The 105,395-nt window shown below is 32.7% G+C and carries 90 protein-coding genes and 5 tRNA genes (1 of these 95 cut by a window edge); 55 read left to right on the forward strand and 40 right to left on the reverse strand.

The genetic code is table 11. The features are described from left to right. The 5 genes from DK442_RS05120 to DK442_RS05140 form a co-directional block, all read right to left on the reverse strand. Window positions 1–525 carry the 5' portion of an SIMPL domain-containing protein gene (locus DK442_RS05120; protein WP_109434789.1) on the reverse strand. The gene continues 489 nt to the left of window position 1, outside the view, so 525 of the gene's 1,014 nt are visible here — the first part of the coding sequence; the start codon lies at window positions 523–525; its stop codon lies off the left edge, out of view. Between the two features lie 200 nt (window positions 526–725). Then, entirely contained in the window at window positions 726–1,565 is an 840-nt protein-coding gene (locus DK442_RS05125) for an alpha/beta hydrolase (protein WP_109434790.1), read from the reverse strand. Then, window positions 1,562–1,930 (reverse strand): cupin domain-containing protein, encoded by a 369-nt coding sequence (locus tag DK442_RS05130; RefSeq protein WP_109434791.1) that lies wholly within the window; start codon window positions 1,928–1,930, stop codon window positions 1,562–1,564. The genes DK442_RS05125 and DK442_RS05130 overlap by 4 nt, the downstream gene beginning before the upstream one ends. Before the next feature lie 11 nt (window positions 1,931–1,941). Further along, on the reverse strand, window positions 1,942–2,508 hold the full coding sequence (locus tag DK442_RS05135) for a hypothetical protein (RefSeq protein ID WP_109434873.1): 567 nt from the start codon (window positions 2,506–2,508) through the stop codon (window positions 1,942–1,944). Between the two features lie 41 nt (window positions 2,509–2,549). Next, the gene (locus DK442_RS05140) at window positions 2,550–4,082 is read right to left on the reverse strand and encodes a helicase HerA-like domain-containing protein (protein WP_109434792.1); all 1,533 of its coding nucleotides are present in this window, start codon (window positions 4,080–4,082) and stop codon (window positions 2,550–2,552) included. A 111-nt stretch (window positions 4,083–4,193) separates the two neighbouring features. Here DK442_RS05140 and DK442_RS05145 point away from each other — a divergent pair, with 111 nt between their 5' ends. Together DK442_RS05145 and DK442_RS05150 are read left to right on the forward strand one after the other, a co-directional pair. Beyond that, entirely contained in the window at window positions 4,194–4,649 is a 456-nt protein-coding gene (locus DK442_RS05145; RefSeq protein WP_109434793.1) for a RidA family protein, read from the forward strand. Between the two features lie 50 nt (window positions 4,650–4,699). Continuing rightward, window positions 4,700–5,347, forward strand: coding sequence for a 7-carboxy-7-deazaguanine synthase QueE (locus tag DK442_RS05150; protein ID WP_235010909.1), 648 nt, complete (start codon window positions 4,700–4,702; stop codon window positions 5,345–5,347). Window positions 5,348–6,971: 1,624 nt separating this feature from the next. Here DK442_RS05150 and DK442_RS05155 read toward each other — a convergent pair. Further along, window positions 6,972–7,505 carry a DUF2911 domain-containing protein gene (locus tag DK442_RS05155; RefSeq protein ID WP_109434795.1) on the reverse strand — a complete coding sequence of 178 codons (534 nt, stop codon included), beginning with the start codon at window positions 7,503–7,505 and terminating at the stop codon, window positions 6,972–6,974. A 259-nt stretch (window positions 7,506–7,764) separates the two neighbouring features. On the opposite strand from DK442_RS05155, the gene asnB reads away from it, so the two are divergent. The 7 genes from asnB to secDF all read left to right on the forward strand — a co-directional run bounded on the left by asnB (window position 7,765) and on the right by secDF (window position 18,884). Beyond that, window positions 7,765–9,450: an asparagine synthase B gene (asnB, locus tag DK442_RS05160; protein ID WP_109434796.1), complete on the forward strand. Its 1,686-nt coding sequence runs from the start codon at window positions 7,765–7,767 to the stop codon at window positions 9,448–9,450. 405 nt (window positions 9,451–9,855) lie between these two features. Beyond that, a complete protein-coding gene (gyrB, locus tag DK442_RS05165) occupies window positions 9,856–11,796 on the forward strand; it encodes a DNA topoisomerase (ATP-hydrolyzing) subunit B (RefSeq protein ID WP_109434797.1) in 1,941 nt (646 codons plus the stop codon). A 110-nt stretch (window positions 11,797–11,906) separates the two neighbouring features. Beyond that, on the forward strand, window positions 11,907–12,905 hold the full coding sequence (locus DK442_RS05170; RefSeq protein ID WP_109434798.1) for a DUF6588 family protein: 999 nt from the start codon (window positions 11,907–11,909) through the stop codon (window positions 12,903–12,905). Between the two features lie 86 nt (window positions 12,906–12,991). After that, complete coding sequence (gene mdh / locus DK442_RS05175) at window positions 12,992–13,918, forward strand: malate dehydrogenase (protein ID WP_109434799.1); 927 nt, start codon at window positions 12,992–12,994, stop codon at window positions 13,916–13,918. A gap of 76 nt (window positions 13,919–13,994) precedes the next feature. Next, window positions 13,995–14,930, forward strand: a complete 936-nt coding sequence (locus tag DK442_RS05180) for a hypothetical protein (protein ID WP_160114056.1) — start codon at window positions 13,995–13,997, stop codon at window positions 14,928–14,930. A gap of 53 nt (window positions 14,931–14,983) precedes the next feature. After that, window positions 14,984–15,610, forward strand: coding sequence for a hypothetical protein (locus tag DK442_RS05185; RefSeq protein WP_109434801.1), 627 nt, complete (start codon window positions 14,984–14,986; stop codon window positions 15,608–15,610). Between the two features lie 232 nt (window positions 15,611–15,842). Then, on the forward strand, window positions 15,843–18,884 hold the full coding sequence (gene secDF / locus DK442_RS05190; RefSeq protein WP_109434802.1) for a protein translocase subunit SecDF: 3,042 nt from the start codon (window positions 15,843–15,845) through the stop codon (window positions 18,882–18,884). Window positions 18,885–18,961: 77 nt separating this feature from the next. On the opposite strand, the gene DK442_RS05195 is transcribed toward secDF, so the two are convergent. The 10 genes from DK442_RS05195 to DK442_RS05240 form a co-directional block, all read right to left on the reverse strand. Further along, a complete protein-coding gene (locus tag DK442_RS05195) occupies window positions 18,962–20,584 on the reverse strand; it encodes a tetratricopeptide repeat protein (protein WP_109434803.1) in 1,623 nt (540 codons plus the stop codon). Between the two features lie 24 nt (window positions 20,585–20,608). After that, the gene (locus DK442_RS05200; RefSeq protein ID WP_109434804.1) at window positions 20,609–21,106 is read right to left on the reverse strand and encodes a DUF192 domain-containing protein; all 498 of its coding nucleotides are present in this window, start codon (window positions 21,104–21,106) and stop codon (window positions 20,609–20,611) included. 186 nt (window positions 21,107–21,292) lie between these two features. Continuing rightward, window positions 21,293–22,648, reverse strand: a complete 1,356-nt coding sequence (gene creD / locus DK442_RS05205; protein ID WP_109434805.1) for a cell envelope integrity protein CreD — start codon at window positions 22,646–22,648, stop codon at window positions 21,293–21,295. Between the two features lie 26 nt (window positions 22,649–22,674). Next, complete coding sequence (locus tag DK442_RS05210; protein ID WP_109434806.1) at window positions 22,675–23,322, reverse strand: DUF1361 domain-containing protein; 648 nt, start codon at window positions 23,320–23,322, stop codon at window positions 22,675–22,677. Next, a complete protein-coding gene (locus tag DK442_RS05215) occupies window positions 23,319–23,636 on the reverse strand; it encodes a hypothetical protein (RefSeq protein WP_109434807.1) in 318 nt (105 codons plus the stop codon). The genes DK442_RS05210 and DK442_RS05215 overlap by 4 nt, the downstream gene beginning before the upstream one ends. A gap of 52 nt (window positions 23,637–23,688) precedes the next feature. Beyond that, the gene (locus DK442_RS05220) at window positions 23,689–23,991 is read right to left on the reverse strand and encodes a hypothetical protein (RefSeq protein WP_109434808.1); all 303 of its coding nucleotides are present in this window, start codon (window positions 23,989–23,991) and stop codon (window positions 23,689–23,691) included. After that, on the reverse strand, window positions 23,988–24,449 hold the full coding sequence (locus tag DK442_RS05225; protein WP_109434809.1) for a Coq4 family protein: 462 nt from the start codon (window positions 24,447–24,449) through the stop codon (window positions 23,988–23,990). The genes DK442_RS05220 and DK442_RS05225 overlap by 4 nt, the downstream gene beginning before the upstream one ends. 53 nt (window positions 24,450–24,502) lie before the next feature. Next, window positions 24,503–24,796 carry a transcriptional regulator gene (locus tag DK442_RS05230; RefSeq protein WP_109434810.1) on the reverse strand — a complete coding sequence of 98 codons (294 nt, stop codon included), beginning with the start codon at window positions 24,794–24,796 and terminating at the stop codon, window positions 24,503–24,505. Between the two features lie 107 nt (window positions 24,797–24,903). Beyond that, window positions 24,904–25,518 (reverse strand): hypothetical protein, encoded by a 615-nt coding sequence (locus DK442_RS05235; RefSeq protein WP_109434811.1) that lies wholly within the window; start codon window positions 25,516–25,518, stop codon window positions 24,904–24,906. A gap of 261 nt (window positions 25,519–25,779) precedes the next feature. Continuing rightward, on the reverse strand, window positions 25,780–29,598 hold the full coding sequence (locus tag DK442_RS05240) for a M48 family metallopeptidase (RefSeq protein WP_109434812.1): 3,819 nt from the start codon (window positions 29,596–29,598) through the stop codon (window positions 25,780–25,782). A gap of 190 nt (window positions 29,599–29,788) precedes the next feature. Here DK442_RS05240 and DK442_RS05245 point away from each other — a divergent pair, with 190 nt between their 5' ends. After that, the gene (locus tag DK442_RS05245) at window positions 29,789–30,148 is read left to right on the forward strand and encodes a DUF1801 domain-containing protein (protein WP_109434813.1); all 360 of its coding nucleotides are present in this window, start codon (window positions 29,789–29,791) and stop codon (window positions 30,146–30,148) included. Between the two features lie 12 nt (window positions 30,149–30,160). Here DK442_RS05245 and kdsA read toward each other — a convergent pair whose 3' ends face one another. Continuing rightward, entirely contained in the window at window positions 30,161–30,979 is an 819-nt protein-coding gene (gene kdsA, locus DK442_RS05250) for a 3-deoxy-8-phosphooctulonate synthase (protein ID WP_109434814.1), read from the reverse strand. A 124-nt stretch (window positions 30,980–31,103) separates the two neighbouring features. Here kdsA and DK442_RS28115 point away from each other — a divergent pair, with 124 nt between their 5' ends. The 3 genes from DK442_RS28115 to typA all read left to right on the forward strand — a co-directional run bounded on the left by DK442_RS28115 (window position 31,104) and on the right by typA (window position 33,595). After that, on the forward strand, window positions 31,104–31,247 hold the full coding sequence (locus DK442_RS28115) for a hypothetical protein (protein ID WP_160114057.1): 144 nt from the start codon (window positions 31,104–31,106) through the stop codon (window positions 31,245–31,247). 42 nt (window positions 31,248–31,289) lie between these two features. Next, window positions 31,290–31,640, forward strand: a complete 351-nt coding sequence (locus tag DK442_RS05255) for a hypothetical protein (protein WP_109434815.1) — start codon at window positions 31,290–31,292, stop codon at window positions 31,638–31,640. A gap of 155 nt (window positions 31,641–31,795) precedes the next feature. Further along, window positions 31,796–33,595: a translational GTPase TypA gene (typA, locus tag DK442_RS05260; protein ID WP_109434816.1), complete on the forward strand. Its 1,800-nt coding sequence runs from the start codon at window positions 31,796–31,798 to the stop codon at window positions 33,593–33,595. A gap of 680 nt (window positions 33,596–34,275) precedes the next feature. On the opposite strand, the gene DK442_RS05265 is transcribed toward typA, so the two are convergent. Next, entirely contained in the window at window positions 34,276–34,959 is a 684-nt protein-coding gene (locus DK442_RS05265) for a cell division ATP-binding protein FtsE (protein WP_109434817.1), read from the reverse strand. Between the two features lie 414 nt (window positions 34,960–35,373). Between DK442_RS05265 and DK442_RS05270 the strand changes: the two genes are divergently transcribed. From DK442_RS05270 to DK442_RS05300, 7 genes are all read left to right on the forward strand, one after another. After that, the gene (locus tag DK442_RS05270) at window positions 35,374–38,391 is read left to right on the forward strand and encodes a tetratricopeptide repeat protein (RefSeq protein WP_109434818.1); all 3,018 of its coding nucleotides are present in this window, start codon (window positions 35,374–35,376) and stop codon (window positions 38,389–38,391) included. A 49-nt stretch (window positions 38,392–38,440) separates the two neighbouring features. Then, complete coding sequence (locus DK442_RS05275; RefSeq protein WP_109434819.1) at window positions 38,441–40,201, forward strand: TonB-dependent receptor; 1,761 nt, start codon at window positions 38,441–38,443, stop codon at window positions 40,199–40,201. A gap of 152 nt (window positions 40,202–40,353) precedes the next feature. Continuing rightward, window positions 40,354–41,166, forward strand: a complete 813-nt coding sequence (locus DK442_RS05280) for a M23 family metallopeptidase (RefSeq protein ID WP_109434820.1) — start codon at window positions 40,354–40,356, stop codon at window positions 41,164–41,166. A gap of 189 nt (window positions 41,167–41,355) precedes the next feature. Next, window positions 41,356–41,658, forward strand: coding sequence for a hypothetical protein (locus DK442_RS05285; RefSeq protein ID WP_109434821.1), 303 nt, complete (start codon window positions 41,356–41,358; stop codon window positions 41,656–41,658). Window positions 41,659–41,778: 120 nt separating this feature from the next. Next, window positions 41,779–42,696: a hypothetical protein gene (locus DK442_RS05290; protein WP_160114058.1), complete on the forward strand. Its 918-nt coding sequence runs from the start codon at window positions 41,779–41,781 to the stop codon at window positions 42,694–42,696. A gap of 165 nt (window positions 42,697–42,861) precedes the next feature. Next, window positions 42,862–43,179 (forward strand): hypothetical protein, encoded by a 318-nt coding sequence (locus tag DK442_RS05295; RefSeq protein ID WP_160114059.1) that lies wholly within the window; start codon window positions 42,862–42,864, stop codon window positions 43,177–43,179. 157 nt (window positions 43,180–43,336) lie between these two features. Next, on the forward strand, window positions 43,337–45,130 hold the full coding sequence (locus tag DK442_RS05300) for a DUF885 family protein (protein WP_109434824.1): 1,794 nt from the start codon (window positions 43,337–43,339) through the stop codon (window positions 45,128–45,130). Window positions 45,131–45,187: 57 nt separating this feature from the next. On the opposite strand, the gene DK442_RS05305 is transcribed toward DK442_RS05300, so the two are convergent. The 3 genes from DK442_RS05305 to DK442_RS05315 form a co-directional block, all read right to left on the reverse strand. Beyond that, the gene (locus DK442_RS05305) at window positions 45,188–45,919 is read right to left on the reverse strand and encodes a hypothetical protein (protein ID WP_160114060.1); all 732 of its coding nucleotides are present in this window, start codon (window positions 45,917–45,919) and stop codon (window positions 45,188–45,190) included. 39 nt (window positions 45,920–45,958) lie between these two features. Next, window positions 45,959–46,675: a phytanoyl-CoA dioxygenase family protein gene (locus tag DK442_RS05310; protein WP_200825089.1), complete on the reverse strand. Its 717-nt coding sequence runs from the start codon at window positions 46,673–46,675 to the stop codon at window positions 45,959–45,961. Between the two features lie 354 nt (window positions 46,676–47,029). Continuing rightward, window positions 47,030–47,548 carry a hypothetical protein gene (locus DK442_RS05315; protein WP_109434827.1) on the reverse strand — a complete coding sequence of 173 codons (519 nt, stop codon included), beginning with the start codon at window positions 47,546–47,548 and terminating at the stop codon, window positions 47,030–47,032. 201 nt (window positions 47,549–47,749) lie between these two features. Between DK442_RS05315 and DK442_RS05320 the strand changes: the two genes are divergently transcribed. Next, the gene (locus DK442_RS05320) at window positions 47,750–49,375 is read left to right on the forward strand and encodes an amidohydrolase (RefSeq protein ID WP_109434828.1); all 1,626 of its coding nucleotides are present in this window, start codon (window positions 47,750–47,752) and stop codon (window positions 49,373–49,375) included. 156 nt (window positions 49,376–49,531) lie between these two features. On the opposite strand, the gene DK442_RS05325 is transcribed toward DK442_RS05320, so the two are convergent. Next, window positions 49,532–50,542 (reverse strand): SMP-30/gluconolactonase/LRE family protein, encoded by a 1,011-nt coding sequence (locus DK442_RS05325; RefSeq protein WP_109434829.1) that lies wholly within the window; start codon window positions 50,540–50,542, stop codon window positions 49,532–49,534. 222 nt (window positions 50,543–50,764) lie between these two features. On the opposite strand from DK442_RS05325, the gene DK442_RS05330 reads away from it, so the two are divergent. Continuing rightward, window positions 50,765–51,781, forward strand: coding sequence for a sensor histidine kinase (locus DK442_RS05330; protein WP_109434830.1), 1,017 nt, complete (start codon window positions 50,765–50,767; stop codon window positions 51,779–51,781). Window positions 51,782–51,839: 58 nt separating this feature from the next. Further along, complete coding sequence (locus tag DK442_RS05335) at window positions 51,840–52,529, forward strand: LytTR family DNA-binding domain-containing protein (RefSeq protein WP_109434831.1); 690 nt, start codon at window positions 51,840–51,842, stop codon at window positions 52,527–52,529. Between the two features lie 45 nt (window positions 52,530–52,574). On the opposite strand, the gene DK442_RS05340 is transcribed toward DK442_RS05335, so the two are convergent. Next, window positions 52,575–53,345 carry a hypothetical protein gene (locus tag DK442_RS05340; protein ID WP_235010910.1) on the reverse strand — a complete coding sequence of 257 codons (771 nt, stop codon included), beginning with the start codon at window positions 53,343–53,345 and terminating at the stop codon, window positions 52,575–52,577. Window positions 53,346–53,484: 139 nt separating this feature from the next. Then, a complete protein-coding gene (locus DK442_RS05345) occupies window positions 53,485–54,198 on the reverse strand; it encodes a bifunctional 2-polyprenyl-6-hydroxyphenol methylase/3-demethylubiquinol 3-O-methyltransferase UbiG (protein WP_109434832.1) in 714 nt (237 codons plus the stop codon). 61 nt (window positions 54,199–54,259) lie between these two features. On the opposite strand from DK442_RS05345, the gene DK442_RS05350 reads away from it, so the two are divergent. Next, on the forward strand, window positions 54,260–54,754 hold the full coding sequence (locus DK442_RS05350) for a YkgJ family cysteine cluster protein (RefSeq protein WP_109434833.1): 495 nt from the start codon (window positions 54,260–54,262) through the stop codon (window positions 54,752–54,754). Window positions 54,755–54,843: 89 nt separating this feature from the next. Here the strand turns inward: DK442_RS05350 and DK442_RS05355 are convergent, their stop codons facing one another. From DK442_RS05355 to DK442_RS05395, 9 genes are all read right to left on the reverse strand, one after another. Next, a complete protein-coding gene (locus DK442_RS05355; RefSeq protein ID WP_109434834.1) occupies window positions 54,844–55,527 on the reverse strand; it encodes a Lipl32 family lipoprotein in 684 nt (227 codons plus the stop codon). A gap of 323 nt (window positions 55,528–55,850) precedes the next feature. Beyond that, window positions 55,851–56,930: a DUF6620 family protein gene (locus DK442_RS05360; protein WP_109434835.1), complete on the reverse strand. Its 1,080-nt coding sequence runs from the start codon at window positions 56,928–56,930 to the stop codon at window positions 55,851–55,853. A 29-nt stretch (window positions 56,931–56,959) separates the two neighbouring features. Further along, a complete protein-coding gene (locus DK442_RS05365; RefSeq protein WP_109434836.1) occupies window positions 56,960–58,009 on the reverse strand; it encodes an SPFH domain-containing protein in 1,050 nt (349 codons plus the stop codon). A 21-nt stretch (window positions 58,010–58,030) separates the two neighbouring features. Then, entirely contained in the window at window positions 58,031–58,795 is a 765-nt protein-coding gene (locus DK442_RS05370) for a hypothetical protein (protein WP_109434837.1), read from the reverse strand. 26 nt (window positions 58,796–58,821) lie between these two features. Next, a complete protein-coding gene (locus DK442_RS05375) occupies window positions 58,822–59,022 on the reverse strand; it encodes a hypothetical protein (protein WP_109434838.1) in 201 nt (66 codons plus the stop codon). Window positions 59,023–59,131: 109 nt separating this feature from the next. Beyond that, window positions 59,132–59,815 carry a Lipl32 family lipoprotein gene (locus tag DK442_RS05380; protein WP_109434839.1) on the reverse strand — a complete coding sequence of 228 codons (684 nt, stop codon included), beginning with the start codon at window positions 59,813–59,815 and terminating at the stop codon, window positions 59,132–59,134. Window positions 59,816–59,857: 42 nt separating this feature from the next. Then, window positions 59,858–60,469: an SIMPL domain-containing protein gene (locus DK442_RS05385; RefSeq protein WP_109434840.1), complete on the reverse strand. Its 612-nt coding sequence runs from the start codon at window positions 60,467–60,469 to the stop codon at window positions 59,858–59,860. 27 nt (window positions 60,470–60,496) lie between these two features. After that, window positions 60,497–60,841 (reverse strand): zinc-ribbon domain-containing protein, encoded by a 345-nt coding sequence (locus DK442_RS05390; RefSeq protein WP_109434841.1) that lies wholly within the window; start codon window positions 60,839–60,841, stop codon window positions 60,497–60,499. 63 nt (window positions 60,842–60,904) lie between these two features. Continuing rightward, the gene (locus tag DK442_RS05395) at window positions 60,905–61,327 is read right to left on the reverse strand and encodes a hypothetical protein (RefSeq protein WP_109434842.1); all 423 of its coding nucleotides are present in this window, start codon (window positions 61,325–61,327) and stop codon (window positions 60,905–60,907) included. A gap of 464 nt (window positions 61,328–61,791) precedes the next feature. On the opposite strand from DK442_RS05395, the gene DK442_RS05400 reads away from it, so the two are divergent. Beyond that, window positions 61,792–65,100, forward strand: a complete 3,309-nt coding sequence (locus DK442_RS05400) for a gliding motility-associated C-terminal domain-containing protein (protein WP_109434843.1) — start codon at window positions 61,792–61,794, stop codon at window positions 65,098–65,100. A 3-nt stretch (window positions 65,101–65,103) separates the two neighbouring features. Further along, complete coding sequence (locus DK442_RS05405) at window positions 65,104–66,024, forward strand: PorP/SprF family type IX secretion system membrane protein (RefSeq protein WP_109434844.1); 921 nt, start codon at window positions 65,104–65,106, stop codon at window positions 66,022–66,024. 86 nt (window positions 66,025–66,110) lie between these two features. On the opposite strand, the gene DK442_RS28770 is transcribed toward DK442_RS05405, so the two are convergent. From DK442_RS28770 to DK442_RS05420, 5 genes are all read right to left on the reverse strand, one after another. Next, entirely contained in the window at window positions 66,111–66,245 is a 135-nt protein-coding gene (locus DK442_RS28770; RefSeq protein WP_255412209.1) for a hypothetical protein, read from the reverse strand. A gap of 149 nt (window positions 66,246–66,394) precedes the next feature. Further along, a complete protein-coding gene (locus DK442_RS28120; protein ID WP_160114061.1) occupies window positions 66,395–66,550 on the reverse strand; it encodes a hypothetical protein in 156 nt (51 codons plus the stop codon). A gap of 160 nt (window positions 66,551–66,710) precedes the next feature. Continuing rightward, on the reverse strand, window positions 66,711–67,358 hold the full coding sequence (locus DK442_RS05410) for a response regulator transcription factor (RefSeq protein ID WP_109434845.1): 648 nt from the start codon (window positions 67,356–67,358) through the stop codon (window positions 66,711–66,713). Continuing rightward, window positions 67,348–69,498, reverse strand: a complete 2,151-nt coding sequence (locus tag DK442_RS05415; protein ID WP_109434846.1) for a tetratricopeptide repeat protein — start codon at window positions 69,496–69,498, stop codon at window positions 67,348–67,350. The genes DK442_RS05410 and DK442_RS05415 overlap by 11 nt, the downstream gene beginning before the upstream one ends. 65 nt (window positions 69,499–69,563) lie before the next feature. Beyond that, window positions 69,564–70,757: an exo-beta-N-acetylmuramidase NamZ domain-containing protein gene (locus tag DK442_RS05420; RefSeq protein WP_235010911.1), complete on the reverse strand. Its 1,194-nt coding sequence runs from the start codon at window positions 70,755–70,757 to the stop codon at window positions 69,564–69,566. An 89-nt stretch (window positions 70,758–70,846) separates the two neighbouring features. Here DK442_RS05420 and DK442_RS05425 point away from each other — a divergent pair, with 89 nt between their 5' ends. From DK442_RS05425 to DK442_RS05435, 3 genes are all read left to right on the forward strand, one after another. After that, the gene (locus tag DK442_RS05425; protein WP_109434848.1) at window positions 70,847–72,088 is read left to right on the forward strand and encodes an ABC transporter permease; all 1,242 of its coding nucleotides are present in this window, start codon (window positions 70,847–70,849) and stop codon (window positions 72,086–72,088) included. Between the two features lie 93 nt (window positions 72,089–72,181). After that, complete coding sequence (locus DK442_RS05430; RefSeq protein ID WP_109434875.1) at window positions 72,182–73,543, forward strand: pyridoxal-phosphate dependent enzyme; 1,362 nt, start codon at window positions 72,182–72,184, stop codon at window positions 73,541–73,543. Between the two features lie 151 nt (window positions 73,544–73,694). Beyond that, entirely contained in the window at window positions 73,695–74,675 is a 981-nt protein-coding gene (locus DK442_RS05435) for an AraC family transcriptional regulator (protein ID WP_109434849.1), read from the forward strand. A gap of 359 nt (window positions 74,676–75,034) precedes the next feature. Here DK442_RS05435 and DK442_RS05440 read toward each other — a convergent pair whose 3' ends face one another. After that, complete coding sequence (locus DK442_RS05440) at window positions 75,035–75,892, reverse strand: peroxiredoxin (RefSeq protein WP_109434850.1); 858 nt, start codon at window positions 75,890–75,892, stop codon at window positions 75,035–75,037. 170 nt (window positions 75,893–76,062) lie between these two features. Here DK442_RS05440 and DK442_RS05445 point away from each other — a divergent pair, with 170 nt between their 5' ends. The 25 genes from DK442_RS05445 to DK442_RS05565 all read left to right on the forward strand — a co-directional run bounded on the left by DK442_RS05445 (window position 76,063) and on the right by DK442_RS05565 (window position 99,826). Next, window positions 76,063–77,343, forward strand: coding sequence for a DUF2851 family protein (locus DK442_RS05445; RefSeq protein ID WP_109434851.1), 1,281 nt, complete (start codon window positions 76,063–76,065; stop codon window positions 77,341–77,343). A 29-nt stretch (window positions 77,344–77,372) separates the two neighbouring features. Then, window positions 77,373–77,594, forward strand: a complete 222-nt coding sequence (locus DK442_RS05450; protein ID WP_035085698.1) for a PspC family transcriptional regulator — start codon at window positions 77,373–77,375, stop codon at window positions 77,592–77,594. Then, entirely contained in the window at window positions 77,591–78,607 is a 1,017-nt protein-coding gene (locus tag DK442_RS05455; protein WP_109434852.1) for a TrkA family potassium uptake protein, read from the forward strand. The genes DK442_RS05450 and DK442_RS05455 overlap by 4 nt, the downstream gene beginning before the upstream one ends. A 99-nt stretch (window positions 78,608–78,706) precedes the next feature. Further along, entirely contained in the window at window positions 78,707–80,308 is a 1,602-nt protein-coding gene (locus tag DK442_RS05460; RefSeq protein WP_109434853.1) for a sodium:alanine symporter family protein, read from the forward strand. Between the two features lie 13 nt (window positions 80,309–80,321). Continuing rightward, window positions 80,322–81,194, forward strand: coding sequence for a helix-hairpin-helix domain-containing protein (locus tag DK442_RS05465; RefSeq protein WP_109434854.1), 873 nt, complete (start codon window positions 80,322–80,324; stop codon window positions 81,192–81,194). A 138-nt stretch (window positions 81,195–81,332) separates the two neighbouring features. Beyond that, entirely contained in the window at window positions 81,333–82,499 is a 1,167-nt protein-coding gene (locus tag DK442_RS05470) for an acyl-CoA dehydrogenase family protein (protein WP_109434855.1), read from the forward strand. A gap of 208 nt (window positions 82,500–82,707) precedes the next feature. Continuing rightward, window positions 82,708–84,087 (forward strand): alpha-amylase, encoded by a 1,380-nt coding sequence (locus DK442_RS05475; RefSeq protein ID WP_109434856.1) that lies wholly within the window; start codon window positions 82,708–82,710, stop codon window positions 84,085–84,087. A 78-nt stretch (window positions 84,088–84,165) separates the two neighbouring features. Further along, window positions 84,166–84,360 (forward strand): 30S ribosomal protein S21, encoded by a 195-nt coding sequence (gene rpsU, locus DK442_RS05480; protein WP_024768892.1) that lies wholly within the window; start codon window positions 84,166–84,168, stop codon window positions 84,358–84,360. A gap of 121 nt (window positions 84,361–84,481) precedes the next feature. After that, the gene (locus tag DK442_RS05485; protein ID WP_109434857.1) at window positions 84,482–85,372 is read left to right on the forward strand and encodes a tyrosine-type recombinase/integrase; all 891 of its coding nucleotides are present in this window, start codon (window positions 84,482–84,484) and stop codon (window positions 85,370–85,372) included. A 70-nt stretch (window positions 85,373–85,442) separates the two neighbouring features. Beyond that, the gene (hpf, locus tag DK442_RS05490; protein ID WP_109434858.1) at window positions 85,443–85,745 is read left to right on the forward strand and encodes a ribosome hibernation-promoting factor, HPF/YfiA family; all 303 of its coding nucleotides are present in this window, start codon (window positions 85,443–85,445) and stop codon (window positions 85,743–85,745) included. A 101-nt stretch (window positions 85,746–85,846) separates the two neighbouring features. Then, a tRNA-Thr gene (locus tag DK442_RS05495) sits at window positions 85,847–85,920 on the forward strand. 127 nt (window positions 85,921–86,047) lie between these two features. Then, a tRNA-Tyr gene (locus DK442_RS05500) sits at window positions 86,048–86,129 on the forward strand. 101 nt (window positions 86,130–86,230) lie between these two features. Next, window positions 86,231–86,303 (forward strand) — tRNA-Gly (locus tag DK442_RS05505). A 245-nt stretch (window positions 86,304–86,548) separates the two neighbouring features. Then, window positions 86,549–86,620, forward strand: a tRNA-Thr gene (locus tag DK442_RS05510). A 58-nt stretch (window positions 86,621–86,678) separates the two neighbouring features. Further along, window positions 86,679–87,866, forward strand: coding sequence for an elongation factor Tu (gene tuf, locus DK442_RS05515; RefSeq protein WP_109434859.1), 1,188 nt, complete (start codon window positions 86,679–86,681; stop codon window positions 87,864–87,866). A gap of 60 nt (window positions 87,867–87,926) precedes the next feature. Next, window positions 87,927–87,999, forward strand: a tRNA-Trp gene (locus DK442_RS05520). A 125-nt stretch (window positions 88,000–88,124) separates the two neighbouring features. Further along, the gene (secE, locus tag DK442_RS05525; protein ID WP_109434860.1) at window positions 88,125–88,322 is read left to right on the forward strand and encodes a preprotein translocase subunit SecE; all 198 of its coding nucleotides are present in this window, start codon (window positions 88,125–88,127) and stop codon (window positions 88,320–88,322) included. 9 nt (window positions 88,323–88,331) lie between these two features. Beyond that, entirely contained in the window at window positions 88,332–88,886 is a 555-nt protein-coding gene (gene nusG / locus DK442_RS05530; RefSeq protein ID WP_109434861.1) for a transcription termination/antitermination protein NusG, read from the forward strand. Between the two features lie 75 nt (window positions 88,887–88,961). Further along, window positions 88,962–89,399, forward strand: coding sequence for a 50S ribosomal protein L11 (gene rplK / locus DK442_RS05535; protein WP_024768886.1), 438 nt, complete (start codon window positions 88,962–88,964; stop codon window positions 89,397–89,399). Window positions 89,400–89,417: 18 nt separating this feature from the next. Then, window positions 89,418–90,113, forward strand: coding sequence for a 50S ribosomal protein L1 (gene rplA / locus DK442_RS05540; protein ID WP_109434862.1), 696 nt, complete (start codon window positions 89,418–89,420; stop codon window positions 90,111–90,113). Between the two features lie 15 nt (window positions 90,114–90,128). After that, the gene (rplJ, locus tag DK442_RS05545; RefSeq protein WP_109434863.1) at window positions 90,129–90,650 is read left to right on the forward strand and encodes a 50S ribosomal protein L10; all 522 of its coding nucleotides are present in this window, start codon (window positions 90,129–90,131) and stop codon (window positions 90,648–90,650) included. Window positions 90,651–90,719: 69 nt separating this feature from the next. Further along, window positions 90,720–91,094, forward strand: coding sequence for a 50S ribosomal protein L7/L12 (gene rplL / locus DK442_RS05550; protein WP_109434864.1), 375 nt, complete (start codon window positions 90,720–90,722; stop codon window positions 91,092–91,094). 133 nt (window positions 91,095–91,227) lie between these two features. Beyond that, window positions 91,228–95,037, forward strand: a complete 3,810-nt coding sequence (gene rpoB, locus DK442_RS05555; protein ID WP_109434865.1) for a DNA-directed RNA polymerase subunit beta — start codon at window positions 91,228–91,230, stop codon at window positions 95,035–95,037. A gap of 105 nt (window positions 95,038–95,142) precedes the next feature. After that, entirely contained in the window at window positions 95,143–99,444 is a 4,302-nt protein-coding gene (rpoC, locus tag DK442_RS05560) for a DNA-directed RNA polymerase subunit beta' (RefSeq protein WP_109434866.1), read from the forward strand. A 67-nt stretch (window positions 99,445–99,511) separates the two neighbouring features. Beyond that, complete coding sequence (locus DK442_RS05565; protein ID WP_109434867.1) at window positions 99,512–99,826, forward strand: DUF3467 domain-containing protein; 315 nt, start codon at window positions 99,512–99,514, stop codon at window positions 99,824–99,826. Between the two features lie 103 nt (window positions 99,827–99,929). Here DK442_RS05565 and DK442_RS05570 read toward each other — a convergent pair whose 3' ends face one another. Beyond that, window positions 99,930–101,516 (reverse strand): peptide chain release factor 3, encoded by a 1,587-nt coding sequence (locus DK442_RS05570; RefSeq protein ID WP_109434868.1) that lies wholly within the window; start codon window positions 101,514–101,516, stop codon window positions 99,930–99,932. A 956-nt stretch (window positions 101,517–102,472) separates the two neighbouring features. Between DK442_RS05570 and DK442_RS05575 the strand changes: the two genes are divergently transcribed. Then, a partial coding sequence (locus DK442_RS05575; protein ID WP_200825090.1) for a hypothetical protein occupies window positions 102,473–105,395 on the forward strand: 2,923 nt, incomplete at its 3' end.

Raw genomic sequence — 105,395 nt, forward strand, 5'->3', positions numbered from 1 at the left:
ATTATTTGCACAGGCAGAAAGTATTTTTTCAAACTGATTTACATTAGTGAATTTTATATGAAGGTTTTGTTGTAATTCAAAACCTTTAGGTACTTCATTGTATTTTTTGCTGAATAGTTTTTTTTCTACAACCGTTTCATATATAGGAACAAATGATATTACATCGATAATAACATCTTCTTCTAAAACACCTTTACTTTGTAGTTCCTTTTTTACTTTTGCGACTCTCTCTTTCATAAGTGTATTAGTTTCTTGTGAAGTTTTTCCAATTTGCACGATGTTAAAAATCGCAGTATAAGAATCAGCAACGATATTGTTTAATACTTTGGTGTCGATTGTTATTATAGGGTTTGGTACTAGGTTTTTTTGCCTGAATTGTTGTATTTGACCTCCGTAAATATCAGCATTTGCTAATTCTGCAGGAACCATTACATTTTGCCTGGAAATAATTGTTGCATTTCCTCTGATTTGAGCTGTTACAAAAGAACTAGAGAAGACTAATAAGATATAAATTATATTTTTCATGATTTCAATTTATTGTAAATCTATATTGAAGATAGTTTTGAAGAAAACAATAATGAGTGAACAATAGATATCAATTAGGGAAGTGTTCTTTTGAAAAAGATATTTTTATAATTGTTTATTTTAATAGCAAATATGAACGAGTAGGAAGGTATAGAACAAGTAGGAAGACAATATAGCTATACTATTAAATTTATTAAAACTTAGGCTTTTAAAAAGTCAATAATCATAGTGTCTACTTCATCAAAGAATAACGAATGACCAAAATCTTCTGTAGAGATAAATTGAACTCCATTCCAGTTTTTATTAATACTTTGAGCTTCTGTATATGGTGCAATTTGATCATTGATGTCATGAATAAGCAAACCTGGAGCTTTTAAGCTTTTTGCAAAATCAGAAGCAGAAAATTCTTCAAAATAGTAACCGTGTTTATCCTTAAAATATTGATTTAGGGCAGTCATAAACTTAGAAGAGAGCCTTAATATTTTTTGATAATCTTGCATAATTCTGGATAACTCTGATGGAGGGGCAAGTACAATTAATTTTTCTATTTCCTGATCTGGATACAGATATTGCTGAAATATGGTTGTCATTCCTCCTACAGAATGGCCTAAAATATGATTGGGGCGATATAATTCTATAATCTTTTGAAGACATTCTGTGTATAATGGTACATTTAATAATTTACCAGAAGAATTTCCGTGTGCTGGTGCATCAAAGGCAACGACATTGTAACCTTCTTCCTGTAATTTTAGAATAAGTGTTTTCCAACGATGTGTATTACTTTCCCACCCATGAACCATCAATATGGTTTCTCCAAGATTAGACCATCTATAGGTTTGGATATAGGTGTCATCAACCACTACGACCTCATCTTCTGCTTCTTCTAAAAAGTACTCTTGTTCTGGTAAAACTTTTCCTTTTCTGGGAGTGCAAAATAGGATATACGCTTTGTGAATAGCTTTTTTTGGATTAAAAAAGAACAGGAGTTGGAGTTGTTTTCCAATAAGTAGCGGGAGGTATTTTTTTAATTTTTCTTTCATTCATCTTCGCGATGTACAGCTTCCATTGTAAATGCCGGAAGACAAATGGCAAGATACTCACATTCTTCATCAAAAGGGTTAGCGTATTGAATCCTTGTGTTTTTTTCAATCTTTATAGATTGTCCGGATTCTAATATTATTTTTTCTCCTTCGATTGTAAATTGTTTTTTGCCTCTTATAATATAGGTGTATTCATCAAATTCGGGTGTTTGAAAAGGTTCACTCCAATGAGGAGGAGCAATCATATGGGCAATGCTAATTTGAGAGTTTTGATCTGTTGCATTACCAAAATGTTCCTCAATTAATTTTCCATCAGTAGTAGGTACAACAAATGGTGATTTTTGGATACTATATTTTTTTTGCATTCTTCTATCCTTTAATTGTTATCCCAACTTATCCAGAAATTCTTGATTTTTGAAGAATCAGGTATATCTGCTTCTTTTATTTCGATATCTGTGGTGCCACGAAACTTTTGAGGTAATTCTTTTTTATCTATAGTAAAATATGCCTGAATACTATCTACAAATATCACAGCAGTGCTTAATGTGTTATTGATTTTTGAGACTTTATAATGATCCTTAATGTCCTTAAAAACTCCATTAGAAGATAACCCAGCTGGGGTTTTATATCTCGGGTCAATTATTTCAATACTTTTGATAATAGAACTAGGACTTGATTTTTCATCAGTTTCCAGAATTAAGAGTTTAGTACCTCCTTTTTCATAGATTTCTATTTCGTTTGCATAACCGATAGACTGATCTCCTGGAGTTCTTTTTGCAATAGAGTCTTTTGCAAAAATAGAGTCCAACTCTTTAACTTGTATTTCATTAGTTAATAGTCCTATTCTGTTAGTAGTGATTTCAAAAGGGTCTTGCTTTTTGTCATTCTGACAACTAAAAACAACTAATGAAATAGCAAAGACTTGAATAATTTTTTTTATCATGATAAGTTGATTAAATAATTTCATTTTAATAGTAACGTAAATTATTTCAATAACTTATTAAGTACACCCAAAGCGCCTCTAATAAAAGTAGCGCTAGTCAATACTTTTATAATAGCTTTTTCTGTAGTACTGGTTCTTTTGCTTCTAGAGCTGGAAGAAGAACTTCTTTTTAGTTTTTCTCTTTCTTTTTTGGCAACAGCTTTTGCTTCTTCGGCTTCTGCACTTTCTATTTTTTCATTTAAAAGCTCATAAGCACTTTCTCTATCAATTTCTTCGTTATACTTAGGTATAAGTTTTGATTTTTTTAATAATGTCTTTAATTCATCATCCGTTAATATATCCATGCGACTCATAGGAGCCCTAAGCATCGTAGCTGCTAATGGAGTAGGGCGCCCTTTTTCATCAAGAGCGGATATTAATGCTTCTCCAATTCCTAAAGAGGTCAATATTTCTTTGGTATCATAATATTCAGAAATAGGATAATTCTCAGCAGTGAGTTTGATGGCTTTTCTATCTTTGGCAGTAAATGCTCTAAGTGCATGTTGTACTTTTAATCCCAATTGGCTTAAAATTCCGTCAGGAACATCTGTAGGATTCTGCGTAACAAAATAAAGCCCAACTCCTTTGGATCGGATTAATTTGACAATACTTTCTATTTGATCCATTAATGCATTAGAAGCTTCTTTAAAAATTAAATGTGCTTCGTCAAGAAATATGATTAGCTCTGGTCGTCCGCTATCTCCTTGTTCAGGAAATGTGCCATATATCTCAGCAAGAAGACTTAACATAAATGTTGAGAATAATTTAGGTTTATCTTGGATATCGGTTAGTCTAATAATATTGATTATCCCTCTGCCATTTTCATCTATTCTACATAAATCCTGAACCTCAAAAGAGCGTTCGCCAAAAAACTGATCTGCACCTTGTTGCTCCAGTTCGACAATCTTTCTTAGAATAGCACCTGTCGATGCGGTAGAAATTCTTCCGTAATCTTTTTCTAGTTCTTTTTTACCTTCTTGCGTAGCATATTGTAATACCTTTTTTAGATCTTTTAGGTCCAAAAGGGGTAATTTATTATCATCACAGTATTTAAATATAATCGATATGATTCCCGCTTGAGTTGTAGTAACATCAAGAATTCTTGAAAGTAAAACAGGTCCAAATTCACTTACGGTTGCACGAAGACGAACACCATCTTGTTCAGAAAGAGAAAGAATCTCTACAGGAAATTCTTTAGCTTCAAAAGGAATGCCTATTTTTTCATGACGTTCATCAATTTTGGGATGCCCTGAGCTTGCTGCTGCAATTCCGCTAAGATCTCCTTTGATATCCATTAAAAGTACTGGTATTCCTTGTTCACTTAGATTTTCTGCAATTACCTGAAGAGTTTTGGTTTTACCTGTTCCCGTTGCCCCTGCAATTAAACCATGGCGATTTAGCGTTTTTAGAGGTACTTTTACGTGTGCATTTGTAATGGTCTCTCCATTATATATTGCTGCTCCCATAGTAAGAAAATCTCCCTTGGTAGTATACCCTTTGTTAATGTGATCTAAAAATGCTTGATTGTCACTCATGATTTGATTGTAATTTTTCATAAAAATAGGAATCTTAACTTTTCTATTAAAATTATAAGTTACTTTTAATGAAAGTAAATCGTATTACTAAACTTTATTATACTTTAATTCATGAAAAAAATAATAGCAATTACCTGCCTCTTTGTATTCTTAGTAGGTTGTGGTACTGATTCTTCAACATCTTCAGATACTGTAATTTTTCATAAAACCCATGAGCCTAAAAAATCAAATGCTCCTTTTTCTGATGCTGTTCAGGTAGGGAACTTGTTTTTTCTTTCAGGACAAGTCGGTATGGATCATGGTGTAAGAAAGTTAGTAGAGGGGGGAGTGACGGCAGAAACCAAACAAACTTTAGAAAATATTAAAGCGGTTCTAAAAGAACACGGTATGAAAATGGAAGATGTTGTGAAGTGTACTGTGATATTAGCAGACATTGAAGATTTTTCTTCCTTTAATGAAGTATATAAAACATATTTTCCGCAGAAACCTGCACGAACTACTTTTGCTGCAAAAGGTTTAGCTGTTGGCGCCAAAATAGAAATAGAATGCATAGCAGTAAAGCAATAATTTTGTTATAATATTCGATTTATAGTTTTGTCTTATAATTCTTTTATCTTATGTACCTTTGCAGCCTTATGCAAGAGAGTGTACAAAAATTGGTGAATGATGGTAAGATGCTTCCTTTAATGGAAGAGTTTTATACCATACAAGGGGAAGGTTTTCATAAAGGAACAGCAGCATATTTTGTTAGAATAGGCGGTTGTGATGTTGGATGTCATTGGTGTGATGTAAAAGAGAGTTGGAACGCTGACCTGCATCCTCCTACAGATACAGGCTTAATTATAGAAAATTCTTTGAAATATAGTGATGTAGTAGTTGTTACTGGTGGTGAACCTTTAACATGGGATATGAGTTTGTTAACCCAGGGCCTTAGAGATAGAGGAGCAAAAACTCATATAGAAACTTCTGGAGCTTATGCTTTGACAGGAGAATGGGATTGGATTTGTCTTTCCCCCAAGAAAGTAAAACTTCCTAAAGAAGAGATTTATCAAAAAGCCCATGAATTAAAGTGCATTGTCTATAATAAAAGTGATTTTGCTTTTGCAGAAGAACAAGCTGCTAAGGTTTCTGATCACTGTATATTATATCTTCAACCAGAATGGAGCGTTCGCGAAAAAATGATTCCAATGATAGTGGATTATGTTATGAAAAACCCAAAATGGAAGGTTTCTCTGCAGACCCATAAGTATCTTAATATTCCATAATCAAGTATATGTGTTATACAAAACATCATGACTTAATTAAATAATAAAAAAGACGAAATTACCTTTCGTCGAAAGTAAATGCCGGTTTAATCTGCCTTTTTGATTAACCAGCGATTTTTTGCGGTTACAAGAGTGTATATCCTATAAATTTGTAAGTGTAATTAAAAATCAGGATGTTATGAAATATTTTACTACTATTTTCGGATTAAACTTTAATGTTGTCATTAGTTTTTTAAAAGAACTACCAGGAGCTTCACGATACGCGATGTATAAATAATAAGAAATTAATATGAGTATGTTTTCATATTATGCATTGTCATATGTTTTGAACCTTTAATAAGAGATTGTTTAAATAAAACAATCTCTTATTTATTTGAAAAGTAAAAAACCTATTTAGGTTTATTTTTTTGAAGTACTTATTCTTGTATGTCTCTGGAAATCTGTTAATTATTTAACAAAAATCTTGTATTTTTTAATGTCTTTAATTAAATTGATTGAGAATTAATATTTAATGAATCACATATGGGGACATTTTTTACTTTTAAAGGGCTTATTTTTAAAAACATTATTAAATTCTTGAAAGATCTTCCGAGAGCATCTGCTTATGTGATGCGAAAGTGATGAAGACTACTTTTTAGACATTGAAATATTTGAAAAAAACATAAAAAAAAGAGACTGTCCCCCAGCGGTGTATAGTCTCTTTTTTTATATTTGTAATGAAGGGGAAATAATAGTATTTAGAAATAGCTGACCGGTATTGATATATCATATGGCTTTTTTGTAAATCTGAGGGGGTTTAATTACTAGTTTTAAAGAATCAAAAAGGGGGAGAAAACCCCTTAAATACAACTTTTATGTGTGGGAAATTTCTTTAAAATAAAGCGGTTGATAGTTCATTTTTATACCTCACGTCGTTTCTAAAATGCTTTATATCTAAAAACCTTGTTTGAGAAGTGTTAATTTTTTTATCTCAAATGAGATGAGTGTTATCTTTGTACAACAAATTATAAATCAAAAGATTATGAGGCTATTTTACGGTATTTTGGTTATAGATGTAAAGGCATTAAAAGCTTTTTTAAAGCAATTGCCATCGGCTTGCAGTAATGCAATCCACAGATAATTTTTTTAAAATTGTTGAGGGACAATTTTTGGAAATTAAAAAGAATAGTTTGTTAATTACAAAATGAAATTAGGGGGAAATTACCCCATTTTCCTAGTAAAAAATAACAAGCTGATTAGAATGGAAAGTACTAGAATTGAGATTTTTGTGTTTGTTATCGATAAAATCTTGATTTATATCTAAAATGCATAAATAATTATTGAAATCACATCATATTGGTGTTATATTTATGTAGTATTTAATTAATTTAAAAATAACATATGGGGCTATTTTACACGAAATTTAGATTAACTTTTAGAGTCGTAATGGATTTTCTAAAAGAGTTACCTGGAGCGTCTGGTCACGCTATCCACAGATAACTAAAAAAAGAGAGGAGATAATATCTAATCTCTGTTGGGGGAATCATTAGTATCAACAAATACTATATGAGGTAAAAAATAGCATGAAACGTCCGAAGTTTCATGCTATTTTTTTATTGGTTTTTTTAAACTCTAAGTTTCTTGTTTATAGGTAAAAAGGAACTTCTACCCGAGCTTTGTCCCATCCCATAACCATATGGTACCCTTTGTCAACTTTTTTGAAAGCTATAGAAAATACTTCTAATTCCTCTCCACTTGCAGCCGGAACCTTAATTCTTGCAACATCTTTGCTTTCATCATAAGTATATGCTCCCCAGCTGTCTAGGTCAGAATTTAGAATTATAGTCCATTCCTTCTCTCCAGGTATTGTAAATAATGAATATGTACCTGCCTTAACAGTTTTATCTCCCATTTTTACATCCTGAAAGAATTTAATTTCTGTAGCTTCATCAGCACCAGTTCTCCAAACCTTGTCGTAAGCGGCTAAATTACCAAAAATTTGACGACCTTTTTTTTGTGGGCGACTATATACAACTTTGATTTCTGGTTTAGCACTTCGGTCTTTCTTTGCATAAGAAATGTCGGTAGGGCTTTTTTGTAACCCAGCAAATTTTTGAGCATTTACAGTTGATAATGTTCCTATCAACATAATTGCAACTAATAAGATTGATTTTTTCATAAGAGTGATTTTTGTTTTTATGACAGACGTAAAGATATACTCGAACTTACAAGCGAAATGTTAATCGTATCTATAAATTGTGTTAAATGTTGTTGGTGACAGTTTGATAGTATTTATAAAGGTATTGCTTAATATTTGTTTCATTTTTATGGTTATAGTGTTTTTTTAGTTATAATTTGTAGTCTATTTAAGCTTTATTGTTTTTATAATGTAACTATAAGTACATCTTTGACTTCTCAAATCATAGAAAAAGAAGAATATGTGTGGAATTGTTTGTGCTTTTGATTTAAAGCAAGATTCAGAGGTTTTAAGACCTCAATTACTGGAGATGTCAAAAAAAATTCGTCATAGAGGTCCGGATTGGAGTGGGATATATTCAAATGAACATGCGATATTGGCGCATGAGAGATTGGCAATTGTTGATCCGGTGTCTGGTAAACAACCTCTTTTTAGTGAAGATAAGAAGTTAGTGCTTGCTGCTAATGGAGAAATTTATAATCATAGAGAGATTCGTAAGCAATTCGAAGGAAAATATAATTTTCAGACAGAGTCAGATTGTGAAGTGATATTAGCTTTATATAAGGAAAAAGGTGCTGATTTTTTAGATGATCTGAACGGTATTTTTGCATTTGCTTTGTATGATGTGGAGAAAAACACATACCTTATATCAAGAGATCATATGGGTATTATTCCTTTATATATGGGATGGGACCAAAATGGTAGCTTTTATATAGGTTCAGAATTAAAAGCTCTAGAAGGAGTATGTACAAAAATAGAATTGTTTCCTCCTGGGCATTACTTGTCTGGTGAAGAGGGAGAATTGAAAAAATGGTATGTAAGAGACTGGGAAGACTATGAAGCTGTAAAGGAAAATCAAACAAGTATTGATGAGCTTAGAGATGCGCTTGAAGCAGCTGTTCATAGACAATTAATGTCTGATGTTCCTTATGGAGTATTGTTGTCTGGTGGATTAGATTCTTCGGTTACTTCAGCTATTGCAAAAAAATATGCAGAAAAACGAATAGAATCAGATGATGTAAAAGATGCCTGGTGGCCAAAATTACATTCTTTTTCTGTTGGATTAGAAGGATCTCCAGATCTTGAGGCAGCACAAAAAGTGGCAGATCATATTGGTACCGTTCATCACGAAATTAAATTTACAATACAAGAAGGCCTTGACGCTATAAAAGATGTTATTTATAATTTAGAAACCTACGATATAACAACAATTAGGGCGTCGACTCCAATGTATTTGATGGCTAGAGTTATTAAGTCAATGGGGGTGAAAATGGTACTTTCTGGAGAAGGAGCTGATGAGATTTTTGGAGGATATCTTTATTTTCATAAAGCACCAAATGCTAGAGAATTTCATGAGGAGACTGTGCGTAAACTTGATAAACTTCATATGTATGATTGCTTGCGTGCAAATAAATCACTTGCCGCATGGGGGATCGAAGGACGTGTACCATTTTTAGATAAAGAATTCATGGATGTGGCCATGAGAATTAATCCAAAAGATAAAATGATTAATGGAGAACGAATGGAGAAATGGGTTATTCGTAAGGCTTTTGAGTCATATTTACCAGAAAGTGTGGCTTGGAGACAAAAAGAACAGTTTTCTGATGGGGTTGGATATAGTTGGATAGATACTTTAAAAGAAGTAGTTGAAACAGAAGTAACGGATGAACAAATGGCAAATGCGCACTTTAGGTTCCCGATTCAAACTCCCCAGAATAAAGAAGAATTCTATTATCGTTCAATTTTTGAAGGGCATTTTCCTAGTGATGCTGCAGCTATGAGTGTGCCTCAGGAGCCATCGGTAGCATGTAGTACAAAAATAGCATTAGAGTGGGATGAAGCTTTTAAAAATATGAATGATCCAAGTGGCCGAGCAGTAGCTAACGTACACGAAGAGGCCTATGAAGCCGAAGAAGTCGTGCAATAAACATACAATTTATTTTTATTACTAACTAGAAGTTGAGTTAATTGAGATGTAAAGCCCTGAGAAGAATTTCTTGGGGCTTTATTATTTAAAAGGAAATTTACTTAGAATTATCTTTTATGTCTTTTCTTTGAGTTTTGTAGGCGTAATAGTGAATTAATGTATTGTATTCATTTTGAAGTGTCTAGGTTATTAAATCAGAAAAGGCTTTAAAATGTTATTATAATCTTAAATTCAATTTAAGGCTGTTTTTATCAGTTTTAAGAGCATTTTTTATTTTTCTGGTACTATTCTTAACTAATTGTTGATAACTCTTTAAATCATCTTTGATAAAACCCTTTTATCCTTTTACTGTTTTTTTATCTTTGTTTGTTGTCAAAAAAATAAAATAATTAATTAAGGGATTTTATGAGCGAAGAAGCTAATAAGAAGAATTACTCGGCAGATAGTATTCAAGCACTCGAGGGAATGGAGCATGTTAGAATGCGACCATCCATGTATATTGGTGATGTAGGGTCTCGAGGATTACATCATTTAGTATATGAAGTTGTTGATAATTCTATCGATGAAGCATTAGCTGGGTACTGTGATTCTATACAGGTAACCATAAATGAAGATAATTCTATTACGACAAGAGATAATGGTCGTGGTATTCCTGTTGGAATTCATAAAAAAGAAGGAGTTTCTGCCTTAGAGGTTGTAATGACCAAGATTGGTGCAGGAGGGAAATTCGATAAAGATTCTTATAAGGTATCTGGAGGACTTCATGGAGTAGGAGTTTCTTGTGTTAACGCTTTATCAGATCATTTGCATGCTATTGTTCATAAAGATGGAAAAGTTTGGGAGCAGGAATATGAGAAAGGAAAGCCTCTTTATCCGGTTAAATCAACAGGAGATACAGATTTTAATGGTACAGTAGTTACTTTTAGACCTGATCCAACAATTTTTCAGCAAACATTAGAGTATAATTATGATACTTTGGCGAGTCGTATGCGAGAATTGGCATACCTTAATAAAGGGATAACTATTACTTTAACCGATAAGCGTCACCAAGATGAAGAAGGGAATAATGTTTCAGAAACTTTTCACTCTGAAGAAGGATTAAAAGAGTTTGTTAGGTTTTTGGATACAAGCCGCAGTTCTATTATTGCTGATGTGATTTCTATGGAGGGAGAAAAGAATAACATCCCAGTAGAAGTTGCGATGATTTATAACGACTCATATGCAGAGAATCTACATTCTTATGTAAATAATATAAATACCCATGAAGGAGGAACTCATCTTTCAGGGTTTAGAAGAGGTCTTACTTCTACACTTAAAAAGTATGCAGATGCCTCTGGGTTATTAGATAAGCTAAAGTTTGAAATTGCAGGAGATGATTTTCGTGAAGGATTAACTGCAATTGTATCGGTAAAAGTTCAGGAACCACAATTTGAAGGTCAGACAAAAACCAAGTTGGGGAATAGAGAGGTGACTTCTGCGGTGTCACAAGCTGTTTCTGAGATGTTAGAAAATTATCTTGAAGAAAATCCTAATGATGCAAAAACCATTGTACAGAAGGTAATTCTTGCTGCGCAAGCACGTCACGCTGCTAAAAAAGCACGTGAGATGGTACAGCGTAAGTCGGTGATGAGTATAGGAGGGTTGCCTGGTAAACTTTCAGATTGCTCAGAGCAAGATCCTGCATTGTGTGAGGTGTTTCTAGTCGAGGGAGATTCTGCAGGAGGAACGGCAAAACAAGGACGTGATCGTATGTTTCAGGCTATTCTTCCGTTACGTGGAAAAATATTGAATGTTGAAAAAGCAATGCATCATAAAGTTTTTGAAAATGAAGAAATCAAAAATATATTTACAGCATTAGGAGTAACGATAGGTACAGAAGAAGATAGTAAAGCATTAAATCTTTCAAAATTACGTTATCATAAGATCGTGATTATGTGTGATGCAGATGTCGATGGTAGTCATATCTCTACATTAATTTTGACATTCTTTTTCCGTTATATGAAAGAATTAATTGAAGCAGGGCATATTTATATTGCTGCGCCACCTTTATACTTAGTGAAAAAAGGAGCCAAAAAGCAATATGCCTGGAATGATGATCAGCGTGATATGATTGTAAAAGAATTTGGAGAAAATTCAAAAATACAACGTTATAAAGGTCTTGGGGAGATGAATGCAGAACAGTTATGGGATACGACGATGAACCCAGAATATAGAACTATGAGACAAGTAACCATTGATAATCTTACAGAAGCAGATAGAATTTTCTCTATGCTTATGGGAGATGAGGTTCCACCGCGTAGAGAGTTTATAGAAAAGAACGCTGTTTATGCAAATATTGATGCATAATTAGTGTTTTGATATGATATTAAAAAACCGCCATATATTTGTATGGCGGTTTTTTTTATGGATTTATTAACGTTTTTTCTATATTGCAGAGCCTATTAAACCCAAATCTTATGAAAAAATGTGCTTTACTACTAGCATTACTTCTCGGTCATACAGCTACTTCACAAACAGATATTGATCAAATTCTCGAGATAGGAATAGAGAATGCACAACGCTTTAGTGATGATTATTTTGCTTCGGCAGGAGAGTCACTCATAAATGCAACATCGAATGGATGGTATAATACTGCAAAAGTCAAAAAATTATGGCATTTTGAAGTAGGTATAGTAGGTAATCTGTCTTTTGTCAGAGAAGAGAAACAATCTTTTATTTTAAATGTATTGGATTATGAGAATCTGGCCTTTAGTTCAGGACAAGTAAGTCAGGTAGTGGCTAATGCGTTGGGAACAAATCAAGAAGATATTGTCGTCATAGTAAACCCTGGTCAGGCTTCTGCTTTAGAAGTGGTTTTGCCTGATGGTATTGGGAATGCAGAAATTAATTCTTTACCAAGTGGTTTTATTCAAGGATCTTTGGGGTTAATAAAAAGTACAGAAATTAAATTGCGGTTTTTACCAAGAATAAAAGCGGTAGAAGACGCAGAGATACAGTTATATGGAGTTGGTTTTCAACATGAATTTACTGATTGGGTTTATCCATTAAAAAGATGGCCTGTGCGACTTTCGGCTTTATTGGGGTATACAAATATTAAAGGCTTTTATGATATAGTGGATAGTGGTATTGACGGAGTAGATCAGGAAGTTCGGTTAAATACAAATTCTTGGTTACTTACAAGTATTGTTTCTACCAAATTACCTGTTTTAAATTTTTATGGTGGTTTAGGGTATTATTTTGGCTCCAGTGATGCCGATTTATTAGGGACATACCAGATACAAAATGGCCCCTTAGCTTCTGAAACCGTTACGGATCCTATAAGTGTTAAAAGTAGAACAAACGGAATTAAAGCAACTATTGGTGCAAAAGTCCAATATGGTGTTTTTAAGGCTAATTTAGATTACACATTACAGAACTATAATAACCTTTCTCTAGGGCTTAATTTTGGCTGGTAATTAACATACTATTTGTTAATGAATTCGTTAAAGAATTCGTATTTTCGCGAAACAAATATGTTTAATTACAATCAAAAAAAAATACCATGAAAGTTACAGTAGTAGGTGCTGGTGCAGTGGGTGCAAGTTGTGCCGAATATATAGCAATTAAAGATTTTGCTTCAGAAGTAGTATTGTTAGATATTAAAGAAGGATATGCAGAAGGTAAAGCAATGGATCTTATGCAAACCGCATCTTTAAACGGATTTGATACTAAAATCACAGGTACTACAGGAGATTATTCTAAAACTGCAGGAAGTGATATTGTTGTGATAACTTCAGGAATCCCACGTAAACCGGGAATGACTCGTGAAGAATTAATTGGTATTAATGCAGGAATTGTAAAATCAGTATCTTCTAGCTTAATAGAACACTCTCCAAATACAATTATTATCGTTGTAAGTAACCCAATGGATACGATGACATATTTAGTGCATAAAACTACTAATCTTCCTAAAAGTAGAATTATAGGAATGGGTGGGGCATTGGATAGTGCTCGTTTCAAATATAGATTAGCAGAAGCACTTGGTGCTCCTATCTCTGATGTTGATGGAATGGTAATTGGCGGACATAGTGATAAAGGAATGGTGCCATTAACAAGATTGGCAACTAGAAATAGTGTTCCAGTTTCAGAGTTTATTGCAGAAGATAGATTAGAGCAAGTAGCAGCAGATACTAAAGTTGGTGGAGCAACACTTACTAAATTATTAGGCACATCTGCATGGTATGCTCCTGGAGCTGCTGTATCAGGACTAGTTCAAGCAATTGCTTGTGATCAAAAGAAAATTTTCCCTTGCTCAACGTTGTTAGAAGGAGAGTATGGATTAAATGATCTTTGTATTGGTGTACCTGTAGTATTAGGTAGAAATGGTATAGAAAATATCGTAGAGATCGATTTGAGTGATGCAGAAAAAAGCAAAATGGTAGAAAGTGCAGAAGGTGTTAAGAAAACTAATGGATTGTTAGAACTTTAATAACCCATGTAATATAAAATTTGATAAGAGCTGCTTTATGCAGCTCTTATTGTTTAATATAATAGTACTTATGTATATGATATTTTTAAAAGGAATACTTGTGAGTCTTTTATCTATAAGTGTGAGCTCTTGTAATTTTGGACCACAACCAGATAAAGTGATTAAGATAACCTTAGGATTTGATAGTAATCAGCAATCTGATATAGAAACTAATGCTATTGTCGAAGTGCTAAAGAAAAGAATTAGTAAGGTTTCTAGAGATTTTAATGTAGAGAAAGTGACTAATGGCCATCAGATTGCTATTGATTTGAAAACTCATCATGATTCAGAACGAATTAAGAATTTAGTAACCAACCAGGGTAGGCTGGATTTTTATGAAACGTATCAGATGGAAGAAATGATGAGTTTTATGATGAATGTAAATGATATATTGAAAAAAGATAAAGAAGATGAAAACCCATTGTTTGATTTAGTTAAAAGTCAAGGCTATGAAGGAGGTTCAGTACTTTTTAATGTGTCAGAAAAAGATACGGCTTTAGTACGAACCTATTTGTCTTTAAAAGGAGCAGAATCCTCTCTTCCCGCGCAAAGACGATTTGTTAAATTTTTATGGGGAAGAAAAGAAAAAGGTATAGAAGAATTGCCTCTTTATGCCCTGAAGTTAAATAAGCAAGTTAAACCTGCTTTAACCGGAAAAGTTATTAATCAGGCACGTCAGGAATTTGATCAATTAGCAAGACCAACGGTTACTATAGAAATGAACGAAGAAGGGGCTAGAGTATGGGAAGATCTAACCGGTAGAGCCTTTCAGGAAAGGTTTCAGATAGCCATAGTTATTAATGATTTGGTATATAGTGCTCCAGGGGTTATGTCAGGACCAATAATAGGGGGTATGTCGCAAATTACAGGAAACTTTACGGTTGAAGAAGCACAGGATTTTGCTGCTGTTTTAGAGTCAGGATCCATTCCTATGATGACAGTAGTTAATATGGATGTAGAAAAATTAAAATAGATATTTATTTAAAGACTTAAGAAATGAAGTTTTAATTTTTTTATATTTGCCGAATGAAGAAAAAATGGTACTTCGCGATTTTAATCACTGCATTGGCAACACTTGTTGTTATTCAGCAGCAAACCGTAGTACCTAATCAGGAAATTGTATTAGAATTTGTTGATATTGAGGTTACTTCTAAAGAAGCTCAAAATGCGATAACAATTGTAAAGAAACAATTGCAATCCATTGGAGTGAAAAATACCAGAATTTCTAAGGGACTAAAAGATGGTAAGCTCAAAATCGCATATTATAGCGATGCAGATGTAGAGTATATAAAGAGAGTACTTTCAGAAGAACAAAATGTAGCGTTGGATCATGTTTTTTATGATCAAAATGAAAATAAAAATGACAAGCAATTTCCTTTAGATCAAAATTCAAAAGACTATAACCTCGATGTTTATGAAATCCAAAAAAGTACAGATTCTAATGCTGACTTTAATGGTAAATATGTTTTAGAAATAAAACATGAGCGTGATGGATATTCTGGTGATAATACATATAGTTTTATTGCAATAATTGATATTGATCATATCAATAGGCTTGTAAAAGTAGCCCAAAAGATCAATACAAATATTGCAATAGCAATAGATAATACTTCTCGTAATACTCCTGAAGTAAGAGCTGGACCAATTTCTTAATTGGAGTTTAGCATTTTAAAAACTCCTGAAGACTACCCGTATTTTTAAAAGTTAAAAACGAAGAGTAATTCATAACTCTTAGAAGTTATTTTAATTTTTAAGTATAGCTTATCACTAGTGTGATAAAGCTTAATCACATCATATTTTAAATCATTAAAAACAATTGTCAGATCGCAGGAGGTGAATTTTATAATTACCTAATTTTAAAAGGTTTGACCTAAATAAATAAATAATGCAAAATAAAGGACTTGTTAGAGCATTTGCAATTTTATTCGGATTGGTATGTGTATACCAATTATCGTATACGTATTTGAGCTACACAAAAGAAAAAGAAGCTGAGGTTTATGCACAGCAAAAGTATCCCGATGATGGAGAAGGCTATTCTGAGTTAAGAGAAGCTGCAGAACGTAATTATTTAGATTCTATTGGTAAAGAAGAAATTTTTGCTGGTATTACGTATAATGATGCAAAGGATAAAGAACTTAATAAAGGGCTTGACCTTGAGGGAGGTATAAATGTTATCCTTCAAATTTCTGTAAAAGATATTTTAAGTGGACTTGCTAATAAAACTAAAGATCCATCATTTAATCAGGCATTACTGGCTACAGATGAATTGCAAAAAAATAGTCAGAATACATACATAGAGGATTTCTTTTCAGAGTTTGAAAAAATCCCAGATGCTAAATTAGCATCTCCTGATATTTTTGCGAATAAAAACCTAAGTGATGATATCACTTATGACATGACCAATGATCAGGTTAAGCCGGTTTTAAGAAAAAAAATAGATGAATCTGTAGCATCTGCTTTCGAAGTATTACGTAAACGTATTGATAAATTTGGGGTAACACAACCTAATATTCAACGTTTAGGAGAGTCTGGTCGTATCTTAGTTGAGCTTCCTGGTGCCAGAGATATTGATAGAGTTAGAAGTTTAGTGACAAGTACTGCTCAACTTGAGTTTTGGGATGTATATAAGTCAGAAGAAATATTTCCTTTCTTATTTTCTGCCAATAATCTTTTAAAGGAAGAAGCAGATAAAGTAGAAAAAGCAAAAGCTGGAGTTGAAGAAACAAACGAAGTAGTTGCTGATACTACAGAAGTAGATACTACTCAGGTAGATTCTACAAAAACAGATGCAGATGCAGCTATTGATGAATTATTAGAGGATGCAGAGGATTCGACTGACATTGCAGCACAGGTTAACCCATTATTTGATTTAATTGCGGTACAAGGAAGACAAGGTGGTCCGGTTATCGTATCAGTAGAGCAAAAGAATGCTGATCAATTTATGGCCTATCTTAACGATTCAAAAGTTAGAGCGTTATTGCCTGTAGAACAACGTTATGCAAAATTTGCATGGGGAAAGCCTTCTAAAGATTCAGAACTTTTAGATTTATATGTAATTAAAGGAAATCGTGATAATGATCCTGAGTTAAGCGGGGGTGTTATTACAGATGCAAGACAAGAATATAACCAACTTGGAGCAGTAACGGTAACTATGCAGATGGATGGTAAAGGTGCTAAGAAGTGGGAAGAAATGACTGGTCGGGCATTTAGTCAACAAAGTCAGATTGCCGTTGTACTTGATGATGTTGTATATTCTGCGCCGGGAGTAACTTCTGGAGCAATTAGTGGAGGTAGAAGTGAGATTACAGGTGATTTCTCTATCGAAGAAGGTCAGGATTTAGCCAATGTGCTAAGAGCTGGTAAATTACCAGCTTCTGCAGATATTATTCAGTCAGAAATAGTTGGACCTTCTCTTGGACAGGAAGCTATTGATAGTGGGATCATGTCTTTTGCAATTGCATTAGTGCTTATTCTGATCTGGATGATATTCTATTATGGTAAGGCAGGTGCTTTTGCAGATGTAGCGTTAGTAGTAAATATCTTATTTATCTTCGGAGTTCTTGCAGGATTAAAAGCAGTGTTAACACTTCCTGGTATCGCTGGTATTGTATTAACTATTGGTATGTCGGTTGATGCAAACGTACTTATATTCGAAAGAATCAGGGAAGAATTAGCTAAAGGAAAATCTCAGGCAGATGCCATAAAAGATGGTTTTAGTAATGCATTATCATCAATACTAGATGCTAATATTACTACTGGTCTTACAGGTTTGATTTTATTAGTAATAGGTACAGGGCCAATAAAAGGATTTGCTACCACCTTACTAATAGGTATTTTAACCTCTTTGTTTACTGCAATTTTTGTAACTCGATTATTTATTAATGGATACGGTAAAAATGGTAAAGAATTAGCGTTCTCTACAGGGGCTACAAAGAACTTATTTAAAAATATTAATATCGATTTCTTGAAGAAACGTAAGATTGCTTATGTAATATCAGGAATTATGATTTTAGTAGGTATTGGGTCTTTAGTGACTCAAAGTTTGGATTACGGAGTTGATTTTGTAGGAGGAAGAACGTATACAGTTCGTTTTGCTAATGATGTAGTTCCTACAGATGTAGAGAAAGATCTTGTAGCAACATTCGAAAGTGCACAAGCAAAAACATACGGATCAAACAACCAATTGAAAATCACAACAAAATATAAAGTAGATGAAACTGGTGAAGAAATAGACGCTGAAATTGCAAATAAGCTTTACGAATCTTTAAAGCCATATTTAACAGATGGTTTGACGTATGATCAATTTGCTAATGGAGATAAGGATAAACAAGTAGGTATAATGTCTTCTATGAAAGTTGGACCTACTATTGCTGATGATATTAAGCAAGCTGCTTTTTGGTCTGTTTTAGGATCATTGATCGTAGTATTCTTATATATCTTATTAAGATTTAGAAGATGGCAGTTTAGTTTAGGTGCCGTAGCAGCAGTATTCCATGATGTATTAATCGTACTTGGTATCTTCTCGCTTACGTATAAGTTTATGCCGTTTAATATGGAAATTGACCAAGCATTTATTGCAGCTATACTAACAGTAATTGGGTATTCATTAAATGATACGGTGGTTGTGTTTGATAGAATTAGAGAATTCTTCAATGAACATACTACCTGGCCATTAAATAAAAATGTAAACGGAGCTTTGAATAGTACATTGAGTCGTACGCTTAATACATCGTTAACGACTTTATTAGTACTTGTGGCAATCTTTATATTTGCAGTACCATTAAGAGGGTTTATGTTCTCTCTTATTATTGGGGTACTGGTTGGTACGTATTCCTCTTTATTTATAGCAACACCAATAATGTTTGATACGGTAAGTAAAGTTGGTTTAAAAACAAAAGAACCAAAAGAAGAAGAAAAGAAAAAGTAATCTTTTGTTATTATAATTTAAAAAATCCGTTTTGAGTAATCAGAACGGATTTTTTATTTTTAAAAGAAGGGGATTCTTTATAATGTAAGATCTTTTAAAGATTTCTCGCGATATTCTGATGGAGTTTTGCCAACTAATTGTTTAAAAGCTCTGTTAAATGATGTCTTACTATTAAAGCCTGCATCGTATGCGATTGCAAGGATTTTATAATTTTCATATTTATTTTTCTTCATTAAGCTTTTTGCTTCATTAATTCGATATAGATTAATAAAGTTATTAAAGTTCTTTTTTAGACAAACGTTCAATACCTCAGAAAATTGATGAACACTCATTGAAAGCTCTTTTGCTAAATCGGATTGCTTAATCTCAAAATTAAGATATGGTTTTTCTTTTTCCATATAATCCAGAATTTTCTGTAGATATTTCTCTCGATCTTCTTGAGTTAAAGAAGAGTTTTGATATGCGTGTGTGTTAGTGTTTTTTTGGACTAAAGAAGAAATGTTTTGTTGTGCCAGTTTATAGATTTTAATCTTAAGAGTTTCGTTTTCATTTTTCAAAAGCATTCTGTCTTCCTTTAATTCTCGTGTTTCTTGTTTAAATTTTCTACTCTTTTTTAAATAGTAAAACAAGACTCCGGATAATAGCAGAAAGACAATAATACCTGATATGATGAAGAAATTCTTTTCTTCTGATAGACCAGCTAAATCTTCTTCTAACTTCTTAAGTTCTATTTCTAATTCTAACTGTTTTGCTTCAGATAATGATGATAGATATAATCCTTTTTTATGATCATAACCTTTTTGATGATTAATTGCCTTTTCAAGTTTTCCTAACTTAGTATAAATGTATGCTAATTTTTGATGAACATACATTTCGGTTTTTCTGTATTCATAAGTAAAAGCTAACCCTAAGGCGATTTGGAGAGGTTGTTCTGCGTCCTCTAAACGATTAAGTTTTATTAGGGCACTACCTATATTATAGTGAGTTGATGCTATAAGTTCCTTGGATATATTGTTGTCATTAAGCGCTAGTGCGTCTTGACTATTTTTTAGTGATAGTTCATATTCTTTTAGTTGGTAATAATTATCTGCTATGCTATTAAGAGCAGAAATGATGATATCATTACGTTTAAGTTCTTCTCCAATTTTTTTGGATTTTTCAAAATATTCTAATGACTTTTTATAGTTGTTGTTTGCTGCAGATAACTCTCCCAGACCTACATAAATTGCCATTCTATATATACTAGGGCCTCCATGATTATTGACATAGTCAAGAGCTTCTTTAAATGCTTTTTTTGCCTTTTCGCGGTTTCCTATTTCGTTATAGGTATTACCTAAATTAATCAAAATAACAGTGCGTCTTTTGTAGCTTTCTGGTATTAAATTAACTAGTTTTAGGGATTCTAAGTAGTATAGTAATGCCTTGTCATATTCAGCTTTCTTTTTATGGTAAATTCCTAACCTTGTAATAGCATCGATTTCAATTTCTTGTAAATTGTTTTTCTTTGCAATATGTAAAATTGAATCTGTATATAGCTTAAATCGTTCATATTCTCCTTTATCATAATAGTAGCTTTGATTCTTTGTAAGCCTCTCAATATTTTCTCTAATTAAGTTTTCTGTATTTGTCTTTTTTTCTTGAGCACAAGTGTGCATAACAATACATAGAATAATGATTATTTTGAGAGCTATTTTAAACATAGGATAATAAAAAAGATTATGTTTTTAGAATTTTTGAAAAGAAATAGAGTCTCCTTTTTTAAGATTCCAGGTATCGGTTAGTTTTGCATTTACTTCAAGTACGTATTGTGCAGGACCTTCAGAAGGTAATGAAGATTCATTCAATGGTTGTGCATTTTTTTGAATACTCACTACTTTGTTGTTGCTATCGATAAAAATAATATCCAACGAAAATTTAGTGTTTTTCATATAGAAAGATCTTGGAGCTTCTTCAGGAAATATAAATAACATTCCTTGTTTGTCTTCCATAGATTTACGATACATCAACCCCGTTTGAATTTGGTATTCATTTTCTGCAAATTCGATGTCTAATTTTACAATAGGGCTTGGGATAGAATCTTTGAGGTCAAATAAAGAAAGTTCTCCTTCTTTAGTAAAAGGGATTTCTTTAACCAGGTTTTGATTATTTTCAGTATCTGTTTTACACGAAAATATACTTAGTGCAGCACATGCGAAACTTAGAATATAAATGCTTTTTCTCATCTGTTTTGAATTTGTGTTTAAAAAGTCAAATGCGTTCTAAAACTAAGTTCATTCATAAATTGGATACTGATTGTTTTTGGAACGATTCTTTTATAAGAGCTAAAAGTAGATAAAAAAGCCGCACCTCAAAAATTTGAAGTACGACTTTTTACAACTAACTAAAATCGGGTATTCATATTTTAATTACTAATCATTACCCCAATCGATTTTTCGAGATACCATCATTATTGTCCCCAAAATCAGGAATAACCCAATACTTCCTACAAGTAGAGCATAGTTTTCTAATTGTATGATAACAAATATGAAAGTATACAATGCGATTAATGAAGCGGCTATGAATCCCATAAACTTAAAACTTTTGAGTATTGCCTTAGAATACATAGAAATAAGGAGGATTACAGAAACGCCTCCTATCGCATATGCTTGTAGAAAACTCGAATGTTCTGAAATCGAAATTAATAGCGTGTAGAACATAGATAGCGCTAATCCAATCATAAGGTATTGAAAAGGATGTATATGGATTTTACTTATCGTCTGAATTAGAAAAAATACTAAAAAGGTTAGTGCAATAACCAGGTATCCATATTTGGTAGCACGCTCACTTTTTTGATATTCATCGACAGGGATAAGTAATTTTACTCCAAAAGCAGAGGAATTAATCTGTGGTAATTCTCCAAAAAACTCTTGTTCAAACTCCCGATTAATTTGTAGTACTTTCCAATTTGCATTAAACCCGCTCTGTGAAATTTCTTTGGTTTTTGGATTTGGCAAATAGTTACCGTTAAAACTTGGAGAAGCCCAATTTGAAGTCATAGAAACATTAGTTTCTCTACCAACAGGAATAAATCGTAATTGTTCACTACCATTAATGATTAGATCGAGACTAAAGTCAATTGCATTTTCTTTTGGTAATGAATTTTCTTTTAAGAATTTAGTTTCTAAAGTATTGGTGTATGAATTTTGGGTATATCTGGATCTTAAAGGATAGCTTTCGACTCCTAGTTTTAATTCCAGGTTACTTTTAATTCCTTTTAGATTTGTAGAGTTAATAATCACTGTAGTTTTATTCCAGAGGATATCAGATTCAGCAATATCTTGTGTTTCAAAATTAGGAGTGGTAAAAGAGCCTTTTATTTTCATATCAGCAGTATATACAACAGATTCATAAATGCTTCTTCCAAGAGTTTCCGACTCTATATTGCTTTCTATATTTAATGTGTTTGGGAAAAAAAATGCATGCTGTATAGTGATGATATCTTCTTCTGAATACGATTTAGTTTTGTCATCCCAGGTTTTTTTAAGGGTGTGTATTTGATATGGTACTTTAAGTACCGGGCCATATAATAACACCTCATTTCCCCATTTTTGATTAATTTCCTTAACCACTTCTTCTTGTCTATAGGCTCGTTCCTGAATTAAGTTTTTGATGTAGGATAGTGGAATTAATAATACTAGTATTAGTATTCCAACCATTAACATTCTAACCGTTATTGAAGTTTTGAGCCATTGCCCAAAAGACTTTTTTTGTTTTTGATTTTCCATAAGTATAAAATTTATAGTGTTTGTTTTTAATTATTTTTTTCTTGATAGTATTGTATACATCGATATGTGATGATTAAAAAACCGCCAAAACCAATTGTAAATGCCCAGGTATTAATATGTTGAGATGGGAATATAATTCGTTTTAAAACATCAGATAAAATTCCGGTAGGATCCTGTAATACATCCCAGCTATTCCACCTTAAAACTCTTCCCAGGTAAATTCCGAAACCGCAAAGCAGTAAAATCAGATAGGTAATAATATTGGTAGTTGTTTTTGAAAACTTTTCCCTAAGTAATGTCTGCATCATCCATAATGAAGCGAAACCAATAATTAACCCGTTAATGGCAAAAGAAAGTATCAATAAAACATCGAACCATACTGATTGCAAAGTGCTTAATCTAATATGCTGTAGATCGGTAAGTATATATGGTGAATTAGGCAAAAAGAGTAACCAGATTATAAAACCTAACCAGAACACAAAACGGTTTGTTTTGCCTAAACTAATGAGGATTGTGATACCATAAGGGATACAAGCCAAAAAGAGATTCCAAACCAGGAAAAGATAGAACGAAGAATCGGTTTTTATAATTCTGGTAAGTAAGAGTACAAAACTGAAGGTTACTGCAGTTATAAAACCTTTAATAAAAGGTAGTTCTTTATAAATAGTATTCATGATGCAAAAAAGTTTTGTAAAGGATTATTGATAGCAATAGTGATATATCCCAACGTGACTGGGATATTGAGAATGACTAAAAGGATTGTGGTCAGGTTCTCTCTATAATATTGATAATTAATCATAGCATTGGTAATTAGCCCTATAAAAGTGATGCTGTTTAAGACGGTTGCTATGATAACATAGAAGAATCCTATGTCTGCAACTATGCTGGATTGTGAAATCAGGTAGAATAGTAATAAGATAGTCCCTAAAAGAAAACTTATCGTTGCTATTGCCAATGCTTTTTTATTAATAGGTTGTATAATTCTCATAGTACTGATGTTAAAATGTGATTTATAAATTTTGAATATGTTGATGTGATTGTTAGCCAAAATAGATAACCTCTGCAATCATTATATATACATATACAATCGGAATGTTTAAAGAGATTAATAATATTGTTATTAGGTTTTCTTTATAGCGTTTGTAGTTGATTATGGCATTTAAAATAAGTGTGATGAGTACTATTGCGTTTATGACAAATGTGATCTGAACATAGAGCATGCCTATTTCTATGGTTTCACGATGTTGAGTGATACTATAGTATAATAAGAGTATGGTTCCTAAAATAAAGCTTGTAATAGCTATGATGATTGCAATTTTATTAATACGCTGTGCTATTTTCATACTTTCGATATTAAAAACGTGGTTTGTAAGTTTTGTATAGGTTGATGTAAAAGTTTTTTATAATCAAGTTGGTAAAAAGTATATGCAGCTTTCCCTTTTTTATATGCTTTACTAAACAATTGGAATTTATCTGGATAGAGTAGAGTACCAAGAAAAATTACAGAAATAAGATATATGCTCCTTTTTCCATTTCCTAAAAGATAATATTGCATTGAAATCTCTTCTGGTACAGACACTCCTGTATTGGTTAATACATGAAAAACATCATGATTCTCTAATTTTGGTTGTGGACTAAAATCATGTTGCAGCATAAAACAACCCAGATGAAACCCCAGGCTTTCTTTAGGATATTGGATTAAAGCTTTTATAGGAATATCCCATGAAGGTTGGTTTTTAAACCATTTTTGATACGGTTTTTTACTCCACTCGTATATTGTTTCTAAAATAAATGCTCTCATTGTAATGTTTTAAAGTACTTTGAAATTCAAAGTCAATTGATAAAAAAATATAGCTATTGCTTTAATAACTTTTCAATAGCTTCTACATGTTTTTTAAAAGCTTCACGACCTTTCTTTGTTGCATTGTATCTTGTGTTAGGTTTTCTTCCAATAAAGGATTTCTCCACTTTTATATAGTCTTCTTTTTCCAAAGCTTTAGTATGACTCGCTAAATTACCATCAGTAGCACCGAGAAGTTCTTTCAGCATTTTGAAATCAGCATATTCATTCACCATTAAAACCGACATAATCCCTAATCGAATTCGATGATCAAAAGCTTTGTTTATATTGTTAATTATACTTCCCATTTTTCATTCTTACAAAGGCAAGAATCTTTTCAGATTACATTCTGGCTAGTTTAATATATAATTTAATAACATCAGAGTTAATTCAAATACACCCATTTAATTTTCTATCATGAAGATTTTGAATTTTCATTAAAATATATCAAACTTCCGTATATAATATGCATAACTCCAAAACCAAGTACCCAAAACCAAAAACCATATCCTGGATATATTGCACAGATCAAACCTAATACAATTTCTATATATCCCAAATATTTTACATTCCCAATTGTGTACTTTGATGCGTTGACAAGAGCAAGACCATAGAAAATTAGCATTAGTGAACCGGTAAGTCCATAATGGTGACTAGAAATTTTTATGATAATGTATATCCCGCCTGTAATTAACGGAATCAGAAATGCAGTAAGCAATCTTTTGGAAGCACTATTCCATAAGGTTTCATTATTTTTTTTAGCTTTTCTAACGCTTAAAATAATAGCAGTTAGAATACTAAGTAATGCTATGATAACTAAATCAATCAGGATATAATAAAAAAGTTTACTGTTTAAAATCAGATATCCTCTACCAATGATGCTGTCTAAATAAAAAGCTACCGCAGCGCCAATAAGTGCGTAGATTCCTGCCATTATCCCTGATAAACCGCTAAGAGAGAAAAAACGAGATGATTTGTTCATCATGTCTTTAATCTCTGTAATGTCTTTTAAGTATTCTTCTGTGCTCATATTAAAAGTACTTTGAAATACAAAGTAAATTTAAAATATTGAATTATGCAAGTTTTAGTATGAATTAAGTTATTCAGGATGTTCTTGCATTTGTAAGAATAGCTTTTAAATGATTTCATAATACTGAATGAAAATAGCGATTGAGGGACGTAAAAAAAGAACCTAATCTAATTGGGTTCTTTCAGTAATACGTTAGAGCATGTCTTAGTATAAAATTGGATCTTGTTGTGGTTTTATGACAAGATTATATTTCTTTTGAATTTACTCGAAATATGGTCGTTCATTTAAAAATAAGAGGCCTTTTGCATTAGCTTTCCATCGTTTTGGAGCTTTATCTCTTAAAATGATAGTACCTAAAGAATAAAAAGATCCTATTTCTAGGGGTCTCATGTCTTTTATTATTGCCTCTGCAGCTGCCATGTTATTGTTTTTAACTAAGTCAACAAAATCAAATATTATGGTTTCTCTTTCGGGATAGAGTTCTTTAATTTTAGTCTTATAAGGCTGGAGGCTTTGTCTTTCTCTAACAGCAAGACCAATTGCAGACCAAATCGTATAATCATTTATTCCTTTTTCAAGACTTAACGATAATGCGGATTCTATAACTTTTGGTTCTGCTCCATCAGAAACAGCGGCTTGTCTTAGGATAGCATATTGTAAGTCGTCATTTTTTACTTGTTCAATAGCCGCTTTAATCTCTCCTTTATTTAATAAAGTATACGCATAATCTGGAGAATCTTTAATTTTAAATTCATTTTTCTCCAGATTTTCTATATAATCCAAATACTCTATTTTGATATCTGATCTAAATGCTCCTTTGTCATTTTTCCCAAGTACATTTTGAATTCTTTTTAAATCAATACTTATATAATAGCTCAATGCAGGTTCGTTTTTTATAGCTGTTTTCATGCATTTTTCTGCATTTCTCCAGTTTTGAGAGTTGGCGTATGTATATCCAGCAGCAAAAGCTAGCCATGGGTTATCGGGCCATTTCTTATTTCCTTGTTTAAAGGCGTTATCTTGTGCTGGCCCATCCCCCATACAACGGGTCTTGAGGTAAAAATAATTTCCATTATTTGGGTGAGAAGCTGCTAGTTTACTATGTTCTTCACATACTTTGGATTTAGCATCTCCTACAGCACTTTCTTGTTGCATTCTTAGAAAAAGTGGATCATCCGGGGTTTTACCTAATCGATCTTTAAGAATGTCGTTAAAACCTTCAAAATTTTGTGCAACACTTAACCAAGTCATAATATGTGGAGACTCACGACTATCCCATTTGGCATGAGAAAGGACCATTGCTGTCATATCTTCTTTAGACTCTACCATACTTAATAAATTTCCCGGAGCAATATTGGCATAAGCGTCCAGAACATCTCTGGTGGTAGATGATCCACTTGTTGACATAGAAGAAGGAGGTTCTTCCATGACATAATCTGCATTAGTAGTACTCCAACGTGCTGCTCCAAGATATTTATCGTTATTATAAGGTGTGCCTCCATAGAAAATAGTCCATTTTAATAAGGCGGCAGCATTTCCAATATTATAAATATACATCTCAGAAGTAGATTCTGTTTCTGGTGTAAAAGATTCAATTTCTGTTTGATCATCAGCAGAAATTGTTCTTACAGAAATTCCATCAGTAGTACTTAAGGCTATTTTCTTTGAAGTATAAGGATCTAATTCGAGTTCTTTTCCATCAATTTGAACAATAACTTGTTTTCCGAGCCCATTGTAAATAGCAAGGGAGGAAGTGCCGACATAACTTCCGGCAAAAACAGTAATACTTATAATAGCAGCAGCAACAGCTAATTTTGCTATAGAAGGTAGTACTCCGTCCGAGGTTTGGAAACGATCCCACCATCCAAGTTTTTTCTGAATAGGTCTTTCTGAACCAGGGATAAGTAAATTATATTTTTCTGGTAAAGATGATGGCATAGGAGCTGGTTGCTCTGAAACTTGTTCATTAAGAACCAGATTGTTTACATATTCTTCGCTTTTAAGAAGGCTTTCGAGTGCAATAGAACGAAGTTTTGATAGGGCAGATTTAATTGTATTAGTCCAACTCTCAATAACTTCCATCCATTTATTGATATTGTCTCGATTGGCATATACCAAATCAAATTTACCTGTATATTCTTGCCAGCTTTTGGTGTCTAGTTGATCGAGAAGTTCTTTGGTAAGTTGTATACTTTCACCATTTACATATACTTTTTGTAAAACTCCGTGAAGATCATTAGCTACTCTAAGTAATCTGTCTAGTTCTGAAGAGGTAACCTTTCCATCTGCCATGACTACATTAAGTACGTTATACAGTACATTTTCGGCATCTTCTATATTTGCGCGACTATGTTCTGCATAATGTAGAATACAAGATAAATTGTTTAAATACTTTTCCCACCCATTGCCAATTTGTTTAGCCGAGGCTAGAGAAACAGAACGACTTAATTGATCATGAGATCGAACTTTACTTTGAGCTTCGACTAACTCTTTGTCTACATTCTTAATTACCGCGGGAAGGTCTTTTCTTGAGATTTGTTCTCCTCGATACATAATTACTCCTCCCGGTGCTGTAAGTATTTTTTCTTTTAAGGCTGTAAGTAATACATGTTCTTCATTTATGGTTTTAAGAATTTCTAAATCTTCATTTAGTGATTCTGGATATAGGGATGTGATTTCTTTTTTTAAGTCAGCAAAAGAAGTGTCTTTTAAATAAATTTCGGAAGCATTTTCATACGTCCTAAAAAAATCACGATCTAGATAAACACCTCTATATTTTGGATCATAGTATACTTTATCAAATATTTTATTTTGTTCTGCAATACTTTCCTCGGTAGAAAGGGGAGTGGTTTTTATTTTTGCGGTTTCAACTAATGCTGCAGTAATACTTCTTTTTATCTCTTCAGGGTTTTTAAATAGAACCCAGGCTGGTCGATTATCAATAGGAGCACTTACATATATTTTTTTTGCATTGTTTTCTCTATCATGGTCGGCCGGATGGGTTGCCCACATTTTTGGTGGGTTTGCCAATTTTGAGGTAAAAATTCTATTTTTTTCAGGAGATTCTTTTGGGATAATAGGTGAAACGCCATATTCTTTTTCGTTAAGAATATAGGCCATTCGCTCGATAGCATTAGTTTGTAGAGCAAACATATCGACTACTGCTTTTTCTTTATTAAGAGCATGATTAACCATGTTTAATGATTTGTCATAGGCATCATCTGCAGCTTGTAGCCTATGTAATGCATGTATAAGAGCATCACTTCCTGTTAAGGATACAGCAATAAGATCTGCATGAAATTCCATTTCTCTAGAAAGTGCTCTGTGCGCAATAACTACTATTTTAAAGCATATTTCTACAAGAGCTCTAATTGACCAAACGATTAGAGATAGAATCCATCCTATCCATGCTATTCTTAGATCTAGATATGAGATGGTTTGAAGGAATTTATCAAGAGCATCTCGCTTTCCGATAATATGAGCTGCGATCTGATGGGACATATATACCCATCTACCAACCAACATAGATCGTTGTGCAAAATGACCAAATTCATGAGCAAGTACGGCTTTAAATTCACCCAAGTTAAGTACATTAATAAGGCCGATACCAATTTCTAAATTTTTCTTTGATGGAAAGAAAAAATTAAGCACCGATAGGTCATAAGATACACTGGCATTTACTCGGCTGGATAAAAACACTTTATGAGGGCGTGGAGCACCTGCATCATCTGCAAGTTGATATAAATAACTAAATAATGTAGGTTCTTCTTTTTCTGTAATTTCTTTTTGATTTGGGTCACCACCTCTTTTTATAAAGAATAATGCTTTGATCATAAAAATGAAAAGAAACAGATTTGGTAATGCAATTACAAAATCCATAAATGCATCTTTGCCTCCAGAAAATGAATCAGAAAATAATCGGTACGCCGTATGCCCAAACCACCATGTTAACGTAGCATATGCCGCGACAAATAATATTAATCCTCCCATGGCGAGCCATACATGCCTTCTAAATGAAGATGTAGGTTTTGTTAAATTTTCTGGAACCTCGGCAGAGGTTTTTTCGTAAAGATTTTTCATAAATAATTGTAGATTATCGTATTATTGGGGTGGTTTAAATACAGTTAGGTTGATAAAGTTTTTTTGTTAGTCCTTGTCGAAGTTAATTTTTTTTAGGAAAAAGACAAATTAAAGATTAACAATGCTTTAGGATTTAACAATTCATGAATGGTAGTTATATAGTATTTAAACTTTAAAATATGTTTGATGTATGAAACCGGCAGAACACTATATTCTAAATCAGTCAGAACCTTTTAAAACGATTTTATTACACCTTCAGATGTTGATTGAGAGTACTATTCCATCTGTAGAATTATTATATAAATATAAAATCCCTTTTTATTACATAAGCAATAGACCCTTTTGTTATCTAAATGCTAACAAAGGCTATGTGGATGTAGGGTTTTGGAATGCAGGCCATATCACAGTACATCTTGAGCATATGACTACTGCGGGACGTAAAGTAATGAAATCACTGCGCTATAAAAGCATAGATGAGATCAATGAAACTGTTTTAATTGAAGTTTTACAAAATGCTTATCTCGTTAAAGATAAAAAGTTCTACAAATAGAATGAAGTTTACTTATAAACTGTTTACCGTTTGTCTTATAGCAACCAAATTGCTTAATAGCTTTTCTAAATAGTCTAAGTGAAGCATATTTGCTCCATCACTTTTGGCATTAGCAGGATCAAAATGAGTTTCCATAAATAAACCGTCAACACCTGTAACAATTCCGGCACGAGCTATGGTTTCTATCATGTCTGGTCTTCCTCCCGTAACGCCACTGGATTGATTAGGTTGTTGTAGAGAATGTGTAACATCAAGAACAGTAGTTCCATATTGTTTCATAGTAGGTATTCCTCTAAAATCTACAATCATATCCTGGTAACCAAACATGGTTCCACGATCTGTAATCATAGCTTTATTGTTACCACTATCTTTAACCTTTCTTACTGCATGCTGCATGGCTTCAGGACTCATAAATTGCCCTTTCTTTAAGTTAACCGTTTTTCCTGTATTAGCGGCAGCTACTACAAGATCCGTCTGGCGTACTAAAAATGCAGGGATTTGTAAAATGTCAACATATTCTGCTGCAAGTGCAGCATCTTCATTTTCATGAATATCAGTAACCGTTGGGACTTCAAATGTTTCACCTACTCTACGTAAGATTTTTAAGGCTTTTTCATTACCTATCCCTGTAAAACTATCAATTCTACTGCGATTAGCTTTTTTAAAAGATCCTTTGAAAACATACGGGATCTTAAGTTTTGAAGTAATACCAACTACTTTTTCTGCAATGCGTAATGCCATTTCTTCTCCTTCGATGGCACATGGTCCAGCCAAAAGAAAAAAATTGTTTGCATCTAGATTTTTTATGTTTTTGATTTCAGAAAGATCCATTTTACTTTTTTTGAGGCAGTAAAGATAATCCTTTTAGAATTTGAAGGGAAAGAATTATTAATAAAAGTAATCATGGCAAGAAGTTTGATTAAAACCAAACCATTTACATTAAACACGCAAAATCATGAAGAAAATACTCACAGCAATTTTCCTTTTTAGTACATTATTATTATCAGCACAAAACCAGACAAATAAAGTAGAAAAACAAATGTTTAAAGCCAACTTATTGCTTACTCCAGGGGTAGAGTATGAAGTGGGGGTGAGTTAGAATGCTACCTTAGATTTTAGGTTAGGAACCGGATTGGCCTATGTGAAATCGAATAATGATGAGGATTATGGGGTGTTTCTTACGTTTGAAGGGGCTTACAGGTATTACTATAATTTTGAAAAACGAGCGAATAAAGGAAAGAATACTTCAGGCAATTCTGCAAATTATTTGGCTATGACTACCTATATTGCACATGGAGATCCTATACTAGGGGATTTAGATACAGATATAGATTATGTAGGACAAGTAGGGCCAGTTTGGGGATTTCAGCGCACCTATAATTCGGGATTTAACCTAGGTTTGGAACTTGGAGTAGGGTATGCTTTTAATGATAATGATCAATCTATGGCTCCAATTGTCAACTTTAGATTAGGTTGGGCATTTGGGAAATAATTGATTTTATTAAATTATATACCATTTCTTAATATTAAACAAGCTTTATATGAAGGTTTTGTAAGCTAGATTTTAAAGCTTTTTTAATAATTGAGTTTTCATATACAACCTGTCAAAATAACTCGTACCTTTGCAGCCTTAAAAATGAGGCGTTTATGACAGCTATAAAGAACATTGCAATAATTGCTCACGTAGATCACGGTAAGACTACGTTGGTAGATAAGATTATGTACCATTGTCAATTATTTCGTGAAAATGAGAATACGGGCGATTTGATTTTGGATAATAACGACCTGGAACGTGAAAGAGGAATAACGATTACTTCAAAAAATGTTTCAGTTATTTATAAAGGAACCAAAATTAATATTATAGATACTCCTGGTCACGCCGATTTTGGTGGTGAGGTAGAGCGTGTTTTAAATATGGCAGATGGAGTATTACTTCTTGTTGATGCTTTTGAAGGGCCAATGCCTCAGACACGTTTTGTGTTGCAAAAAGCAATTGATCTGGGATTAAAACCTTGTGTAGTTGTCAATAAAGTTGACAAAGAAAATTGTACTCCTGATGAAGTTCATGAAAAAGTTTTTGATTTGATGTTTGAACTTGGCGCAGAAGAATGGCAGTTGGATTTTCCAACAGTATACGGTTCTGCTAAGAATAACTGGATGAGTGAGGACTGGAAGAATGAAACTGATAATATCGAACCATTGTTAGATATGGTTATAGAGCATATTCCTGCACCAAAAATTGAGGAAGGTACTACACAGATGTTAATTACATCTTTGGATTTCTCTTCATTTACAGGACGTATTGCTATCGGACGTTTACAAAGAGGAACGTTGACAGAAGGGATGCAGGTTTCTTTGGTAAAACGTGATGGAACTATTAAAAAATCAAAAATCAAAGAACTCCATACTTTTGAAGGTTTAGGGAGAATGAAAGTAGATAAAGTAGAAGCTGGTGATATCTGTGCATTGGTTGGACTAGAAGGTTTTGAGATTGGAGATACAGTAGCAGATATAGAAAACCCCGAAGGGTTAAAAACAATTGCTATTGATGAACCAACAATGAGTATGTTGTTTACCATCAATGATTCACCTTTCTTTGGTAAGGATGGAAAGTTTGTAACCTCAAGACATATTAAGGAGAGACTAGCTAAAGAATTAGAGAAGAACCTTGCATTACGAGTTAATGATACCGATAGTGCTGATAAATTTTTAGTATTTGGTCGAGGAGTATTGCACTTATCTGTATTGATCGAAACGATGAGACGTGAAGGATATGAGTTACAGATAGGGCAACCACAAGTAATTATCAAAGAAATTGACGGTAAAAAATGTGAACCTATAGAAGAGTTAACTATTGATTTACCAGAAAATGTTTCTGGAAAAGCTGTGGAAATGGTAACATTGCGTAAAGGTGAAATGCTTAGCATGGAAGCCAAAGGAGATCGTATGGTTTGTGAATTTATGATACCATCAAGGGGGATTATTGGTTTGCGTAACCAATTATTGACAGCTACAGCAGGAGAGGCAATTATGGCACACCGTTTTAAAGAGTATCAACCCCTAAAAGGAGATATTCCAGGACGTATTAATGGATCATTAGTATCTATGGAAAAAGGATCAGCAATTCCTTATTCTATTGATAAGCTTCAGGATAGAGGTAAGTTTTTTGTAGATCCGGGAGAAGATATCTATGAAGGACAAGTAATTGGTGAAAATTCTCGTGGAGATGATATGACCGTGAATATTACGAAGACTAAAAAATTATCAAATGTACGTTCTTCTGGTGCTGATGATAAAGCTAAGATCGTACCTGCAATTAAATTTTCTTTAGAAGAAGCCTTAGAATATATTCAAAAAGATGAGTATGTTGAGGTAACTCCGAATCATTTAAGATTACGAAAAATCTTCCTTACCGAGGTTGAACGTAAACGAAATAAGATTGTGTAAACGATATAATGAAGTTTAAAATAAAAACCCCAGATTTTTGTCTGGGTTTTTTTTTATACCAAATCAAAAACAGATATTCTTGATCTTTTTTTAAATACAACCTGAAAAACTTTACTTTCTCATAGCATATCTACTAGCCCCAGGTAATTGTTTCAAAAAATTCTTTAATGCTTTGATATCAATAATCATAATCCCATAGAATAATTTCATAACCTTACTTTTTATGTGATACAATAATTTTTAAAAAGAGATAATAGAGTACTCTTTTATAGGATAGATTACAGGAATTGGGCCAAACTAATTAATGTTTAGATTTTTATAAAAACTTTAAGAATTTGGAGAGTGCACTAAAAACATCAATACTATAAAAACGAAAAAACCCGAGCTGACTCGGGTTTTTCTTTCGATATTTTGGGGTTTTGGTTTGGGGCGAATTAAATGTTTGGGGGCTTATTCGATATTTGGGGCGAATTGCCGTATTTAATTTCTTTATTTTTTGACATTACAAATGTAATAAGAAAAACCGGAGTGGAACTTGTAAAAAACGTTAAATATTCGGTAAAACACATTTTTTTTACGACAAAAAACACAAATTACTGTATTTCATCAGTTTTAGTACTCGTTTTCGGGAAGTTTTTAAACTTAAATGTTTTCGAATTGATTAAAGTTGATGTTTTGTGCTATCCTTTTCTTTGTACAACTTCAAAAACTTTATTTCCATCGCACTTTAAGGTTTTAGAAGGGTATTTAAGAAGTAAAGCATAATCATGAGTAGCCATAAGAATGGTATTACCATTTTTATTAATATCTTGCAATACTTCCATAACTTCAACAGAGGTTTGTGGATCAAGATTCCCAGTAGGCTCATCTGCTAATATTAATTCTGGATCGTTTAATAGTGCTCTTGCAATCGCAATGCGTTGTTGTTCTCCACCAGATAATTGATAAGGAAATTTAAAATCTTTAGTTTTCATTCCTACCTTATCCAAAACATCATCAATTTTACTATCCATTGCTTTTTCATCTGTCCATCCAGTAGCCTTAAGCACAAATACAAGGTTACCTTTTACAGTTCGGTCATTTAATAATTTGAAATCTTGAAATACAATACCCAGTTTTCTTCTCAGAAAAGGAATTTGATTTTCTTGTAATGAAGGAAGATCAAAGTCAACAATACTTCCTTCGCCTTCTAATAATGGAAGGTCACCATATAAGGTTTTCATAAAACTACTTTTTCCTGTACCGGTTTTACCAATAAGGTATACAAAATCACCTTTGTTTACTTCTACATTGACATCAGATAGAATTAAGCTTTCACGTTGATAGATTGAAGCATTTTTAAGGCTTAATACCGTATTGGACATAGTTTATGATTCAGAATTAATAGTATTTGGTAAAAGTAAAAAGTTTTCTGTTAAAAAAAATTAGGTATACTAATAGTTTTCAACCAACTTATATAATTAACCAAAATTTAGAATAAATATTTTAGATTTCTAACAGTAAAACAAGAAAGGAATGAATACTTAAAGATGATCACAAGGTAAACTCTGTAGTGATTTAATATTTTTTTGCTAAGTGCGAAGACTGTGTTTTCTTAATAAAAGCTTTCTAAATGCAGTGTTTTCAATAGATGACATTCATAAAGAATTCATAATTATAAATTAAGAATGTAATTATCTCGAAAATCTTTCGTTATTAAAATGAAGATTAGGCTATCTTTAACATAAAATTTATCCACGGGAAACGATATTTACTTTTTTATTGTAATACTTAGTTAAATGAACAAATACATCACCTCGATGCTTTTTGTGATTTGCCTGTCTGCACATATATCTGCACAGCAATCCGCAATTTATACCAATGAATTAGTGCAATATAATCAGGCACTAGAATTGTATAACAATAAGCAGTTTCTGGCAGCTCAAACCCTTTTTGATAAAGTGCGTGAAGCTTCAGGAGATGAAAATATTGACGCCAATTGTAGTTATTATATTGCTAATTGTGCTGTCTGGTTAAATCAAAAAGATGCAGATCAACTTTTAGAAGAATTTGTAGTACAATATCCAACAAGTATTAAGCGTAATGCTGCTTATCTTGATGCAGCTACATATTATTTTGATAATGGGAAATATGCATATGCCCGTAAATGGTACGATAAGGTAGATGAAGGGAATTTAAGCCGAACAGAAAAAGAAAAGTATGACTTTAATAATGGGTATGCTTATTTCAAAATCCAACGATTTAACGAAGCTAAAAAATTCCTTAATCAGGTAGAAGATTCACCAGAGTATGGAGCAAAGGCAAAATACTATTTGGGCTTTATTGCATATGAAGGAGATAATTATAAGGAAGCAGATAAATTATTTGATGAAGTTAAGGATTTAGATCAATATAATAAGAACCTATCTTATTTTCAAAGTGACATGAATTTTAAGTCGGGTAATTTTCAAGAAGCTATTAACGAAGGCTTGACTCAGCTACCAAAATCAAAACCTTCAGAAAAATCTGAATTGAATAAGATTATTGGAGAGAGTTATTTCAACCTTGGCGAATATCAAAAAGCGATTCCGTATCTTAAAGAATATAGAGGTCGAAAAGGAAAATGGAATAATACAGATCATTATTTCTTAGGATATGCATATTATAAGCAAGGTGAGTATCAAAATGCAATTTCTCAATTCAATAAAATTGTAGACGGCCGCAATGCTACTGCTCAAAATGCATATTATCACTTGGCAGAATCGTATTTAAAAACTGACCAAAAACAACAAGCATTAAATGCTTTTAAGAATGCTTCAGAAATGGATTTTGAAGCTAAAATAAAAGAAGATGCTACATATAATTATGCAAAACTTAGTTATGAGATAGGAAATTCTTTTGAGAGTGCTCCAAAAGTATTATTATCATATCTGGATCAATATCCTAATACCGAATTTGAAGAAGAGATTAAGGAACTTTTAATCAGTTCGTATATCACCTCAAAAAATTATAAAGAAGCAATGGATTTGCTTGAAGGTAGTCGAAACTTTGCAGATAAGGAAGTATATCAAAAAGTTGCTTTTTATAGAGGGATCGAATTGTATAATGAAAATAAATATACAGAAGCCATCTTATATTTTGATAAATCCTTAAAAGAGCAAGTTGATCCTAAGTTTACAGCTAAGGCAACGTATTGGAAGGCAGAAAGTGATTATTTACTTACTAATTTTGATGATGCGTTAATTGGGTTTAAAGATTTTCAAAGTAGTGCAGGAGCTTCTACCACGAATGAATATCAACAGATTGATTATAATTTGGGATATACGTATTTTAAATTAAAACAATACCCTCAAGCTGCAACGTATTTTGATACGTTTTCTAAAAAGGATAATATAGATGAAGCAAGGCAGGTTGATACTTATTTAAGACTAGGAGATAGTCATTTTATATCTAGTAAATATTGGCCGGCTATGGAAGCATATAACCAGGCAATTGATAAAAACGGACCTGATTCTGATTATGCACATTATCAGAAAGCAATTAGTTATGGTTTTGTAAATAAACATAATAAAAAGATTCAGGATCTTGAGATGTTCTTAAAAAAATATCCTAGATCTACGTATCGTGATGATGCTATGTTTGCTCTAGGTGATGTGTATGTGTCTGAAAATAAGGTGCAACGAGGGATTGATGCCTATGATCGTCTTATCCGTGACTTACCCAGAAGTTCATATGTGCCAAAAGCTCTATTAAAACAAGGCTTGATCTATTACAATGGAGATAAAGGAGATCAGGCATTATCAAAATTTAAAAAGGTAGTAGCAGAATATCCAGGTACCGATGAAGCTATTCAAGCAGTAAATACAGCTAGGTTGATTTATGTAGATCTGGGTAGAACAGAAGAATACGCTACTTGGGTTAAAGGACTGAGTTTTGTTGATGTGAGTGATGCAGATTTGGATAACACTTCGTTTGAAGCTGCAGAGAAACAATTTTTGGAGAATAATGATAATGCAGCAATTAATGGTTTTGAAAAATATTTAAATGAATTTCCAAATGGATTACACGCCTTAAAAAGTAATTTTCATCTGGCACAATTATATTTCAAAAAAGGACAAAAAGAAACTGCTGTACCCCATTATGAATATGTATTACAACAGGATCGCACAGAGTATACAGAACAATCTCTTGCAAGATTATCCCAGATACACCTGGAGAACCGCAATTATGAAAAAGCAATTCCGGTATTAGAACGTCTAGAAAGTGATGCAGATTATCCTCAGAACATAATCTTTGCACAATCTAATTTGATGAAATCATATTATCAGTTACTAAAGTATCAAAAGACTATTGAATATGCGGATAAAGTGTTGGCTAATCCAAAAATCCAAAACGATGTAAAAAGTGATGCTAAAATTTTTACAGCACGGGCAGCTTTCCAAACTGTCGATATGGAGAGGGCAAAACGAGCATATGCCGAAGTACAGAAAATTGCAACAGGAGAACTGGCTGCAGAGGCTTTATATTATGAAGCTTACTTTAAGAACCAAGAAGGAAATTATAAAAGCTCTAATGAAACTGTTCAAAAACTATCTAAAGATTTCCCCGGATATCGATTGTATGGGTCTAAAGGATTAGTACTTATGGCAAAAAATTTCTATGGCCTTAAAGATGCATATCAGGCAACCTATATTTTGGAAAGTGTGATTAAAAACTTTACAGATTACCCAGAGGTAATTGATGAGGCAACTATCGAACTTAAAAAAATCAAAGCCGAAGAGGCAAAAACAAATTCATCTATCCAAACCGAACAATAATAATCAGTTATTAAACGAGTTGTATCATATGCTTACATATTTTAAAAAAATGAATAGCCCTTGTAGTTTTTCAAAACCAATTGGGTCTGGAGTATTACTTCTTATAAGTACTTTTATAAGTACAGTAACTTTTTCACAGGAAAAAGAAAAAGAAACGCTTGAAACTGAAAGGGTAGTTATTGTTAAGGCATATACACCAACAATTAGTGATGCGTTTAAAATTAAATCTACGCCAATTCTTAATGATTCGGTGGCACAACAAAAAAAAGAAATTCGATATAGTATATTTTCGGTACCTGTAGCATCAACATATACTCCAGCCAAAGGTCGCGCAGCTAATATTGATAGACCTAAACCCATTGAGATCTATGATAATTATGCAACATTAGGATTTGGAAATTTCACATCGGTTCTTGCAGAATTTTATAGTAACTTTCAGATCAATAGATCAGATAATATAGGATTGTATTTGCATCATAATTCTTCACAAGGTGGTATTGAAGATGTGCAACTGGATGATAAGTTTTATAATACTTTTCTGGATCTTAATTATACTTCTCGAACAAGAGATTATACATACGGAATAGAAGTTGGAGTAGAACATCAGTTGTATAATTGGTATGGACTTCCAGAAATTCCTGAGCTAACGCAAGTACAAATTGATGCCATCGATCCACAACAAAGTTATTTTGGTGCCAAAATTGGAGGGAAGCTTCAATTTGATGATTTATATTTTAAGAAAGCATCATTAAATTATAGATTTTTTGGTGATGCTTTAAGCTCTGTAGAACATCATGTCGTTGCAAAACCGACTTTTGAGTTTGAAATAGGAGATAATTTGATTACCACTAATTTTATTGTTGATTATCTAAGTGGTAATTTTGAGAGAGATCTTGACTTTGCTTCGCAAACTCCCAATAAATATGGTATTCTAAATTTGGGAGTAAATCCAAGCCTGGTGATTCTTAGGGATAATCTTACGGTAAACCTGGGAGCAGCTGTATATTACAGTATTGATACAGAAAATAGCGATAATGATTTCTTTATTTATCCAAAAGTTACTGCTTCTTATAGATTACTAGAGGAAGCTGTTATCGCGTATGGTGGTTTAGAAGGAGAATTAGAACAGAATAGCTATAGAGATGCAGTACAACAAAACCCTTTTGTTTCTCCTACATTAATTATAGAACCTACAAATACTTTATATGATGCATATATAGGATTAAAAGGAAAGATATCTGATGTAGTAAGTTATAATTTTAGAGGAAGTTATGTTTCTGAAGATGAAAAACCATTATTTGTAAACAATGCTAGACCAACATTACAACTAGAAGGTTTTGATTATGGAAATTCATTTTCGTATCGTTATGATGATATCAATACTCTAGTAGGATACGGGGAGTTAAATTTTGAAATTAATAAGAAGTTTAAACTGGGAGCTTCTGCAGAATATTTTAATTATAGTACAGAAGACGAACAAGAAGCATGGAATTTACCTGAAATCAAAGCTTCAGTGCTTATGGATTATCAAATTAATAAACAATGGTATTTTGGAGCTCAACTATTTTATGTAGGTGAAAGAAAGGATATAAACAATCAAGTTATTGCTCTTCCTTCACTTCCAGAGTCTATAGTTACTTTGGATAGCTATTTTGATGCTAATGTTAATCTGGGGTATCGTTTAAGTGATCAGCTTTCATTTTTTGTAAAAGGAAATAATCTGGCTGGAGAAAATTATGAACGCTGGGTCAATTTCCCAGTTCAAGGGATACAGGTTTTAGGAGGAGTTACTTATAAGTTTAATTATTAGACTAGGTTTCTTAAAAACTAGATTTATTTTTTTTTGTAACTTATAGAGGTTATAGTATCCAATATAAAAGGGAAATATACTCGGTATAGTTTTTGGTACTAATTAAAATAAAAGTATAAAACCTCTAGACAATCATTAAAAACTAAAAAAATATGAAAACCAGTACTCTTCTTATTTTAAGTTTATTTTCGATATCTCTGTTTTCTCAGGATAACTTTAAACTTTATTATGAAGAGACTGAGAATGGTTTTACTATCCTTGCCGATAATGATGAGTATAGCCCGGTTTCAGCTAAAATAGATTTTAGATTAGAGAATTTAAACTCTACCAATGGAAATAATAAGGTGTTTGTTGTGCCCGCAAAAACCAAGAAACACATCATTACAGATCTAACCGTAATTGATAGAAAAAAACGTATAAAATTAGGGTATGAGTCTACCTATAATCATGGGAATCATAACCTGAAGAAGTATGATACTAACTTTAAGTATTATTTACCTTTTCCAAAAGGAAAAGAATATTGGTTATCCCAAGGATATAATGGCACTGTCTCCCACAAAAATGAAAATGCGCTAGATTTTAAAATGCCTGTAGGAACTAAAATATATGCCGCTAGAGATGGAGTTGTAGTAGATATAGAAGAAAGTTTTAGTAAAAGTTGTACAACATCAGAATGTGCAAAATATAATAATTTTATTCTTATATATCATAGTGATGGTACTTTTGCTGAATATACTCATATCAAAAAGAATGGAGCAGAAGTAAAGATTGGAGATCAAATAAAAATAGGTCAGTTTATAGGATATAGTGGAGATGTAGGTTGGGCTACCGGGCCACATTTGCATTTTATTGTGTTTTTTCAAAGGTTAAAAGAAAGAGTAACGCTAAAAACAAAATTTCTTACAGGTAATGGTAAACAGGCAATTGCTCTTGTCGAAAAAGAAAAGTACACGCGTGGTTATTAACTCCTTTTTTTATTGAACCTCTTTTATAAATTGGATATAAGAAATTCCAACCCCTTTTTTCCTTATTAATAATCCCCTGTTTTCAGGGCACTAATTTTCATTGTTTATGGTGTTTGGTATACTTCCAAACGACTATATCTTGCACAGTATTAAGAATAATTCATTTTAACTTTTAATACGCAACTACAGATGAAAAAGATTAATATACATACGTACATTGTAACCTTTATTTTACTTTTTGTTTTAGCAGCAATCTGCAGCATATTAGGGAATGCCAATGATAGGGGAACACTAGTTTTTACTCCCACGACAGAGTTTTTAATGAAACTAAATACGATATTTAAATTACCTACAGATGCTATTGGATATTCTGGAGTTGTAAAAGGGATATATGGTTTAATAGGAGGACTAATTCTTAATGTTCTGTTATATTCGTTTGCATTTGAACGTTTTGTTTTTTGTTTAAAAAGTTTAAAAAGAAAGTTGATTTAAAATCAAAAAATAGATTACCAACTTGACCAAAAACATTATCTTAGAATCGTTCAAATCATTGGTGTGATGCTGTGTGCTCTTGAAAAAAATACAAATACATTAAAATTCATTTTATTTTTTTTGATACTAAGTAATTTTACTTTTGCTCAAGAAAATATTTCATTTAAAAAACTTATCTCCAAAACCAATAAATACCTCGAATTCTACGGGGAGATTTCAATTTATGGAAAAAATTTATATTCGTTTAATGAAATAGGGATATCTAAAAAAGATCAAAAAAACATACTTAAAAATAAAAAAGACTATGAATTTGTAGTCAGAGACTCCATTGGTAAATATGATTTAATTCTCTTTTTACAGAAAAAAATAATGTATAACCTAAATAGAGTTGTTACTAATGCCGAGTTTGGTAAAAATGATATTACTCAATTACTTAATTCATCTGAATTAGATATCATAAAATCAGATGATGGTAAACTTTATAATTTTTCTATTGATGAAAAAACAGGAGGTACATATAAAAGTAGAGTTTCATTGATGCACTATACAGAATTAAATAATAGTGTGCAAAAAGAAGAAGATTCAATGAATGCTCAAAAATCAAAAGTTTATGAAGTTTTTGATGGTGATGGTTTTACTGGTATTTTTTCGATACCAACAACAGAAGGAACTAAATACGTGCTAACAAAATTTGTTAGAGGATGCTCGCTTTGTTTTCTGAGCGGTGTGATGTTGGTAACCTACAAAAATGGAATATTTCAACAAGACTTTTCATACTCTCTTGTTTTGAGGGATTGGGAAGAAGGTGTTAAATATGAGCCTAAAACAAGAATGATATCGGTAGATTATAAAACAGATGACTTAACAACCGATTGTAATTGTAAAAATTACATTGAAAGTGAATCTAATAATAATGACCAAGACTATTTTCAAAATGTGAATCAATCAAATACTTTCAAATGTCAATGTGTTTTTATGTTTAATGGATTGAATTTTGAATTAGTAAAAGAGTGTAAGGAAAAAATAATTGAAGACTAGTTTTTAATGTATTGTTATATTCTTTTGCATTCGAGCATTTTGCTTTTTGTTTGAAGCGTTTAAAAAGTAAGTCAATTTAAAAGCATGATCAGAAACTAAACTGATATAGGATACCTGACTTTCTTTTTTAGAATTATATAGAGCATATCATAAATATTTAAGTTGATGACAAGAATTAATTTCCACATTTTTAGTCTATCAGTAATTGTACTTTCTGTTTTAATGACCTATAGTGTTATGGCTGAGTACGCCAGTGAAGAAGGTACACTAAGTTCTAATGCAATATCTATAGTTTTGAGAAAAACGTATACGGTGCTTATGTATCCAACACAAACATTGTTTAATTTGATTAGTGTCAAAGGACAAGGTTTTTCCATTTTTATTATTCGTCTTATTTTTAATATTTTATTATATGGATTAATAATAGAACGTCTCATTTTTTTCTTTACTTTTTTAAAAAGAGAAAGACTAAGTAATAACTAATAAAAAAGTAGAAAAAAGTTTAGAATATTAGATGTGTCTACAAATCTGATTTTTTACAGATTAAGAGTGATTAACTTCATTATAGGTTCTATAAGAAACATTTCTTTTCTTGTGAATTTTCCTATCTTTCCTTCCTAAAACAAAAACACATCACATCATGATTAAAAAGACACTTGCCATGGTTTGTCTCACCTTGATTTTTACAGCTTGTAAAAATGAAACAACCACGACAAAAGAGCCCACAGAAGAAATTAATGTTAGTGCTAAATTTAATGAGATGCTGGACAACTACTATGAAGAAGGTTTACAGCTCAATCCTGTGCAAGCAACTTTTGCAGGAGATAATAGATTTAACGATCAATTCCCCAATCCTTTGGCCGACGAAACCGTAAATAAATCTAAAGCGTATTTTCAAAAATATAAAGAGCAATTAGCACAGTTTGATGATGCTACATTATCTGAAAGTGAAAAAATGACCAAAGCAATTCTCAATTGGGAATGTGACATGAGTTTAGAGGCGTTTAATTTTAAACAAGACTATTTCCCAATAGATCAAATGTGGTCTATTAACCTTGTCGCTGGGCAGTTAGCTAGTGGTTCTAGTGCTCAGCCATTTAAAACTGTAGAAGATTATAATAATTGGTTAAAGCGTCTTGAAGGATATATTGCATGGATGACCTCTGCTGAAGCAAAAATGAAAGAGGGGATGACAGCAGGATATGTGTTGCCAAAATCTCTAATTGTAAAAGTACTTCCGCAATTAGAAGCATTGACTGTAGAAGATTTGGATAAACATCTTTTTTATACTCCTGTTAAAAATTTCCCTGAAGGTTTTACAGAGGAGGATAAAAAACAATTAACTGAAGCATATAGTAAAATGGTATCTGAGAAAATCATTCCCGCTTACAAAAGTTTACATCAATTTATGAGTACAACTTATATGGAAGCAGGAAGAGCTAGTTCTGGGATTTCTGAAATCCCCAACGGAAAAGAATTTTATCAATATCAAATCAAGTTGTATACCACGACAACAATGACGGCTGATGCAATTCATGAATTAGGGCTTGCTGAAGTGGCAAGAATTTCTTCTGAAATGGAAAAAATCAAGGAAGAAGTAGGATATACAGGTGATCTAAAATCTTTCTTTGATCATGTACGTAATAAGAAAGAGTTAATGCCATTTACAGAACCTCAACAAGTTATAGATAATTTTAATGCGATTCATGATCGTATGAAACCACAAATTGAAAAATTATTTGATGTAAAACCAAAAACACCATTCGAAGTACGTCGCACAGAAGCATTTCGTGAAAATTCTGCAAGCGCAGAGTATAATCCAGGATCTTTGGATGGAACACGACCAGGTATTTTTTATACACCAATTCCTGAGGTGACAAAGTATAATACATATAGCGATGAGTCTCTGTTTTTACATGAAGCTATTCCGGGACATCATTATCAGATTTCACTTACTCAGGAAAGTGAAGAATTACCAAAATTTAGAAAAACATTATGGTATAGTGGATACGGAGAAGGATGGGCGTTATATAGTGAATCTTTAGGTAAAGAACTTGGGTTGTATACAGATCCATATCAGTATTTTGGAATGTTAGGTGCAGAAATGCATCGCGCTATACGTTTGGTGGTAGATACTGGACTACATTCAAAAGGGTGGACTCGCGAACAAGCAATACAATATTCGTTGGATAACGAGGCTGAATCAGAAGCTGGAATTACTTCAGAGATCGAACGTTATATGGCGAATCCCGGGCAAGCGCTGTCATATAAGATTGGTCAGTTAAAAATAAGAGAGTTAAGAGCTAAAGCAGAAAAAGAATTAGGAGACAAATTCGATATTCGTCAATTTCATAATCAAGTATTAGAGACTGGGTGTGTTCCATTAGCATTGCTGGAAGATAAAATCAATACCTGGATTGCAAATAATAAGTAATTATTATTCTATATCGTTAAAAGAGGTTGTTTAAAAGCTTTTAAACAACCTCTTTTTTTATTTCTTTTTAAGCCACTGTTCAAAATATAAATTCTCAATTTTCTTTCGCAGTCCAGAGTTTATAATTTCTATGGGTTTTACATCTGAACTTAGATTTATCAAATACCATATTTTTTCATCATCGGGTTTAAATTCTAAATCAGAATTTGTATCTCGTATGGTTTCTATCATAATTTGATCACTTTTAGGTATTAGTGTATATGATATTAAGTCTTCGTTTTTAGGAGATAACCTTTTAAATTCAGTGCCGTCTGTCCTTGATATAAATAAATGTTCGGGATCATTATGATTAAGTTTTTTATCATTATTGTAATCAATATCTCCAATTTTATATAAAATACTTTTAGATAAGATTGCCCCGGTTTCTTTAATATTCACTATATAATCAGTAATTCTCATCTTAGATTCAGTTAATAGTCTAGTCTGATTAGAGTTTTTGTCATAAAAAAGAATATTCCAATATCTTGGATAATCTGCCCAGGAATATTCATCACCACTATATCTGCTAAATGTTTTTTTTCTTTCTGAATGTTGTGTAGTAATAGGTAATAAAACCTGAGAGGTGCTATCTATAAAAACAGGTTTGTCATATTCAAATTTAAAATTGGTTAATATAGAATCAATCTGATGTTGAGTAAGGTTTTCATTTTCTATTATTTCAATCTTAGGATGATCTCTATCACAAGAATACATGATAATAATTAATAGTAAAAAGAGTAGTTTTTTCATGATTTAAAGTTTTACTAAAAGGTGTGAAAATTGTAAGATTTATTGTCCTAAATTTATTTCTTGGCGTTCTAACCAATTTAGGGGGTTAGTAAGTTCGTGATTGCAAAATTCTAAATGAATAACTCTCCTTTGTTTATTATTAGTTGTCCGATTTGAAGCATGCAATATCAATGGTTTCATTAACATTGCTCCTCCTTTCTCAATTTCGCAAATATGTTCGGTTTCATTTTTCCAATCAATTGATTTTGATCGATGAATTCCTTGTAGATGTGATTTAGGAATTACTTTAAGTGCTCCATTGTTTTTATCAGTTTTGTCCAAATGAATTCTTATGGTAATGGTATCTTGTAGTATCTTAATTGGTGGTTGAACTCCAAATTGCCCTTTTTTAAAAGTCCAGTTTATGTAATCTTTTAGATTTGCTTTCTGATCAACAGCTATACTTAAATCTTGATGATAACCTACAAACCAATTGGATTCTTTCGGTTTATCAAAATAAATGGCTTTAGTCAAAAAATAACTAGAATCAGGCAAAAAATCAATCAAATTCTTGTTGAAAAGAATTGTTTTCAGTTCAGGAATTACATTTATAAGTTGTCTAATGGCAAATACATCTTTTGTTTTTAAGAAAGAATCCCCATTCTGTTCAGAGTTTTTAATACATGTTGACATCTTATTAATTTCAGATTCAGTATACAGATTAGTTAAAACTGAATACCCTATTTCTTCTAACTCAACTTTATTCTTGATATACATTATTTTCTGAAAAGATAATTAGACAACCAAAATAAAGAAAACCTATGACATTTTAATTGTGCTTTTTATATTCATAGTAGTATATTATGATATACAAAAAACCGCCTTAAGACGGTTTTTATAGTAAAGTGGGTAGACACTATGACGATCACGCTACAGTTTCTTCTTCTATAGTGATATAAATGATAGCGCCAATACTAATATTGAGTGACAAACCTAAAGCAAATATTTTTTGAAAATTAGGGGATAACCTCCCTTTTTGTTAAGGGGTGTTTTTTGGAATTATACCCGTTGTTACTACTGGGTATTGGTCAGATAGGAATAAAAATTTAATGAGGTGAAATCAAAAATGTATTATTGTAATTTAAAATAATGCTCAGATACAAAAGGACATTTTTCTACTTTTTCTATATTCATAGACCAGGTTACACTTGTTATTTTCCAGGAATTATTGACTAGCATGAGTGACCAGTACTCTGTACCCCAGTTTTGAACTGTAGAATTAACAGCCAAAGTATAATCAAAAGATATCGTTGCAAACTGATCTCTTACATCCATTTTGATATTATAGAATTTTTCTTCAGATCCATCTGCTAGATTGTTATAAAATGTTTTGTAATCACTAGAAGTAAAAACAAAATCAGGCATTTTCTTCGCTACCATTTCTTTTGATTTATTGGTAAAAATAGCAGCCCAGGTAATAGAATCATGTAAAAATAAATTAGAGAATTTTTCGAAATTATTGTGTTCTATAATTGAGGTTCTAAAATCCTCGATGACTTGTTCTAATTTATGATTAGTAACATCACTGCTTTGTGCATTTGAGAAAAATGATAAGAAAGTTAAGCCGATTACTATAATTTTAAATTTCATAGAAAATGTATTTGTTAAGATATATTTACGACGAATCCGTTTCAATTTTGTTACCAATACATTAGAATCTATGAAGCAGAAGTGATAGTTTTTTTAATAATCTAGATGTAATTATTTGATGTTTGAATTCTTATATTAAGAAAATCTTAACCACTTCACTACTAAGATATATTTACATTTAGGCCTTTAAACTCAACTATAATGAAAAAATTTCCTTTATTATTTATCATCGCACTATCTGTTGTTTCATGTCAACAACACAAAGAGAAAGTAGATTTACTTGTGCTAAATGCCAATGTATACACAGTAGATGATGCGTACCCAAAAGCTGAAGCCTTTGTGATAAAAGATGGTAAATTCTTAGATGTAGGTAGTAATGATGAGTTGTTAAATGGATATGACGCAGGTGATACTTTGGATGCTAAAGGAAAAACAATTGTACCAGGATTGATTGATGCTCATTGTCATTTTTATGGACTTGGATTACAACAACAAAAAGTTGACTTAGTTGGTACTAAAAGTTATAAGGAAGTATTGGATCGTATTGTTGGATTTCAAAAGGAAAAAAATGTGCCGTTTATAACCGGAAGAGGTTGGGATCAAAATGATTGGGAGGTAAAAGAATTTCCAACAAAAGAAAAGTTAGATAGTTTGTTTCCTGATACCCCGGTGGCTATTACAAGGGTTGATGGTCATGCGATGATTGTAAATCAGAAAGCCTTAGATCTTGCTAAAATTACAATTGATACAAAGATAGAAGGTGGAGAAATTGTTCAAAAAGAAGGAAAACTCACTGGGGTACTTATTGATAACCCTATGGGATTGATTAGGTCAGTTATCCCTCAGCCAACGATAAAGGAGAAGATACAAGCACTAAAGGATGCAGAAGCGATTAACTTTAGTTATGGATTGACTACAGTAGATGATGCTGGATTAAGCCCAGAAGTAATTGCTTTAATTGATAGTTTGCAAAAAAATGATGAGTTGAAGATTAGAATGTATACTATGGTGAGTAATGTGCCAGAATACGTAGATTATTATTTAGAAAAAGGAGTGTATAAAACAGATAAACTGAATGTTTCTTCTTTTAAGGTATATGCAGATGGAGCATTAGGATCTCGAGGAGCTACATTAAAAGAGCCATATTCAGATAAAGAAAACCATCATGGAGCAATGGTAATAGGGAATGCTGATTTTAAAACGTTAGCAAAACGATTAGCAGGATCTCCATTTCAGATGAATACACATGCTATTGGTGATTCTGCAAATGCAGTAGTGATGAAAACATATTATGAAGTATTACAGAATAAATCAGATAGAAGATGGCGTGTAGAGCATGCTCAGGTAGTAGCTCCAGAAGAATTTGATATTCTTAATGATAACTTGGTAATGAGTGTGCAACCTACCCATGCTACCAGTGATATGTATTGGGCTGATGAGCGATTAGGAGAAGATCGTATTAAAGGAGCATATGCGTATAAAAAATTACTTGAAAAAACGGGTAAAGTTGCTTTAGGAACCGATTACCCTGTAGAACATGTAAGTCCTTTCTATACATTTTATGCTGCTGTAGCACGAAAAGATTTAAAACAATATCCAGAAGGAGGTTTTCAAAAAGAAAATGCTCTTACAAGAGAAGAAACCTTAAAAGGAATGACTATTTGGGCGGCATATAGTAATTTTGAAGAACTAGAAAAAGGAAGCATCACTGTAGGTAAATTTGCTGATTTTGTAATCTTGGAAGATAACATTATGGAAGTCGAAGAAGATCAAATTCCAAAAATAAAAGTAAAAACTACATATTTGGCAGGGGAGAAAGTATATTAATTTGTTGTGCAAATCATAATATACTGATCAACATAAAATATTAAAAAAATAGACCTCATTCGATTGTCTGTTCGATTTTTGATTGTTTTTTGATTGTTTTTGAAAGAGGCCTATTTAATTTTCTTTATCTATGTTTCGGTTTTAAGTGTTCTTTTATTAATTCTGATCATCCAATTTTACTTTTAGGATTGTAGGTTCGTATAATTTTTCCATAGGAAAAAGAGATCCATCTTTATTGAAACTTCCAAACTGAGCATTTGCGATATAGTACAACTCATCTTCTATCAAAACACCAGTTGATGGATTATTCATCATTGGATGATTATATTCTATTAGTATCGTTTTAATGATTGTATTTTGTTCTGTATTAAGTACTAATTTTCTAACCGAATTCTCGTCAGGTTGAATACCAATTAGAGAGTTTTTATAAAAATATAGCCCATCAACACTTTTTTCCCCGGATACTTTAATACCTTCTAAACATTGTAATATTTCTTTTTTACCAGTTTTGATATGTACACGGGCAATTCCTTCAGTACAAGCTATAAACAAATATGTATTATCATTAGAAATCGTTATTCCATTAGGATATCTTAATTCAAAGAGGTCAGATAAGACTTTTAATCGACCTTCATCTTTTTGTATAGTATATAGTTTAGGTTTAGAAAACATATGGGTAGCATATATATTTCCAGATGTATCCAAAGTAATATCATTAAAGAAATGAACTTCTCCAGGGATATCTACCCAATATTTTTTAATAAGTTTCCCGGTTGTCAGGTTGTACTTAAAAATTCCAGAAGGGCGACCTTCTATCGTGTCATTTTTGGTATATCCTATAAGGTTATTTCCTCCAGAACTACATACCCATAGATGTTTTCTTACCGGATCAACTTTCATCCCAATAATCATATGTAAACCATCTTGTTTAGGTTTTATAAAGTCCTGATATAGTCCATCTTTTGTTCGTTTTATAATTTTTCCTTTTCGGGTACTTCCAATATAAAAAGTTCCATCATTGCTGTCATATGCAACATTTTCGGGTAGCAGATCTTTTTCAGGAATTGTAAAAGCTATAAAACTTTTATTAAATTGTTCTATTGGTTCTTGAGCTATTCCTGAAAAACTAAATCCAGCAAAAAATAAGATGTAAATAACCTTCTTCATTGGTGTTCTTTTAAAAATGCGAATTACATAAAGTGTTTTCCAGCATAACTAATGTATTTCATAAAGAAATCGAAAAGATTAATTTTATATAAATCTTCACTTTTTTGATGTGTGCTTACTCTTTACTTATGTAAATTCATTACACATAAATAAATTATGGGTTTACATAAATTATAGGTTTAAGTGAGTGTCAAATCCGAAAATCCTATAGCTTTGTTATCAATGAAAATTAAAAGCATCTGGTTTCATATAGGATTTTGGATTATATATACTGCTATATTTACTGTAGTTGAAGCTAGTTATAAAGGAAAATATACAGAAGCATTAGCTTTTGAGCTTATGAATATGCCCATGCGGCTTATTGTTGTTTATTTTAATTACTTTGTTTTACTTCCTAGATTTTTATTGCAAGGAAAAACAGCAAAATATTTTACATATACACTATTAACATTAATTGTTGCAGGGTTTATTCAACGACTAGCCAATTACAAGATACTATCCATGTTTTACTCTGATTTGTATGATTTTGGAGTGTGGCTACCATATAAATTTCTGCAGACTTCTATGATTATTGCGTCCCCTTTAATTCTCATTATTGGAATTTCTGTGATATGGAAGGTAGCAGAACTACAAAAGCGAGCTAAAACCCTTGAAAACGAAAAATTACAATCAGAGTTAAAATACCTGAAATCGCAGATCAATCCTCATTTTCTTTTTAATACATTAAATAACATTTATGGATTGTCACTGGAAAATTCGAAAAAGACTCCCGAATTAATTCTCAAATTATCTGATTTTCTTAGTTTCTCTCTGTATGAGAGTACTCAAAAATTTATTCTTTTAGAGAAGGAAATCAATTTATTAAATGATTTTATTGACCTTGAGAAATCTCGATTTGACGATAGAGTAGCGGTAGAAGTATCCATCCCAGAAAATATCAATCAGATATCTATACCTCCTTTGATTTTGGTGCCATTTGTTGAAAATGCTTTCAAACATAGTTTAAAAAATGAAACAAGAATTGCCCATATATTTGTTAAATTAGAAGTTGTCGATGGTCAATTGATCTATGAGGTTAAAAATTCTAAACCGGATCAAACTATTGAGGATTCTTCTCCCAGAGGTATCGGATTAGAAAATATCAAGAAAAGATTAAATATTTTGTATGATGATCAATACGAATTGCAAATTGAAGATGAGGATAAATTATACTCTATTGTATTGAAAATTAATGTATAAAGATGTGATTGTGTTTGAAAAATAACTGTGAAATGGCTCAGACTAATAAAATAAACAGATGAAACTTCAATGTATTATAGTAGATGACGAGCAGACTGCTAGAAATATTTTAAAAAAGTATATCGGTGATGTTTCAAACTTAGAACTAATTGCAGAATTTAAGAATGCCCTGGAGGTTCTTGATTATCTTCAGAATAATCCAGTAGACCTGGTTTTTCTGGATATAGAAATGCCTAAACTTTCTGGTTTGAACCTAGCAAAAATTATAGAAAATAAAGTCAAAATAGTTTTTACCACTGCACATCGAGAATTTGCTTTAGAGGGATTTGATCTTAGTGCTGTTGATTATTTATTAAAACCTTTTTCTTTTGACCGTTTTCTAAAAGCGATTCAGAAAATGACACCTCAATTTTCTAATATTGTTATTCCTCCTGTTGCGGATCATATTTTTATCAAAGCTGATAAAAAAATGGTAAAAGTCAATTTTTCAGAATTACTTTATATCGAAGGTTTAAGTAACTATGTAAAAATTCATACTATAGAAGATACATTGGTTGTGTATGAAAAAATGAGCGATCTTATATTAAGGTTACCATCACAATCTTTTATGCGTATACATAAATCCTATATCGTAAATACCAGAAAAATAAAAACATATACAAAAGAGTATGTAGAAATTAAAAAAACGCATATTCCTATAAGTTTAACCTATAGAAATACTTTGTTGTCATTTTTAAGTGGTTCTTAATTGTCTTTACAAAAGGTGTATACGAATGATTTAGTTATATTCATTTTATCTTCCACCGTTAGCTTGTAAATCTGCAATGCATTGAGGGTCCAGTTCTGGAATTACATCTCCCATACCCATCATACCACTGCCAAATTGTATAGCCGCTTCCATTAGACAATTAGAAACATTACAGTGACCTTCAGCTTCTTCATCTTCATGTTGGGATTGTAAAGGACTTCCTAGGTCGACTAATCCCATTAGGTGAGCAAATTCATGATTAAGTGTAGCAATTTCTACTGTGCTAAGAGCTGGGGAGTTAGGCCTTGCGTTTAATGCCAGCAATGTACCTTGATAAATAACCATAGAAGTGTTGAGATAAGCAGAACCCAAAGTTACTTGTTCAGTTGTGTCATCTTCTCTACTTCCATCTGCAAAATATACATATACAGTGATATTACCATCTTCATTGAATAATGTTCTGGTATCATTTTCTATTTCTGCAATTTCTTCGATAGTAAAAGGAGCTTTACCAGAAGAAGGAACAGAACGTTGAGTAATGGTAATTCCATCGGGCTTAAATAATCTTTCCTGCAAAAAATCTCTAAATCCATTTACAGCAGTAGCTGATGGTTCAAACCCTTGTACAGATACCATTTCTATAGTGATACTGGTAAAATTTGTAGCGCTTAGAAGGTCATTCGCAGAGCTACCAAGTGGTTGTTTATTGTTTACCTGTAAGGCATTAGTTGAAGGAGTATTATCATCATCATTAGAACACCCAATGAGAATAAATGAAGAGATCAATAAGTAGGTTAAAAATTTTGTTATTTGCACAGGAGTATTTTTAAGGATTAGTTAGTGTTGGTAAATAAACGAATTTACACAGTATCTTATTTTTACTTTAACATTGTTTTTGTATGTACTTCTGTGCCACAAAGATTGTACCATCAATTTTAGTATAAGAAGTATTTTTTTAAATTGCTAAAGTAAGTCTGGCTAAGTAGTCGTTGTTTTCTCCTTCAAATAACAATTCGGTTAAAAAACCATTAGTATTAGCTGCATTTTGTAATGTATTATAGTCAATATATAACCAGTCAAATTTTTCTGATTCTTGATTTTTATATTGTAATGAGTACCTCATTTCGCCATAATATCCAGCAGATGCATCTACCCAAAAACCCCCATCATCATCTTGAAAAAGATATGAAATGTCTGAAGAATCCATAAGAATTTGCCCACCAGGAATTAAGAGTCTTTTTATATGTGTGAAGAACATATCAATATTACTCAAAGTACCTATAATGCCACTCCCATTCATTAAGAATAGTATAGTGTCAAATGATGTGTGATTATATTGAAAAATATCCTGAGTCAGCGCATTTTGAATCCCTCTTTTTTTACAGATTTCTACGGCACCTTCCGAAATATCAATTGCAGTCACATCGAGTTTTTTTTTGTCCTGAAGAAATAGACTATGACTACCTGCACCGCATCCGACATCAAGTACTTTTCCGTAAGAAATATCTAATGCTTTTTGTTCTATTTTAGGCATTTCTGGATAAGATCTGAAAAGATAGGGTATAGGTATATGATCATCATCAAAATCATCAGCTTTCACGACAATATCTTCTGTATATTCCTTATTATAAAAATCTTTGATAGCTTTTCCAAAGACATCTGTATTCATCCTTTTTGGGTTTATAATTTTGGTGGTTATGATTAGTACTTAAAAATCTTATTTTTGCAGTATGCAAGAATTTATAGATCAATTACCACGACTGGCCAAAGATAAACATAACGAGAATAAAAAGTTCTTTGCTAAACTTAAAAAAAAACCGCCCAAAAAGTTGGATCATATCATGCAGGATTTGCACGACGAAGAGTTTAGTGTTACCGACTGTTTATCTTGCGGAAATTGTTGTAAAACTACCGGGCCATTGTTTACAGATAAAGATGTAGAACGAATTGCAAAATTCTTAAAGATGAAACCCAGGCAATTTGAAGAACAATACTTGCAAATAGATGAGGATGGAGATTTGATTTTACAAGGAACGCCTTGTACTTTTCTTGGAGCAGATAATTATTGTAGTATTTATGAAGTAAGGCCAAAAGCTTGCCGTGAATATCCTCATACAGATCGTAAAAAATTTCAGCAAATATCCAATTTAACACTAAAGAATGTGGCTATATGTCCTGCAGCATTTAATATTGTCGAAAAGATGAAAGCCAGGTTACCTTTGTAAATATTATTACAAAACAAATCTCCCTATATTTTCTTTTATAGAAAACATAGGGAGATTGTATTTATCGTGTGTCTGTTATTTAGAACTTATTATAGTCCTTTTTTTAAATCTTCAATAGTTTTAGCCATTACTACTCCAGGTAATTTTATTGGAGCTGCAACTTGTGCTAAAAATGTACCTTTTACTTCACCAGTTTTGTATGTAGTAAAACCAATACGGTATAACCCAACAGTTAATGCTTTAAGAGGATCACTTACTTCACTTTTATATCTTAATAGTGAGTTGTATTTACTTCCACTAGGTTGTTTTGGCATTTCACTACTATCATCATTACGTTCTAAGGTAGTCCAATTTGCATTTTTTGCACCTTCTTCTGTAATATTATCTTTACTAATAATATCAGAACGCTCTAATGTAATATATGTATCAAAGAAATCTTTAGATCCAGCATTTTCTGTATACGCAGCAGATGAAGTAGCTCCCTTTACTTTAGTTTTACCTACAGGAGACATCATTCTTACTCCTAGTTCTGGTGCTACAGCAGGTATCCATACATAGATATAATAAAATTTCTTCCCATCTTTTACTTCATCTTCGTTACCAGGAGCTGCATATCCCATGTAAGATACAATATCAGTATATGGTACTTTTATAGTTTTAGGACCTATTTTTTTTTCAGTTAAACCACCAAATTTACCAAGTTTTTGAGCTTGAGTCTCGACAGATGTTCCCAAAGCAAAGATGGCTAGTAGAATTAAGATTTTTGTTTTCATAATAATTGATTTAGTTATAGTTATTAATGATTAGTTGGTTAGACACACGCATTATTTCTATTTAATATTTTGTTAAATATATTGAAATAATTATTTACGCAAATATGAACTTTTCTAACGAGAATGATACTCATAATGAAATATTATATTTTTAATCCATTTAAGATTTTGATTTTCAGTGATTTACATCGATGTTTCTCAAAAGTTTAATGTGTGTTTGTAATTTGTTTTTGATGTATAGAACAAGATGACCCGGTTTCACAGTATTCGTAGTGTAGTGTTATGGGGATTCAACAAACCCCGGGTCATCTTTTAAATTGATTTTAGAAATCTATATCATCACCTGCTTTTGCCGATGCAAATTCTGCATTGTATTTCTCCATAAGTTCACCCATTTGGAGTGCCATACGTGTATCTGTAGCCATTTTTGGAGACCAGTGCGCCCCTACAGAACTCCAATCGGTAACTGTAAGCCCATATTCTTGTAAAATTGAAGCAGCATCTTTTCCTTGTGTAGCTCCCATGTTTTGATGACACATAATTTTGATATATAGCTCAAAATCTTCCATTACTTCATTTAAACCACCACTACCATTAGAGCTGCTTGATGCTGAACCTTGATTAGTTTCTTCACTTGCAAATTTTCCAATATTTGAATTCATAAATGCATCACCATACACCTTTGATATTGCAAATGTAGTATCTTGGGACATTCTTGCCGTCCACTCTGCAGAGACTTCATCCCAGATAGGTTTTTCTGTTCCAACTACTTTTAGTACTTCTTCTAGATCCATACCTCCTGCAATCTTCGCATTAGCAGCAGCCCAGGTTTCCATATCAATCCCCGAAATAGGATCTAATAAACCACCTGCTTCTGCCGCTTCTACATGAGCATCCATTTGAGCATCTAATTTAGCTTTTTGTTCTTTTAAGAAATCATCTGCAGCATCATATGCTTTCTCTTCTGCATCATCTAATAAAGCTATTCCCCATAAAAAATGTTTTTCATCAGAGAATCCATATTCATTGATCTGATCATTAAACTCTTCTGCATTATTGTCTTTGAGGTCTTTAATATCGTTTAGTATATCTGTAGCATCATCATGAGAAAGTTCACGAACTTGCTCAGGCATTACAAATTTATTTACATATCCGTACCTTCTTATGCCAGAAGGAAATTGATTATTAAGGTCAACCCAATGAGGCTCGTTTAAATTTGGTTTAAATGGCCAGACATCATAGTTCTCGTTAGTATCAAGATCCTGAAAAGAAAGATCTGCACATGGCCATGTAGTATAATCATAACTATGCCAATCCATGCGATCTAGTACTAATAAATAGTCTCTATATTCATCTTTGTTTTTTCCTGAAACATTTTGATATAATTCATTTATAGTGCTCATAGTCTTTAATTTTTAAGATTGATTTTGTATTAAAATTGAGATAATATTTCTTGTTTTTTTTGTTTGTACTCCTGCTCATCGATAAATCCAGCATCAAACATTTTTTTTAATTTTTCTAATTTTTGCATTGGATCATCATTTTGTGGAGGAGTGTTTTGTTGTTGTGGAGATTGTTGTTGCGAAGCCTGCTGCCCTTGGTTTTGGTTATTCTGATTATTCATCATGTTCCCTAACATTTGCCCCATTCCTAATCCAGCTCCCATTTGCATACCAATGTTACCTCCTCCTTCATTTTTTGCCATATTTTTTAAGGCTTCAAGTTGTTGATAATCTTGATAACTAACGCCTAACTCTTTCATTGCTTGAGCTTCTGCACTCATATCTGCAATTCTTCCTATTCTCGTTTTGGTTTCTTCGTCAAAACTGGTGCCTTCTATTCTAAAATCAAGCAATTCAAATCCAAGCTCGTCAAAAATCTGAGTGCATGAATTCTTAGAAAATGATGCAATTTCATTACGATGTTTATCAATTTCTGTATAACTAAAAGAAGCATTGGCAAGAAAATCACTTATTGGCTGAGTAATTCTGGATAAGATAACTTTTTGTATGGCCTTTACAGGATAATAATCATCACCAGCAATCACATTTCTAAAAAAATCAACAGGTTTTGTGATTTTAAAAGAGAAATTTCCAAAGGCGCCAAGTCCCACAGGAAAATTATAAACAGGATCTTTATATGTAATTGGAGAAGGAGTTCCCCAACGTATATTTTGCATTTCAGCCTTTCTGTAAAAGAAGATACCTACTTTATGAGCAGATTCAAACTTGTACATAATGTTTTTGATCGTTGTCCAAAAAGGAATATTTCCTGTTTTAAGGTCATATAGGCCCTCTTCTTCAAAAAAGCCTTCCACTTTTCCTTCGTATACAAAAAGACACCCTTGCCCTGGACCTACAATCAACTTTGATGCGTTTTTTATTTCATCTCCGTCTTCTGTCCATTTTTCAAAAAGAGTTTCAGGTTTTGGATCTTGCCATTCGATTACCGAACGTAATTGATTACTAAATGAATTTGACATAGCTGTTCCTTTTTAGAATTACTAATAGTTAGTTAAAAATGCTGTTTTAGCTTTAAAATCTTTTTCGTAGCGATCTTTATAATCTGGGATAATTTCAATTCTTTTTTTAAGATAAGTCTCTACATATTTTTGATATATAGCATCTAATTCTTCTTTTTTGTAGATCTCTTTACTTTTAAGATAATTTTGAAACTTAAGCTCCTCGTGGTGTAGATAATGTTCTAGTGCAGCTTCTTCACCTAAAGCATGAACAGCAAAATGTTCTATATTTCTAGCTTTGGTTCCAGGTTCAAAAGTGTTTACAGTCTGACAATACTCGCATGTACTGTAATAGGATCTGAAAAAATTATCTTTTACAGGAAGTTTTGCCTGACATTGTGTACAACAAAAATCTTTGGATAATGTATCTTTTACTTCCTGAACTAATTTTTTTGCTGCATCTGCAAAAATTTTAACTTCGTATGATTTTAGTTTTTGTTCCAAATCAAATCTGGTGTGGAACCCTTTGTCTCTTTCTTTATTAAATTGATCTGAACCAAAATCAACACCTGAATTTTCAAAAGCTTCTTCAACTTTTTCATCCCAAGTATCATCTATTTTATAAATCAAATCACTAGCTTGAGAATAAATTCCTTGCCAGGCATTACTAAAGGTAGTGGTCTCAAAATCTGTAGCTTCGAATAATACAGGTAATGCAGCTTCGGTTTTTTCTAGTACTTCTTGAAATCGTTCTTTAATTTTTTTGAGAAAACCATCCCATCTATTTTGTGTTTCAATGAAAGACATAGTTGTAAGGAGTTGTTAGTTGTATTTTAATAGAATTGACCTCCGCAGAAATCACAATACTGAAGATCTGTATCATCAGGTCTGGCTGCTCCGCAACCTTTACATTTCTTAGTTTCCAGACCAGCATTTGTTTCTTCATATTTTTTGGTAGAAGAGATTGCATTGGCTAGAATATCATCCAAAAGATTTTTTTCTTTTTTTGGTTTTTCGTTATCGTTTTCTTGCATTTCGAATCGTGGGTTTTAGAAAAAAAGAATTTGACAAAAGTGGTTATCCCCATATTTTTGTATTAAAAAATATAGGAATAACCATTGGGATTAATATTCCAATTTTATATTATAACCCTTTTTTTAAGTCTGCAATAGTCTTTGCCATAACTACTCCAGGAAGTTTTATCGGAGCTGCAACTTCAGCTAAGAATGTACCTTTTACTTCACCAGTCTTATAGGTTGTAAAACCAATACGGTATAATCCAACAGTTAATGCTTTAAGAGGATCGCTTACTTCACTTTTATATCTTAATAATGAGTTGTATCCTCTTCCGCTTGGTTGCTTAGGCATTTCACCACTATCGTCATTACGTTCCAGGGTTACCCAGTTAGCAGCTTTTGCAGCCTCTTCGCTAATGTTATCTTTACTTATAATATCAGAACGTTCTAGAGTAATGTAAGTATCAAAATAATCACTAGAACCGGCATTTTCTGTATATGCTGCAGATTTTGTAGCCTTTTTGATTTTGGTTTTACCAACAGGAGACATCATTCTTACTCCTAGTTCTGGAGCAACAGCAGGTATCCAAACATAGATGTAATAAAATTTCTTTCCGTCTTTTACTTCATCTTCATTTCCAGGAGCAGCATATCCCATATAGGATACGACATCTGTATATGGTACTTTTATAGTTTTAGGACCAATCTTTTTTTCAATAGAACTACCAAATTTCTTTAGTTTTTGTGCATTAGCGTTAAAAGTGCTTCCAAAAGCTAGTATTGCTGCTACAATTAGAATTTTTGTTTTCATTTTTTGGTTTTTATGATTTATTAAATGTGTTTAAAAAGTTTTTTACTCTATAGTAAAGGTTACCGTTACAAGATGTTTTTGAATTTCGTCTGGCTTGTACATGTTTATGTATTGTGCTTTGGTGTCAGAATTCACAACCTTTGTGATTTCACCTAATTTTTTACCAAGTCCTTCGGCTGCTTTTTGCGCCTTTGTTTTAGCATCTTCTACAGCAGTAAGGGTTAAGTCAGCCCATTCTTTATTTGTTTTTTCCTTTGCATCTGCTTGCACTTGTACTACAGTTAAACCGTTCATTTTCTGTTTGATAATTTTCATTATCTCTTCTTCAGAAGTTGAGGTGTAATTGTAGTATGCAACATCATTTACTTCTGAGTAAGATGCATACAATTGATAAAGAATATTTTTGCTGTATTTGCTAAAATCAACACCTATAGCTTTTAATTTGTCACTATACATTTGTTGTACCTCTGCCAAACTTTTGGGTTCAAGCTGCTGGTACCCATCTGCAACGATTTGTTTTAATGAAATAGTGAGAAAATAACTGCTAACTTCTACTTGCTTATTAGCTTCTCCAACTACGGTTAATGTTTTACCATTTTCTTGTGCTATACTTGGTGTAATAGCTAATAGTAGTATAAAAACGAGTTTTTTCATGATAAAAAGATTTTGATATACTTATTTTTATTTACCCAGTAGAGGTAGTATGGCAATTAGCATAACGGCTGCTGCAAAAATGATCAAGCCTATAAAGTGATACCAAGGAGTTTTGATGTGGTTATTTTTGAAATCAGTAAAACTTGTTATCAACTCTTGGTTTTGAATTTCTCTTTTTTCAAAAGCACCTTTACAATGACCACAGACGGTGTATACTTTTTTTCCGATAGGAAAGAATGGTATCCAAAATACGTGGAAGTATTTTTTATACCCTTGTATCCACATGTTATTTTGTGTATTACAATGCGGGCAACTTCCTCCTTCTAATTGTTTAGGTTGTATTGTAGAAGAACCTGTTCCGAATATGATCATGATGTATTACTTTATAGGTTTAGATACTTGTTATTCTAGAATTTTAATTTTGGTTACTTTCAATTATATAAAGAATAAGAAAGAAGCAACGATCATCCAACAACCAACTATGATTCCTAAGATTCCTAGTTTACCTTGTTTTGGAGCTAATTTTTCTCTAAGCTGATTAGCTTTTTCTTTAGCTGCCTCGTTTTTGGATAAAAAGAGTTTATTGATTAGACCAAAACCTAACATGAATCCTAAAATAGCTTCGATAATGTTTCCAGCTAATAGCGTTATCCACCAGATAGGGTATGTTGTAAGCCATCCCAGGTTAAGAACTGCAGAGATAATTCCCCACACTCCCCAGAAACAGAATACAAGTCCGATCCAGCCTTGATAAGGTTCGATTTTTTCTAATAGTTCTTTTGCATTTGGTTTTTTAGATAGCAATAATGAAGGCACTGCTATAATACTCAATAGAATTAAAGTGATTCCCCAAGTCATAATTTTAGTTTTTAAGGGTTAGTACTTGTTTTTTACTTTATATGTTTTTTAAAATGACTCTATATCTATTATCTGTATATATCAAGAAGTGATATAGAGACTAAAAAATCACAGTACAAAGATGAGATAGAAGCATGGTGAGGAAAACACCTTTTCTAGTGAAAAACAATACCCTGAAAACAGGGGGGTATGTTGAATGGGTATCTAATTTTAAATTCTACTAATACTGATAATCATGAATAGTTTTATTCTAAATAAACTGTTTTTTTTAAGTATTAAATAATTTTGAGTATGATCTATAAAAGAAAGTAGTAGTTAATGTAAGAGTTGAGAAGGTATTTTGTTTTGAAATTAAAAAACCCCCTGAAAACAGGGGGGTGTATATTATGGTAAAACCCCATTTATGGTGATTGCTATGTATTGGATCATAAATAATTTTGTGGTAGATAAATAATTTTTTAGGTATGGGAAGTATAAAAAGGAAAATTTGGATACTTAAATTTATAATATTGGTTATAACATTGAATCTTACTAACAGTAGTATCAATGCACAACAGTTATATCCGGCTAATTTTGATCTTACTACTTTAGATGGGGGTAATGGGTTTAGAATTCCTGGAATATTGAATGGATCCTTGACTGGATCAGAAGTGGATTTTATTGGAGACATTAATAATGATGGTTTAGATGATATTGCTATTGGGGCACAATTTGCCTCTTTTAACGGTTTTACAAGAGCAGGGACAGTATATGTTGTTTTTGGTTCTTCTACAGGTTTTGATGCCGATTTTGATATACTTTCATTAAATGGTACAAATGGTTTTATTATTGAAGGGATAGAAGATGAAGAAAGAATTGGTAGTTCTATTAGTGGAATTGGAGATGTTAACGGAGATGGAATTGATGATTTTATAACTGCAGGAGATATTGATGCACTAGTTATATATGGTAGTTCGAGTACGTTTGTGGCCAGTATCGATAAAAATGATTTAAACGGAAGCAATGGTTTTATTATCGAAAGTAACAGGTTCAATGAAGTTGCAGGATTAGGAGATGTTAATGGTGATGGAATTAGTGATTTTATTGTAGGTCCAGTATTCACTTCTACCGATACGTTGGTCATTTTTGGACGCACTAGTAATTTTCCTGGATCCTTTGATCAAAGTTGGATAGATGGGAGTAATGGTTTTAGGATTGATGGATATTCATCTACTTTGAGAGCTTCATATCTTGTCGGGAGTGCGGGAGATGTTAATAATGATGGGTTTAATGATATTATATTGGGAGATTGGTCAATTGGGTCAGGTTCATTTCAGGAGCGCACTCATGTGCTTTTCGGAAGAAGTTCTTTTGATCCTATAGTTGATGTTGATGGAACTTTGGATGGATCTAACGGGTTTACAATTCAACATACAGGTGGATCTTTTTTGGCATATGTAGGGTTATTGGGAGATATTAATAACGATAATATAGATGATATTTTTTCTGAAGGACTTGCAATATATGGTAGTTCTGATGCTTTCCCTGCTAATTTTGATGTAAGTGATATTAATGGTTCTAATGGGTTTAATTTACCAGCGATTTCTGTTGCAGCTTCTATAGGTGATATAAATCGGGATGGGATTGATGATTTTGTTTCCACTTTTGGTGGTAACGGTTCTAACCCAATTGCTTATGTAGTATTTGGTAGCTCAACAGGTTTTCCCGATCCAATAGATGAAACCACTTTGAATGGTAACAATGGTTTTATCATCGAAGGGTTGTCTGGGGGTAGTGGAAGACCAGTTGATGGAGGTGGAGATTTTAATGGTGATGGAATCTCTGATTTTATTCTAGGAAACCGAAGGGCAACGAACGGTGAAGCCTATGTTGTTTTTGGAGGAGATCATTATGCTATACCATTAAATACTGGGTACCCTCAAGCAATTGATGAGACTTTATCAGGATTTACATTGGTTGTTAATGGACCAGAAACAGGAACAATACACTATGCTGTTTATCCAGGTAATTTTTCTGGAACTCCAGATCATGACGATATTCTAAATGGAACTGGAGCAACTACTAACGATAATTTTTTAATGGACTTGGCCAATACTGATATTGAGGAAATTATCTCTTCTCTTATGTCTGATGCGGTTTATGATGTGTATTTATTTCTAGAAGACGGAGTTGGTAATCAAGGGGAAATTTATCATATAGATAATGTAAGAACACTCAGTCCTACCCCTTCAGTAAATCTTTCGGTTTCATCAGATACAGGTACAGAAGCTGCAGGTACAGTAATCACGGTTACAGCTACTTCTTCAGCAGCTGTTGCAGGTGCTCAAACTATTGATCTTGCTACGACAGGAACCGGAATTACAGCCGCAGATTTTACCCTAAGTGGCACTACGATTACTATTGCTGATGGTATGACTACAGGTACAGTAACTTTTACTATTGAAGATGATGCTGTTGTAGAAGGTACAGAAACGGCAACACTAACGATTAGTAATCCATCATCAGGGATAATGTTAGGAACAACTACAACCCAAGATGTTGTTATTACAGATAATGATATCCCTTCAGTAAATCTTTCGGTTTCATCAGATACAGGTACAGAAGCTGCAGGTACAGTAATCACGGTTACAGCTACTTCTTCATCTGCTGTAGTGGGTGATCAAACTATTGATCTTGCTACTACAGGAACCGGAATTACAGCCACAGATTTTACTTTAAGTGGTACTAGGATTACTATTGCTGATGGTATGACTACAGGTACAGTAACTTTTACTATTGTTGACGATACTGATGTAGAAGGTACAGAAACGGCAACATTAACGATTAGTAATCCATCATCAGGGATAATGTTAGGAACAACTACAACCCAAGATGTTGTTATTACAGATAATGATATCCCTTCAGTAAATCTTTCGGTTTCATCAGATACAGGTACAGAAGCTGCAGGTACAGTAATCACGGTTACAGCTACTTCTTCATCTGCTGTAGTGGGTGATCAAACTATTGATCTTGCTACTACGGGAACCGGAATTACAGCCACAGATTTTACTTTAAGTGGTACTACGATTACTATTGCTGATGGTATGACTACAGGTACAGTAACTTTTACTATTGTTGACGATACTGATGTAGAAGGTACAGAAACGGCAACATTAACGATTAGTACCCCATCATCAGGTATTACTCTTGGAACGATTACAACCCAAGATGTTGTTATTACAGATAATGACCTTGCAATATGTACTATAGAAGCAGGAGAAGATCAGGAAATCGTTGAAGGACAAGAAATACAATTAAATGCTATGGTTTCAAATCCTGGTACGTTGATTTGGTCACCTTCCAGAGGGCTGAGTAACACAAATATCACAGACCCAATAGCTAATCCAACAGAAACTACAACATACACTTTGCTTTTTACCGGGACTGATGGGTGTACCGCAGAGGATATGGTTACCGTATTTGTAACTCCATTAGAAGAGGACCAAACAAGATATGGATTTTCTCCTGATGATGATGGTATCAATGAATATTGGGAGATTAATGGTATCGATAATTACCCCAATAACAAAGTATTGATATATAATAGATGGGGAGATTTAGTTTTTGAAGTTGATGGTTATAATAATACTTCAAGAGTTTTTAGGGGAATTGCAAACCGAAAGAGAAGTTTAGGAGGGGATAAATTACCAGAAGGGACATATTTCTTTGATATAAAAATAGAAGGAGCTCATAATTTGAAAAAAGAAACAGGATTCCTTGTTTTAAAACGTTAATTCATGAAAACAAAATATATAATAATGTTGATAGCTGTAATGCTATCAAAAGGGATTTTATGTCCAATATTTGGGCAACAAACTCCGGTTTTTGCAAACTATGACTACAATACTGTGATCATAAATCCAGCACATGCAGGGTTTTATCCAGATGCAGATGTTACAATTACCAACAGAGGATACTTAAATCAAATAGACGGAAGTCCAAGAAATATTGGATTAACATTTAACTCCCCATTAGGTTCAGAAAATGTTGGACTTGGAGCTGGTGTGTATAGTGATCAGGTTGGAGTCACGACTGCAACAAGCCTTTTTGGGGCATATTCTTATAAATTGTTTTTTGATCATAATTATAATCGTGCTAGATGGTGGTCTTATAATCCCAACGTATTATCTTTTGGAATAACAGGAGGAGTAATGATCTATGATGAAAACCTGTTAGAACTAGGTATTCAGAATGATCCAAACTTTGCAAATAACATTAATACGATTATACCCACTTTAGGGATAGGGATACTGTACAATAGAGAACGTATTTACGTGGGGGTTTCAGCACCTAATTTATTGGGAGACTCATTATCCTCAGAAGATAATGTAAATATAGAAAGTCCCTATTATGCTTATGCCGGATATCGTTTTTTTGCAACCCGTTTTGAAGAAGTTATGATAAATCCTAGTGTACTCATTAAGTATGTTTCTGGAGCACCAACTCAGGCAGATTTTAATACTAAGGTTAATTATAAAAACAAAATTGAAGTTGGAGCAGGATATAGAACGAATTCTTCAATGAATTTTCTTGCCGGATTCTATGTTTCTAATCATTTAAGAGTATTATATAATTATAATCAGACGTTAAAAAGTACGCCCATAAATAATACACATGGAATTGTATTAAGTTATCGTTTTGGAAATGGTTTTATGTAGAAATAATAATCAAAACCTTAAAACTGATAAAAGCCATTATACGTCGTGTAATGGCTTTTTTAATTAAAGAATACATCTTTCTTTTATTATACAGGTGAAGGATTTGGAACTTCAAAAATAGGTCTTTTGATTCCACCACCGCCATATACTTTGAATAAGGATTTTTTGTCTAGAACTTGCTTTTCTTTATTTTTAAGCTGTTCGATTGTTAATTTCAACATAACTTTTAGTTTTAATTTGTTTTTAAAATCATTTGAGTTTAATACATTTTTTAACTCACTTTAAAAATACTTAAAAATTAAATGATATAAACAAATAACAATAAAAAAGACTGCCTGAAAAGACAGTCTCTTTTACTAGAGGAAGAATCTTATTCTATTTCATCTTCATGATATACTGGAGAAGGACCAGGGAGATCAAAAATTGGTCTCTTTGCACCTCCTTTTCCATATACTTTAGACAATGATTGTTTACTTAGAATTTGTTTTCCTTGCTCTTCAAGCTGTGCGAATGTTAATTTCACCATAATTGTAGTTTTAATTAATATAATTTTCTACAATAAATTTAGGCGATACTAGCAAGGATAATCACCCTATTTCCAGTGAAACAAAAACCTGATTTCAGTGAAAAACAGTGGGTTACAAGGGGTTTTGTCCATTTTGAAATTGTAGGTAAACATGCTGAGATTATCCATTTTTGATGTACTTCATTTTTAATGCATACTTAGTAAGTCCAGCCAGGTTTCTTACATTAAGTTTTGCGATAAGGTTCTTTCTATAACTTTCGATAGTATGCTTACTTAGGAATAGCTTATCTGCAATTTCCTGAGTAGTGTGTTCTTGTGCTATCAGAGTAATAACATCAATTTCTCTTTGAGTAAGTTTAATTTCTTCTTGTCTTTTTTTAGAGAACTTGTTTTCCAGATAGATATCTTTTATTTCTTTTGAGAAATATTTCTCTCCTTTTAGGATTGTTTTTATTGCTTTTAAAAGTTCTTCTTTTTCTGCATTTTTAGGAACATACCCATCTACATCATGCTCAATGAGGTTATCAATCATGTCCGCATTATTATGCATACTAACCACAAGAGTTCTTGTGTTTTTCTTTCTATCTTTTATGATTTTATTGAGAGCAATACCATCTAATTCTGGCATAGAAATATCTGTGATAATGAGGTCAACTCTTTCATCTGGATTGATTTCTAGATATTTTGCTATGTGTTTTCCATCTTTGGCGGTTAGTAAAATATTATACTCATTTTCTGAATTAAGTATACTAAGTAAACCATCTAAAAACATTTTATGGTCGTCTACGATAATTAAATTATATTTCATTTGCAATTGTAGTTAAAGTTGGAATTTCTATATTTATAATGGTACCTCTGTTAATTCTTGAATCAATGTGAAAAGTACCATAAATTTTGTTTAATCTACTTTTTATATTTTCAAAACCTATTCCGTCATTATTGTTATTTGGATTAAAGCCAATCCCGTTATCTTCAAATAGAATACTTAATACATTGTCTACCAGATTTAGTTGTAGTTCTACAGAAGAGGCTTTTGAATGTTTGATTGTATTGGTAATTAATTCCTGAATAATTTTAAAAGCTTCAATTTGTAATATTTCTTCTAAGAAATCGATCTCGATTCTGGGGTATACTACAAAAGAAGTAGTAAGACTACTACTTTTTCCTATATTATTAAAATACTCTTCAAGTACATCACAGAAATTATTTTTACTAAATTTTTTAGGAATTAAATTATGAGAAAGGCTTCTAACTTGCTCATAGGTATCATCTATTTGATAGTTAATGGTTTTTATGTAATCTTCTTTATTGCTATTAGTGGGATTGTTAAGTTGTAATTTTATAGCCGCCAGATTTCCTCCAATACTATCATGTAATTCCTGTGCAATACGTTTTCTCTCTTTATCCTGACCTTCTATTGATGCTTTGATAAGTTTCAACTCCTGATCTTTAAGTAAAGAAGAAATTTTTTCCCCACTAATTTCTTCTTGCTTTTTATTTAATTCACTCTGAGTTTGAAGTTTTTGATAATATGTCACCAATAAACCAATAACAGGTACAAGAAGTATTAAAAAAGAATACAAAATTGTGTTTTTAATACTTTTTTGTCTAATCAACTTAGTTTCCTGAATTTCCTGATCTTTTTTTAACAAAGTAATTTCATTCAGTTTTTTTTCTGAAGCATTTTGAAAGGATAAAATTTTGTTTTCATTTTCTTTTTTTTCAACTTCTTGTTGCAATTTGAGGTTTTTAATAGCTTCATCCTGGTTTTTAAGTTCTAATTTTCGGTTGTAATTTTCTACCTGTAGTACTTTTATTTCTTTTTCTTTTTGTAACGTTTTATACTTTACTTCGAGTTCATCAATCTCTTTATCACTTTGTAATTTGTTAATTGAGTCCTTGATTTCAAAAGATTTTGTTACAAATTCAAAGGCTTTTTTATAATCGTTTTGAGCAATAAAAATATCTTTTAAATTATCATATATTACTTTTTGATCATCAAGATAGCCTAGCTCAATTGCTTCATTTAATGCAGAAGAAAAAGCAATTTCTGCTTCGTCATATTTCTTAAGGTCTTTATACACACTTCCTATATTAAGACGAGCGATTAGTGAAAGGTGTTTGTATTCTTTTTCTTCTGATAATAGGATTGCCTCATTGTATAGGACTGTAGCTTTGTCCATGTCTTTTTGTTCCTGATAATTAAAAGCCAGGTTCATTTTGATAACAGTTATAGCATGGTAATTTTCTTTTTGTTGACTAAGTTTTAAAGCTTTTTGATAATAGTCGTTAGAAGATTTGTAATCGTTAAGTTTAGCATAAATACTTCCGATATTGATGTAACTTCCATATGTGATTGTTGGATCTTCTTTATAGGTTAAGCATTCTTTAAATAGTTTTAATGCATTTTTATAATCTCCCATTTCACTTTGTATAAGTGCAAGCCCATGAGTGTGAGTGTAATAAATGTTTTCCTCTTTAAATTTTTGAGAAACATCAATCCCTTTACGATGCCATTTTCTACTTTCCTCTAATAACCCTCGTCTTTTATAGTTGACTGCAAGTAAATTATAGCCTAAACCATAAATTCTGTTTTTTAATGAGTCATTTTTATTTAACCTATTAGTTTTTAAGGCGTTGTTAGTGTAGAATAAAGAGGAGTCAATTAGTTGTCTTGAATTAAAGTAATACCCTAAGAGTAAATTAACACTGGTCTTAGAACGATTGTCAAGTGTTTTTTTTAGTAATTCATGTGCAATGCTATACGCTTCTTTTTCTTTGTTGTTTTTGAGTAGATTATAAGCTTCTTCAATGCGTTTTTTCTCTCTATATTCCGTTTTTAAGCTTTCAGAAGGGCGTGAGAATGTATCTTCTTTTATCTGTGCTTTTAGTACAAGGCAGAATATAAAGAAGTGATATATTATCAGTTTTCGTAAAAATCTCAACATAAACAAATGTATTAATTCCTACATACACTAATACCCCTGAAAAAGGGGGTTTTATCAGTTTTGTATTACAGGTAAATTAGATATTTTTCTCTTTTTATTTTAAATTTTTGAAGATCTTCCATCCAAGTACTTCTAATTTCTTCAGGGCTTAATCCTTCTTCAATCTGTTGCTGTAGCTTTTTTGTACCCGCATGAATGGTGAACGATTTGGTATTGAAAAACTTTTCTTTATCATTAGAATTATTATAAGCATTGATTAACCATCCTAGATATATAGCACTTAAGGATTCACTTTTTCTTAAATCTTTTCCATAACATACTTCTCCTCGATGTTTGGGATACTTAGCACCAAAATTGGGTTTAGGAATATATGCATAGTCATATTTTTCTATTGCTAAATCAGGAGAACCAAAGATCTGAAATTGAGTTTCAGTACCACGACCAGCGTTTATAGTTGTGCCTTCAAAAAAACCAAGACTAGGGTACAGGTTAATTGCTTTATCATTTGGTAAATTAGGAGAAGGTCTTATTGGTAAACTATATGGAGTTGTATGGGTGTAATTTTTTACAGGGATAACTGTGACTTCACATTTTAGTCCTTTTCCTAACCAATCTTCACCATTTACCATATTTGCATACTCCCCAATAGTTAAACCGTGTACAAGGGGGATAGGATGGACCCCCAAAAAACTCGAATGTTCTTTTTCTAGAGTAGGCCCATCAATATAATGAGCATTAGGATTTGGACGATCTAATATAAGTACAGGAATCTTATTTTCTGCACAGGCTTGCATTACATAATGTAATGTCGAAATATAAGTGTAAAAACGAACTCCAACATCTTGTATATCAAAAACAACAATATCTATATTTGTTAAAGTGGCCGCAGAAGGCTTTTTGTTTTTACCATGTAATGAAATGATAGGAAGTCCCGTCTTAGCATCTTTACCATCGGCTACCAGTTCTCCTGCATCAGCTTTACCTCTAAAACCGTGTTCTGGAGCAAAAACCTTTTGAATGTTGATATTATGTGATAACAATGAATCGACAAGATGTATATAATGTTGATTTGTGATACTATCTTTAAAAATTACTGATGTCTGATTACTTACAATAGCAACCTTTTTATTTTGTAAGAGTGGTAGATATGATTTTATCTGATTTGCTCCTACGAGAGGTGATTTGATTTTTGTAGTATCCCCTATAATACTATCTTTTTTTATTGTGTTTTGTGCATCAGGTAAATCCTGTGAATACATTTTTGTTATACTTCCATAAAAAATAAGAAGGGTGCAAACGAATAAAAATGTATTTTTGAATGCATTTCTAATAAAAACCATAGTTAAGCTTGAATTTCGAGTATTTTATTGCCAAACGCCTTATCAAAGGTAAGGAACATAAAAGTAGCATTTCAACTCCAATCATAAAAATTGCAATATCCGCTATCGCAATAGGTGTGATTATGATGTTGATTACTGTTGCTACTGGTGTGGGTTTACAACGTAAAATAAGAGAAAAAGTTGCCGCTTTTAATGGGCATGTGCTAATTTCAAGTTTTGATAATAACAATAGTGTTGAATCCTTGATTCCAATAACAATAAATCAGAGTTTTTATCCCGAATTTACTGATGTTGATGGTGTAGTTCATATGCAAGGAGTAGCAACCAAAATGGGACTAATACGCACAGAAACAGATTTTGAAGGAGTTGTAGTAAAAGGAGTAGGAAAAGATTATTATTGGGATTACTTTAAAGAATATCTGATAGAAGGAAGATTACCTAATTATGGAGATCAACTTAATGAAGAAATTTTATTGTCTTCACATATTGCAAATCGTTTAGGGTTAACTATAGGGGATAAAGCAATTACTTATTTTTTAAAGAAAAATGCTAAGCGTAATTCAAATCCTTATATAAGAGCTTTTCAAATAGTTGGGATATATAATTCTGGATTTCAGGAATTTGATGAAACTTTTCTCTTCGCAGATATTCGACATATTCAGAAAATGAATAAGTGGAAACCAGATGAAATTGGAAATTTTGAGGTATTTATTGATGATTTTGATAGTATAGATCAAAAAGGGCAGGAAATTTATGAAAACATACCTTCTACACTAGATAGTCAAACCATCGCTTTAAAGTATGCTACTATTTTTGAATGGCTAAAATTATTTGACCTTAATATTATAGGTATTATCGGAATTATTATCCTGGTAGCAGGAATTAATATGATTACCGCTTTGTTAGTTTTGATTCTCGAAAAAACTCCTATGATAGGAATATTAAAGGCTTTAGGTTCTAGTGATTGGAGTATAAGAAAAATGTTTTTGTACAATGCCGGATATCTAATTTTAATTGGTTTATTCTGGGGAAACCTTATTGGAGTCGGATTACTATTTCTTCAAAAACATTATGGTATAGTAGGACTTAATCCTGAAACATATTATGTAAGCACAGCTCCAGTATACATTGATATAAGTTATGTTTTAGTACTTAATATTGGAACTATGATGTTGTGTCTATTAATGTTGCTTATTCCTTCTTACATTATATCAAAAATATCGCCAACCAAATCGATACGTTTTCAATAAATAGGTATTCTTACCTAAAAATTGTCAAACGATAATCTAGATTGTATCTTTGCGCTGCAAAATACCCATGTTGGGAGACTTAAAAATATTGGAGTGAAATACGCAAATAATATATTGGAAACCATTGGTGGTACACCCCTGGTTAAGATGAATGCTATGGTAAAGGATGTCGATGCTTTAGTATTAGCAAAATACGAAACTTTTAACCCAGGAAATTCTGTAAAGGATCGTATGGCTTTACGAATGATTGAAGATGCAGAAGCAGATGGCAGATTAAAACCAGGAGGAACAATTATTGAAGGGACATCTGGAAATACAGGAATGGGATTGGCTCTGGTTGCAATTGTAAAAGGATATAAGCTAATTTGTGTGATGGCAGATAAGCAGTCTAAAGAAAAAATGGATATTCTTAGAGCTGTAGGAGCAAAAGTAATGGTGTGCCCAACTAATGTAGAACCAGACGATCCAAGATCATATTATTCAGTTTCAAAAAGATTAGCAGAAGAAACACCAAATTCATGGTATGTAAATCAATATGATAATCCTTCTAATGCTCTGGCACACTATGAAAGTACAGGACCAGAGATTTGGGAACAAACAGATGGTAAAGTAACACATTTTATAGTAGGAGTAGGTACAGGAGGAACAATATCTGGTGTAGGAAAATATCTAAAAGAAAAAAATCCAAATATTAAGATTTGGGGAATTGATACTTATGGTTCGGTATTTAAAAAATACCATGAAACGGGTGTTTTTGATGAGAATGAGATTTATTCTTATATCACAGAAGGTATTGGAGAAGATATTTTACCTAAAAATGTAGATTTTTCAGTTATAGATGGTTTTACCAAGGTAACAGATAAAGACGCTGCCGTATATACACAAAAACTAGCTAAAGAAGAAGGGATGTTTCTAGGAAATAGCGCAGGAGCTGCTATAAAAGGATTACTTCAATTAAAAGAAAATTTTACTAAAGATGATGTAGTGGTTATTTTATATCATGATCATGGTAGTAGATATGTGGGCAAGATGTTTAATGATGATTGGATGCGAGAAAGAGGATTTCTTGATGAAGAAGTATCTACCGCAGATGACCTCGTAAAAGATCATATAGAAAAACCATTAATTACTGTTAAAACTGAAGAATTGGTATCACACGCGATCGAGCGTATGCGTAAATTTCAGATTTCTCAAATTCCTGTTGTTGATAGTGAAGGTTTTGTTGGTTCTGTAGATGAAAGTGCTTTGTTTTCTGCATTTCTTGATGATAAAAATATGGATAATACTCCTATTAAGGATGTTATGAAAGATCCGTATCCTATTGTATCTTCAAAAACTTCTCTTGATGAAATTTCTAAGTTGATTAAGAACGGCAATCCTGCAGTTCTGGTTGCTTTAGATAATGGGAAGCATCATATTATTACAAAATATGACGTAATTAGTCATATAAAATAAATCCTTATATTTAAAATATAATTTACCCCCTCTATTAGCGTTATTGGCTGATAAAGGGGTTGTTTTTATATTTTATTTGGATATATATTGCGCAACTTTATTAGGGAATAATGATCTTAATTAAAATAATATAGTTGTAAAATGAGGGAATATGCATAAATATACATTTGACTTTTCTGATATCGATAAATTAAGAAACTATTTTAGGTCTCAATTGGATCCGAATAGTACTACCGATCGGATTTATTTTCCTCCCGAAATAGGAGAAGGATATTTATCATATTATAAAATATCTCCAGAAGTCTTTCTCTTGGTTAATAATTACAGAGCTAATGCAGATATTGAATACATAAGACAACCGATTAATGAAAAGGATATTATACTTCATTTTAGAAAGTATGCATTAGATCATCAATTAGAAAAAAATCAAATTATAAGCACCTATTCTGATAGCTATACACCAGGTAATATGAGATGTATGGATGGTCAGCAGGGAGAACAAGTTTTTATCACAAAGGGAGCAGAAGTAAAATCTACTATGATTGTGTTAAAAAGCTCTTACACCGAACCATATTTTATGAAAAATAACGATATGGCAGAAAGAGTAGATAGCTATATTAGGTATTCACATCAACACATTAATAAGTTTTATCTTTCATACAAGCAATCAAATCTTTTTGACCAAATTGTAGAACCTGATGTAGATAAGGTCGAAAATTACCTTTATTTTATAGCCAGAGGGATACGTTTGTTAGAAACATTTTGGAAAGATGTATTAAAATGGGAAACAGAAAGCAATCCTTTTAATATTAATAGTGCTCAGGTTGGAAGTATATATAAAGTAAGTAATTATTTAAGAAATAATATTCAAGAACCATTTATTGGCGTTGACCAATTAGCAGCTATGGCACATATGAGTCGTACTAATTTTTTTAATATGTTTAAAGAAATACATAATCAGACACCGTTAGAATTTTTTAATAATAGAAGACTTGAGATTTCATATAATATGATCATTGGTGATGGCCTTTCGATAAGAGAAGTAATGGATACTCTTAATTATTCGAATTCTTCAAAATTTAGAAAAGCTTTTTTTAATAAGTTTGATATATACCCGGATATGAATTCATAAGACATATAAAAGATTGATGAGGTTTAGAAATAGTCTAAAAATAAAGATGGTCGTCAAAAATGACAACCATCAATAACCTAACACAAACTCAACTTAGCTTAGGGTTTTGTAATCTTAATATTTTTTGAATGAATTAATTTTCCCTTTTAATTCCAAACAAAGAAAAGAAATGAAATTGTAGTAGTGTTTTCCATTAATACATAAAATCTTACCAATAGTACATTTCTATATCGAATTAACTTGATTTTAAGAAATTTAACTTGTTAAACTCATTTTATGAAGGGTTTTAAAGTATTTTTCTGTGTTTTTACACTCTTTTATATGTGCTTTTTTAGGGAGTCAATTAGATAAATATGATTTTATTTTGAGGTATATGTGTCTATAATTTTTAGGAAAGTTTCAGGCTCTGGGCGTACTCTGTAGTTATTTGTAAGATCTGCAAAAATGATTTTCCCTTCCCTATTAGTTATTAATACAGTTGGCATCACCGTATCACTATCATATCCTAAGGTTTGGAAACCCATTGGTAATCCATTTTTTGAAAGAATATGTAACTGTTTAGCAACTTTGTTCTTATGGTCTACTAAAAAATTAAAATTCAAATTAAATTTTTCAGCAAGTGATTTTGTGTGACCATGAGATTGTGGACTGATAAATATGATGTTTACGTTTCGTTTTTCAAGTTCTTTATATTGTAAGGCAATTTCTTTGATTTGAGCCATACACAATGGGCACCAGTTGCCGCGGTAGAAAAGAAAAATAGATGGATTACCAATAAATTTTGAGGTATTGATTCTTTTTTTTTCAATATTTTGTAGTTCTAATTCTGGTAAATAACTACCAATCTTAAGCATTGTATTGTTTTTTCTATCTTCAAAAGTTGAATACCATTTTATGTATAAAACCCACCCTAAAAATAAACCAATACTAGGTAATGAACCATATATATCTTGCTCTATAGCTCCTCCAAATATTAGACTTATTAAAAGGCCTACCGCAATACTTATAGTATGTTTTTTTAGATTCGAATCTGTTCTTGCTACCGGTTTAATAAAAAGAAAAAGAAAAAAGGTAACAATAGTAGAAGCTAAGATTAATCTTCCTATATATCGATATGATACACTATGATTAATGAGGTGTACAATACTGTCTATAGCATAATAGAGAGCAATTACAGGAAAAATTGATATAAAAACAGATTTAAAGATATTGTTCATTTATATTGGAGTTTGTAATTTGGTCAATGTTCTAATGTAGAGCTTACAAGATTAAGATAATATTTAGTATTTTCATGCACTATTTAGATTCGCTATTACATTTTCTTTATCCTACCCGTGATGTTTAGTAGCAAATTACAATTTGTAATATAAAACAATACGCAATACAGATGAAAGAAGATTTGCTCCAATACCTTTGGAAGTATAAAAAGTTTGAACTTTCTAATTTAAAAACAACAAAGCAAGAAAGCCTTCTCCTGCAACAAGTTGGATTACATAATACAGATCATTCAGGCCCTGATTTTTTTAATGCCCGACTTATTATAAATGGTCAGAAATGGGCAGGGAATGTAGAAATTCATATCAGATCAAGCGATTGGTATGTGCATAATCATGAAAATGATCCAGCCTATGATAATGTAATTCTTCATGTAGTCTGGGAAGATGATATCGAAATATTTAGAAAAGATAATACGATAATTCCCACACTACAACTTAAGGATTATGTATCTCATGAAATATTAAATAGATACAAAAAACTTTTTACAGAAAGTAATAAACACTGGATCGGATGTGAAAAACAACTCCCTTATATTTCTAATTTTGTTTTGTCTAATTGGCAAGAAAGATTGTATTTAGAAAGATTAGAGCAGAAATCAAGTTATATAACAGAACTTTTAAATCAATCAGCTAATGATTGGGAAGCAGTGCTTTTTAAACTTTTGGCAAAAAATTTTGGATTAAAAGTAAACGGAGATGCTTTTTTGAGCTTAGCAAACTCGATAGATTTTTCTACCCTTAGGAAATGTAGTATAGCATGTGAAAAATTAGAAGCCTTGTTTTTTGGTCAAGCAGGTTTTTTAGAACAAGATTATGAAAATGAGTATGCCAAATCTCTTAAAAAAGAATATGTTTTTTTAAAATCTAAATTTCAATTGGATACTCAAGGAATATTACCTTTTCAATTTTTTAGGTTGAGACCATCAAACTTTCCTACTATACGATTAGCTCAATTAGCCATGTTATATTTTAATAATAATCAGCTTTTTAGTTCAATTATTCATATTAATAATATTGAAGACTTCTATACACTGTTTAGTGTTGAGGCAAGTAGTTTTTGGGAAAATCACTATACATTTCAAAAGGAATCAAAAATTAGAAGGAAAAAGATAACAAAATCTTTTGTAGATCTATTATTGATTAATACTATAATTCCAATTAAATTTTTACATGCAAGAAGTATAGGTCGATATCCTGATGATGAGGTTTTTAAATTAATTTCTCAACTCTCTAAAGAAAAAAATAGTATTGTTGATAAATTTGAAGGATTAAAAATTCCTATTGAGAATGCACTACACTCTCAGGCTATGATTCAGTTAAAGAACCAATATTGTGATCAAAAAGCATGTTTAAAGTGTGCAATTGGGAATTATTTATTAAATGGTGATTAGAATTTAGTTTAATATAATTATTTTGCGGTATGCTTTATAATTTAAGACATTTTCTAGAACGTAACGGATTTTATGTTTCTTCACGATTAGCGGATCGGTTAGGTATGCGAGCTAAGAATGTACGATTATTCTTTATTTACTTAACTTTTGCTACAGCAGGATTAGGATTTGTAATATATCTTAATATGGCGTTTTGGTTGAAATTAAAAGACTTGGTGTATACTAAACGAACTTCTGTATTTGACTTATGATAAAAATTTATAATTGGGGCAGACGAAAAGTATATATTGCTTTAATTTTATTAATTATTGTAATTAGTATTGGAGTAATAGGTTTTAAGTTTTTTTCTGATTATTCATGGACAGACGCCCTCTACATGACCGTCATAACGATGTCAACGGTTGGATTTAGTGAAGTGCATCCCTTGGATGAGAATGCCAAATTATTTACAATCTTCCTAATCGCTACTAGTGTGTCTATATTTGCATATTCTGTCTCTGTAATTACAGAGTATATAGTAAGCAAAAATGATCCCAAAAGAGTACAATATCGAAAAACACAAAAAATGATACATCAGCTCGAAAATCATATTATTATCATTGGATATGGTCGTAATGGTAAACAAGCGGCGGTAAAGTTATTAGCCTATAATAAACCCTTTATTATTATCGAGAAAGATAATGATGTCATAGAAAGGTATCAGAGTGATCAATTGTTGTTTCTTAAAGGTAATGCAACAGAAGATGATGTTTTAATTGAAGCTGGTATTAAAAATGCAGATTGTTTAATATGTACACTTCCAGAAGATGCTGATAATTTATTTATCGTCCTTTCTGCTAGGCAAATTAATAAAGAACTTAAAATCATAAGTAGAGCCTCACAAGACACATCGTATAAAAAAATAAGATTGGCAGGAGCAGATAATGTGATTATGCCAGATCGTATTGGAGGAGATCATATGGCATCATTAGTTGTGGTTCCTGACTTAATAGAGTTTTTGGATAATCTTTCTATTGTTGGTAAAAGATCAATAAATATAGAGGAGGTTTCCTTCGAAGATATGTTTGATGATAATAAAGAAAGGACAATTCGTACTATTGATATGAGATCTAAAACAGGGTGTACCATTATAGGATATAAATCTCCAGAAGGCGAATATATCGTAAACCCTGAAGCAGATACAATTTTGAGACCAAGTTCTAAGATTGTAGTTTTGGGACGTCCAGAGCAAATTAATTTACTTAATAAAGAGTTTAATATTTAACTGTTACAAAACATTTAACTCACTAAAAATTGTACACGACCGTTTTTTTTAGCATCTTGCTCACTTCTTATAACTAAAATTTAATTAACTCACATTATCATGAAGAGAATTCTTCTTTCACTGTTAGCATTCACAATTCCATTTTTAACATTTGCACAAGAGACTACAGAAAAAGGTTTGGATCAGAAAATAGATGAGGCTTTTAAGCCATTTTCAGATGCAATTTCTAGTATTATCTTTTTTGAAGTTTTTGATGGAGCTCCATTCGTTATTATATTATTAGTGCTAAGTGCCTTGTTTTTTACACTGTATTTTGGTTTTCCTAATATTCGATATTTCGGAAAAGCTATTAATGTAGTACGAGGTAAATATGATGATGTAGAAGGTCATAGCTTGGGAGATCCCTCAGCAGCTGTAGATGGAGATATTAGAGATACCATACGGGATGAGTCTAAAGAAGGAGAAGTAAGTCATTTTCAGGCATTAGCAACAGCAGTTTCAGGAACAGTAGGTAACGGGAATATTGCAGGAGTAGCATTAGCCATTGCTCTTGGAGGACCGGGTGCTACGTTTTGGATGATTATTTGTGGATTATTAGGAATGTCTACTAAATTTGTTGAATGTACTCTTGGTGTTCAGTACAGAGATGTTGGTGAAGATGGTACTGTGTATGGAGGACCTATGTATTACCTAAGCAAAGGCTTAAAAGAAAAAGGTTTTGTAGTATTAGGTAAAATTACAGCAGTAATTTTTGCTATATTTTGTATTGGTGGTTCTTTTGGGGGTGGTAATGCAGCGCAATCGAACCAGGCAACAATAGTACTAAAAGAACTAATAGGATTAGAAAGTACAGGAGCTGGGTTTTGGATTGGAATTATACTTGCAGTTTTAGTAGGAATCATCATTATCGGTGGAATTAAACGTATCGCATCAGTTACAGAAAAGGTAGTTCCGTTTATGGCTATTATGTATTTATTAGCATGTCTGTATATTATTTTTAGTAATTTCTCTTTTGTTGATGATGCTCTTGGATTAATTGTTACAGAAGCTTTTAATCCTAAGGCTATCGGAGTAGGTGGAGTGATCGGAGTTTTGTTAGTAGGGTTTAAAAGAGCAGCATTCTCTAATGAAGCAGGTGCAGGATCAGCGTCTATTGCGCATTCTGCAGTAAAAACAAAATATTCTGCTAGTGAAGGACTTGTGGCTTTACTAGAACCATTTATCGATACTGTAGTGATTTGTACAATGACAGCTTTAGTAATTATAATATTTAATTCTGGAGGAGCGTTCCAGTATGGAGGAGATGGAAGTGGTGCGGTCTTAATAGATGGTGTTGCTTATGAAGGAGCAGGGATTACTTCTCAAGCTTTTGCACAATATATACCTTATTCTAATATATTTTTAACCATTGCAGTAGTACTTTTTGCAGTATCTACTATGATCTCATGGTCATATTATGGGCTGCAATCCTGGAAGTTTTTATTCGGAAGAGGTAAAGCTGCCGATTTAACATATAAATTGTTGTTTTTATCTTTTGTAATTATTGGAGCTGCTGCTAGTATGAATTCTATCTGGGCATTCTCTGATGCGATGATTTTTGCGATGGTTTTTCCTAACATGATAGGTTTATTCTTCCTGTTTCCTGTAGTTAAAAAACAGTTAGGACGTTATTTTGAAGCTATAAAAGCTTCAAAAAAATAAAACAACATATCTAATGAAACATATAAAATCCCATTTTGAAATCCATACGCGTTTTCGAAATGGGATTTTTCTTTTATCTATAATTCTTCTGATAACTATATTAGGATACTATTTTTATCCAGAACCAGAATTAACCGAAAGTAGTTTTGTTGAGCTTACCGAGTTTCAAAACCAAATAGACTCACTCAAACAAATTGCAAAAAATAATGAGAAGAAATATAAGGTATCAACTTTTAATCCTAATTTTATTTCTGATCATAAAGGATATGTATTAGGTCTTTCTGCAAAGGAATTAGACCGTTTACATAAGTATAGAGAAAAAGGCAAGTGGATAAATTCTGTAGCTGACTTTAAAAAGGTAACACAAGTCTCTGATTCTCTATTGATAATTATTTCACCACTATTCAGGTTTCCCGAATGGATTAAGAATAATAATACATCTAAGTCATATTCCAAAAAGAAATATCCGATCAAATCACATGCTGAAAAAAAAGACTTGAACACTGTCACTTCAGAAGAACTTCAAAAAGATACTAAGATTCCTGACTTTATCGCAGAAAGAATCATAAGATATAAAAGTAAAATAGGAGGATTTGTAAGTGATATACAGCTAAAGGATATTTCGGGACTCTATGATCATAAGAGAAAAATGATATTGTCCTTATATACCGTTAAGACTCCAAGAGCAATTAAAAAAATGAATATTAATACCATATCTGTCAAAGAACTGATGGATGTGCCTTATTTTGATTTTGAGACTGCGTTGGATATTAAAGATTTTATAAAGAGTAATGGTAATATTTCAGACTTTAATGAATTGAAAAAAATCGAAGGTTTTTCTTTAGAAAAAATAGATAGAATAAAGTTATATTTGACATTAAATTGATAATCGGAAAAAAATTGCTGTGAATTCTTGATGAATCTCTAATATATAATCTCAAAATCTGTTTTTGATTATGGTTTTGTTATATTGGTTTGTCACCTTCTACAGTAATATGTTAACTAAAAAAGCTAGAGTTACCATATGGATAGTATGTATTTTACGGAAGAGCACGAATTATTTAGAGAAAGTCTAAAAGAATTTCTAAAAAAAGAAGTTACCCCTCATATAGATAAATGGGAAAAAACTGGAGATATCGATCGATTTATTTGGGAGAAATTTGGTGAGATGGGGTATTTTGGTATCGCCTACCCAGAAAAATATGGAGGACTAGAACTTGATCTTTTTTATACAGTTATTCTGTTAGAGGAATTACAAAAGATTAACTCTGGAGGTTTTGCAGCTGCTATTTGGGCGCATGCTTATTTGGCAATGACTCATATAAACAAAGAGGGAGACGATCGGATTAAGGAAGAATATCTAAGACCAAGTATATCTGGAGAAAAAATAGGATGTTTAGGGATTACAGAACCTTTTGGCGGTTCTGATGTAGCAGGAATGAGAACTACGGCGGTAAAGAAAGGAGATCATTATATTATAAATGGCTCCAAAACATTTATTACTAATGGAGTGTATAGTGATTATCTTGTAATTGCTGCAAAAACTAACCCAGAGCTCGGGAATAAAGGTATAAGTATCTTTGTTATTGATAGAGAGACTCCTGGGATCTCTGCTACCAAATTAGAAAAGTTAGGTTGGAAAGCTTCTGATACGGGAGAAATAGCATTTGATAATGTAAAAATCCCTGCCCATAATCTTATGGGTGAGGAGAATAAGGGATTTTCATATATAATGCAGCATTTTGCGTTAGAAAGATTAATTATGGGAGTGAATGCACATGCCCGAGCAGAATATGCGTTAGATTATGTGATACAATATATGTCAGAACGAGAAGCTTTTGGAAAGACAATTGATAGGTTTCAGGCACTACGTCATACAGTGGCAGATATAGCTAGTGAAATAGAAATGTGTAAAGAGTTTAATTATTCAATAACCAAAAGACTTGATGGCGGACAGTATGTAGTTAAGGAGGCTTCAATGTCCAAGTTGTTATCTACAAAAATGGCAGATGAAGCTATTTATAAATGTTTGCAGTTACTTGGTGGATATGGTTACATGGAAGAGTACCCGTTGGCCAGGTTGCTTAGAGATAGTAGACTAGGCCCTATTGGAGGAGGTACTTCAGAAATTTTAAGAGAAATAATAGCTAAAATAGTTATTGATAAGAAAGAATATAAAGCGGCAACTTAGGATTAAATAACTAGTTTCGATTCCTTAAGTAAAAAACAAAAGGGTAATAAAATTATTATAATTTTATTACCCTTTTGTTTTTTGCAGGCGACAATTGTTAATGTTCAATATTTTATCAACACGAAAACGTTTGCGTAGGATTTCAAACGTTTTCGGTTTGGATTAAATACTTAATTTGATAAGAATTTAACACAAACACTAAGTAATTATGAAAATTAACAGATTTTTTTATGCATTTTTAACTATTACGATTTTATTTCTAAGTTGTAGTAAGGATGAGGTTCTGGATCCGTTAGAATCAGAGTCAAATGTTCTTCAAGAAGAAGTTTCTTCCAAAGCTCTGAAACAAATAGGCTCTGGAGTGATGATGCAAGCGTTCTATTGGGATGTACCTGCGGGAGGTACCTGGTGGAATGTTGTGAAAGGGAAAGTTTCTTCATGGAACAATGCAGGGATAGATGCAATTTGGTTGCCGCCGGTAAGTAAAGCTCAGAATGGTCCATTTTCAATGGGGTATGATCCTTTTGATTATTATGATTTTGGTCAATATAATCAGATGGGGAGTACCGAAACACGTTTTGGTTCTAGATCAGAATTAGAGTCACTGATTACACAAGCTCATAATAATGGGTTAAGCGTAATTGCAGATATGGTGCTTAATCATAATAGTGGTGGTGATTTAGAGTCTAATGAATTTGCTGGAAAAGATACGTATACCAAGTTTATGCCATTGTCAGGTAAGTTTAATAGAACTAAGTATGATTTTCATCCAAATGATAAGTATAACTCTGATAGTGGTTTTTTTGGAGGTTTTCCCGATTTAAGCCATAAGAAACCTTATGTGCAAGATTGGTTGTGGAAAAGATCAAATTCTGTGGCTAAATACTATAAAAACACAATGAAGTTTGATGGGTGGAGATTCGATTATGTAAAAGGGTTTGAACCATGGGTGCCAAGACAATTTAGAGATGCTGTTGGAGGATTTGCAGTAGGAGAGTATTGGGATGGTAATGTGAATACATTGAAATGGTGGACGGATCAGGCCCAAATGTCAGCATTTGATTTTGGATGTTACTATAAAATGAGAGACGCGTTTATGGGAAATAACCTAAATGCACTAAGCGGTGATATGTTGTGGAAAAGAAATGCGTCAAGAGCAGTAACTTTTGTAGCAAATCATGATACAGATGAAATCATTAATAATAAGATATTGGCGTATGCATATATTCTTACACACGAAGGATATCCGGCAATTTTTTATAGAGATTATGAAGATTGGTTAAGTAAGACTAAAATGAATAATCTTATTTGGATCCATAATAACCTTGCAGGTGGAAGTACTACAAATCTCTGGACAGATACTGATGAATATATAGCAAAACGAAATGGAGGAGGTGGAAAAAATGGGTTAATAGTGTATATTAATAATTCCAATTCTTGGAAAGAAAGATGGATTGAAACAAATTGGTCTAACAGGAAAATTAAGGATTATACAGGCAATTCGGGATGGGAACCAACTACTCAAGGAGGAAGATGGGTTAAGATACAGGCACCACCAAAAGGGTATTCTGTGTGGTCTTTAAAATAATATTAAATAAAACTTTGCAGGTAATAGTTTTGTAGTATATTTGCACCCTAATAATTTCTAAAGAAAGGAGGTGCAACTATGTTAATTATACCAGTTAAAGACGGAGAAAATATAGATAGAGCGTTAAAACGTTTTAAGCGTAAATTTGATCGAACAGGAACGATGCGTCAGCTTCGTAAACGCCAAGCGTTTTCAAAGCCTTCTGTAGAAAGAAGAGCTCAGATCCAAAAAGCGCAATATATTCAGCACTTAAGAGATCAAGAAGAAATTTAAAAGTAAATAACGTTGTCTTTATAGTGTTTCTTTACGAAGAAACCGGATACCGTTTTTCAGTATAAATTTTAACCGTTAGGAAATCAAAAGTTTCATACTTTTGTCTTCTAACGGTTTTTTTATGTTTATATCTGAGTTTGTAGAGTATTTGCTTTTAGAGAAAAAATATTCTGAACACACTGTAAAGGCTTATAAGGCTGATTTATTGACTTTTTTTGATTTTTTTAAAAAAGAATATGATACAGGGGAGGTGTCTGGAGCTAATTATGCTCAGATTCGTTCATGGATAGTGACTTTGGTAAATAGCGGTGTTTCTAATCGTACTATAAATAGAAAAATATCATCTCTAAAAACTTATTATAAATTTTTACTCAAAACGGGGCAAGTAGATAAGAATCCTCTTGCTAAGCATCAGGCTTTAAAAGTTGCAAAGAAACTTCAAATACCCTTTTCGGCAAAAGAAGTAGAGAGTGTGCTGGATGGTTTAACAGATGATAAAGATTTTGAAAGTGTTAGAGATAGGTTAATTATAGAGCTTTTCTATGCTACAGGTATTCGAAGAATAGAGTTGGTAAATTTAAAACTCTCTGATGTTGATATAAGTAATAAGCAAATAAAGGTGTTAGGTAAGCGTAATAAAGAAAGGTATTTGCCTTTACTGTCATCAGTTTGTGATACTATCACGCAGTATTTGGATATGAGGTCTATTTTGTTAGGAGGTGAGGAAGTTCCGTTTTTGTTATTGACTAAAAAAGGAGTTAAAATCTATGAAACGCTTGTGTATCGCATCATAAATGGTTATTTTAGTGAGGCATCTTCAAAAGTGAAAAAGAGCCCTCATATTTTGAGGCATTCCTTTGCAACACACTTGCTTAATGAAGGAGCAAACCTTAATGCTGTAAAAGAATTACTTGGTCATTCTAGTTTAGCCGCAACACAGGTGTATACTCATCATAGTGTCGCTCAATTGGCTAAAGTGTATAAAGAATCTCATCCGAGGAATAAAAAGTAAAAGATAAGTTCTTGATTTATCATTCTTTTAGGCTTAATATTTTTTGTTAAACTAATTAAACTAACAACGTATGAAAGTGAACTTGCAATCCGTAAATTTTAATGCAGATCAGAAGCTGGTGGATTTTACTCAGAATAAATTAGATAAGTTAGAAACTCATTTTAATCGTATAATTCATGCAGATGTCTTTTTGAAAGTTATGAATACAAGTGGTAAGGAGAATAAAATTACAGAAATTTTATTAAGTGTGCCCGGAGATGAATTTATGATCAAGAAAATAAATAAATCCTTCGAAGAAGGTGTGGATGAGTGTGTTAGTTCGTTAGAAAGACAATTGAAAAAAAGAAAGGAAAAATTAAATGCACATGTTTGATTATTTTTTTTGAAAAATAGTTTTGTGAAAGAAATAAATTATATACATTTGCAGTCCGTTAGAAATAGCGGACTTTTTTATGTTCTAAAACATAGTGAAAAGCCGATGTAGCTCAGCTGGCTAGAGCAGCTGATTTGTAATCAGCAGGTCGTGGGTTCGAGTCCCTCCATCGGCTCTAAAAAAGCTTTATTTTTGTAATAAAAATTAAACTTTTTTAATAGAATTTTGAATTGTAAAATAATTGATTAATTTTGCGCACTCAAAATTCATATGTTCATCGTGAAATATTGATTTTATCAATCGGGGAGATACTCAAGCGGCCAACGAGGGCAGACTGTAAATCTGCTGACTATGTCTTCGCAGGTTCGAATCCTGCTCTCCCCACAAAATTTTAAAATTAAGCATTGAATAAAAATATTTTTTAATGCTTTTTTTTCGAAATTAAAGATAGAAATTCGGTTCTGAATTTATATTCAGAACTAAAAGCGGGAGTAGCTCAGTTGGTAGAGCGTCAGCCTTCCAAGCTGAATGTCGCCGGTTCGAACCCGGTCTCCCGCTCAATGAATTTTCTTTACTACAATAGGTAATGTTTTAAACTTTATTTTTGGGTATAAGAAAACAGGGTGAAACGCCTGTGTAAAGTAGAAGATTTTGATTTAATTCAATTGTTCTGCTTTAAAAATAGAGCAAATCTTAATTATTAGCTAGTTAAGGTTGGATTTTTAACATAAATATAATGATTGATTGGATTTCTTTCTTAAGGTAATGAAAGTGCTCTGGTTTGTCATTATACTCATTAAAAAGCCGGTGTAGCTCAGGGGTAGAGCGTTTCCTTGGTAAGGAAGAGGTCACGAGTTCAAATCTCGTCATTGGCTCTAGGTTCAGAATTTTTAAATTGAACACTAATATATAACTAAGATTAAATAAATAATTATGGCAAAGGAAACTTTTGATCGTTCCAAACCACACTTAAATATTGGTACTATTGGACACGTTGATCACGGTAAAACGACTTTAACTGCTGCGATTACTAAAGTATTGGCAGATGCAGGTCTTTCTGAAGCAAGAGATTTCGATCAAATCGATAATGCTCCTGAAGAAAAAGAAAGAGGTATTACTATTAACACATCTCACGTAGAGTACCAAACTCAAAATCGTCACTATGCTCACGTTGACTGTCCAGGTCACGCGGATTATGTGAAGAATATGGTTACTGGTGCTGCTCAGATGGATGGTGCGATCTTAGTAGTTGCTGCTACAGATGGTCCTATGCCACAAACACGTGAGCACATCCTTTTAGGACGTCAGGTAGGTATTCCTAGAATTGTTGTATTCATGAATAAAGTGGATATGGTAGATGACGAAGAACTTCTTGAATTAGTAGAAATGGAAATTAGAGATCTTCTTTCTTTCTATGAGTATGATGGAGATAATGGTCCTGTAATCGCTGGTTCTGCACTTGGAGCTCTTAACGGAGAACAAAAATGGGTAGATACTGTAATGGAGCTTATGGCTGCTGTAGATGAGTGGATCGAATTACCAAAGCGTGATGTTGAGAAAGATTTCTTAATGCCTATCGAAGATGTATTCTCTATTACTGGTCGTGGTACTGTTGCAACTGGTCGTATTGAGACTGGAATCGCAAATACTGGAGATCCTGTAGAGATCATTGGTATGGGAGCTGAGAAATTAACTTCTACTATTACTGGTATCGAGATGTTCCGTCAAATCCTTGATAGAGGAGAAGCTGGAGATAACGCAGGTATCTTATTAAGAGGTATTGAGAAAACTCAGATTTCTCGTGGTATGGTAATCACTAAGCCTGGTTCTGTAACTCCACATAAGAAATTCAAAGCTGAGGTTTATATCCTTAAAAAAGAAGAAGGTGGACGTCATACTCCATTCCATAATAACTACCGTCCACAGTTCTACGTACGTACAACTGACGTAACAGGAAATATTGCACTTCCTGATGGAGTTGAAATGGTAATGCCTGGGGATAACTTAACAATTACAGTTGAGCTAATTCAGACAATTGCGATGAATGTTGGTCTACGTTTTGCAATCCGTGAAGGTGGTAGAACAGTAGGTGCTGGTCAGGTAACTGAAATTTTAGACTAATACAATATTGTATATAAAAAGTTAAGGTATTCGTACTACGAATACCTTGACTTATGTTATACGGGTTTAGCTCAGTTGGTAGAGCACTGGTCTCCAAAACCAGGTGTCGGGAGTTCGAGTCTCTCAACCCGTGCTTAGAAAATGTGAATTGTTTGATTAGAATATAGTAACATTTTTGATGTAAGAATTAATAAAGTATTATGCTTTATAACGATTTTGAAAAATGTTTTTTGATTTCGTTTAAATATATAGAATAAGATGGCTGGACTAGTAAATTACATAACAGAATCATATAACGAGTTAAAGAATCATGTAACTTGGACTCCATGGGCAGAAGCACAAAAACTTACCGTGGTTGTTATAGTTTTCTCGGTTATTTTTTCTTTAGTTATTTGGGGTATCGATACTGCATTTAGCAATCTAATAGAGTATTACTTTACTTTAGTTAAATCATAAATTTTTAAAATGGCTGAAGTGGATAATACGAAAAAATGGTACGTGGTAAGAGCGGTAAGCGGTCAGGAAAATAAAGTTAAAGACTATATTGAGCGTGAAATTGCTCATATGGGACTTGAGGATTATGTTTCTCAGATTCTTGTTCCTACAGAAAAAGTAGTACAAATCCGTAATGGAAAAAAAATAAATAAAGAACGTGTATACTTCCCGGGTTATGTAATGATAGAAGCTAACCTTTCTGGAGAAGTGCCACATATTATTAAATCTATTAATGGTGTTATTGGATTTTTAGGTGAAGTAAAAGGAGGAGACCCTGTGCCACTTAGAAAGTCAGAAATTAATAGAATGCTAGGTAAGGTAGATGAACTTGCAGTGAAAACTGATAATGTAGCAATTCCTTACACAGTTGGTGAAACAGTAAAAGTTATCGATGGTCCTTTTAACGGGTTTAATGGTACTGTCGAAAAAGTAAATGAAGAAAAGCGTAAACTTGAAGTTATGGTTAAGATTTTCGGTAGAAAGACACCATTAGAATTAAGTTATATGCAAGTAGAGAAAATATAATAATTGTTACATTATAGATCCTGAATTGTTCTTTTGCTTCCACTTATAGAACAATTCTAATTTAAAATTAGAAAAATGGCTAAAGAGATAGGTAAAGTAGTAAAATTACAAGTGCGTGGAGGAGCGGCAAACCCATCCCCACCAGTTGGACCTGCTTTAGGTGCTGCCGGAGTAAATATCATGGAATTCTGTAAGCAATTCAATGGTAGAACACAGGATAAAGCTGGTAAAGTATTACCAGTTGTAATCAATGTGTATACAGACAAGTCTTTTGACTTTGTTATCAAAACTCCACCAGCGGCTGTCCAGATACTGGAAGCAGCAAAACAAAAGAAAGGTTCAGGAGAGCCTAACCGTAAAAAAGTGGCTAGTGTTACTTGGGATCAAGTTCGTACAATTGCAGAAGACAAAATGCAAGATTTAAATGCATTTACTGTTGAGTCTGCTATGAAAATGATTGCTGGTACCGCTCGTTCAATGGGTGTAACTGTAAAAGGACAAGCTCCTTTTTAATCCAAAAAAGTTTACAAAATGGCGAAATTAACTAAAAAGCAAAAAGAGGCAAACGCTAAAGTCGATAAGAATAAAGCGTATTCATTAGAAGAAGCTTCTGCTTTAGTGAAAGAAATAACAAACGTAAATTTTGATGCATCTGTAGATCTAGCTGTTCGTTTGAACGTAGATCCTCGTAAAGCGAATCAAATGGTACGTGGTGTGGTAACTTTACCTCACGGAACAGGAAAAGATGTTAAAGTTTTAGCATTAGTAACACCAGATAAAGAAGCCGAAGCTAAAGAAGCAGGTGCTGATTTTGTAGGTCTTGATGAATACCTTGAAAAAATTAAAGGAGGATGGACTGATGTAGACGTAATCATCACAATGCCAAGTGTTATGGGTAAATTAGGACCATTAGGAAGAGTATTAGGACCTCGTGGATTAATGCCTAACCCTAAAACCGGAACAGTAACTATGGATGTAGCAAAAGCTGTATCTGATGTTAAGGCTGGTAAAATCGATTTCAAGGTTGATAAAACTGGTATCGTTCATGCGGCAATTGGTAAATCATCTTTTGATGCTGAAAAGATCGAAGGAAATGCTAAAGAATTATTAACAACATTAGTAAAGTTGAAACCACAGACCGCTAAAGGGGTATATATTAAATCTATATATATGTCTTCTACAATGAGTCCTGGTGTAGAGATAGATGCTAAAAACTTTGCTGGGTAATTAAGATAAACGATTATGACAAGAGAAGAAAAATCACTAGTAATTGAAGACTTAACTGCTCAGTTGGCTGAAAATGCTAATATCTATTTAGCTGATATTTCAGGTTTAGATGCAGGTACAACTTCGAATTTACGTAGAGCTTGTTTTAAAGCTAATGTATCATTAAAAGTAGTTAAGAATACACTCCTTGCTAAAGCAATGGAGAATTCTGATAAGGATTTTGGAGATTTACCAAGTACATTAAAAGGTAATACTTCAATAATGTTTGCTGAAACGGGTAATGCACCTGCTAAGGTTATTAAAGAATTTCGTAAGAAATCTGAAAAACCTTTGTTAAAAGGAGCATTTGTAGAGGAAGCTGTATTTGTAGGTGATGAAAACTTAGACGCTTTAGTTAATATTAAGTCTAAGGAAGAAGTTATCGGAGATATTATTGGACTATTACAATCACCTGCTAAAAACGTAGTTTCTGCGTTAAAGTCAAGTGGAGGTAAACTTGCTGGTATCCTTAAAACATTATCCGAAAAAGAAGGATAATAATAGTAGTGTACGCACTTTTTAACAAATTATATTTCAATTAAAAAAAATTATTTAAAACGATAGAAAATGGCAGATTTAAAAGATTTCGCAGAACAATTGGTTAACTTAACAGTAAAAGAAGTTAATGAGTTAGCTGATATATTAAAAGAAGAATATGGTATTGAGCCTGCTGCTGCTGCAGTAGCTGTTGCTGCTGGTGGAGCTGGTGGTGGTGAAGCTGCAGAAGAAAAGTCAGAGTTTGATGTAATCCTTACTGCTGCTGGTGGTTCTAAATTAGCAGTTGTAAAACTTGTTAAAGAACTTACAGGTCTTGGTCTTAAAGACGCTAAAGAACTAGTTGATGGTGCTCCTAAACCTGTTAAGGAAGGAATAGCTAAAGACGAAGCAGAAGCTCTTAAAGCTCAATTAGAAGAGGCTGGAGCTGAGGTTGAGCTTAAGTAAGCTTACCATATATTGACATATAGGTTTAGACCCAGAGAAATTGCTCTCTGTGGTCTAAACCATTTTGCGTATATAAATGTTATGCATTATAATACGCGCATTTTTTAAAATTTTAATTTAATTCCGTCCATTGATGTTAGCAACGCAAACTGAAAGATTGAATTTCTCTTCTGTAAAGAATAGACCTGATTATCCTGATTTTTTAGATATTCAGATCAAATCCTTTCAGGATTTCTTTCAATTAGAAACCAAATCTGAAGAAAGAGGAAACGAAGGTCTATATAATACCTTCATGGAAAACTTCCCGATTACAGATACACGTAATCAATTTGTATTAGAATTTTTAGATTATTTCGTAGACCCTCCAAGATATGATCTTCAGGAGTGTATAGAAAGAGGTCTTACATACAGTGTGCCATTAAAGGCACGTCTGAAGTTATTCTGTACCGACCCAGAACACGAAGATTTTGAAACTATTGTTCAGGATGTGTATTTAGGTACAATTCCTTATATGACACCAAGTGGTACTTTTTGTATCAATGGTGCAGAACGAGTTGTTGTTTCTCAATTACACCGTTCTCCTGGGGTATTCTTTGGACAATCTTTCCATGCAAATGGAACAAAACTATATTCTGCAAGAGTAATTCCTTTTAAAGGTTCTTGGATAGAATTTGCTACCGATATTAATAGCGTTATGTACGCATATATCGATAGAAAGAAAAAATTACCGGTTACAACGCTTTTCCGTGCTATTGGTTTTGAACGTGATAAAGATATTTTAGAAATATTTGACCTTGCAGAAGAAATAAAAGTTTCTAAGTCCGGATTAAAGAAAGTATTAGGTCGCAAACTGGCTGCTCGTGTTTTGAACACTTGGCATGAGGATTTTGTGGATGAAGATACTGGTGAGGTGGTATCAATTGAACGTAATGAGATTGTTTTGGATCGTGATACAATTCTTGATAAAGACCATCTTGATGAGATTATAGATGCAGGAGCAAAGACGATTTTACTTCATAAAGAAGATAATCAGAAAGGTGACTATGCAATAATCCATAATACTTTACAAAAAGACCCTACCAATTCTGAAAAAGAAGCGGTAGAACATATATACCGTCAGTTACGTAATGCAGAACCGCCAGATGAGGAGACTGCAAGAGGTATTATCGATAAATTATTCTTCTCTGACCAACGTTACAACCTTGGTGAAGTAGGTCGTTATAGAATGAATAAAAAACTGGGACTTGATATTGCAATGGATAAGCAAGTGCTTACCAAAGAAGATATTATTACCATTATAAAATATCTAATAGAGCTAATTAATTCTAAAGCTGAGATTGATGATATTGATCACCTGTCTAACCGTCGTGTTAGAACCGTAGGAGAGCAATTATCACAACAGTTTGGAGTTGGTCTTGCTCGTATGGCTCGTACTATACGTGAACGTATGAATGTTAGAGATAATGAGGTATTTACACCAATTGATTTGATCAATGCCAAAACATTATCTTCTGTTATTAATTCGTTCTTTGGTACAAACCAATTATCTCAGTTTATGGATCAAACAAATCCATTAGCAGAGATTACTCATAAGCGTAGATTATCTGCCCTAGGGCCTGGTGGTTTATCAAGAGAGCGAGCTGGATTTGAGGTTCGTGATGTACATTATACTCATTATGGTCGTCTATGTCCAATTGAAACTCCTGAAGGACCAAATATTGGATTAATATCGTCATTAGCTGTTTTTGCTAAAGTTAACTCTATGGGGTTCTTAGAAACTCCATATCGAAAAGTTACTGATGGTAAAGTTGATATAGCAGAATATAGATATTTAAGTGCAGAAGAGGAAGAGGAGAAATTAATAGCACAAGCTAATATTCCTACTACCGAAGAAGGAAATATTACTAGTGAAAAAGTAATTGCCCGTATGGAAGGTGACTTCCCGGTAATTGATCCAACAAATGTTAATTATGCAGATGTTGCTCCTAATCAAATAGCTTCTATTTCTGCTTCATTGATTCCTTTCCTAGAGCATGATGATGCAAACCGTGCATTGATGGGATCAAACATGATGCGTCAGGCGGTACCATTATTAAGAGTTGACGCTCCAATCGTAGGTACAGGATTAGAACGTCAGGTAGCTTCAGATTCTCGTGTTTTAATTAATGCTGAAGGTGATGGAGTTGTAGAATATGTAGATGCACAGAAAATTACTATCAAGTACGATAGGACAGAGGAACAAAGAATGGTAAGTTTTGATGGAGATTCTAAAACTTACGAGTTAATAAAATTCCGAAAAACGAATCAAGGAACTAATATTAACCTTAAACCTATTGTAAGTGTAGGTGATCGTGTTAAGAGAGGTGAGGTATTATGTCAGGGATATGCTACAGAAAAGGGAGAACTTGCTCTTGGTAGAAATATGAAAGTAGCCTTTATGCCTTGGAAAGGGTATAACTTTGAGGATGCAATTGTAATTTCTGAAAAAGTAGTAAGAGAAGATATATTTACTTCTATACATATAGATGAATATTCTCTTGAGGTTAGAGATACCAAACTAGGTAATGAAGAATTAACTAACGATATTCCAAATGTTTCTGAAGAGGCAACTAAAGACCTTGATGAAAATGGAATGATCCGTGTGGGTGCAGAAATTAAGCCAGGTGATATTCTTATAGGAAAGATTACTCCAAAAGGAGAAAGTGATCCTACTCCTGAAGAAAAACTTTTAAGAGCGATCTTTGGTGATAAAGCGGGAGATGTTAAAGATGCTTCTTTAAAAGCTTCTCCTTCTTTACATGGTGTTGTAATTGATAAAAAATTATTTGCACGTGCGATTAAAGATAAGAGAAAACGTTCTCAAGATAAGGAAGATATTGATATCTTAGAGAGATCTTATGATACTAAATTCGAGTTGTTAAAAACAGAATTAGTAGATAAATTATTTGCTATTGTTGGTGGAAAAACTTCTCAAGGGGTAATGAATGATCTTGGAGAAGAAGTACTCCCTAAAGGTAAAAAGTATACCCAAAAAATGCTTAATAGTGTTGATGATTATGCTCACCTTACTAAAGGAACTTGGACTACTGATGATCACTTAAATGTTATGGTAGCTGATCTTATTCATAACTTTAAGATTAAAGAAAATGATTTACAAGGTAATCTACGAAGAGAGAAATTTACAATCTCTGTAGGAGATGAATTACCTTCAGGAATTATTAAACTTGCAAAAGTTTACATCGCTAAGAAACGTAAACTAAAGGTAGGTGATAAAATGGCAGGTCGTCACGGTAACAAAGGTATTGTTGCTCGTATTGTAAGAGAAGAAGATATGCCATTCTTAGAAGATGGAACACCAGTTGATATTGTATTAAATCCATTGGGAGTACCTTCTCGTATGAATATAGGTCAGATCTATGAAACTGTATTAGGATGGGCTGGACAAAAATTAAATAGAAAATTTGCTACTCCAATTTTTGATGGTGCATCTCTTGATCAAATCAACGGATTTACAGATGAAGCTGGAATTCCAAGATTTGGACATACATATTTATACGATGGAGGAACGGGAGACCGTTTCCATCAACCAGCTACCGTAGGTGTGATTTACATGCTTAAACTAGGTCACATGGTAGATGATAAAATGCACGCACGTTCTATTGGTCCATATTCATTGATTACACAGCAACCACTTGGTGGTAAAGCACAGTTTGGTGGTCAGCGTTTTGGAGAGATGGAAGTTTGGGCGCTGGAAGCTTATGGTGCTTCTGCAACATTGCGTGAAATATTGACTGTAAAATCTGATGATGTTATAGGAAGAGCTAAAACATACGAAAGTATTGTTAAGGGTGAACCTATGCCAGAACCAGGATTACCAGAATCGTTTAATGTATTAATGCACGAATTAAAAGGTCTTGGTCTGGATATCAGATTAGAAGAATAATATAAAAATAACCAAACTGTCATCCTGAGCTCGTCAAAGGAGACAGTTTGTTATCAATGTATTATTCAATTTTAAATTACAATAATTCTTTAGCAACCATATATTATGGCAAGAAATAATGATAAGAATACAGTAAAGAGGTTTAATAAGATCTCTATAGGTTTAGCATCTCCTGAGTCAATTTTGGCAGCATCTAAGGGAGAGGTGTTAAAACCCGAAACTATCAATTATCGTACTCACAAACCTGAGCGTGATGGTTTGTTCTGTGAGCGTATTTTTGGACCTGTAAAGGACTTTGAGTGTGCTTGTGGTAAATATAAAAGAATTCGTTACAAAGGTATCGTTTGTGATCGATGTGGGGTAGAAGTTACCGAAAAGAAAGTACGTAGAGATAGAGTAGGGCACATTAACTTAGTTGTTCCTGTGGCTCACATCTGGTATTTCCGTTCTTTACCAAATAAAATAGGATATTTACTAGGTCTTCCTTCTAAGAAGTTAGATATGATTATCTACTACGAACGTTATGTAGTAATTCAACCTGGTATTGCCAAAAATGAAGAGGGTGAAGCTGTACAGAAAATGGATTTCCTTACAGAAGAAGAGTATTTAAATATTTTAGATAGCCTTCCACAGGAAAATCTATATCTTGATGATACAGATCCGAATAAGTTCATTGCAAAGATGGGAGCAGAATGCCTTATCGAAATTTTAAGAAGAATCGACCTCGATGCCCTTTCTTATGAACTTAGACATAAAGCTAATAACGAAACATCTAAACAACGTAAAACTGAAGCATTAAAACGTCTTCAGGTTGTAGAGTCGTTCCGTGATGCTAATAAAAATAGAGAGAACAATCCAGAATGGATGGTACTTAAAGTTGTACCTGTAATTCCGCCAGAATTACGTCCTTTAGTACCATTAGATGGAGGTCGTTTTGCGACATCAGATTTAAATGATTTATACCGTAGAGTAATAATTCGTAACAACCGTTTGAAGCGTTTGATGGAAATCAAAGCTCCAGAAGTTATTTTGCGTAATGAAAAACGTATGCTTCAAGAATCTGTAGATTCATTATTTGATAATACGCGTAAAGCTTCTGCTGTTAAAACAGATTCTAACAGACCGTTAAAATCGTTATCTGATTCGTTAAAAGGTAAGCAAGGACGTTTCCGTCAAAACTTACTTGGTAAACGTGTGGATTATTCAGCACGTTCTGTTATTGTTGTAGGACCAGAATTGAAATTATTCGAATGTGGTCTTCCAAAGAATATGGCAGCCGAATTATACAAACCGTTTGTGATTAGAAAATTGATCGAACGTGGTATTGTAAAAACAGTAAAATCTGCTAAGAAAATTATAGATAGAAAAGAGCCAGTGGTTTGGGATATCTTGGAAAATGTCTTAAAAGGACATCCAGTATTATTAAACCGTGCTCCTACGCTTCACCGATTAGGAATTCAGGCATTTCAACCTAAACTTATTGAAGGTAAAGCAATACAATTACACCCATTAGTGTGTACTGCATTTAATGCCGATTTTGATGGAGATCAAATGGCAGTGCATTTACCGCTTGGACCAGAAGCAATTTTAGAATCACAGTTGTTGATGTTAGCATCACACAATATTCTTAACCCTGCCAATGGGTCACCGGTAACAGTTCCTTCTCAGGATATGGTATTGGGTCTGTATTATATGACTAAATCACGTAGGTCTACTCCTGAGTTAGAAATTAAAGGTGAAGATCTTACGTTCTATTCTCCAGAAGAAGTTACTATTGCATATAACGAGAAGAGACTTGATATTAATGCTAATATTAAAGTTCGTACTAAAGATATCAATGAAGAAGGAGAAGTAGTAACTAAAATTATAGAAACTACAACAGGTCGTGTATTATTTAATGAGAAAGTTCCAGAAAAAGCAGGATATATTAATGAAGTACTAACGAAAAAATCACTAAGAGATATTATCGGAGGTATTTTGAAGGTAACAAGTGTTCCTGAAACAGCTGAATTCTTAGATGAAATCAAGACTTTAGGATATAACTTTGCATTCCAGGGTGGTTTATCATTTAGTTTAGGTGATATTATTATTCCTAAAGAGAAGCATACCATGATTGCTGATGCTAATGCTAAGGTAGATGATATTGTAGGGAACTATAACATGGGTCTGATCACTAATAATGAGCGTTATAATCAGGTTATTGATATATGGACGTCTACAAATGCAGAATTGACAGAATTATCGATGAAGCGTATTAGAGAAGATCAACAAGGATTTAACTCTGTATATATGATGCTTGATTCTGGAGCAAGGGGATCTAAAGAACAGATTCGACAGCTAACAGGAATGCGTGGATTGATGGCAAAACCTAAGAAAGCTAGTTCTGCTGGTGGAGAGATTATTGAAAATCCAATTCTTTCTAACTTTAAAGAAGGACTTTCTATTTTAGAATACTTTATCTCTACTCACGGTGCTCGTAAAGGTCTTGCAGATACAGCTCTAAAAACTGCAGATGCAGGATATTTAACACGTCGTTTGGTTGATGTTGCTCAAGATGTTATTGTTAATATAGAAGATTGTGGTACGCTTAGAGGTGTAGAAGTATCTCCATTAAAGAAAAATGAAGAGATTATAGAAGGACTTGCAGCTAGAATTGTAGGTAGAACTTCTCTACAAGATGTTATTAATCCGTTAACTCAGGAAGTATTAGCAGAAGCAGGTGTAGAGATTACCGATGAAGTTGCCAGGAATATTGAGAATTCTCCAGTAGAATCAGTAGAAGTTCGTTCTGCACTTACTTGTGAAGCTAAGAAAGGAATTTGTGTAAAATGTTATGGACGTAATCTTGCTACTGGTAAAACAGTACAACGAGGAGAGGCCGTAGGGGTTGTAGCAGCTCAATCTATTGGTGAACCGGGTACACAGCTTACTTTACGTACATTCCACGTAGGAGGTATTGCAGGTAACATTTCAGAAGAAAATCAACTGAAATCTAAATTTGCAGGTAAAGCTGAAATTGAAGAACTGAAGACAGTTAAAGGAGAAGATAATGATGGAAATGAGATCGATGTAGTAATTTCTCGTACATCAGAAATTAAAGTTATCGATCCAAAAACCAAGATTGTTTTAAGTACAAACTTAATTCCTTATGGTTCTCAGTTGTTTATTAAAGATGGTGATACGATCAAAACTGATCAGGTTGTTTGTCAATGGGATCCATATAATGGTGTAATCATTTCTGAATTTGCAGGTAAAGTTAAATATGAAAATATTGAACAAGGTATTACTTACCAGGTAGAGATAGATGAACAAACAGGATTCCAGGAAAAAGTAATTTCTGAATCTCGTGATAAGAAAAAGATACCAACACTTCATGTACTAGGTAAAGGAGATGAAGTATTACGTTCTTATAACCTACCAGTTGGAGCACACCTTATGGTGGATGATAATGATAAGATTGGTGTAGGTAAGATTTTAGTGAAAATCCCTCGTAAATCTGCTAAAGCAGGTGATATTACCGGAGGTCTTCCAAGAGTAACAGAGCTATTCGAAGCTCGTAACCCATCTAATCCTGCTGTGGTTAGTGAAATTGATGGTGTGGTTTCATTTGGAAAAATCAAACGTGGTAATAGAGAGATCATCGTAGAATCTAGAATAGGAGAGATTAAAAAGTATCTTGTAAAACTTTCGAATCAAATCCTTGTACAAGAGAATGATTATGTACGCGCAGGAATGCCATTATCAGATGGATCGATTACTCCAGAAGATATTCTTAAAATTAAAGGGCCTTCTGCTGTACAACAGTATTTGGTTAATGAAGTACAGGAAGTATATCGATTGCAAGGTGTGAAAATTAATGATAAACACTTTGAAGTTGTAGTTCGTCAGATGATGCGTAAAGTAAGAATTCAGGATCCGGGAGATACTATCTTCTTAGAAAATCAATTAGTACATAAAGCTGATTTTATTGAAGAGAATGATGAGATATTTGGAATGAAGGTAGTTGAAGATGCTGGAGATAGTGAGAACCTTAAACCAGGACAAATTATTTCTCCTCGTGATCTAAGAGATGAAAATTCTTCATTACGTAGAGATGATAAAAACTTAGTTACAGCAAGAGATGTTTCTCCTGCAACGGCTACTCCAATACTGCAAGGTATTACAAGAGCATCGCTACAGACTAAGTCATTTATTTCTGCGGCATCGTTCCAGGAAACGACAAAAGTATTAAATGAAGCTGCTGTAAGTGGTAAAATTGATACACTTGAAGGTCTTAAAGAAAATGTAATTGTTGGACATAGAATACCAGCAGGAACAGGGATGAGAGACTATGAAAGTATCATTGTTGGTTCGAATGATGAATTTGAAGAACGAATGGAACAACGACAAGAAGTTAATTATAATTAATAAGAAGAGCCTGCCTTTTTAGGCAGGCTTTCTTTTTTTATAGAAAGATGCTAAAATAAAATTAGTTATGGCAGATAAAAATAATCAGAAGCAAAATCAATTGAATATTGAATTGGATGAAGCTATCGCAGATGGGATATATAGTAATCTTGCTATTATAAATCACTCGGTTTCCGAATTTGTGGTTGACTTTGTAAATATTATGCCGGGTAGGCCTAAAAGCAAAGTGAAAAGTAGAATTATTTTGACTCCGCAGCACGCCAAAAGATTACTTAAGGCACTTAATGATAATGTAAATCGTTTTGAGGCTGCTCATGGAGAGATTAAAGATTATGAGCAAGCTCCTATTCCTATGAACTTTGGCCCTACAGGCGAAGCTTAATATTATTTATAGTTATATATAAAATTTAAAACCCTTCTAATACAGATTAGGAGGGTTTTTTATAGGTCTTTGTTATTTTATTGAAAAGTATTTAAAGCTAATTTTAGAATTCAGATGTAAAATGAAACTGTATCGAAGGATATTTTTGCTGAGTCATTTGAAGACTAAAAGAAGAATCTGCAAAAAAGACCAATTGATCTTGTTTATCCTTTGCTAAAAATTTACTTTTTACCCGTTTAAATTCTTTAAATTCTTCATTATTTATATCCGTCGGCTCAATCCAACAGGCTTTGTGAACATTTAGATTTTCATAAGTACATTTGGCTCCATACTCATGTTCTAATCGATATTGAATCACTTCATATTGTAAAGCGCCCACGGTACCAATAACTTTTCTTCCATTCATTTCTAGAGTAAAAAGTTGAGCTACTCCTTCATCCATTAATTGATCAATACCTTTTGATAATTGTTTAGATTTCATTGGATCAGCATTATTGATATATCGAAAATGCTCTGGAGAGAAACTAGGTATACCCTTATAATGTAATACTTCACCTTTAGTAAGAGTATCTCCAATTTTAAAATTTCCTGTATCATGTAAGCCCACAATATCTCCTGGGTATGAAATATCAACAATTTCTTTTTTCTCAGCAAAAAAAGCATTTGGGCTTGAGAATTTAAGTTTTTTATTATGCCTTGTATGTAGATAAGGTACATTTCTTTCAAAAGTGCCTGATACAATTTTTATAAATGCCAGTCGATCTCTATGTTTAGGGTCCATATTAGCATGGATTTTAAAAACAAACCCTGTAAAATCCTTCTCTTCAGGTTTTACTATTCTAATATCACTTTCTTTTGGTCTTGGAGGAGGTGCAATGGTTACAAAACAATCTAACAACTCTCTTACTCCAAAATTATTTAGAGCAGATCCAAAAAATACGGGCTGTAAATTTCCATTTTGATAATCTTCTTTTTCAAAAGAAGGATATATCCCTTCTACGAGTTCTAATTCTTCACGTAATGTATCCGCGGCTGTATCTCCAATTGTCGCGTTGAGCTCCTGAGAAGACAAATCAGATATTTCTATAGTCTCTTCAATATTTTTTCTACTATCCCCGCTAAACAGATTGATGTTTTTCTCCCAAATGTTATAAATACCTTTAAAATCATAACCCATTCCAATAGGAAAACTTAAAGGGGTCACAGTTAGTCCTAATTTTTGTTCAATTTCATCAAGCAATTCAAAAGCATCTTTTCCTTCACGATCTAATTTGTTAATAAACACAATCATAGGAATATTTCTCATCCTACATACAGAAACTAGTTTTTCAGTTTGTTCCTCAACACCCTTTGCTACGTCAATAACAACAATAACGCTATCAACTGCAGTTAATGTTCTAAAAGTATCCTCAGCAAAATCCTTATGTCCAGGAGTATCTAGGATATTAATCTTGATGTTTTTATATTCAAAAGCTAATACAGAAGTTGCTACAGATATACCACGTTGACGCTCAATTTCCATAAAATCACTTGTAGCCCCTTTTTTGATTTTATTAGACTTTACTGCTCCAGCTTCTTGAATTGCTCCTCCAAAAAGTAATAATTTTTCTGTTAATGTAGTTTTACCTGCATCTGGGTGAGAGATAATTCCAAAAGTTCTTCTTCTTCCTATTTCGTCTGTAAATTTCATTTAATTGTATTATTTTTTTCAGATCTTATCTTATAGCCTTAATAGAATATATGATGCTCCCTTTTCAATGAATTTGGTATAGCTTGGCTTAATAAGGTTGCAAATATAGTACTAAAAATAGATAATCATGGTATATGACTTTTTTGAGTATATGTTTAAAAATAGAAGCTAAAATCATACAATAGTTCAAAAGACTATGTTTTTGGTCGATGAAAATTGATGTTATGTCAATTATCGTGTTTTTTGTCATAAAAATAAATGTTAAAGTTTTTATATTTATAGTAATTTGCTAATAATAAGGGTTTCTAAGAAGGCTGAAATGAATATGAATAGATTTTACTTCCTTTATTAACTTAGTGATAATGCTGTGTGTATTTATTAAATATAGATAGCAATTAAACAGAACCAACAAAGGATAATTCCTTTTAATTATAAAAATAACTTTGGCGAGCAGATGTTGTGCGAGATTTTAATTGTGCATTTAATCGATTAAAAGTAGTATTACATCGATATTATTAAGAAATTTTTCTTTAGAATGTTAAAATAAGAAGATTTATTTTCTTAATTTCGCAAACATTAACTTACGGTTTAACAGTAACTTATGTGTGGTTTACATGTACCGTGTGTTTTGTTTGTAATATTTTGTAAACGATTTATGAGAACCAACCCTATTAAGTTTTCGTAGATGTTATAAATAATCGTCATATGAAAAAAAGTACTTTTACCTCAGATTTGTTGCCCTTGCGGCTATTGAATTTTCTTCGGATTTTTTTATCTAAAAAATCCTTGCTTAAGATTCCTAATATTGGCATAATAAAAAATACTGCTGTAGTAGATATTATATGTCTACAACCTATTATTTAGCCTTCTATAGTGTTATATTTTACTAACCTACTTTATTCAAAGTGTAGCTTACTTATAATCAGCTAGTTTTTTGTCTATTAATGTTTCTTCTTATGCAGTTTATATCCAGATCTTTTTCGTATTTTAAGATAATACCTTTACTTTTTTTATTTTTTTCAGTTGAAGGCTATGCACAGAATTTATTGACAAACCCTGGTCTAGACGTTTCTGGAGTAGACTGTACGGCAGATAATGCTACAGATAGTGTAGCGCCTGATAGTTGGGGGCAAATATTTACTCCTGATAGGTCTACAGAGACACAAAGAGCATGGTTTGTAACCACGGCGTCTAGACCTGCATCTCCTAATGGAGGTTGCTATTTTGGTTTTAGAGTTTTTGGAGCAAATCCCGAAGGGATATCACAAAATGTAACTGTTGTTGCAGGAACTCAATATACTTTTTCATTTGATTATCTTATTGAAACAAGACCTCTTCAGACGGCATGTACTCCCCAATTAGAACTTAGATTGGATGGAACAGTTGTTGGTACGGTTTCGGCTCCAAGTATAGAAAATGTATGGAGTAGACCAAGTGTTAGTTTTGTAGCTCCTTCAAGTGGAACTTTCTTACTTGAGTTTATTGCTTCAGGATCTTGTGCAAATACATGGAATTTTGTAGATGATTTAGCTCTTGAAGAGGCAGTTACCGACAATGATAGTGATAATGATGGGGTGCCCGATGTTTCGGATGCTTGTCCAGGTTTTAATGATACAGTAGATAGTGACGGTGATAATGTACCTAATGGTTGTGATCTTGATGCAGATAATGATGGTATTTTAAATACAAATGAAAGTTTTAATTGTTCTTCAGCAGCTATTAACGTGGGTACAGCGCCTTCTGGAAATCAAAATGGTGTTGGGTTTATCAATGATATTTATGATTTTAATAGTGTAAATGTTGATGTAACTGCGGTTGCAAATCTTGTTAATGGAGGAGCTTTATCTCAACTTCAAGTTGAAAATGCAACTTCTTTGAGAATACAAGGGCAACAAGTAGATGATGGTATTGGAGAAACTGTTGTGTATACATTCACTTTTAGTGAACCTATTGCAGATGTTAAATTTAGATGGTCAGGTATAGATCAAGGGGATAGGGTTACGGTTAATGCTACAGGGCCAAATGTGCAAGCTATAAATATGAGTGATTTAATGAGCCCTACTGCTTTTCCTAATGGTGATTATACAACTACTTCTGGAGGTAACTCAAATATCATACTTAATAATAATAGTTTATCACCTACAATTACTTCTTATACTAATGGTTCTGGTGATACAACACTTAATTATTCGGATATAACAATTATAGGTCTTGTATCTTCTTTTGATGTTATTACCAGAAAACAAAGACAAGATGGTAATGTTGTAAATAATGGTAACGTAACATTTTTATTTTCTAGTTTTTCGTACTGTACATACATTGATACTGATGGAGATAATATCCCTAACCATTTGGACACAGATAGTGACGGCGATGGTTGTAGTGATGCAAACGAAGCTTATGATGATATTAATGCCGATGGAGGTGATGGACAACAGTTTGGAGCAATAGATCCTGCTACTGTTAATTCATCGAATGGGCTTGTAACCGAGGCTGGAGTGGATTATTCAACAACATATAATACAGCTATCCTTTCTTCTTCAGAAAATATTTGTATTACCATTACTAGTGTCAGTGATGCCAGTGAAACAGAAGGAACGGCTTTGGTCCATACGGTGACTTTAAGCAGTTCGAGTGTAGCAGCTTTAACTTTTCCTTTTAGTATTACAGATGTTACGGCTACAGTGACTGCTGATTATGATACTCCACCTACTTTTAGTAATGGTGTAACACTCAATGTTTCGGGAGATGGCGTTATTATCCCAGCTGGAGTAACGAGCTTTACAGTAACGAATGGCGGAGAAGAGGATACCATTGATGAGGCTGATGAGACGTATACACTTAGTGTTGGTGGTACAACAGGTACCGGAACGATAGAAGATAATGATAACGCACCGACTATTGCTAGTGTGACTAGCGAATCAGAGACCGAAGGCACTGACTTAGTACATACGGTTACTTTAAGTAATGGTAGTTCAAGTATCACCAACTTCCCATTTAGTATTACTGATGTTACAGCTACAGTGACAGCAGATTATGATACTCCACCTACTTTTAGTAATGGTGTAACACTCAATGTTGCGGGAGATGGCGTTATTATCCCAGCCGGGGTAACGAGCTTTACAGTAACGAATGGCGGAGAAGAGGATACTATCGATGAGGCTGATGAGACCTATACCCTCAGTGTTGGGGGAACAACAGGTACCGGAACGATAGAAGATAATGATGGAGTTCCAACCATTGCCAGTGTGACTAGCGAATCAGAGACGGAAGGCACTGACTTAGTGCATACCGTTACCTTAAGTAATGGTAGTTCAAGTGTGACCAACTTCCCATTTAGTATTACCGATGTTACAGCAAGTGTAACAGCAGATTATGATACCCCACCTACTTTTAGTAATGGTGTAACACTTAATGTTGCCGGAGATGGAGTTATTGTTCCAGCTGGAGTAACGAGCTTTACAGTAACGAATGGCGGAGAAGAGGATACTATCGATGAGGCTGATGAGACCTATACCCTCAGTGTTGGGGGTACAACAGGTACCGGAACGATAGAAGATAATGATGGAGTTCCAACCATTGCCAGTGTGACTAGCGAATCAGAGACGGAAGGAACTGACTTAGTGCATACGGTTACCTTAAGTAATGGTAGTTCAAGTGTGACTAACTTCCCATTTAGTATTACTGATGTTACAGCTACAGTGACAGCTGATTATGATACTCCACCTACTTTTAGTAATGGAGTAACACTCAATGTTGCCGGAGATGGAGTTATTGTTCCAGCCGGAGTAACGAGCTTTACAGTAACGAATGGCGGAGAAGAGGATACTATCGATGAGGCTGATGAGACCTATACACTTAGTGTTGGCGGTACTACCG

The sequence above is a fragment of the Aquimarina sp. AU119 genome, assembly GCF_900312735.1.
Taxonomy (GTDB): Bacteria; Bacteroidota; Bacteroidia; order Flavobacteriales; family Flavobacteriaceae; genus Aquimarina; species Aquimarina algiphila.

Excerpts from the sequence above, each read along its gene's own strand:
- DK442_RS05125 (WP_109434790.1), bottom strand. The coding sequence starts at position 1,565 with ATGAAAGAAAAATTAAAAAAATACCTCCCGCTACTTATTGGAAAACAA.
- DK442_RS05130 (WP_109434791.1), bottom strand. The coding sequence starts at position 1,930 with ATGCAAAAAAAATATAGTATCCAAAAATCACCATTTGTTGTACCTACT.
- DK442_RS05135 (WP_109434873.1), bottom strand. The coding sequence starts at position 2,508 with ATGATAAAAAAAATTATTCAAGTCTTTGCTATTTCATTAGTTGTTTTT.
- DK442_RS05140 (WP_109434792.1), bottom strand. The coding sequence starts at position 4,082 with ATGAGTGACAATCAAGCATTTTTAGATCACATTAACAAAGGGTATACT.
- DK442_RS05145 (WP_109434793.1), top strand. The coding sequence starts at position 4,194 with ATGAAAAAAATAATAGCAATTACCTGCCTCTTTGTATTCTTAGTAGGT.
- DK442_RS05150 (WP_235010909.1), top strand. The coding sequence starts at position 4,700 with ATGTACCTTTGCAGCCTTATGCAAGAGAGTGTACAAAAATTGGTGAAT.
- DK442_RS05155 (WP_109434795.1), bottom strand. The coding sequence starts at position 7,505 with ATGAAAAAATCAATCTTATTAGTTGCAATTATGTTGATAGGAACATTA.
- asnB (WP_109434796.1), top strand. The coding sequence starts at position 7,765 with ATGTGTGGAATTGTTTGTGCTTTTGATTTAAAGCAAGATTCAGAGGTT.
- gyrB (WP_109434797.1), top strand. The coding sequence starts at position 9,856 with ATGAGCGAAGAAGCTAATAAGAAGAATTACTCGGCAGATAGTATTCAA.
- DK442_RS05170 (WP_109434798.1), top strand. The coding sequence starts at position 11,907 with ATGAAAAAATGTGCTTTACTACTAGCATTACTTCTCGGTCATACAGCT.
- mdh (WP_109434799.1), top strand. The coding sequence starts at position 12,992 with ATGAAAGTTACAGTAGTAGGTGCTGGTGCAGTGGGTGCAAGTTGTGCC.
- DK442_RS05180 (WP_160114056.1), top strand. The coding sequence starts at position 13,995 with ATGATATTTTTAAAAGGAATACTTGTGAGTCTTTTATCTATAAGTGTG.
- DK442_RS05185 (WP_109434801.1), top strand. The coding sequence starts at position 14,984 with ATGAAGAAAAAATGGTACTTCGCGATTTTAATCACTGCATTGGCAACA.
- secDF (WP_109434802.1), top strand. The coding sequence starts at position 15,843 with ATGCAAAATAAAGGACTTGTTAGAGCATTTGCAATTTTATTCGGATTG.
- DK442_RS05195 (WP_109434803.1), bottom strand. The coding sequence starts at position 20,584 with ATGTTTAAAATAGCTCTCAAAATAATCATTATTCTATGTATTGTTATG.
- DK442_RS05200 (WP_109434804.1), bottom strand. The coding sequence starts at position 21,106 with ATGAGAAAAAGCATTTATATTCTAAGTTTCGCATGTGCTGCACTAAGT.
- creD (WP_109434805.1), bottom strand. The coding sequence starts at position 22,648 with ATGGAAAATCAAAAACAAAAAAAGTCTTTTGGGCAATGGCTCAAAACT.
- DK442_RS05210 (WP_109434806.1), bottom strand. The coding sequence starts at position 23,322 with ATGAATACTATTTATAAAGAACTACCTTTTATTAAAGGTTTTATAACT.
- DK442_RS05215 (WP_109434807.1), bottom strand. The coding sequence starts at position 23,636 with ATGAGAATTATACAACCTATTAATAAAAAAGCATTGGCAATAGCAACG.
- DK442_RS05220 (WP_109434808.1), bottom strand. The coding sequence starts at position 23,991 with ATGAAAATAGCACAGCGTATTAATAAAATTGCAATCATCATAGCTATT.
- DK442_RS05225 (WP_109434809.1), bottom strand. The coding sequence starts at position 24,449 with ATGAGAGCATTTATTTTAGAAACAATATACGAGTGGAGTAAAAAACCG.
- DK442_RS05230 (WP_109434810.1), bottom strand. The coding sequence starts at position 24,796 with ATGGGAAGTATAATTAACAATATAAACAAAGCTTTTGATCATCGAATT.
- DK442_RS05235 (WP_109434811.1), bottom strand. The coding sequence starts at position 25,518 with ATGAGCACAGAAGAATACTTAAAAGACATTACAGAGATTAAAGACATG.
- DK442_RS05240 (WP_109434812.1), bottom strand. The coding sequence starts at position 29,598 with ATGAAAAATCTTTACGAAAAAACCTCTGCCGAGGTTCCAGAAAATTTA.
- DK442_RS05245 (WP_109434813.1), top strand. The coding sequence starts at position 29,789 with ATGAAACCGGCAGAACACTATATTCTAAATCAGTCAGAACCTTTTAAA.
- kdsA (WP_109434814.1), bottom strand. The coding sequence starts at position 30,979 with ATGGATCTTTCTGAAATCAAAAACATAAAAAATCTAGATGCAAACAAT.
- DK442_RS28115 (WP_160114057.1), top strand. The coding sequence starts at position 31,104 with ATGAAGAAAATACTCACAGCAATTTTCCTTTTTAGTACATTATTATTA.
- typA (WP_109434816.1), top strand. The coding sequence starts at position 31,796 with ATGACAGCTATAAAGAACATTGCAATAATTGCTCACGTAGATCACGGT.
- DK442_RS05265 (WP_109434817.1), bottom strand. The coding sequence starts at position 34,959 with ATGTCCAATACGGTATTAAGCCTTAAAAATGCTTCAATCTATCAACGT.
- DK442_RS05270 (WP_109434818.1), top strand. The coding sequence starts at position 35,374 with ATGAACAAATACATCACCTCGATGCTTTTTGTGATTTGCCTGTCTGCA.
- DK442_RS05275 (WP_109434819.1), top strand. The coding sequence starts at position 38,441 with ATGAATAGCCCTTGTAGTTTTTCAAAACCAATTGGGTCTGGAGTATTA.
- DK442_RS05280 (WP_109434820.1), top strand. The coding sequence starts at position 40,354 with ATGAAAACCAGTACTCTTCTTATTTTAAGTTTATTTTCGATATCTCTG.
- DK442_RS05285 (WP_109434821.1), top strand. The coding sequence starts at position 41,356 with ATGAAAAAGATTAATATACATACGTACATTGTAACCTTTATTTTACTT.
- DK442_RS05295 (WP_160114059.1), top strand. The coding sequence starts at position 42,862 with ATGACAAGAATTAATTTCCACATTTTTAGTCTATCAGTAATTGTACTT.
- DK442_RS05300 (WP_109434824.1), top strand. The coding sequence starts at position 43,337 with ATGATTAAAAAGACACTTGCCATGGTTTGTCTCACCTTGATTTTTACA.
- DK442_RS05305 (WP_160114060.1), bottom strand. The coding sequence starts at position 45,919 with ATGAAAAAACTACTCTTTTTACTATTAATTATTATCATGTATTCTTGT.
- DK442_RS05310 (WP_200825089.1), bottom strand. The coding sequence starts at position 46,675 with ATGTATATCAAGAATAAAGTTGAGTTAGAAGAAATAGGGTATTCAGTT.
- DK442_RS05315 (WP_109434827.1), bottom strand. The coding sequence starts at position 47,548 with ATGAAATTTAAAATTATAGTAATCGGCTTAACTTTCTTATCATTTTTC.
- DK442_RS05320 (WP_109434828.1), top strand. The coding sequence starts at position 47,750 with ATGAAAAAATTTCCTTTATTATTTATCATCGCACTATCTGTTGTTTCA.
- DK442_RS05325 (WP_109434829.1), bottom strand. The coding sequence starts at position 50,542 with ATGAAGAAGGTTATTTACATCTTATTTTTTGCTGGATTTAGTTTTTCA.
- DK442_RS05330 (WP_109434830.1), top strand. The coding sequence starts at position 50,765 with ATGAAAATTAAAAGCATCTGGTTTCATATAGGATTTTGGATTATATAT.
- DK442_RS05335 (WP_109434831.1), top strand. The coding sequence starts at position 51,840 with ATGAAACTTCAATGTATTATAGTAGATGACGAGCAGACTGCTAGAAAT.
- DK442_RS05345 (WP_109434832.1), bottom strand. The coding sequence starts at position 54,198 with ATGAATACAGATGTCTTTGGAAAAGCTATCAAAGATTTTTATAATAAG.
- DK442_RS05350 (WP_109434833.1), top strand. The coding sequence starts at position 54,260 with ATGCAAGAATTTATAGATCAATTACCACGACTGGCCAAAGATAAACAT.
- DK442_RS05355 (WP_109434834.1), bottom strand. The coding sequence starts at position 55,527 with ATGAAAACAAAAATCTTAATTCTACTAGCCATCTTTGCTTTGGGAACA.
- DK442_RS05360 (WP_109434835.1), bottom strand. The coding sequence starts at position 56,930 with ATGAGCACTATAAATGAATTATATCAAAATGTTTCAGGAAAAAACAAA.
- DK442_RS05365 (WP_109434836.1), bottom strand. The coding sequence starts at position 58,009 with ATGTCAAATTCATTTAGTAATCAATTACGTTCGGTAATCGAATGGCAA.
- DK442_RS05370 (WP_109434837.1), bottom strand. The coding sequence starts at position 58,795 with ATGTCTTTCATTGAAACACAAAATAGATGGGATGGTTTTCTCAAAAAA.
- DK442_RS05375 (WP_109434838.1), bottom strand. The coding sequence starts at position 59,022 with ATGCAAGAAAACGATAACGAAAAACCAAAAAAAGAAAAAAATCTTTTG.
- DK442_RS05380 (WP_109434839.1), bottom strand. The coding sequence starts at position 59,815 with ATGAAAACAAAAATTCTAATTGTAGCAGCAATACTAGCTTTTGGAAGC.
- DK442_RS05385 (WP_109434840.1), bottom strand. The coding sequence starts at position 60,469 with ATGAAAAAACTCGTTTTTATACTACTATTAGCTATTACACCAAGTATA.
- DK442_RS05390 (WP_109434841.1), bottom strand. The coding sequence starts at position 60,841 with ATGATCATATTCGGAACAGGTTCTTCTACAATACAACCTAAACAATTA.
- DK442_RS05395 (WP_109434842.1), bottom strand. The coding sequence starts at position 61,327 with ATGACTTGGGGAATCACTTTAATTCTATTGAGTATTATAGCAGTGCCT.
- DK442_RS05400 (WP_109434843.1), top strand. The coding sequence starts at position 61,792 with ATGGGAAGTATAAAAAGGAAAATTTGGATACTTAAATTTATAATATTG.
- DK442_RS05405 (WP_109434844.1), top strand. The coding sequence starts at position 65,104 with ATGAAAACAAAATATATAATAATGTTGATAGCTGTAATGCTATCAAAA.
- DK442_RS28770 (WP_255412209.1), bottom strand. The coding sequence starts at position 66,245 with ATGTTGAAATTAACAATCGAACAGCTTAAAAATAAAGAAAAGCAAGTT.
- DK442_RS28120 (WP_160114061.1), bottom strand. The coding sequence starts at position 66,550 with ATGGTGAAATTAACATTCGCACAGCTTGAAGAGCAAGGAAAACAAATT.
- DK442_RS05410 (WP_109434845.1), bottom strand. The coding sequence starts at position 67,358 with ATGAAATATAATTTAATTATCGTAGACGACCATAAAATGTTTTTAGAT.
- DK442_RS05415 (WP_109434846.1), bottom strand. The coding sequence starts at position 69,498 with ATGTTGAGATTTTTACGAAAACTGATAATATATCACTTCTTTATATTC.
- DK442_RS05420 (WP_235010911.1), bottom strand. The coding sequence starts at position 70,757 with ATGTATTCACAGGATTTACCTGATGCACAAAACACAATAAAAAAAGAT.
- DK442_RS05435 (WP_109434849.1), top strand. The coding sequence starts at position 73,695 with ATGCATAAATATACATTTGACTTTTCTGATATCGATAAATTAAGAAAC.
- DK442_RS05440 (WP_109434850.1), bottom strand. The coding sequence starts at position 75,892 with ATGAACAATATCTTTAAATCTGTTTTTATATCAATTTTTCCTGTAATT.
- DK442_RS05445 (WP_109434851.1), top strand. The coding sequence starts at position 76,063 with ATGAAAGAAGATTTGCTCCAATACCTTTGGAAGTATAAAAAGTTTGAA.
- DK442_RS05450 (WP_035085698.1), top strand. The coding sequence starts at position 77,373 with ATGCTTTATAATTTAAGACATTTTCTAGAACGTAACGGATTTTATGTT.
- DK442_RS05455 (WP_109434852.1), top strand. The coding sequence starts at position 77,591 with ATGATAAAAATTTATAATTGGGGCAGACGAAAAGTATATATTGCTTTA.
- DK442_RS05460 (WP_109434853.1), top strand. The coding sequence starts at position 78,707 with ATGAAGAGAATTCTTCTTTCACTGTTAGCATTCACAATTCCATTTTTA.
- DK442_RS05465 (WP_109434854.1), top strand. The coding sequence starts at position 80,322 with ATGAAACATATAAAATCCCATTTTGAAATCCATACGCGTTTTCGAAAT.
- DK442_RS05470 (WP_109434855.1), top strand. The coding sequence starts at position 81,333 with ATGGATAGTATGTATTTTACGGAAGAGCACGAATTATTTAGAGAAAGT.
- DK442_RS05475 (WP_109434856.1), top strand. The coding sequence starts at position 82,708 with ATGAAAATTAACAGATTTTTTTATGCATTTTTAACTATTACGATTTTA.
- rpsU (WP_024768892.1), top strand. The coding sequence starts at position 84,166 with ATGTTAATTATACCAGTTAAAGACGGAGAAAATATAGATAGAGCGTTA.
- DK442_RS05485 (WP_109434857.1), top strand. The coding sequence starts at position 84,482 with ATGTTTATATCTGAGTTTGTAGAGTATTTGCTTTTAGAGAAAAAATAT.
- hpf (WP_109434858.1), top strand. The coding sequence starts at position 85,443 with ATGAAAGTGAACTTGCAATCCGTAAATTTTAATGCAGATCAGAAGCTG.
- tuf (WP_109434859.1), top strand. The coding sequence starts at position 86,679 with ATGGCAAAGGAAACTTTTGATCGTTCCAAACCACACTTAAATATTGGT.
- secE (WP_109434860.1), top strand. The coding sequence starts at position 88,125 with ATGGCTGGACTAGTAAATTACATAACAGAATCATATAACGAGTTAAAG.
- nusG (WP_109434861.1), top strand. The coding sequence starts at position 88,332 with ATGGCTGAAGTGGATAATACGAAAAAATGGTACGTGGTAAGAGCGGTA.
- rplK (WP_024768886.1), top strand. The coding sequence starts at position 88,962 with ATGGCTAAAGAGATAGGTAAAGTAGTAAAATTACAAGTGCGTGGAGGA.
- rplA (WP_109434862.1), top strand. The coding sequence starts at position 89,418 with ATGGCGAAATTAACTAAAAAGCAAAAAGAGGCAAACGCTAAAGTCGAT.
- rplJ (WP_109434863.1), top strand. The coding sequence starts at position 90,129 with ATGACAAGAGAAGAAAAATCACTAGTAATTGAAGACTTAACTGCTCAG.
- rplL (WP_109434864.1), top strand. The coding sequence starts at position 90,720 with ATGGCAGATTTAAAAGATTTCGCAGAACAATTGGTTAACTTAACAGTA.
- rpoB (WP_109434865.1), top strand. The coding sequence starts at position 91,228 with ATGTTAGCAACGCAAACTGAAAGATTGAATTTCTCTTCTGTAAAGAAT.
- rpoC (WP_109434866.1), top strand. The coding sequence starts at position 95,143 with ATGGCAAGAAATAATGATAAGAATACAGTAAAGAGGTTTAATAAGATC.
- DK442_RS05565 (WP_109434867.1), top strand. The coding sequence starts at position 99,512 with ATGGCAGATAAAAATAATCAGAAGCAAAATCAATTGAATATTGAATTG.
- DK442_RS05570 (WP_109434868.1), bottom strand. The coding sequence starts at position 101,516 with ATGAAATTTACAGACGAAATAGGAAGAAGAAGAACTTTTGGAATTATC.